Here is a 108,833-nt window from a genome sequence, read left to right as displayed (position 1 = left end):
TGGCGTCGCCGAGCGCGGAGACGGTGACGTCCATGCGCGTGCCCTGGGTGCCGAACGGCGGCAGGTTGCCGGTGACCATCACGGCGGCGACGTTGCCGGTGCGGATGGTGGCGCCGCGGATGTTGACGCCCATGCGCTCGAGCATCGCCTGCAGCGACTGCTTGGTGAACGGGATGTTGTTCAGCGTGTCGCCGGTGCCGTTGAGGCCGACCACGAGGCCGTAGCCGATCAACTGGTTCTGGCGCACGCCCTCGATATTGGCGAGGTCCTTGATCCGCGACGTCGCAGCCGCCGGCATGACGGAGGCCGCCAGCGCCAGCAGCGCGGCGCAGGCCACTCCGAATAGTTTTGCGATGCGGATGCCGGGCATCCCGATGCTCCCCTCGAACTGAACTCGCGGATCACGCGACACTCCCATGACGGCGATCCGCCATTAACCATGCGAGCTGCGTGCCACTCTGTCTCGGTTCGGCAATGTGTTGATATATTTATCGAAATTGTCGGGCCGTCATTTTCCTCCGGTTGGCCAGGGAGCGCGAAACTGCCGTGCGGCGGCAGAAATTGCCGGGTCGTTTACGCATCGTTAACCATAAAACGGCGATGCTTGCGGGCATTCAGGCCTGCGGGATCACTTGAGATGCGCATCTACGGACCGAACGGCACCACGCTTGGCACGTCCACGAGCTCGACGCGGCGCACCTCGTCGAGCGGCTTCTCGCTGCCGGATGCGACGACCGCGCAGGAGGAGGTTCGCTCCACCGCCGCGCCGAAGGCCGCCGCCAGCCTCGATGCGCTGCTCGCGCTGCAGGGCGTCGAAGACCCGACCGAGCGCCGCAAGCGCTCGGTGGCCCGCGGCAAGGGCGCGCTCGACGTGCTGGACGCGCTCAAGCTCGGACTGCTGTCCGGCAATTTCGATTCCTCCACCGTGAACCGGCTGCGCGATGCCGCGGCGAGCCTGAAGGAATCCTCCGGCGATCCCGGCCTCGATGCCGTGCTGAGCGAGATCGAGTTGCGCGTCGAAGTCGAGCTCGCCAAGGCCGGGCAATACTAGGCCGCTCTCGTCCACCTAACCCGCATCAAGCCGCCGGTGCCTCAGGCCGCCAGTGCCTCAGGCCGCCAGTGCCTTGCGCTGCGCGTCGTAGCGGCGTTGCGCGGCCAGCACCTCCTTCAGATTCTGCTCGGCCCAGTCGCGCAGCGGATCGACCGCCTCGGCGAGCGTCGAGCCGAGCGGCGTGATCGAATACTCCACGGTGACCGGCACGGTTGCGATCGCCCGGCGGCGCAGCAGCCCGTCGCGCTCGAGACTCTTCAACACCTGTGACAGCATCTTCTGCGAGATGCCCTCGATGGCGCGGCGCAGCTGATTGAAGCGCATCGGCTCGCTGCGCAACAGCAGCAGGATCAGCACCGCCCATTTGTCGCCGACCCGGTCGAGGATCTGGCGCGTCGGGCAATTGGCGGCATAGGCGTCCGGCTTCAGGCTGGCGGCTTTCATCGGGGTTACTCCGGCGTAATCAGGTGAGACAAGAGTGCCTTCTTCACACCTACATCCATTTCGCTATCTAGTCACCATTGGAAACTACAAATCGGAGACTTGAGAATGAAGATCGCCATCGCCGGCGCGTCCGGCCAGGCCGGCTCGCGCCTGACGGCGGAACTGGCCCGCCGCGGCCATGCCGTCACCGCCATCGCCCGCAACCCGGAGAAGGTCGCAACCCTGCCGGGTGTCACCGCCAGGAAGGGCGACGTGAACGACCAGGCCGGCCTGGCCGCGCTGTGGGCCGGCCACGATGCCGCGATCAGTTCGGTCCATTTCTCGGTCAGCGACCCCCTCAAGCTGATCGGGGCCGCCAAGGCCTCCGGGGTCGGCCGCTATCTGGTCGTCGGCGGCGCCGGCAGCCTCGAAGTGGCCCCGGGCGTCCGCCTGGTGACGACGCCGAATTTCCCGCCCCAGTACAAGGCCGAGGCTACCAAAGGGGCCGAATTCCTCGACCTGCTGCGCCGGGAGCAGGACCTGAACTGGACCTTCCTGTCGCCCTCGGCGCTGTTCGTGGCGGGCGAGCGGACCGGCAGGTTCCGGCTCGGGACCGACCAGCTTTTGACCGCCGCCGACGGCAAAAGCTCGATCTCGTTCGAGGATTTCGCAGTTGCACTCGCCGACGAAATCGAGCGCCCGGCCCATATCCGCAAGCGTTTCACGGTCGGTTACTGAGGGGGCGGGAGGAGGGGTGAGGCGGCCCCCAGGCAACCGGATAAGTTTGCCTGTGCAAGGCCTTGGGGGCAGCCCGCCTTTCGCGGTGGCAGATATTGTCTGTCACATGACGTGGCTATATAAGGCGCCGCGCGGGGGGGTCTTGTTCCCTCTGCCTGACAGGGACATGGCTGCCTTTGGAAAAGCTGAAGAACTACCGGCCGACTGAAAAAGAGCCTTTCATGAATGAGCGGCAGCGCGACTATTTCCGCGCCAAGCTGCTGGCCTGGAAGGATGAAATCCTCCGCGAATCGAAGGTCACTCTGCAGACGTTGCAGGAAGAGAACGTCAATCATCCCGACCTCGCGGACCGAGCGTCCTCGGAAACCGACCGTGCGATCGAACTTCGTGCCCGCGATCGTCAGCGCAAGCTGATCTCCAAGATCGACGCGGCGCTCCAGCGCATCGAAGACAACACCTACGGCTATTGCGAAGAGACCGGTGAGCCGATCTCGCTGAAGCGGCTCGAAGCCCGCCCGATCGCGACGCTGTCGGTGGAGGCGCAGGAACGCCACGAGAAGCGCGAGAAGGTCTATCGCGACGAATAGTGGCTGCAGATCGCCACGGATTGCTCCCGGCGCGCACCGGTTGTAGATTCGCGCCGCCATGATGACACGTACTCTCAACATCGCCTCGGTCTTCTTCCTGGGCTGATCCGCTTCCAACGGGAAGCACGCTTCCTCGCGGGAAGCGCCGATCGCCCCGGCAAGCCCTGCTTGGCCGGGTTCCAGTGAACCGAATCAGCCGGTCGGGTTCCGCGCATCGCGGACCATCGATGGCCGGCGACAATTTGAGAGACAATCATGAACGATCGAGACGACGCGCGTGCGCTGAGCGCCACGCAAATCGCGCAATTCATTGCGCAGGGCTTTGTCAGGATCGACAACGCCTTTCCCCGCGAACTCGCCGACCAGGGACGCGCCGTCATGTGGCGTGACCTGCCGTGCAGCGAGCATGATGCTGCGACCTGGACGCGGCCGGTGGTGCGATTACCCGGCTACGGCGGCACGCCGTTCCGGGAAGCGATCAACGCGCCGGTGCTGTACCGGGCGCTGGATCAGATCGCAGGTCCGGGCCGCTGGCTCTCGCGCGACAACATCGGAACCTTTCCGGTGCGCTTCCCGCATCCGGACGATCCCGGTGATGCCGGCTGGCATGTCGACGTCAGCTTCCCCGGCGACGATTGCGACCCGAACGAGCGCAGCGACTTCTCCGCCTGGCGGGTCAACATCGTCTCGCGCGGTCGCGCGCTGCTGATGCTGTTCCTGTTCTCCGATGTCGGCGAGCATGACGCGCCGACCCGGATCAGGGTCGGCTCGCATCTGCCGATGGCGCGCTATCTGGCGCCCGCGGGAGAGGCCGGCCGTTCGCGCATGGTGCTCGACGACATCGGCGCCGACTGCGAGGTCGCGCTCGCGACGGGCGAGGCGGGCACGGTCTATCTGTGCCATCCGTTCCTGATCCATGCCGCGCAGAAGCATCGGGGCACGACACCGCGCTTCATGGCGCAGCCGGCGCTCGGTGCCGGCGAGCCGTACCGGCTCGAGCGCGACGACGGCTCCTACTCGCCGGTCGAGATCGCGATCCGGCAGGCGCTTGGCATGAGCTGACGCACCAATCTGAAGGCGAGGCGACAGTCAGGCCAGTTCGGCTCCGAGTGTCGCCTCGTTTGCAGGCGCGCTGCGGCGCGGGCCGTAGGTCTTCGACCAAACGAGCAATTCGCGGAAGGCCGGCGTCAGGCCCCAGGCCGAATCCGTCAGCTCATATTCGACCTGCAGCGGCTTCTCGGCGAGCACCCTGCGCGCCACCAGCCCGTCGCGCTCGAGCTCGCGCAGCTGCGCGGTCAGCATGTGCTGGGTGATCGGCACGAGCGCACGGCGCAGCGCGCCGAACCGTACGCCGCCATGCATCAGCGTGAACAGGATCTCGAGCTTCCACTTGCCGCTGAGCGCGTGGATCGCGTTCTTGGAATCGATCAGCAGAGCGAGGTCGGTGGGGCAGCTGTCGCAGTCACCGCCGTCACAAACATCCGTGGTATTGTTTTCCATACCGGTCTCGATTTTCATTCTACTTGCTCGAACAGAGATAGTGACCAGATGCGGCCTGTGCAGGGTGGTGGGCGGCGCGATGTCCGAACCCGCCGAACCATGGAAGGGCGAGGACATGAGCACGGTTTTGGTCACGGGCGGAACGGGTTTTGTCGGCGTGCATACGATCCTGCAGCTGCTGGCCGACGGGCACGCGGTGCGGACCACGGTGCGCAATCCGGACCGCAGCAAGGACGTGATCGCGATGCTGCGCGAGGGCGGCGCCGTGACGGCCGACCAGGTCCGCTTCGTCACCGCAGACCTCACGCGCGACGACGGCTGGCGCGAGGCCGTTTCGGGTTGCGATTACGTGCTCCATGTCGCATCTCCGCTCGGCTCCAATGCGCCCGAGGACGAGAACGAGCTGATCGTTCCGGCACGCGAAGGAACGTTGCGCGTGCTGCGCGCGGCGCGCGAGGCCGGCGTGAAGCGCGTCGTCGTCACATCGTCGTTTGCGGCGATCGGCTATGGCCATCCGCCGCAAGCGGCGCCGTTCGACGAGACGGTCTGGACCAATCTCGAGGGCCCTGACGTGCAGGCCTATCCTAAATCGAAGACGTTGGCCGAGCGCGCCGCCTGGGATTTCGTCGCGCGCGAGGGAAATGGCCTCGAGCTCGCCGTGGTCAATCCCACCGCCGTGTTCGGCCCGGCGCTGGGTCCCGATTTCTCGGAGTCGATCGGCATCGTCAAGGCGCTGCTCGACGGCGCGATGCCGGCGGTGCCGCGGATCCATTTCGGGCTCGTCGATGTGCGCGATCTCGCCGACCTGCATCTGCGCGCCATGACCTCGCCCAAGGCCAGGGGGGAGCGCTTCCTGGCGGTCGCCGGCGAGACCATGTCGGTGCTGCAGGTGGCCCGCGTGCTGCGCAAGAAGCTCGGCAGCAAGGCGCGGCGTGTGCCCCGGTTCCAGGCGCCGGACTGGATGATGCGGCTTGCCGCGCGGCGCAATCCGCTGGCCCGCGCGGCGCTGCCGCTGCTGGGCAAGGTGCGGCGTTCGACCAGCGCCAAGGCGCAAAGCCTGCTGGGCTGGCGGCCGCGCGGCAATGAAGAGATGCTGGTCGCGACCGCCGAGAGCCTGATCCGGCTCGGGCTGGTCAAGGCCTGACGCCGGCTCCCGTCCAGCGTGCTTGCCAGACGCGTCCGCGAGTGCTGAATTGCCTCCAGTGAACAGAGTAACAGGGAGGCTGCGCAGATGGACCGGGTCCTCGCGGCCGCAAAGGCGATCGCCAGCGCGCGCCGCAGCCGCGCGCCGCTCAAGGCGCTCGCGAAAGACGCCGTACCGCGCGACGAGGCCGAGGGCTATCTCGTGCAGCGCGCGCTGCACGATCTGCTGCTGGAGCAGGTCGGCAGCCTCGTCGGCTACAAGATCGGCTGCACCAGCGCGGTGATGCAGGAGTATCTCGACATCCCGCATCCCTGCGGCGGCGGCGTGTTCGAGAAGGTCGTGCATGACAGCGGCGTGAAATTGCCGGCGGCCGATTTCATCCATGTCGGCGTCGAGTGCGAGATCGCGGTGCGGCTGGCGCGCAATCTTGCGCCGGGCGAAGCGCCGTTCACTGCCGAATGGGTGGCGGAGGCGATCGAGGCCTACCATCCCGCGATCGAGATCGTCGACGACCGCTACGTCAAATGGGAGACGCTGGGCGCGCCGACGCTGATCGCCGACGATTTCTTCGCCGCCGGCTGCGTGCTCGGGGGCGCGGTGCCGCGCATCACCGCGCCCGATCTGCGCGAGGTTACGGGACGCGCGATCGTCAACGGCAAGGAGGAGGGGCGCGGCACCGGCGCCGACGTGCTCGGCCATCCCCACAACGCGCTCGCCTGGCTCGCCAACCATCTCGCCGCCGAAGGCCGTGGCCTGCATGCCGGCCAGATCGTGCTGACCGGCAGCCTGGTCAAGACGGTATGGCTGAAGGCGGGCGATGCGGTCGTCATGGAGCTCGATGGTCTCGGCAAGGTCGAAGCGACGTTCACCTGAGTGACATTATGTTGACGAGCGTGTCCCCACACCGAGTGTGCAAAGCGACACGCGGTTCACATCGCCGGCCGTTTGGCCTCCGTGACCAGCTCGACCTTGCCGTCGGCCAGCCGATAGACTGCGCCGACAATCCCGATCTTGCCTTGATCGAACGCGGCGCTGATGATCGGTGTCGCCGTTTTGAGCTTGGCGACGTTATCGATGACGTTCTGCCTGATCGCATCGGCAAGCCGGTCGCCCGAGCTGCCTTCGGTCGCATTCACGGCCGGCGCGATCGCCTTGACCAGCGAGGGCAGATGGCCGGGCAGGGTGGTGTTGTCCTTCAGCGACTTGATCGCGGCGTCGACCGCCCCGCAGCTGTCGTGGCCGAGCACCATCAACAGCGGCACGTTGAGCACGGACACGGCATATTCCAGGCTCGCGATCATCTCGTCGCTGGCGAAATTGCCGGCGACGCGGCAGACGAACAAATCGCCGCGGCCGGTATCGAAAGCGTATTCCGGCGCGATGCGGGAGTCCGCGCAGCTCAGGATGGCGGCGAATGGATTCTGTCCGCCTGCCAGCGCCTCGCGCTCGTGCTTGAAATCATGCCGCCGCGAAACGCCTTCGACATAACGCAGATTGCCTTTCACCAGCCGGTCGAGCGCCGCGTCGGGCGGCAGCACGTTCTGCGGCTTCGGCGGTGGTTTGGTCTCCTTGGCTGATATCGGCGGCAAGAAGGCGAGGCTGGCGGCGGTGCAGGCCGCAGCAGCCAGGAAGTGGCGCCGGGAGTTTTGCCTCGGAGGAGCGACTTCGCAGAGCTGGCACATCAAGGTTCTCCGTGAACAAGGACCGCGTCCGCGCGATGGTTGTAGGTCATACAAGGCGCCACCGCAACGACATGCATTGACGCGCTCGTGGCCGCCACGTCCGCAACGGCAGCCACGTCCACAAATGTCGTCCTGGCGAAAGCCACGACCCGTAGCCCCGGATTGGTTTGTGAACGGAATCGCGGCCCCAGCGATCGCGCAGCAATGAGCGGGGGTAATGGGTCCAGGCTTTCGCCAGGACGACGATGAGGACGGGTCTCGATTCAAGATGCCAAAAAACGCGGTCAGCCTATGAATAACTTGTGGGTTATTAAAGGCACACGTGCAGGCGCGTTTGCGGACGCCCGCACCAAAGAGGAGATCTTTGCAGCCCATCGCGACTGACCAAGTTTTCGGTTGACTCATCCATAACCGGCCAGCTATACGTAAATCCATAGCCAGCGGGTTATGATTGTATGCCGGACGCTCACGATATCCTGTTCCGAACCCTCGCCGACCCGACCCGCCGGGCCATCTTCGAGCGCTTGTGCCGCGAGGGCGAGCAGACCGTCGGCGCGCTGACGGCACGGGCGAAGATTTCACAGCCGGCGGTGTCGAAGCATCTCGGTGTGCTGAAACAGGCCGGGCTGGTGCGCGATCGCCATGAAGGCCGGCAGACGCATTACAGCGCGCAGCTCGGTGCACTGGCGCCGCTGATCGACTGGACCAGCCAGATGGCGGGCTTCTGGCAGAACCGGTTCGACCACCTCGAAGATCTTCTCAAAAGGATGGACCAATGAACAAGACCACCGCTGAGACGCGTTCCGCGATCGTCGAGCGCGAATTTCCTCATTCCCCGGAAAAGCTCTGGCGCGCGCTGACGCAACCGCATCTGATGGAGGAGTGGCTGATGAAGAACGACTTCAAGCCCGAGGTCGGGCACAGCTTCAATCTGCGCGGCGAGTGGGGCGGCGTGCTGGACTGCAAGGTGCTCGCCGTCGAGCCGCACAGGACGCTGTCCTACACCTGGAATTTCGCGCATGAGGATGCCGCCTACAATCTCGAGAGCGTGGTGGTCTTCACGTTGACGCCGACCGCGCGCGGCACTCACCTGCGCGTCGAGCAGTCCGGCTTCCAGCCGCATCAGAAGCAGGCCTATGGCGGCGCCCATGCCGGATGGAAGCAGTTCCTCGAGAAGCTCGATCAGCTGATGGCGCGGGAAGGCTGACATTCATCATACCGTCGATCAGCAGCGATCGAGATCATCGCTCGTTCTATCCTCGTCATTGCGAGGAGCGAAGCGACGAAGCAATCCATGCGTCAGCGCGTGCGGAGCGATGGATTGCTTCGCTTCGCTCGCAATGACGATCGTACTCAGACAAACAGGAGGTCACATTGAACTGGAACAACTGGATCCGGCAGTTTCACCGCTGGCTCTCGATCGCCTTCACGGTCGCCGTTATCATCAACATCGTCGCGATGGTCATGCAGCAGCAGGCCGTCTGGATCGGCCTGCTGGCGTTGTTCCCGCTGATTTTCATGCTGCTCAGCGGCCTGTATCTGTTCGCGTTGCCCTATCTGGCGCCGCGGCGGGAGTGTCAGGGATCGACGCCGGTGTCCCAAGTGTGATTGCATGGTGTGAGTGATCAAGGGCAGACGAGGAACGCGAGGCGGCAAATGACGGCATCGGAACGGATCGACCGGATGATCGAGGATCTCACCGACTGGCGCGGCAAGACGCTCGCCAGCCTGCGCAAGAGCATCCTCGCCGCCGACCCCGAGATCATCGAGGAATGGAAGTGGATGGGCAGCCCGGTGTGGTCGCGCGACGGCATCATCGCGGTCGGCAACGCCCACAAGGGCAAGGTGAAGCTGACCTTCATGTATGGCGCGCAGCTGCCGGACCCCGACAAGCTGTTCAACACCGGCTTCGAGGGCAATGCGCGGCGCGCGATCGATTTGTTCGAGGGCGACAAGATCAACGCCCCTGCGCTGAAAGCCCTGATCCGCGCCGCGATCGAGCTCAACCAGGCCAAATCGAAGAAGTCGGCGAAGAAGCCGGCAAAGAAAGCCGCTGGCGCGAAGAAAAGGGCGTGAGCTGCGCCGGCATGCAGTCTGCTGACGCGATCAATCCGAGATGACCAGAACGCCCCAACTGAACCCGCCGATCGCGGTGGCGACAAACCTGGAACGGGGAACGGACGGTAATGGACTGGGAAGCGCTTTTGGAGGCTCTGCTGGGCTCGTTTCTCCCAGCGCCGACGGGCTCCAGATTGCTTGACGCAGCGCCGACCGGAATCTTCCGCTCACCACTTTTCTGGACGTGGATTGCGCTGCTCGCCGGTCTGGTCGGGCTCGCGTGCTGTATCCTTCACATCGGCTTCCGGTCGACGCCGGCGCTGCTTTGGCTCGCGCTCCTCGTGAACGGCGTGGCTCTGGTGTTCGTGCGGCGCGCGCTCAAATGGCGCTATCCGATCTAGCGGCTTCGGTCGTGCGTCGCGCCGCAGGCGGCCAACTTATGCCGAGATGTCGACCGCCTGGCCGGCCTTGCCGGCGCTCTTCTCGAACGACTGCTCGATCAGTTCCTTGATCTTCTGCTCGACCGCGGTGCGCTGATCCGGCGTCATGTTCTTCAGGTCCTCTTCCGACAACCCCATGCTCTTGAGGATGTTGGCGCGCATGCGGTCCATCGGGCTCATCTGCGCGTATTTGAGAAACTTCTGCTCGACGGTCTCGTCGGGCGAGATGCCGCCGGAGGCTTGCGTGGATCCGCTGGCGTCGGCGGTCAGCGGTTTCTTCAATGTGCCAGTCGTCATGCTGGCCGTGACCGGTCCAAAGGCCGAGATCGACGTCATCTGCGCGCGCGGTCCCCGTTTGCAATGCTGCAACCGCGGAGCAAATGACGTGCCATGCAGTGCGGCAATGATTTCAAGGAGATCGCGGCAACGCCATGCGCGTGCGACGAGCAGCCGGCAGCTTCTGCCGGGCGAAGTCTGCCTGGGTGTGGCCGTCAGGCCTTCGTATGCACGATCACCGGGCCCGCCACCGCGGTGGCCTGTCCGACCAGCAAGGGACCGAGATTGTCGTCGATCCAGGCCAGCGCGCGGCGGTTGGCTTCCTCGGCACCGGCATAATTGTTGAAGACGCTGATCGCCGTGACGGTGTCGTCGCCGGCATAGACCACGTAATAGGCCATGAAGCCTTCGACGTCGCTGATGATCGGGATCGCGCCTTCCTTGATCCGGCGCGCGAGTTCTTCGGCGGTGCCGGTCTTTGCCTTGGCCTGACGGATGGCGGCATACATGGACTTGCTCCTTCCGGCTGGATCGATCGGGCTGCGCTTCGTGCGCATGCAGGATCGTACGCCGGCCGGGGCGCGGACGCTATCGGGAATGGGGACGGCTCAGACGATGCGCTTGCCGGCGAATGGATTCGGCGAGCGGCGGCTGATAGCGGGCTTGGGCAGCTTTGCGAGAACAGCCGGAGCCGGCGCGGATTTCGGCGGTGGCGTTGGCGTGGATTCCGGCAGCTGCAAGAACAACGTGGCCTCGAACAGCACGCCGGGGGCCTGCTTGGCCGTCCCCATGCACACCGCGCGGTTGCCGCTGAAGGAGCCCGTCAGCTCGGCCTCGACCTCGTCGCATCCGAACACGGTGGTGAACGGGCCGTCGGCATATCTGCGCGTGGTGAGGACCGCCGTGAAGCGATCCTCGTCGAGCTGATACGAGCCGCCATAGGTGAACATGGCGTCGCCGCCGCTGATCCTGCCATTTGCGAGCTGGACTATTCCGGTGCCTTCACCCCGCGGCGTCCGGAACCACGCCGCATATCGTCCGTCTCTTTGCATGACCGTCATACAAACAGAAAACCCTGCGTTGTCGCCTAGCTACGTTGCAAGCGTCGGGACTGCTACTGCGGGTTGCTGCAAGGGTTAACAAACCGAGAAGGCGATCGCGTAACTTGCCCGAAGCGGTATCGGACTGGTGGGCTGCGATCGCGCAAGCGCATTCGACCGGTCGGAAGACGCCACGGCCCTCGCCAGGGGAGCTAGCGAGGGCCGTGTTGGTACACCGCGCCGCGCCTAGGTTCGCGACGAGATGTGGGAGCTCGAAAAGACTTACTTGGGCATGATCCTTTTCCGAAAACCGGTTCCCACTTTTCGGGATCATGCCGTTAGAAGGGCAAGAGCACGTCGAGAACCTGCTGGCCGTAGCGCGGCTGTTGCACGTCGGTGATCTGGCCGCGGCCGCCATAGGCGATGCGGGCCTGGGCGATCTTCGAGGAGTCGATGGTGTTGTCGCTCTGGATGTCCTCCGGGCGCACGATGCCGGCCACGATCAGCTCGCGGATTTCGAAGTTGACGCGGATCTCCTGCTTGCCCTCGACCACGAGATTGCCGTTCGGCAGCACCTGGGTGACGACGGCGGCGACGCTGGTCTGCAGCGCTTCCTGGCGGTTCACCGAGCCCTTGCCGTCGCTGGAGGCCGTGGAGTCGGCGGTCAGGATCTTTCCGGGCAGGATCTTGTTGGGCTGGGTGATGGTCTGCGAGCCCAGGAAGTTGGTGATCCCGGAGTCTTCCGAATTGGTGCGGCTGCGTTGGGTCTCGTTGGCGATCGCGGCCTTGTCGGTGAAGTTCACCGTGACGGTCAGGAGGTCGCCGACGCGTGCGGCGCGCTGGTCCTTGAAGAAGGCGCGGGAGCCGCTGCGCCACAGCGAGTTCGGGCTGTACGAGGCGACCTCGGGCTTCGGCATCGGCATCTGCACCGGCTTGTAGCCGGGCTGCGTGGTCGGATTGTCGATCGACGTCAGCCTCGGCTGCTCGCCGATCTGCGAGAGACGGTCGATCGACGAGCAACCGCTGGCGATCGTTCCGAGTGCGAACAGCGCACCGGTCAGGATGAGTCGATTGATACGGTACTGGGACATGAACTTTACTCGGCGTTTGGTGCGACTGAACTCAGCTTGACGGGAGCGGAATCGGACTCGTCGGCGACCGGTGCCGCACGCGGGGTCGCGACCGAGATCGAGACCTCGCCGCGGCCGGTGACGACGCCGGAGACGGCGCGCTTGGACTGCAAATTCATCACGCTGACGACGTCGCCCTCGGCGCCGCCGTCCATCGCCTTGCCGCGGATGGTGAGGTAGATGCCGGCGGTGCGGTAGATCAGCGTGACGTTCTGATCGCGGGTGACGAGATCGGGTTTCGCCATGTCGGCGACGCGCAGCGCCTGGCCGGCGCGCAGCTGGCGGCGCACCTGCATGCCGATGGCGCTGTCGCGCACCGCCGCATCGTTGCCGATCTCGGCCTTCGGACGGCGCTCGATCATCACGTCGGAGGCCTTCAGCACGTCGCCGCGTTCGACATTGCGCGTCAGCACGGCGGCCTCGATGGTCTCGATCGCGGTGCCGCTGAGGCGCAGCTTGTAGGGCGCGGTGCCGGCGTCGTTGCCGACCTCGAAGGAGACGTCGAAGCGCGTCGAGCGCGGGTCGTAGCGCACGGCGATCGGCTGCATCGTGCCGGTATTGGTCGCCTCGAGTCTGATATCGCCGGGATCACGGTCGAAGGTCAGCGCGATGTTGCCGGCCCTGCCGAGCCCGTGGCGCCCCTCCAGCGCGCGCGACACCTGCTGCTCGATCTCCTTGCTGTCGATGGTGCGCACGAGCCGCGTCACCGTGATCTCCTTCAGCTCGCGGGTGTCGACGCCGATCACCTGGTGCGAGCGCAGGATGTTTAGCACCTGCGCCACCGGCAGCGTGCCCGTGGTGCCGAGGTCGGGTGCGCGGTAGACCGCAATGCTGCCGGCGCTGCCGGCATTGTCGATGAGGTCGCCGACCCGCACGATGTCGTCCGCGACCGTGACGCTGGCGCGCAGCGTCGGCACCGCGATGGTCTCGCCGCGGCTTTGCGCGGCGGCCGAACTCATCGAGGCTGTGAGAAGCGCGGCTGCGATCAGGAGTGAGCGGGCGATCATCGACGTCATCCTCCTCAGCGGAACAGGTTGGAGGTCGACTGCATCATCTGGTCGGCGGCGGAGACCACCTTCGAGTTCATCTCGTAGGCGCGCTGCGCTGCGATCAGGTCGGAGATTTCCGAGACCACCTCGACATTGGCCTGTTCGAGGTTGCTCTGCTGCATGTCGCCATAGCCGTCGGTGTTGGCGGTGCCGTCCTGGGGCTGGCCGGAGGCCGGCGTTTCCTGGAACAGATTGTCGCCGATCGGCATCAGGCCTGCCTTGTTGATGAAGCGGGTCAGGCCGATCTGGCCGATATTGGTCGATGCGGTCTGGCCCGGCAGCGTCACAGAGACCTGGCCCTGCGCGTTGATGGTGAGGCCGGAGGCGTTCTGCGGGATCGTGATCGTCGGCTGCAGCAGATTGCCCTGCGCGTTGACGATGCGGCCCTGGTTGTCCATCTGGAACGAGCCGTCGCGGGTGTAGGTGAAGGTGCCATCCGGCATCAGGATCTTGAAGAAGCCCTCGCCGCGGATCGCGATGTCGAGATCGTTGCCGGTCGGCGACAGCGTGCCCTGGGTCATCATGCGCGGCGTGCCGACGGTCTTCACGCCGCCGCCGAGGTCGATGCCCATCGGCATGATGGTGTTCTGGTCGGAGGCCTGCGCGCCGACCCGGCGCACGTGATCGTAGATCAGGTCCTGGAACGCGGCGCGCTGCTTCTTGTAGCCGGTGGTGCGCAGGTTCGCGATGTTGTTGGAGATCACCTGAACGCTGAGTTCCTGTGCCGCCATTCCGGTCGCAGCGGTATAAAGTGCGCGCATCGGTCAGTCCCCCGGATCAGTTCGGCACGTCGGCGAGCTTTTCGATCGCCGATTTGTGCAGGTCGCTCTGCTGCTGCAGCAGCGAGGCGATTTGGGTGTAGGTCCGCGTGATCTCGATCATGCGGCTCATCTCGACGACGGAATTGACGTTCGACTTCTCGATGAAGCCCTGGCGGATCTGGGCCTTGGCGTCCGGCAGCGCCTGCGCGCCTTCGCCGGCCGAGTAGAGGTTGGAGCCTTCCTTCAGCAGGCGCTGGGCCTGCGCGAATGAGACGAGGCGCAGCTTGCCGCGGATCGAGTCGAGGCGGGACGTGCCCTCGAGCACGGAGATGTTGCCGTCAGGGGCGATGTTGACGTCGTGATCGGTCTGCTGGAACGTGATCGGGCCGGCGGTGCCGAGCACCTGGTAACCTTCGGCGGTGACCAGCTGGCCGCGATTGTTGATCGCCAGATTGCCTTCGCGGGTGTAGCGCTCGCCGCCCGGCGTCTGCACCACCAGGAAGGCATTGCCGTCGATCGCGACATCGAGCGGGTTCTTGGTCTCTTCGGTCGGACCCTGCGAGAAGTCGTGGAAGGTCGCGCGGTCCTGCACGAACGAGACGCGGCGATCGCGAGCCGCGAAATTGTCCTCATGCGCGTTCGAGGCGAGATATTCCTGGAACAGCGACCGGTCGGCCTTGTAGCCGTTGGTGTTCATGTTCGCGATGTTGTTGGAAACGACATCCATCTGCCGTTCCAGCACCATCTGCTTCGATAGTCCGACCAGAAGCGTATTCTGCATCGGCGGTTCTCCCCTGTGAGGTGACCCGAAGCGAGGTTCTCCCAAACCTTTAACCTCGGACCGTCGGTAACCATTGGGTTCTCCCAAACCCGCCGGTCACGCCGTCCTCTCAGCGAAAGCCGTGCCAACTCGGAATATTCAGTTATTTGAACGGTTTAGGTGTTTGATGGGGCGTCGGGCAGGGCGGCAGAAAGGTCTTGTTGACCACGTTTGCCCGGCAGTTTTTTCCTAGTGGATGGTAAATCCTAAGCTTCCGTTAACCATTATGACCCCAGTGTTGCCGGCATTGGGGCGCGTGTGCGCCGGCGGCATTTGTATCGCGTCTTCAGGCCAAAGCTGGGGCAAATCGCGTTCGCATCCTTCGGGTTGAAGCGAGCGGACGATGGCGGACGACGAAAAGACGGATAGCGGCGAGGGCGCAGCCGCTCCGAAGAAGGGCAAGCTCAAGCTGATCATCGCCGTCGTCGGCTTCCTCGTCGTGCTCGGCGCGGGCGCGGGCGGATGGCTCTTCTTCATGCGCGGCCACGGCGAGGAGCAGCACGCCGAGGCGCCGCCGCCGAAGCCGCCGAGCTTCATCGACGTGCCCGACATGCTGGTCAACCTGGTCGGCGCCCCCGGCGAGCGCGTGCAGTATCTCAAGCTGAAGCTCGTGCTCGAGATCAAGGAAGAGAAGCAGGTCGAGGCGATCAAGCCGGCGCTGCCGCGCGTCACCGACCTGTTCCAGACCTATATGCGCGAGCTGCGCCCGAGCGATCTCAACGGCTCGGCCGGCCTGTTTCGCCTCAAGGAGGAGCTCACCAAGCGCGTCAATCTCGCGCTGGCGCCCAACCAGGTCAACGCCGTGCTGTTCAAGGAAGTCGTGATCCAGTGACGGGGTGGATGTAAAGCCATGGCCGGCAACGACCAGATGGACCAGGACGCCATTGCGGCCCAATGGGAGGCCTCGCTCGATTCCGAGGATCCCGCAGCCGCCGCGGCGGAAGCGGCCAAGAACGAACTCACCGAGAGCATGGCGCTGCAATGGGCCGCCATGGTCGAGGACGGCAGCCGTGACTTCGGCGGCAAGAGCACCAATGGCGAGCGCGTGCTGTCGCAGGAGGAGATCGACAATCTCCTCGGCTTCACGGTCGGCGACGTCAGCCTCGACGACCATTCCGGCATCCGCGCCATCATCGATTCCGCGATGGTGTCCTACGAGCGTCTGCCGATGCTCGAAATCGTGTTCGACCGCCTGGTGCGGTTGATGACGACATCGTTGCGCAATTTCACCTCCGACAACGTCGAAGTCTCGCTCGACCGCATCACCTCGGTGCGCTTCGGCGACTACATGAACTCGATCCCGCTGCCGGCGGTGCTCTCGGTGTTCAAGGCGGAGGAGTGGGAGAATTTCGGCCTCGCCACCGTGGACTCCAGCCTGATCTATTCGATGATCGACGTGCTGCTCGGCGGCCGCCGCGGCCAGACCCAGCTGCGCATCGAGGGCCGGCCCTACACCACGATCGAGACCAATCTGGTCAAGCGGCTGGTCGAGGTGGTGCTGTCGGATGCCGAGCAGGCGTTCCGGCCGCTGTCGCCGGTGACCTTCTCGATCGACCGGCTCGAGACCAATCCGCGCTTTGCCGCGATCAGCCGTCCGGCCAATGCCGCGATCCTGGTGCGCCTGCGCATCGACATGGAAGATCGCGGCGGCAACATCGAATTGCTGCTGCCTTACGCCACCATCGAACCGATCCGCAACGTGCTGTTGCAGATGTTCATGGGCGAAAAGTTCGGCCGCGACCCGATCTGGGAAGGCCATTTCGCCACCGAGGTGGCGCAGGCCGAGATCTCGGTCGACGCGGTGCTGTACGAGGCCGACATCCCGCTGAAGGAACTGATGAAGCTGAAGGTCGGCGACACGCTGCCGCTGGATATCCGTTCCGACGCGCTGGTCTCGGTCCGTTGCGGCAACGTCACGCTGACGGAAGGCCGCATGGGCCGGGTCGGCGACCGGGTCGCGATCCGCGTCACCAAGAATTTGCGTAAACCCCAAACCACCTTCGCGATGTTCGAGAAGGCGGACGAGCGGACCAAGATGATGGAGGCACCATGAGTCATGTGCTTGGACTAGCAATCGAGAGTCTGGTGGCCGTGCTGCTGATGCTGACGATCGGCTATTGCTGGCTGCTCAACAAGCGCCTGCAGCGGCTGAAGGCCGATGAGCATTCGCTGAAGGCGACGATCGCCGAACTGATCACGGCGACCGAGATCGCCGAGCGGGCGATCGGCGGGCTGAAGCACGCGGTACGTGACGTCAACGAGAACCTCGGCAACCAGCTCGACGCGGCAACGCAGATGTCGGCGCAGCTGAGAAACCAGCTCGCCGAAGGCGACCATGTGGTGCGCCGCCTGTCCAAGATCGCGCTCGCCGCGCGGCCGCCGGAGCCCGCGCATACACCGGCACAGGCAGCTGCGCCTGCCGCGCCAGTGGCGGCGCCCCGGGTTTCCGCCGCGCGCGCGGTTGCCGCGGCGGCTGAAGCCTTCACCGAGCGCAGGAGGGCCGGCGGCCTCGCTGCATGAAGTTGCTTCGCGACATCAGAGTGATGCCTGTGGTGCTGGTCGCGATCTTCGGCCTGATGGTGCTGAAGGTCGCCGGCCTCGTGCTCGATGGCGGTTACGTGTTCGCCGACGATACACCGCAGCCGGCGGGACCGTCTTGGGCGCAGCAGAACTTCAACTTCCCCGGCGGCAAGGCGGTCGTCGACAGCAGGAGCAAAGCCGATCCCGGTGACATCACGGGATCGGTCGAGAAGAAGGACGAGGCGCCGAAGCCGACCGCACCGGCCGCGGAGCCGTCCAAGCCCGACGGCGTCGTGGTCAATCTGGATGCGCCCGCGCCGGTGTCGGCATCCGAACGCGCAATTCTCGAACGCTTGCAGGCGCGTCGTCAGGAGCTCGAGCAGCGCGCCCGTGAGGTCGATATCCGCGAAGGCCTCCTGAAGGCGGCCGAGAAGCGCATCGAGGCCAAGGTCGAGGAAGCCAAGGCCAATGACGCCAAGGCGAACGCCGATGCGGCGGCAAAGGCCGAAGCAGATGCCGCGCGCTTCAAGGGCATCGTCACCATGTACGAGAACATGAAGCCGAAGGACGCAGCAAAGGTGTTCGATCGTCTGGAAATGAACGTGCTCTACCAGATCGCTTCGCAGATCCAGCCGCGCAAGATGTCCGACATCCTCGGCCTGATGCAGCCCGAGGCCGCCGAACGGCTCACGGTCGAACTCGCCCGCAGAGCCAGCGGCGACAAGTCGGCATCAACCGACGATCTCCCCAAGATCGAAGGCAAGATGCTCGCGCCGAAGACGAATTGAGGGGCGCCGGCTTCTAGGCCGCCAACGCTTTCTTGGCGGCTTGAGCGAGAAAGCCGGAGCGAGTGAAGCCTTCCTGCTCGGCGCGGCGATCGATCTCGCTGAGGATGTCGGATGGAAGAGTGATGTTCACGCGAACGCTTCTCACGTCCTCCGCCGGGGCTGGAATCAGAACGGCAACGCCGCTGCGGTTTTCCGGATCGGCCATGATCTCCTCAAGAGAGGAGGGCGCAGGCACGGCTTCGCCGTCCGCGGCCATACCTTCCAGATGGAGGGCCAAGGCTTCGGCGGCCATCGCACGGGCGTCGTCGAGATCGGTACCTGCGGTGATGACACCGGGCAGATCAGGAAACGAGACTCCGTAATCGCTGTCGGAATCCTTATGGATCAAAGCGATGTAGTGCCGCATTGTCGTCTCCCACTTGCTAACCCCTTGGGCTTCGTCTTCGTCATTTCAGCTTCAGGCCGGATTGCTTCTCGATACTCTTGAAGGTCCCGATGGGGACGTCTCTCTTGGGATGCGGGACGGTGACGCGGCCCGGCTTCGTGGGGTGCGTGAATTGAACGTGGCTGCCTTTCTGGGCAACCTGCACCCATCCGTCGGCCTTCAACGCTTTGATGATATCCGCCGATCTCACTGTGTATTTATACACACAAATACGTAGTTTATCAACACACAAATACACACTGCCTCAACCTCAATGTTCGCAATCCGTTGACGTTAACAGCTCCTTAACGCCGCCCGATCCAAGATCGGGAGGCGTGGGCGAGGGCGCTTCGCGCTGGCTTGGCTGAGGTCCCGAGAAGACGTTTCGAGATGGCGCGAACGGCTGCCGCTGGAACATGGTCGCTAGGCCGCGCCTGGGCGCGGACCGCGCATCTGTGCCTGCTCGCGACCGGCCTTGCTCTCGCAACCCTCACGTCTCCGACCGCGGCGCGGGCCGAAGACCCGGTGCCGGGTGAGGCGACATTCTCGGCCGCGAACGGCTATGCCCGGCTGGTGCTGAAGCTGAAGGAGGACGTCGAGTCCGAGGTGACGACCGCGGGGTCGATCATCGTGATCCGCTTCAAACGTCCCGTCCAAATCCCCGTCGAGACACTCTCGGATGCGGTGCCTGATTATGTCGGCGCCGCGCGCCGCGATCCGGACGGGTCGGCGATCCGCCTGTCTCTGGCGCGCCGCGTCACCATCAACACCATGACCGCCGGCGAGCGCACCTTCATCGACTTCCTGCCCGACGGCTGGACCGGCCCGCCGCCGTCGCTGCCGCAGGAGGTGATCCGCGAACTGGCGGAGCGCGCCCGCGCCGCCGAGCGGCTGCTGCGCATCCAGCGCGCCGCCGATGCCGCCAAGAAGAAGCCGGCGATCCGCGTCCGCGCGCTGGTGCAGCCCACCTTTGTCCGCTTCGTGTTCGAGGTCCCCGACGGGGTCAGCGTCTCCTCGGTGCTGAACGAGCAGAAGCTGACGCTGTCCTTCAACTCGGTCCTGAGCTTCGACCTTGCCGATGCCAAGGTCGCGGCTCCGCCAAACGTCGCGTCGATCAGCGCGCGCTCCGATACCGACACCTCGGCGGTCGATGTGACCTTGATTGGCGATGTCGACGTGCATTCGTTTCGCGACGAGAAGAACTACATCGTCGATGTCGCCTTCCAGCAGGGCGAGCAGCAGCTGGCGGCAAAGCCTGCGCTGAGCGCGTTGTTGCCCGCGCGGGGCAAGAAGGGCGCAGCGGCGATCGCACCGGTCACGTCGGAAAGCATCGCACAGCAGGCCAAGATCGAGATCAAGCCCGAACAGCCCAAGTCCGAGCAGCCGCAACCGCAATCCGAGCCGGTCAAACCCGAGCAAGCCACGACCGAACAGCCGGCCGCCGCGCCCGCCAGGACGGAGCAGCCGAGATCGGAGCTGTCCAATCCGGAACTGCCGAAGATCGCGGCTGCATCGGCAGCCGATGTCGAGAACGCGGCTCCACCGGCCGTGCCGCGCGAGGGCGGCGCGTCCTCTGCGGTGGAACAGAACAAGGCGCCGGTGAGCGAGGCGCCGCAGCCGGCACCCGCCGCCGCGGCCGCGCCGGCGATGGAAGCGCCGAAGCCCGCCGCCGCGCCATCCTCGCCCGTCGTGGCCCGCACCGGCGGCCAGCCCGCGGTCGAAGCCATCCGCGACAGCGACGGGCTGCGGGTGACGTTCTCATTCCCGGGAGCGACACCGGCGGCGCTGTTCCGCCGCGCCGACACGGTGTGGATGGTGTTCGACACGCCTGAGGCGATCGACGTCGATCCGATCCGCGCCAAGGCCGGCGCGCTGATCTCGGATGTCAGCCGGATTGCGCTGGAGAAGGGGCAGGCGGTGCGCTTCCGCCTCAACCGGCCGCAGATGCCGTCGCTCGAAAGCGACGACCGCTCACGCGGCGTGAGTTGGACGCTGACCTTTGCCGACCGGGTGCAGAAGCCGCCGTTGCCGCTGTCAGTGGTGCGCAACATCAGCGAGCCCTCGCTCGCCAATGTCAGCGTGCCGCTCGCCAATCCCGGCCAGCTGCACAAACTGGTCGATCCCGATGCCGGCGATACGCTGTGGGTCGTGACCGCCCCGCCGCCGACCCGCGGCATCATCAAGCGGCAGGATTTCGTCGAGCTCTCGCTGCTGGAATCGATCCACGGCGTTGTGGTCCATCCGAACGCCGACGACGTCAAGGCGGAGGTCGGCGCCGACAAGGTGATACTGGGCCGGCCCGGCGGCCTGACGCTGTCATCGGCCGACGTCGCCGCCGAGCGCGCGACCGCGGCGGTGAAGCCGCTGTTCGATCCGGACGAGTGGCGCAAGAACCAGTCGGAAAACTTCCTGAAGCAGCTCGACGGCTTGATTGGAGCGGCATCGACCGCCAATGCCGAGCAGCTGCCGCAGGCGCGGCTTGATCTCGCCGACTTCTACATGGCGCGCGGCATGTACCAGGAAGCCCATGGTGTCGCCAACCTGATCCTGTCCGAGAGCAAGCGCGGCAGCGAGACACCGGCCGTGGTGATGGTGCATGCCGTCGCGAGCATCCTGATCGGGCACCCGGCACGCGGCCTCAAGGATCTCGCCAATCCCGTGATCGGCAACGGCTACGATTCCCAATTGTGGAAGGGCCTCGCCTTCGCCCGCGAGGGCAAATGGGCCGAGGCGCGGGAAAAGTTCAAGAACGCCGAATTCGCGGTCGCGACGCTGCCGCCCGACCTGCAGCGCATCGTCACGATGGATTCGATGAAGGCCTCGCTCGAGGTCAAGGACTATGCCGGCGCCGCAAGGCGCAAGAGCGATCTCGATGTGGTCGGCGTTCCCGACGCGCTCAAGCCCGCGGTTGCGGTGCTGCGCGGCCGGCTCGCCGAAGCGCTCGGCCAGGAGAAGGACGCGCTCGACGCCTACCGCTTCGCTGCCAATTCGGCCGACCGCCAGGCCGCCGCCGAAGGCAAGTTGCTCGAGACGCTGCTCAAGCAGAAGCGCGGCGAGCTCGGCCGTGACGATGTGCTGAAGGAGCTCGAGCTCTTGTCGATGTTGTGGCGCGGCGACAATATCGAGCTGAAGACGCTCTACATGCTGTCGAAGATCTACGCCGAGACCGCGCGCTATGCCGACGCCTTCGCGGTGACGCGCGCCGCCACCCGGTTGCAGCCGAACGCGCCGGAATCGCGCCAGGCGCAGGATGCCGCCTCGGCGCTGTTCATGCAGCTCTATCTCGGCCCCAAGGGCGACGAGATGGCGCCGATCGACGCGCTCGGCACCTTCTACGAGTATCGCGAACTGACGCCGATCGGCCGCCGCGGCGACGAGATGATCCGCCGTCTCGCCGACCGTCTCGTCGGTGTCGATCTGCTCGACCAGGCCGCCGACCTCCTGCAATACCAGGTCGACAAGCGCCTCGAAGGCGCGGCGCGCGCCCAGGTCGCCGCGCGGCTTGCGATGGTCTATCTGATGAACCGCAAGCCCGACCGCGCCATTGGCGCGCTGCGCTTGACCCGGATCGCCGATCTTTCCGGCGAATTGCGCCAGCAGCGGCTGCTGCTCGAGGCGCGCGCGCAGAGCGACGTCGGCCGCCACGACCTCGCGCTCGACATCATCTCGAACATCACCGGGCGCGAGGCGATCCGGCTGCGTTCGGACATCTACTGGGCGGCGCGGCACTGGCGCGAAGCGTCCGAGCAGATCGAGCTCTATTACGGCGATCGCTGGCGCGATTTCACGCCGCTCAACGCTGCCGAGAAGGCCGACATCATCCGCGCCGTGGTCGGCTACGCGCTCGCCGAGGACGCCATCGGGCTGTCCCGGTTCCGCGAGAAATACGCGCCGCTGATGTCCGGCGATGCGGACAAGCTGGCGTTCGACGCGGCCAGCAAGCCGGTCGCGACCTCGAGTGCGGAATTCGCCCAGATCGCGCGGATGGCCGCCAGCGTCGACACGCTCGATGGCTTCATCCGCGAGATGAAGACCCGCTTCCCCGACGCTACCGCCCGCGCACCGCTGCCCGATCCGGTCTCGACCGGATCGGTATCCGACAAGCCGAAGGTCGCGCCGGTGAGCGCGCTGCCGGTCATCAAGGGCGAGCGCCGCGCCAGCGCGTCCCAGTAACGCCTCTCGACAGACGCCCATCAAATCGGCAACCATGGCTGATGTCGCCTGCCGGGAGGACGTCATTACATGAGCAAGCCGATCAAGACCGAAGCCGAACACGTCGCGATGGCGCGCGCCGAATTGAAGGTGCATGCCGACTGCCCCGGCGACATGGACATCTCCGTGCTGCGCGACGGCGACAGCTGGGAATTTCGGGACAGCGCCAACGACGCCACGGTGGCGAGGCCCGGCTATCCGGAATGTGTCGCGATGCTGGTGCAGATCGGCGATCACCTCAGCAAGCAGCACGATGTGAAGGGGTAAGCATGATCCGGAAAAGTGCGAAGTGGTTTTCCGAAAGGATCATGCTCAAACAATGAGCTAAAGCGCGATGACAATTCAACCCAATCTCATCGTGCTTTAGCAGCGGCCGCGAAGCGGGGGATCGATGGATCGCATCGACGCCATGAAGGTCTTCGTCGCGGCGGTCGACGAGGGCAGCCTTGCCGGCGCGGGGCGGAAACTGCGGCGCTCGCCGGCGGCGGTCAGCCGGGCGATCGCGTTCCTCGAGCATCACGTCGGCGCCGAGCTGCTTCATCGCACCACGCGATCGTTGAAGCTGAGCGACACCGGCCAGCGTTACGCGGCGGCGTGCCGGCGCATCCTGAGCGAGCTCGAGGAGGCCGACATCTCGGCCGGCGGCGAGCGGGCTGCGCCGCGCGGCACGCTGACGATCACCGCGCCGATTGTCGTGGGTGAAGACGTGCTGCGGCCGGTGCTCGATGCCTTCATGACGGAATATCCGGCGGTGACGGTGCGGCTCGTGATGCTCGATCGCACTGTCAATCTGATCGACGAGGGTATCGACGTCGCGCTGCGCATCGCCCATCTCGCCGATTCCAATTTCGTCGCGATCAAGGTGGGCGAGGTGCGCCGCGTGGTCGCGGCGTCGCCGGGCTATCTCGCGCAGCATCCGGTGATCGGCGAGCCGGCCGATCTGGCGAAACACCAGATCATCGCGATGACGCATTTCGGGCTCGACTCCTGGAGCTTTCCGCCGGCTGCGAAGTCGAAGGTGGCGCGGGCGGTGCAGTTCGTGCCGCGGCTGGTCGTCAACACCGTGCGCGCGGCGGTCGCCTCGGCCAGCGAAGGCTACGGCGTCACCCGGTTGTTCTCGTATCACATCGCCGAGGAGATCCGTGACGGGCGGCTGCGGATCTTGCTTGTCAAGGACGAGCATCCGCCGCTGCCGGTGCATCTGCTGGCGCCGCAGGGCCGCTTCGACGTGCCGAAGGTGCGCGCCTTCGTCGACTTCGCGGCGCCGCGGCTGAAACGCTATTTCGAGCGGTTGTCGCGCGAGGCCAGCTACGCTGGCGCCAAGGCGCGATGAAGCCGGGCTGTTTCGCACTCTTCCGGGCCATGCTCATTCGTTCGCAGCGCGGAAGAGTGTCTGCCGAATAGCGGGCATTCGCGCGGAAAGCGGATGTATCTAGGTTCGTCTCCATCGAAGCGGCGCTGGGTCGCTTCAGCAACGGATGGAGAGAAATCATGGGTGCAGAGCAGAAGGTTGCCATTATCACCGGTGCGTCGCAGGGCCTCGGCGAGGCGATCCTGAAGGGCTATCGCGATCGCAACTGGCGCGTCGTCGCCAACTCCCGCAACATCAAGCCGTCGTCGGACCCGGATGTCCTGGCCGTGTCGGGCGACATCGGCGATCGCGAGGTTGCCGACCGCATCGTCAAGCAGGCCCTTGCGCATTTCGGCCGCGTCGACACGCTGGTCAACAATGCCGGCATCTTCGTCGCCAAGCCGTTCACCGACCACACCGACCAGGACTACGCCGCGGTGCTGGCGACCAATCTCAACGGCTTCTTCTACATCACCCGTCGCGTCGCCAAGGAGATGGTGAAGCAGGGATCCGGTCACATCGTGCAGATCACGACCAGCCTCGTCGATCACGCCAACAGCAACGTGCCCTCGGTGCTGGCCTCGCTCACCAAGGGCGGTCTGGCCGCCGCGACCAAGTCGCTCGCGATCGAATACGCCGCCAAGGGCATCCGCGTGAACGCGGTGGCGCCGGGCGTGATCAAGACGCCGATGCACGCGTCGGCGACGCACGACTTCCTCGCCAAGCTGCATCCGGTCGGGCGCATGGGCGAGATGAAGGACATCGCCGACGCCGTGCTGTTCCTGGAAGGCGCGGGCTTCGTCACCGGCGAGATCCTGCATGTCGACGGCGGCCAGAGCGCCGGGCACTGAAAGCGCTAGCGGCCGGCGTCACATCGAACCGTGCACCTCTCCCGATCAGGAGAGGTGAGGCGTGATCGCTGAGAGCGATTGCTGCAATCGCAACTAATCATTTTTCACGAATGACCGGAGGGCCTACTGCGATGTCCATGTCAGCCAATGTCGATCATGACAGACGCCATCACGCCGAGCCGCATCGTGAAGCCGGCAAGCCGTTGTGGGTGTCCGCGGCGGCGGGGCTGTGCGCCTCGCTGGTCGGGCTCGGGCTGGCGCGCTTCGCCTACACGCCGCTGATTCCGGCACTGATCGCAGCAAAATGGTTCACGCCCGCGGAAGCGGTCTATCTCGGTGCGGCCAACCTGGCCGGTTATCTCGCCGGCGCGCTGATCGCGCGCGATCTCGGCGCGCGGATCGGCTCGGTGTGGGCGCTGCGCGGCATGATGGTGCTGGCCGCGGTGACTTGCTTTGCCTGCGCGGTGCCGATCTCCTTCATCTGGTTCTTCGGCTTCCGATTTCTCGCCGGCATCAGTGGCGGCGTGATCATGGTGCTGGCGGCGACCGCGATCCTGCCGCGCACGGCCCCACACAAGCGCGGCCTGGTCGGCGGCGTGATCTTCGCCGGTGTTGGTCTCGGCGTCGCCGCATCTGGCACGCTGGTGCCGCTGCTGCTGCAGCAGGGCGTCAAGCAGGCCTGGTACGGGCTCGGCGTGCTGTCGGCGGTGCTGACATTGATCAGCTGGAAGGCGTGGCCGGCGGACGCGCCTGCCACGCATGGGGCAGCCGAGCAGCATGTCGCGTCGCATGGCGTGCGCTCGCCGCTGCTGCTCGCGCTGTGCCTGGAATACGGCCTCAACGCGCTGGCGCTTGTGCCGCACATGGTGTTCCTGGTCGATTTCGTCGCCCGCGGTCTCGGGCAGGGGATCGCGGCAGGATCGTATTACTGGGTGCTGTACGGCATCGGCGCCGTGGTCGGCCCGCTGCTCTCAGGACATCTCGCCGATCGTGCCGGCTTCGCCGCGGCGCTTCGCGTGGCGTTCCTGATCGAGGCGGTCGCGGTTGCGCTGCCCGCCGTCACGACCACGCCTGCAGCGCTGATCATGTCGAGTCTCATTGTCGGCGGCTTCACGCCCGGCATCGTGCCGCTGGTGATCGGCCGCATCCACGAGCTGATCCCGCATTCGGCGGCGGGCCAGCGTTCGGCTTGGGCGCAGGCGACTACGACCTTCGCGCTGTTCCAGGCGGCGGGCGCCTACGGCCTGTCCTATCTGTTCGCGCGGAGCGGTGGCGACTATGCGCTGCTGTTCGTGATCGGTGCCGCCGCGGTGGCTGTCGCGTTGGCGATCGAACTGGTCAGCGTGCTCGCACTCAAGCGCAAGCCCAACTAACCGCGCGGGGCTTTCGCCAACACAGCGACGAGGCGGTCGACATCGGCCTCGTCGTTGAAGACGTGCGGCGAGATCCGCATCCGGCCGAGCCGCAGCGCGACGTGGATGTTCTCGGCGGCAAGCCGTGCGATCAATTCCTTCGGAATGCCGCCGGCCATGCCGAGGCTCAGGATATGCGGAGCGCGCAGGCTCTGCCCCAGCACGTTGAGCCCGAGATCACGGACGCCGTCGGCGATCCGTTGCGTCAGCATCGCGAGCCGTTCGCTGACGGCGGCGGCGTCCCAGTCCGCCATCATCTCCATGCCGATCGACGCCATCTCGAGCGTGATGAAGTGATCGCGCTCGCCCATGTCGTAGCGGCGGGCATTGTCGACATAGGCGAGATCGCCGAAGTAGACCGGGTTCTCGGAATTCACATTGCGGCGGCCGGCGGAGGTCTGCTCCAGCGGCACGCCGTTCTGGTGGCGCTTTGCAATGTAGAGGAAGGCGCGGCCGTAGGGGCCGATCAGCCATTTGTAGGTCGGGAAGATCACGGCATCCGGATCAAGCTTTGTCACGTCCATCGCGACGACACCGGCACTCTGCGTCGCGTCGATCACGAACATGGCGCCAAGCCGCCGCAGCGCGGCCTGCACCCGGTCGACGTCGATCATGCCGCCGTCCGACCAGTGCACCGAGGAGATCGAGGCGAGGGCGAGCGGCGGCGCGCCTGACCGCTCGATGGTTGTGAGCACGGCCGAGGTCCAGTCACCGTCGGCGGGCTGGCGCACAGTGTCGACAACGAAGCTCTGCGCCTCGGCGCGGGCGTGCCATTCCAGCACCGGCGAGGAGTGATCGTTCTCCAGCACGACGACGCGCGTACCGCGCGGAATCGTCAGCGCCTTCGCCACCGTCGCGACGCCATAGCTGATCGCCGGGATCAGCGCGATGTCATTGGGATCGGCATTGATCAGGCGTGCCGCCGCGCTGCGGGCCCGCTCATGCTGGCGGGCGGCTAAATCGGCTTCGATTCTCCAGGGCTGGCCCTTGCGTCCGACCGCGGCGCGGCCGGCCTCCAGCGTCTTCAGCGGCAGCGGGCTGTAGGACGCCGAATTCAGGTAGCAGACCTCGCGTGGGATCTCGAACAGGTGGCGCTGGGAGGGAAGCATGGCGTCTCGTGGCTGAAAATTTGCAGGTGATGGCGTGATGCGGCGCTGCGCGCGCTCAGCCGGCATACTGGTCCGGCCCCATCGCCCAGGGCGCCTGATCGTAGCCGTTGGCGAAGGTGCGGTTGGTCTGGTCAGGATTGCGGTTGATCAGCGGCCGCAGATACATCGGATGGGTGGCGCTGCGCACCTCGTGCTCGACGGTGAACAGATGCCGCCCGTCGGCGGGATCGACGATGTCGCAGAAGCGGTACTGGTACTGATTGTCCTCGCGCGAGACCAGGTTGCGCTCGCGCAGTCGCCTGTAGGGGCCTGAGAAATCCGTGATGTAGATCTGGACGTGATGGCCGTCGAACTCACCCTGCGCAGAATCGGTCTCGCGGAATTGCAGATACTGATCCTTGCCGACCTTTGCGCGCGCGACGACACCGTCGCCGTTCACCACGCTGGCGGGGATACCCATGATCTCGGGATAGAACCGGCTGATCGCCTCCGCTGTACCTGACGGCACCTCGAACTCGACATAGGGCATGCCGAGCGCGATGCGCCCGAACCGGTTCGTATCCGGCTCGTAGCAGCGCAGGCGGTTGCCCCAGGGGCAGGTGGCCTCGACATGATCGTTGTGCTCGCGATAACTGAACGCGGTGCCTTCGAGCTTTGGCGCGACCGCGGCAAGCCGCGCGAGCAGGGCCTGCCGGCCGGCGATCACGATGCCGGTGTGGCCGCGCAGCACCTGCGGCCTGCCACTCGGCAGATGAAACTGGCTGCGGCCGGCGTTCACCCACATGTTGCTGTCGGAGACCATCAGATAGGGATCGCGGGTCAACCCGATGCCCGCGACATAGAACAGCGTGGCGAGGCGCTGGTCGGGGACCTGCACGTTGACGTGCTCGAGATGGATGGCGTTGCCGAGATCTTCTGCGGCGCGGTCGAACTGCTGCACGGCACGGCTCCCTGGATGCGGTGCCGCGCATGATAGTGCAACGGCACGGCCGATCCAGCGATGCGGCCATGATTGTTTCGCGGGGCTACCCCCCGTAACTCTGCACCAGGCTGCCGGCGACCAGTGCCCAGCCGTCGACCAAGACGAAGAAGATCAGCTTGAACGGCAGCGAGACCACCACCGGCGGCAGCATCATCATGCCCATCGACATCAGGACCGAGGCGACCACGAGGTCGATGATCAGGAACGGCAGGAACAGGAGGAAGCCGATCTCGAAGGCGCGCTTCAATTCGGAGATCATGAAGGCCGGCACCAGGATGCGCAGCGACATCTCCTCCGGCGTCGCCGGCGGCGGCTCGCCGGAGAGGTCCATGAACAGTTTCAGGTCCTTCTCCCGGACGTTCTTCTGCATGAAGCCGCGCAGCGGCACCGAGGCGCGCTGCAGCGCCTCCTCGACGCCGATCTGGTTGGCGACCAGCGGCTTGATGCCGTCGTCATAGGATTTCTGCAGCACCGGCCCCATCACGAAGGCGGTGAGGAACATCGCGAGCGCGATCATCACCGAGTTCGGCGGCGCGGTCGCGGTGCCGAGCGCGGTGCGCAACAGCGAGAGCACGACGACGATGCGCGTGAACGACGTCATCATGACCAGGATCGAGGGCGCGATCGACAGCACCGTGAGCAGCGCGATCAGCTGGATCGCGCGCTCGGTCACGCCGCCATTGCCGCCGCCGAGATTGATGCTGATATCCTGCGCCATCGCCGGATCGGCAAAGGATCCGGCGGCGATCAGGACAGCGATGAAAAAAACTCTACGCGGGACTGCCCCGAACCTCACGAAGGATTCTTCGGTCGGCCGAGCAGCGATGCCATCTCGTCCTCGAGGTTCTCGAATCCGCTCTTCGGCTGTGCCGGCGGGGTGGGCGGTTCGCTGCGCGGTGCGCGGGCCGGCGGCGCCTCGGGCGCAACCGGTGGCGCGACGGTCTCGCCGGCGCCGGTCGGGCGGCGCAGTGCCGCTTCGAGCCGCTGCGCCATCTCGGCGAGATTGGCATCGGCGTTCGATGGCGGCTGCGGCGCGGCCGGAGCCGCCTGCGTTGCGACCGGCTGCGGAGCAGGGGGAGCCGGTGGCGGCGGCGGTGTCACGGCGCGCTCGGGCGCGCGCAGCGGCGGCGGCGCCTTCGGCGGCTCGGCACCACGCGGCGGGCGCGGGACGACGGGTTCGGAGCGCGGCGGCAGGCGCGGCGGCACCGGATCGGGCCGCGGCTCGCCGCGCTCGGGCGTGAAGCCCGCGAGCGGATCGCTGCGGCGCTCCGCAATCGGCGGCGGGGGACGGCGAAGCTCGTCGGCGAAGGAGGGACGCGCCGGACGCGGCGGCAGCTCCGGCTCGGGAAGATCGAAATTCTCGCCGCGGGCGGCTTCGCTCTCGTTCCAGGCCGTATCCGGGAGCGGCGCGGCGCGCGGCAGCGCGGCCTCGGGGGCGACCGCGGGACGGCTCGACATCTGATCGCGCCCCGGCATCGCGCGGACGATGTTCGGCTCGACGACGATGTCGGTCGGGCCGCCGATCATCAGGAGATGCTCGATATTGTCGCGGCGGACCAGGACCAGGCGGCGGCGGCCGTCGACGGCAGCCGCGTCGATCACCGCCAGGCGCGGCATGCGTCCGCGGTTGGCATTGGCGCCCAGGCGGTTTCCGGCGAAGCGGCGAACGAGCCATGCGGTCACGCCGATCAGCGCCAGCACGACAACGAATGCCAAGACGAATGTAATGACCTGCATATTGGAGTCCCCGGCCATCTTGGCCTTCCTCAGCTTCCGCCATCAACGAGCGCGGATTGATAGGTGCGGTTTACGCAGCGAATCGCGCCAGAGATTCGCCTTATTTCTTAATTCACAGCGGCTTGCAGCCGACAATTCTATTAATAAACCAAGAATCGCTTGTCCCAAAACGACTTCTCAGCGCCCCACGCTGTCTTGGTTTGTGCTGGTTAACGCAGCATTCGTGGCGAAAATGCGCTCGCAGGCCGCACTTGCGGCGTTCTCCACGGATCAGTCCGGCATTTTAACCACCCGTTAACCATACACCGGGCAAATTCTGCCTACCTCGGAAGATCCCAGAGGTTAACGGAGCCGCGGCGATGGCCATGAACGATCTCCCGATCCTGTCGGCGTTGCGCACCAAGATGCAATGGCATCAGGAGCGCCAGCGGGTGCTCGCCGAGAACATTTCCAATTCCGACACGCCGAACTTCCGGCCGCATGACCTGGTCGAGCCGAAGTTCGACCGGGCCGGCGTCACGGTCGGCGGCGGGATGGGGACGCTGCCGATGATGCAGACCAGCGCCACCCATATGACGGCCTCCGGCGCGCCCGACACCTTTGACAATGATCGAGGCAAGAGCGGGTTCCAGACCCGTCCGGCCGGCAACGCGGTCAATCTCGAGGAGCAGATGATGAAAGTGTCGGCCAACCAGATGGACTACGCGGCCGTCACCTCGCTCTACAGCAAGAGCCTGCATCTGCTGAAAACCGCGATCGGCAAGGGCTAGGCCACCATAACGGCGGCAGGAGGATCCCATGGCAGATGGAACAGGCGATTTCGCCCGCTCGATGAGCATCGCGACCTCAGGCCTGCGCGCGCAGGCGGGGCGGATGCGGGTGATCTCGGAAAATATCGCCAACGCCGATTCAACGGCGCAGACTGCGGGCGGCGATCCCTATCGCCGCAAGGTGCCGACCTTCTCCTCGACGCTCGATCGCACGCTCGACGCCCAGGTGGTGACGCTCGGCCGGATCCGCCCCGACCAGTCGTCATTCCGCGTCAAGCACGAGCCGGGCAATCCGGCGGCGGACGCCTCCGGCAACGTCAAATATCCGAACGTCAATGCGATGGTCGAAATGACCGACATGCGCGACGCCCAGCGCTCCTACGAGGCGAACCTCAACATCATCAGCGCGACGCGGCGGATGATCCAGCGCACGCTCGACATCCTCAAGTCCTGACGCAGCAAGAACAGGGAACGTAAATCATGGCTACACCAACCGTCGCCGCCAACGCGTACGCCAGCCTCGCGAAGATGATGGAGCGCGGCGGCGCCGAGAAGGCCGGGCAGGCCGTCGCTGGCCCGTCCTTCAGCGCGCTGCTGAAGGATTCCGTCGGCAGCGTGCTGGAAGCCGGCAAGAAGTCCGACGCGCAGACCATGGCGATGGCTTCCGGCAAGGCGAACGTGATGGACGTGGTGACGGCGGTCGCCGACACCGACGTCGCGGTGTCGACCCTGGTCTCGGTCCGCGACCGCGTGATCCAAGCCTATGAAGACATCATGAAGATGCCGATTTGACCAATGGCGTCATTCCGGGATGGTCCGAAGGACCAGACCACAGGTGCGCAATTGCGCACCGGGGAATCTCGAGATTCCGGGTTCGCTTCGCGCCCCGGAATGACTGAACAACTAGCAAGCGAGAACAACAATGACCGGCCCTGAAACTCTCGACGTGGCGCGCGATGCGATCTGGACCATCGTGATCGTGTCGTCGCCCCTGATGGTGGTAGGCCTTGTGGTCGGCGTCGTGGTGTCGCTGTTCCAGGCGTTGACCCAGATCCAGGAACAGACACTGGTGTTCGTGCCGAAGATCCTCGCGATCTTTGTCACATTGCTGCTGGCACTGCCGTTCATGGCCGACTCGCTCAGTAGCCACATGATGCGGATTTCGTCGCGAATCATCGGCGGTTGATGCACTAATGCCGCGGTCATGCGCATCGATGTCTCCCTGCTGCCGGCGCTGGCCGCAATCTTCGTGCTGGTCTTCGCGCGCGTGGGCGCGATGGTGATGCTGCTGCCCGGTTTCGGCGAGAGCAACATCCCGGCGCGGGTCAAGCTGTCGATCGCGCTGCTGCTGACGCTGATCATCCTGCCCCTGCATCGCAACGCTTATCATGTCGACCTGACGTCGATCTCCTCGCTCGGCGTCCTGATGGTGCATGAACTCATCATCGGCATCGTGCTGGGCGCGACCGCGCGGGTGACGCTGTCGGCGCTCAACGTTGCCGGCTCCGTGATCGCCCAGCAGCTCGGCCTCGGCTTCGTCACCGCGGTCGATCCGACCCAGGGCCAGCAGGGCCAGATCATCGGCAACTTCCTCACCATCCTCGGCCTGACGCTGCTGTTTGCCACCGACAGCCACTATCTGGTCATCGCGGCGCTGAGCGAGAGCTATCGCATCTTCTCGCCGGGCGAGATCATGCCGACCGGTGACGTCGCCGCGCTCGCGACCTCGGCCTTCTCCGCCGCTTTCAAGATCGGCCTGCAGCTGTCGGCGCCGTTCCTGGTGTTCGGCCTGGTGTTCAACATCGGGCTCGGCGTGCTGGCGCGGCTGATGCCGCAGATGCAGGTCTACTTCGTCGGCGTGCCGCTCTCGATCATGGTCGGCTTCCTGATCTTCGGCGTCGTGCTCGCGGCGATGATGAACACCTATCTCGACTACTTCCTCGGCGTCATGCGCCAACTCGCTCCAATGAATTAGGAGGAGAGATGGCCGATGATACCGAAGACAAAACAGAAGACCCTACGCAGAAACGTCTCGACGAAGCCCTTGAGAAAGGCGACGTCGTCAAGAGCCAGGAGGTCAATACCTGGTTCATCATCGCCGGTGCCACGCTGGTGCTGTCGACCTTCTCCGGCTCGATCGGCGGCGGCATCTTGATGCCGTTGCGCAATCTGATCGCCAATTCATGGATGATCCGCACCGACGGCGCCGGCCTGCTGCAACTGACCCAGACGCTCGGCTACGCCGTGGTCGCCGCGATCGGCGTGCCGTTTCTGATGCTGGCGCTGGCCGCGATCGCCGGCAACATGATCCAGCATCAGCTGGTGTGGTCGGGCGAGCAGCTCAAGCCGAAATTCTCCAAGATCTCGCCGGCGGCCGGCTTCAAGCGACTGTTCGGCAAGCAGGCGGTGGCGAACTTCCTGAAAGGCCTGTTCAAGCTGATCGCGCTCGGCGTCGTGATGGTCATGGTGCTGTGGCCCGACCGGATGCGGATGGAATCGTTCCTGCGGGTCGACCCGTCCGAACTCTTGCCCGCCGTCACCAGCATGACGGTGCACCTGATGGCGGCGGTGGTCGCCATCCTCGCCGCCGTTGCGATCGCCGACTACTTCTTCCAGTACCGGACCTGGTACGAGCGTCACAAGATGTCGCTGCAGGAGATGAAGGAGGAGTTCAAGCAGTCGGAAGGCGACCCGCACGTCAAGGGCAGGATCAAGCAGTTGCGGGTCCAGCGCGCCAAGAAGCGCATGATGGCCCAGGTTCCGAAGGCCTCGGTGATCATCACCAACCCGACCCACTATTCGGTGGCGCTGGCCTACGACCGCAGCATGTCGGCCCCGGTCTGCGTTGCCAAGGGCGTCGACGTCCTCGCTTTCAAGATCCGGGAGATCGCCAAGGAGCACGACATTCCGATCGTGGAGAACGTGCCGCTGGCCCGGGCGCTCTATGCGACCGTCGAGATCGACCAGGAAATCCCGGTCGAGCACTATCATGCGGTTGCCGAAATCATCGGTTACGTGATGCGGCTGAGGCGGGGCCTGTCCGGCTTGCGTCAGTAAGGGGCGGAAAACCGCTTGAAATGCGCGTAACTTGCGAATTTGCTGCCTGATGGACTTGCGTTTTCGGGTCCGATTCAGGCACTCAGGGGCGAGGCGGCCGGCCGGGCGCCTTCGTGATGCAGACGAGCCATGTCTCTCCAGATGACCGCCGATAGCAACGATCCTCCCGCGACTGAGCCGTTCGTGGCCCACGGGCCAGCGCGGCGCAGCGGCAGCATCCTGCTGGTGCTTCTGATCGCCGCCGGCATTGTGGCAGTGGCGGTCTGGTTGATGACCATCGGCCGTACCCAGGCGCAGCCCTATATCCTCGGCGTGCTGGCGCTACTCGCCACCGTCGGCCTGTTCAATCTGTTCGCGCTTGCGGCCGGGATCATCCGCTTCTCCGACCGCACCACCGACGACCCGGTGATGGCGCGGATCGCCGATCAGGCCCAGGAGGGGCTCGTCGTCACCGACTCCCGCGGCCACGTGGTCTATTCCAACGCCGCCTATCTCTCGCTGACCCGCGCGGCCGGGCCGCAGGACGTGCGTCCCGTCGAGCGTGTCTTCATCGGCAACCCGGACGTCTCCGAGGCGGTGTTCCGCCTCCTGAAGGCGGCGCGTGAGGGCAAGCGGCAGCAGGAGGAGGTCCGCGTCGCCGGCCACGAGGCCGGACAGGGCCGCTGGCTGCGCCTGCGGGTCCGCCCGCTCGGCGAGGGCAAGCGCGATGCGCGATATGCGGTGTGGTCGATCGCCGACATCACCCGTGACCGCGAGCGCCAGGAAGACGTGTTCCAGGAGCTGCGGCACGCGATCGAATATCTCGATCACGCGCCATGCGGCTTCTTCTCGGTCAATCCGGCCGGCGAGATCGCCTATGTCAACGCCACACTGGCGAACTGGCTGGACTACGATCTGGCCGAGATCGGCTCGGGCGGCCTGAATCTGACCGACATCGTCTCGGGCGACGGCGCGGCGCTGTTGACCTCGATCGCGGCGGTGCCCGGCGAGGTCAAGACCGAGGTGTTCGACATCGACCTGCGCATGCGCGGCGGCAAGACCGTGCCGGTGCGGCTCTATCACAAGCTCGCCTTCGGCGCCGACGGCGCGGCGGGCGCCTCGCGCACGCTGGTGATCAGCCGCGCCCGCGACGAGCGTTCCGACCCGGAGCGCGCCGCCGAGGTGCGCTTCATGCGCTTCTTCGACCATACGCCGATGGCGATCGCGACCGTCGACCGCGGCGGCAACGTGGTCGGCGCCAATGCGCGCTATGCCAAGCTGGCGCAGGGGCTGAACGGCGACGGCGGCGCCGCCAAGTCGATCTTCCGCGCGGTCAATCCGCGCGACCGCGGCCTCCTGATCACCGCGATCAACCAGGCTGCCGAAGGGCAGGGCGATATCGCGCCGGTCGAGGTGATGCTCGACGGGGCCAAGGAGCGCTTTGCCCAGTTCTTCGTCACGACGGTGGAGAAGGACGAGCGCGACGCCGAGACCGCGATCGTCTACATGCTCGAGACCACCGAGCGGCGCGCGCTGGAAAACCAGATCAACCAGTCGCAGAAGATGGAGATGGTCGGCCAGCTCGCCGGCGGCATCGCCCACGACTTCAACAACGTGCTGTCGGCCATCATGATGGCGAACGACTTCCTGCTGAACGCGCACAAGCCGACCGACCCGTCGTTCCAGGACATCATGCAGATCAAGCAGAACGCCACCCGCGCCGCGACGCTGGTGCGGCAGCTGCTGGCATTCTCGCGCCGCCAGACGCTGCGGCCGCAGGTGCTCGATCTCGGCGATGCCTTGAGCGACCTCACTATGCTGCTGCGCCGCTTGATCGGCGAGAAGGTCAAGCTCGACCTCGTGCACGGCCGCGATCTGTGGCCGGTGAAGGTCGACGTCTCGCAATTCGAGCAAGTGGTGGTCAATCTCGCGGTCAACGCGCGCGACGCGATGCCCGACGGCGGCAAGCTGATCATCCGCACCGCCAACGTGCCGACCGAGGAAGCCGCCCAGCTCGCCAACAAGGGCATGCCGGCGGCGGACTATGTGAAGATCGAGATTTCGGACACCGGCACCGGCATTCCGCACGAAATCATCGACAAGATCTTCGAGCCGTTCTTCTCGACCAAGGAAGTCGGCAAGGGCACCGGCCTCGGCCTGTCCACGGTGTACGGCATCGTCAAGCAGACCGGCGGCTTCGTCTATGTCGATTCCGTGCCGGGCGGCGGCACCACGTTCCGGATCTACCTGCCGCGGCATCGCCAGGAGCAGGAGATCGCGCCGGAAGCGCAGGCCGGCAACGGCGGGGCAAAGGAAACCGCCGCCGAAGCCGCCAAGCCGAAGCCGGATCTCACGGGGCAGGGCACCATCCTGCTGGTCGAGGACGAGGACGGCCTGCGCTCGCTGAATGCGCGCGGCCTGCGCTCGCGCGGCTACAGCGTGATCGAGGCGGCCAACGGCGTCGAGGCGCTGGAGGCGTTCGAGGAGAAGAACGGCGCCGTCGATCTCGTCGTCTCCGACGTCGTGATGCCGGAGATGGACGGGCCGACGCTGCTGAAGGAAATGCGCAGCCGCAATGCCGGCTTGAAGATCATCTTCGTCTCCGGCTATGCCGAGGACGCGTTCGAGAAGAGCCTGCCGGAGAACCAGCAGTTCGCCTTCCTGCCGAAGCCGTTCACGCTGACGCAGTTGGTCGCCGCGGTGAAGGAAACCATGGCGGCGAACTAGCGGCGCGACGGTTTCCCCGCGGATTCGCCTCGCCAAAGCGGGTTCCGGGCGGACGCTGTGTTCCGGTTGAAAGCGACCCGCATCTCGCGGTAGGACGCAGTGTCGCATCCACAAGGACCATAGTGTCACATCGCCGCGACCGAGGGCCGCAGCCGCGGTTCCCGTTTCCCGCTTCACTTTTATCAGGCCCTGCCCATCTTAGGGGCGTTTCCCCATGCCGGGGAATCCTTGAGGAAACCAACATGAATTTCTCGCAACGCACGCGTGGAATTGTTCGGGCGATCGCCGTCGCGATGGCGCTGGTGCTGCCCGTGATGATGACCGTTTCGGCGGCCGACGCCCGCGTCGGTGGCGGCGGCTCGCGCGGCTCGCGGACATTCTCCGCGCCGCCGTCGACCAACACGGCGCCCGGCTCGGTCGCGCCGATGAACCGTACCTTCAGCCAGCCTGGCAGCCCGAATATGGGGTCGCCGGCCGCCGCGAATTCAGGCGGCATGTTCGGCCGCGGCGGAATGGGACGTGGCCTGCTCGGCGGTCTGGCCGCGGGCTTCCTTGGCGCCGGCCTATTCGGCATGCTGTTCGGGGGCGGCTTGTTCTCGGGTCTCGGCGGCCTGTCGTCGATGCTCGGCTTGCTGCTGCAGATCGGCCTGATCGTGCTCGTGGTCCGGCTCGCGATGTCGTGGTGGCAGCGCCGCAATTCGCCTGCCGCCGCTTACGCCGGTGGCCCCGATGTCGGCCCCGGCCCGCAGGCGAACGCCCGCTCGGGCTTCGGCTTCGGCCTCGGCGGCGGATCGAATGCACCGGTCGAGATCGCGCCCGGCGACTACGAGACGTTCGAGCGGTTGCTCGGCGACATCCAGACCGCGTGGTCGAACGAGGACATCGCGAAGCTGCACACGCTGGCGACGCCGGAAATGGTGTCGTACTTCTCTAGGGATCTCGAGGAGAACAAGGCGCGCAACGTCACCAACAAGGTGACCAATGTGAAGCTGTTGCAGGGCGATCTGGCGGAAGCCTGGCGCGAAGGCGACAGCGAATACGCGACGGTCGCGATGCGCTACTCGCTGATCGACACCGTGCTCGATCGCGGCAGCGGTCGCACGGTCAACGGCAACGGGCAGCCGGAAGAGGTCACCGAGGTCTGGACCTTCGTGCGCCAGCGCGGCGGCAACTGGGAGCTCTCGGCGATCCAGCAGACCAACTGAACGCTTGCCCGATATGACAAACGCAAGGCGCCGCGGCATCGTCCGCGGCGCCTTTGTCTTGTGTGCTTCGTTCGCCTGTCGTGGCGCCGGAATATCCGCGCGGGCCGCGGGTTGATGTCAGCGGACCAATAACAACCAATCGGGAGGATTGAGATGAAGATCACTGTACTTGTCGCGGTTCCCACCTGTCTTGCGTTCATCGCGGTGACCGCGCCGGCAGCGGCGCAGACCGCCGACACCAGCTTCTTCGTGACCAGCAACGGCATCGGCAATGGCGGCAATCTCGGCGGCCTCGCCGGCGCCGACAATCATTGCCAGACCCTGGCGCAGGCCGCGGGATTCGGAGCCCCGAAGACCTGGCGCGCCTATCTTTCGACCCAGGCGGCCGACGGCAAGCCGGCGGTGAATGCGCGCGATCGCATCGGCAAGGGACCGTGGCAGAACGTGAAGGGCGTCGTGGTCGCCAAGGACGTCGCCGATCTGCATAGCGCCGGCAACAATCTCACCAAGCAGACCGCCCTGTCCGAGAAGGGCGAGGTCATCAACGGTGCCGGCGACACGCCGAACCGCCACGACGTGCTGACGGGATCGCAGGCGGACGGCACTGCGTTTGCGGCTGGCGAGGACCGCGCGTGCAAGAACTGGACGAGCAGCACGCAGGGCGCCGCCATGGTCGGGCATTTCGACCGCAAGGGCCTGCGTGACGACGAGCCGTCAAAATCCTGGAACACGTCGCATCCCTCGCGCGGCCCGGATGGCGGCTGCTCGCAGGCCGATCTGAAGAGCACCGGCGGCGACGGCTTGCTGTACTGCTTCGCGGCGAACTGAGAGGATGGCAGCTGCCCTTCGTCATTGCGAGCGCAGCGAAGCAATCCATCCAACCGCTTGCGCGGAGCGATGGATTGCTTCGTCGCTTCGCTCCTCGCAATGACGGGGACAGTGCGGAGTACCCGGCTCGCCGTTACCAGGAGCGACCGGGTGCGTGAGCCTGCGCCTGGGTGACTGCTCAGCTCTTCTTGCGTTTGGCGGCCTTCTTGGCAGTCTTCTTTTTCTTCGCGGTTTTCTTCTTGGCCGCGAAATAGGCTTCGACCTTCTTCGAGGAGTGTCCGACGGCTGCGACGGCAGTCTTGAGCCGGGCAGGAGTCACCTTGAACTTCTTCGACCAGTAGCGGACCTCGTAGGGCTGGCTGATCGCGATCCGTGCGCGGTCGGCGGCCTTGTGGCGCTGCTCCTTGAAATGGGCTTCCACCTTCTTGGCGGAATGCCCGACCTTCTTGACGGCGGCCTTGAGCTTCGCCGGCGTGACCTTGAACTTCTTGGACCAGTACGCAACTTCGTAGGACTCGCTCAACGCAATCAGAGCGCGATCTTGCGCACCCCGCTTCTTCTTGCTGTCCGCCATAAGATGATCCTTCATCGAAGATTCGACGTCGGAACCTTAGCAGTGTCCGCGGGGTTCGCACAGGCGGCGCGTGCGCGATGGACGATCTGACCGTAGCGCGGCTACGATCGCGGTGAAGCGCAACGACGCTGCGAAGTTTTCGGAGGTAAGTGCATGCACTATCAGCTTTACTACTGGCCGATGATCCAGGGCCGCGGTGAATATGTCCGTCTCGCGCTCGAGGATGCCGGCGCCGGTTATACCGATGTCGCGCGCGGCAAGGGCGGCATGGGCGCGATGACGAAGATGATGGACGGGCACAAGGGCACGCCGCCGTTTGCGCCGCCGTTCCTCAAGGCCGGCAGCCTCGTGATCGGGCAGACCGCCAACATCCTGCTCTATCTCGGCGCGCGTCACGGCCTGGCGCCGAAGGCTGAAGGCGGAAAGCTGTGGGTGCACCAGCTGCAACTGACGATCACCGACTTCGTGCTGGAGATCCACGACACCCATCATCCGCTCGGCCCGTCGCTATATTACGAGGACCAGAAGACGCCGGCGAAGAAGCGCACGGAGGAGTTCTGGGTGTCGCGGGTTCCGAAATATCTCGACTATTTCGAAGACCTTGTCGCGGCGAACGGCGGCGCGTTCGTCACCGGACGCCGCCTGACCTATGTCGATTTGTCGCTGTTCCAGATCGTGGAAGGCCTGCGCTATGCGTTTCCGAAGCGCATGGCGGCTTTCGAGAACAACGTGCCGCGCCTGATCGCGCTGCGCGACCGTGTCGCCGAGCGGCCGAACATCAAGGCGTATCTGGCGAGCGAACGGCGGATCCCGTTCAACGAGGAGGGCATCTTCCGGCGCTACAAGGCGCTGGATCTTTAGCTGCTGTCATTCCGGGGCACGCGAAGCGTGAACCTCAGATGCGCAATTACGCATCGGGGAATCTCGCGCCGCACTCTCGAGATTCCGGGTTCGGTCTTGCGGACCACCCCGGAATGACGGCGCGGAAAGGCTATCGGCTCCGTCCATCCACCGGCGTCATCGCGATCTTCGACAGATCGATGCCGTCGATGCAGCTGACGTTCAGTGCCACGATGTCCGTACCATCGGGCTTCTTGCCGCGCGCGAACACGTCGACGCCGCAGTCGACGCAGAGCTGGTGGCGGATCGCATGACGGTTGAACAGGTATTCCTTCAGGTTCTCGGAGCCGGCGCGAAGCTGGAAGCTCGACGGCGGCATGAACACCAGGTGCAGGCCCTGCTTGGTGCAGATCGAGCAGTTGCAGGCCGTGACAACAGCCATGTCGGTGGTGCATTCGAAGCGGACCTGGCCGCAATGGCAGCCGCCGGTATAGGTCTTGGTCTCTGCCATGATGGTCCCTCACCACAGTCCGGGTACGAGGCGATAGCGCACCCGTGCCGTGTAATCGGCATAGCCTGACAGGCCCGCCACCAGCGCGCGCTCCTCGATTCCCGTGCGGAACGCGAACATTGCAAAGAACACCGGCACGAAGGCAAGGCCCCACCAGGAGCCGAGCATCAACGGCACGGCGATGAAGAATAGCATCACGCTCGAATACATCGGATGGCGGACCAGCGCGTATGGTCCGGTCGAGATCACGTGATGGTCGCGCTCGGTCTGTACCTTCACGACGGGTGCTGCGAACGAATTGGTGCGGAACACCCACAGGATCAGCACGGTCGAGACCAGATACAGCACGAGGCCGAGCACGATCAGCGGCACGCCCGCGTCGCCGCCGCCGAAGCGGCGATCGAGCCCCATCGCGACGAACCACAGCACCGCGATGACAAGGAACACCAGCATGAACCGCTTGTCCTCGGCGGGCTGGCCCTCGCGCGCCGTGAGCCGCATGCGCTCGGCCAGCAATCCGGGATCGACCTTGGCGAGCCACAATCCGCAGGCCGGGCCGATCAGCGCCGAGGCGATCAGATAGGTCCACGCGCCGGGCCAGTGCAGCGTGCCGGCGAAGGCAAACAGCAGCGCAGCCATGGCGATGACGAAGAAGGTGTTCTGCAGAAGGAGCTTTGCGATCATGGGCGGCTCCGTGATTCCGGCAGTGATTATCGCACTCTTTTCCCGGCAAGCATGCGACCGCAGCCATCAACTTTCGGAGCAGGCGAGGCGTTCCCGCGTCGCGACCGCATTGGCTCTACGTTGACAATTGTATAAGCAATTGCTTATATATCGACATGACCGCCGCCACGCAGCTGACCAATGTGCTCAAGACCCTCGCGGACCCGACGCGGCGCGCGGTGTTCGAGCGGATCATCCGCGAGGGGGAGGTCGCCGCGACCGGGCTGGTGCAAGGCTCGAAGGTGTCGCAGCCGGCGGTGTCGCAGCATCTGCGCGCGCTGCGTGATGCAGGCCTCGTCGCCGAACGGCGCGAGGGCCGGCATATCCATTATCGCGTCGCGCCGAAGGGGCTCGGCCCGCTGATCGACTGGCTCGGCCATTACGAGACGTTCTGGGCCGAGCGCTTCGCCAATCTGGAGAAATTGTTGAAGGAGAGTGAGTGATGGGTGAGACGCATGCGATCACGGTCGAGAAGGTGCTGCCTTATGCCGCCGAGCGGATCTGGCGGACCTTGACCACGAGCGAATTGCTGATGAAATGGCTGATGCCGAATGACTTTCAGCCGAGCGTCGGCCACCGCTTCAATTTCCGCACCAGGCCGATGGGCGACTGGGACGGCGTCGTGCATTGCGAGGTGCTGGATTGCGAGCCGCCGCGCCTGCTGCGCTATTCCTGGAAGGGCGGCGCCGACACCAATCCGGACTACGGCTCGAAGCTCGACTCCGTCGTCACCTGGACGCTGACGCCGGTCGAGGGCGGCACGCTCGTCCGCATGGTGCATGACGGCTTCGTCTTCCCCGGCAACCGCTTCGCGTTCGACATGATGAGCCCGGGCTGGGGCAAGATCGTCGATGCGATCGGGCGGGTCACCGCGGAAGCCTAGAGCACTTTCCGTTCCGATCGAATCGGAACGGGGCTCTGGATGCTGGTTCTGACGCGTTTTCTTCACGCGAACCGGTATCCACTTCGCTCGAAAACGCTCTAACGGCTCACTCGTTGTTGCCGCGACGAACAGTGATCGAGGCGTCGGTCCTGTTGCGCGTGCACTCCAGATTGAGGCGGCGATAGCGCATCGTGATGGTGTTGCCGCGGAGGATGCCCATGCGCTTCAGGCAACGCGATGTGCCGGTCACGGCGTCGTCCTTCGGCACGGTGAAGATCAATGCCGTGGCGGAGCCGACCAGGTTGAAGAACTCCGGCTTCATCTTGCGATCGGTCTTGGCATAGAGCTCGATCGAATAGTCCTTGCCGCGGCAGCCGAGCGACAATTCCTTCGCAGCCGGGTGTGTGAGGTATGTGATATTGGCGGCGCTGAAATTGACCTTCAGCCCGTCGATCTGGCCGGCGAGCTGCTTTGCGATGTCCACGCAGGGATCGGCTTGCGCCGGCGAAGCGGCGAAGGAGGCCGCCAGCGCGATCAGTGCGGCGGGCAAAGTGGAGCGAATGCCGAATGGCAAGCGTCGGCGCAACGGTGCTGTCACGAAATACCCCCGCGGTATGACAATACGCGAAGCCTACATGCAGGCTCCGGCGGAGCGCGTCAATATCGCCGGTCCGTCACGATGAGCACTTTCCATCCTGCGCCTTGGAGGCGCCTGCGGCGCGGCGCTCGCAATCATTGCCGTAGGTCTTGCCGTCGCAACCGCACACCGGCTTGAATATCTTGTTGCAGATCGTCGGGCGGAACGCGCAGGTGCCGGTCTGGTCGGCACGGCCGCATTGCCCTGGTCTGAACTGGCAGAACTGGCCGACGCGGCTGCATTGCAGGGCGGCGATGCCGCCGCACGGCCTGCCGAGGCGGGCGGCATCGGCGCCGGTCGGGAGCGCGATCAACAAGGCCAGCGCTGCAAAGGGGATGAAAAGCGCTGTCTTCATGAAGGGCTCCTGATGGTTTCCTGACGGCTTCCCGGGCCGCTTCGCGAGTGGTCCAGCGTTGTGGCAACCCGAGATTACGGAGGGATGAAACCTAGCACGCGGATTGCCGGTCCGGCGCATGGCTGGAAGGCAGCCGGCTTCCCTTTCCTTTGGCCGAAAAAGGCTTAGAACAGCTCTACATTGCCGGCGGCCCTGCGGCCGGCACCGGCCTATCGAAACCGACGAGCAGCTCATGAACGCCCCCTCAGCCTTTCCCGACCAGCAGAAGCCCGTGCCGCCCTACAAGCACACGCCCTTGTTCCCGCTTGGTGCCGACACCACGCCCTACAAGAAGGTGACGAGCGAGGGCGTCCGGGTCGAGAAGGTGCTGGGCAAGGACATGCTGGTGGTGTCGCGGGAGGCGCTGCGGGCGCTCTCGGAAGCCGCCTTCGGCGACATCAATCACTATCTGCGGCCGGGCCATCTGAAGCAGCTGCGCTCGATCCTCGAGGACAGGGAAGCCAGCGACAACGACAAGTTCGTCGCGTTCGACTTCCTGAAGAACGCCAACATCGCGGCCGGCGGCGTGCTGCCGATGTGCCAGGACACCGGCACCGCGATCATCATGGGCAAGAAGGGCTGCAACGTCATCACCGACGGTGACGACGAGGCCGCGCTCTCCGAAGGCGCGCGCGATGCCTATCTGCGCCGCAATCTGCGCTACTCGCAGGTCGCGCCGCTGTCGATGTATGAGGAGAAGAACACCGCCAACAACATGCCGGCGCAGTGCGAGATCTACGCCGAGGGTGACGATGCCTACAAGTTCATGTTCATGGCCAAGGGTGGCGGAAGCGCCAACAAGAGTTTTCTGTTCCAGGCGACGCCCTCGGTGCTGACCAAGGATCGGCTGCTCGCGTTCCTGAAGGAGAAGGTGCTGACGCTCGGCACCGCGGCGTGTCCGCCGTATCACCTTGCGATCGTGATCGGGGGCACCTCGGCCGAGCTCTGCATGAAGACCGTGAAGCTCGCTTCGGCGCGCTATCTCGACGCGCTGCCGACCCACGGCTCGGCTGACGGCAACGCGTTCCGCGATCTCGAGATGGAGCAGGAAATCCTCAAGATGACGCAAAGCTTGGGGGTGGGCGCGCAGTTCGGCGGCAAGTATTTCTGCCACGACGTGCGCGTGATCCGCATGCCGCGCCACGGCGCCTCGCTGCCGATCGGGCTCGGCGTGTCCTGCTCGGCGGATCGCCAGGTGCTCGGCAAAATTACACGAGACGGCGTCTATCTCGAGGAGCTCGAGCACAACCCGGCGCAGTACCTGCCCGCGGTCGAACATTCGCTCGGCGGCGAGGTCGTCAAGATCGACCTCGACAAGCCGATGAAGGACATCCTGGCGACGATGTCGCAATACCCGATCAAGACCCGCGTCTCGATGACCGGCACCATGATCGTGGCGCGCGACTCCGCCCACGCCAAGCTGCGCGAGCGGCTGGAGAAGGGCGAGCCGCTGCCGGACTATTTCAAGAACCACCCGGTCTATTATGCGGGTCCCGCCAAGACGCCCGACGGCTATGCCTCCGGTGCGTTCGGTCCGACCACGGCGGGACGCATGGACTCCTTCGTCGACCAGTTCCAGGCCGCCGGCGGATCGATGGTGATGGTCGCCAAGGGCAACCGCGCGGTCGCGGTGCGCGAGGCCTGCAAGAAGCACGGCGGCTTCTATCTCGGCTCGATCGGCGGTGCGGCGGCGAACCTCGCCGAGCACTGCATCAAGAAGGTCGAGGTGGTCGAGTATCCCGAGCTCGGCATGGAAGCGATCTGGCGCATCGAGGTGGTCGACTTCCCGGCCTTCATCATCATCGATGACAAGGGCAACGACTTCTTCAAGGAATTGAATCTGGGTTGAGGGCGATCGGCCTCGATGGGTTTTCCAGGGGCTGGGTCGCCGTCAGCATCGACGGCGACCAGCGCACGATTTCCTTTCACAGTGATATCGCGGACGCGCTTTCGGGTCCGTTCGATCGTGCCGGGATCGACATCCCGATCGGCATGACCGACGACGGCGAGCGTGCCTGCGATCGTCTCGCCCGCGCACGGCTGCGCCCGCACACCTCGCGCGTCTTCATCGGCGCGCGGCGCTGGCTGTGGCAGGAGTTTCAAGACCCCGACAAGGCGAACGAGGAGGCTCGCCGCCGCGGTCAGACCCGCATCTCCCGCCAGCTGTGGCACATCGGCCCGAAGATCGTGGAAGTCGATGCGTTCGTCCGCGCCAACGCCGCGCGCGACATCCGCGAGGTACATCCCGAATTGGTGTTCCTGCGGCTGAACGGCGGCGCGCCTTTGCCGCGCAAGAAGTCGGAGGAGGGCGATGCGCTCCGTTGCAAGTTGCTCAAGCGCGCCGGCTTCCGCGAGATCGATCGGTGGCTCACCGTGACGCGGATCGGCACCGGCGCGAAGCGCGACGATGTGCTGGATGCGTGTGCGGTGGCGATCGCCGCGCACGAACCTTTTGGCAGCATTCCGGAAAGCGCGTTGCCGCCGGATGCGTACGGTCTGCCGATGCAGATCTGGTTTTGACGGAGTGTGACGGCGTCACGCACGGCCGTCTCAGCCTGTATCGTTTGCATTAACCACCGCGCGGCAACTGCGACGTTCTGCCACGCGCGTGGTTGTGGTGCGCGAAGAAAGCAACCGAATTCCGCCAAGGACCCTTAAGGTTTGTCATCGACCCTGCGCCCGCATCGTGAGGGAGATTGACGATGAAGCCTTTTTCATTCGGTGTATTTCTCGTGGCCTGCGTGGTGGTCTATTTGTACTTCACCCTGTCGCCCGGTGACGGCTTGGTCTATCGCGTGCCGATCGCGCAGGCACGGCAGCAGCTGGCGAAGGCCGAGCTGCCGCCTCTTGTGTTCGGGAGCCAGGCACTCGAGGTCGGGGTGCGCAACAACGGCGACTCCGAGGTGGTCTGGATCGTGCGCAGGAAGGGCGAGGAATTATTCCGCTATACCGCCCAGCTCAGCGCCGAGGACAAGGACTCCACGCGCGTCAAGCTGAAGCTGGAGGGCGCGCAGGGGCGTACCCAGAACTACGCCAAGAACCTGGACGATAATCCCAAGACGCGGGACTTGTATCTTGCCGCGATGCAGGAGCGCGTCTCGTCGACGCTCGAGCATCGCCAGTTCGAGATGTCGCGCCTCCATGCCGCGATGGCGTCCGCCGCGGTGGCGAACCTCGGCAACATCCGTGCTTCGGCGGACCAGGCCGCTGCGGCGGCCGCGGAGCTCGAACGCGATGTCGTGCAGAGGACCTATCGCAACGAGCCGGCCGGCGTGCGTCGCTGAGTACGCGACAATGCCGGCTGGCGTGTGCGGCCGGCGTTACGCCCGCGTGCCGGTGAAGGGGAAGCTGCCCATCGGGCCGATGCCCATCTCGCCGGAGATGCCGTCGCCGGCGACCGTGCCGCTGAATTCGAGCGTCAGTGGCATCGGGTTGGTGATGGAGACCTTCCAGGCGACGCTGTCGCCGTTCACGGTGCCGTCGAAAATTTCGGTGGAGTTGCCCTCGGCGCCCTGCGTGCCAGTGAGCGTGCCGCCGGAGCTTGCCAGCGACAGCGTCGCCTTGCGCTCGCCCATCGGCGTCGTCATCGTGAGATTCCAGTTTCCGTCCACCGCCATTGATGTATCCCCTCGGTTATCTAGAGCGTGCGCGGGTATAGCCCATCTTGCCGCGCGCGCCTAGTTCGCGGCCGCGGCGATCAGGCGCGGGCGGCGGCGCGCAGCCGATTGCCGATCAGGAAGCGGAACGCGACATACTGGATCGCGAACGCGGCGATCTTGGCGCCGACCAGCACCACCGACACGTAGAACGCCCATAGCTTGATGTCGCCCGTCGCCGCGATCGCAATCGTGCCGGCGGCGAGGATGAACATCAGCCCGGCCCACGCATAGCCGGCGAGGGTGGCGTATTCCGGAATGGTCTCGGTCACGATCGGCGGCAGATAGCGCAGCATCCAGCCGCGCTTCAGCATGATCGCGCCGATCGCGATGTGGCCGATCGCGGGCTTCGCCAGCACGAAGCGCGGATCGTTGGTGAGAAGCGTCGCGCCGCCCAGCACGATCACCAGCCCGAGGCTCGCCCAGGTCATGTAGCCGAGCGCCTGTCGCTTCACGCGGGCATAGACCACCTGCGCGATCGCGCCGGCGATCGCGACGCCGGTGGCGATCAGGACGTTGTCGGTGGCGAGATAGACCACCAGGAACACGATGGTGGAGAGGAAGTCGCTCGCGAGCCTGGCAAATACGCTCTTCATCGTGTGGTTTCCGTTTCCTCTGACGTGGTGATTGTGCTGGTGTCGTGACGGCCGCGCTCAGTGCGACGGCAGTGCAGCGTCCCTGGCCATGCGATATTGCGGATACCAGCGCGTGAAGCAGACCGCGGCGTTGCGCGCGGCGAAGGCGACCAAGAGGCCGGTCCACAGCGGCAGGGCCGGTACGTAGAGCACCGTGATGTTGCCGATCAACATCAGCAGCGTTGCGGCGGTCCAGGCGCCGGTGATCAGGTAGTTGGCATGGAGGAAGCCGGGCTGCTTCGCGATCTCGGCATCGACCTGCTCAAGCGCGTATTGCCGCGTGAAGGGATGGCCGATCAGGATCGAGCCGAACGACACCACGAGGATGCCCGCATCGACCGCGATCTTCACCGCGATGTTGCTCGGCGTCGCATCGACGAAGGTGAGATAGGCGCCGACTGCGGTGAAGACGATCACCGAACCGACGCCGAGGATCTTGATGCTGCGGCCGCGCGCGATATCGAAGGCGACGACGGCAAGGCAGATCAGTGCGGCACAGAGCAGGCTCACGGTTGCCGAGGTCACCAGCATCAGCGTGGCGAAGGCGCCGTAGGGAGCGAGGATCAGGAAGATCGTCATGGCGAGCCCCAAAGGCTTATCTTTACATCGTAAAGATACCCTAGAGGCGAGCAGGAGAAGCGTCAAGCGAAATCTTTACAGTGTCAAAATCGTGATGCGTGGATGAAAAAGTAAGCGTTTTCAGATCGATGTGCCAGATTTGGCGCTGCTTCCGTTCTTGCCGCGTCATCGCCGGGCATCGCCGTCCGAAGGACGGCGTCGCTTCCGCTCGCCTATGTCCCTGCCATCCACGTCTTTCGTGCAACCGGCGACAAAGACGTAGATGCCCGGCAGCCGGCTACGCTACGGCTTCGCCGGGCTGCGTCCCAGGCTCGTCGAAGCTTTAGCGAAGGCGGCCGCGGGGCTGGGCATGACGATGTGGGGAGACTTCGACCGAATGAAGCGAACCGCGATCGGCTGTTATTCCGCGCCGACCCAATTGCCGTGGAAGCCATCCGGCACGCGGTGGCCGAGATGGACCAGCGCGGTCGGGCCCGCCTCGACATCCTGCGCGTTGAACACGGCGAGATCACTGCGGTTTTCGCGGGCGCGCCAGACCACCGCGAGCAGCCAGCCGTCGCCTTCCGCGGCTTCAGGACCGCGCTCGACGAACACGGGTTCGGAGATCGTATCGCCGGCGGGCAACAGATAGTGGCCGAGCCGCTTGCCGCGGCCGTCGACATGCACGATGCCCGACAGCGCGCCGAACATCGGCAGATTGGGGTTCGCGCAGGCGTACCAGCCGTGGTTGCTCGCAAGTCCGGCGCGGCGATCGTCGACGCGGGGGAATTCGCCGGTGAGGTCGTCGAGATAGGTTTGCGTGAAGCGGTCGGTGTTGCCGGCGAGGTCGAAGGTCCAGCGGCAATAGCGCGCGCGGTTCTTGGTCGGGTCGGTCGGCGAGCCGTCGGGATGGTTGAACAGCGGCGCTTCCTCGAACTGCATCACGTCGGCGATGATGCGGTCGCCTTCTTCCCACGCATTCATCACATGGAAGACGTAGCAGGTCTCGGCGCGGAACCAGACGATATCCTTCGACGAGCCGTGGCGCTTCATCACGCCGACATAGGCGCCTTTCTCCGGCTCCCAGGCATAGGGCGCCTGTCCGCGCATCGCACGCTGCATGCTGCCGGTGATCGGCAGGATCGGAAACAGCACATGATTCTGGGTGACGATGAAGTCGTGCACCATGCTGGCATAGGGCGCCTCGAAGCGCTCGAACCGCGTCACCACGCCGGACGAACTCACCGCGCCGTACGACAGCGCCGGCGTCAAGGGACCCGCGGCGTTGTAGCCGAAGAACACCATCTCGCCGGTGACCGGATCGATCTTGGGATGCGCGGAGAAGGGACCGGAGATCGCGCCGTTGTAGTCGCAATAGCCAAGCCGATTGAGCGTGCCGGGCTCGATCTCGGTCGGCAGATGGCTCTCGACGAGCGCGAGCAGGCGGCCGCCATGGAAGATGATGTTGGTGTTGGCGACGCAGCCATCCGCGGTGATCGCCTCCGGCGCGTCCGGCAGCTTGCGGCCGAAGCCGCCGAACAGTGCGCGGCCGGCGTCGTGCTCGGCCTGCCATTTCGCCGTGCGGACCCAGCGGTTGCGGTAGCTGGCGCGGCCGTTCTCGAGATGGAAAGCGTGCAGCATGCCGTCGCCGACGAACCAGTGCGCGCCCGGCGCCTCGAACTGCGGATTGGGACCGTTGCGGTAGAGCGTGCCGTTCAGCTCGCGCGGCAATTCGCCCGTGATCTTCAGGAATGGCGCATCGGCTTCGAACGGGATCGGCGCCAGATTGGTTCGTGCCGTGCTGGATGTGACCTGGTCGAGCATTCCGTGTCTCCGTCCATCATGATCTTTACATCGTCAAGATATCAGTAGGGATGACGCCCCTGATCGTCAAGCAAAATCTTTACAGTGTAAAAATTGCGACATATAAGGGCTGCATGGCAAGATTATCCAAGGAAAACAAGGCGAATCGCCCGGCGCCGGCCAAGGCCCGCCGGGCTGCGCGTGCCGTCGCAAACCGTCCGGCACCGCGGCGCCGGGCCAATGACACGCCGTATCATCACGGCGACTTGCACGAGGCGCTGCTGAAGGCCGCCGAGCGCGTGCTCGAGCGTGACGGTCTGGCAGGGCTGACATTGCGTGCGGTGGCGCGCGAGGCCGGCGTGTCGCACGCCGCTCCCACGCATCATTTCGGCGACCTCACCGGATTGCTCAGTGAACTCGCGGCGATCGGCTTCCGGCAGTTCGGCTTGGCGATGGCGGCTGCGGACGCCTCGGCGGCCACGCCGCCGGAGAAGGGCGTGGCGAGCGCCAAGGCCTATGTCGCCTATGCACAGGCGCATCCCGGCATGTATGGCCTGATGTTCCGCAGCGAGCGGCTCGATCATTCGCGGCCGTCGCTGCACGAGGCGTCCGAAGCCTCGTTCGCAGGGCTGACCCGCGGCGTCGGCGCCAGCCGGCATGAGCAGATTTCCAAGGAGCAGCTCACGTTGGACCAGGCCGCTGCGATCGCGTCCGCCTGGTCGCTGGTGCATGGTTTCACCATGCTGCTGCTCGACGGACGCCTCAAGACGATACTGGATCGCTCGCCCGAGGGTACATCTGTGGAAATGCTGCTGACCGCGATGCTTCGGTTGAACGCGAGCCGGCAGCCGCGGCCGTCATCGATGTTGCCCCTCGACTAGCGTTTTCGAGCGAGGTGGATCCCGGTTCGGGTGAAGCAAACGCATCCAGGCAAGAGGCCCTAGGTGGTGTGGACACTTATCGTGTCCATAGGACGATTGCAGCGAGAGTGACGACGGCTCGGTAATTTCGGGCTGTCTTTTCGAAGCGCGTTGCGACGCGGCGGAACTGCTTGAGTTTGCTGAAGCAGCATTCGACGAGATGCCGCTGGGCATAGAGATGCTTGTCGAGCGGATGCTTGAGTGCACGTGACGGGTTGTTGGGGATGACGGCGAGCGCGCCCTTGGCCGCGATGGCTTGGCGCAAGTGATCGGCGTCATAGGCCGTATCGGCCATGACCACCTCGGCGGGCAATCCCTCAATCAAGGTGGCGGCTTGCGGTGCATCGCCCTTCTGGCCCGCGGTGAGCGTGAACCGCACGGGGCATCCCAAACCTCGGACGGCCATATGTATCTTGGTGCTCAAGCCGCCGCGCGAGCGGCCGATCGCCTGATCTTCAGACCCCCTTTTTTCGCCCCGGCGGCGTGCTGATGCGCCCGGACGATGGTGGAATCGACGATCAGATATTCGAAGTCCGGATCATCGGACATCGCCTCGAAGATCCGCAACCAGACACCCTTGGTGCTCCATCGACTGAAGCGCCGGAACACGCTGTTCCAATCCCCAAACGCCTCCGGAAGATCACGCCAGGGAGAGCCGGTGCGAACGATCCAGAGCACCCCTTCCACGAACATCCGGTTGTCGCGTCCGGTCGAACCCTTCTGGTCAGGCCGGCCGATGATGAGCGGCGCCATGCGCTCCCAAGCCGCGTCGCTCAACACCAAACGATCCATCACACCCAAGGCCGCCTCCCAAAACAAGCCTTGAATCTGATTTGCCCTCAAAAGGGAATCCTTAGAGTCCACACCGCCTAGCGCTTCGTCAATGACGTGGTCCGACCGCTCTGGCCGATTGTCTTCACCATGTCCGCGCCGCATTTGAAATCGCGGGCGAAATCGTCGGCAGCCCGCCGCGCCAGCTCGTTTGCGTTGGGATTGGCCGCGACGTCGACATAGGCAACGTGACAGACATCACCCGGCGGCAGCCGTGTCACGGCGAGCATCGCCCGCGAGACCGGGCTGCCGTGCTTGTCGTGTTCGCTGTTGTCGGCGATCTGCCAGCGCTGAATGATCGCGAACGGCTTGCTGCCGACGGCGCGCCATTCGACCGTATCCCCGGTCGAACTGAACGGGCCGAACCAGGCTTGCGCCGCCGGTTCCTTGGCCGCGGCCTCGTGGTTTCGGCCCACCGAGACCACTTCGCGCAGATCGCCCTCGCTGATCAGTACCACGAGACCGGCTCTTCCCGGGCAAATACGGGTCGAACTGCCGTCCTCTTCACTGGGCTTGCCGATCATGCGGCAAGCCTTCGGCGCAGTCGACGTGTAGGCGCTGCTGATCGTCTCAGAGGCAGCCTGACCAGGATTTGCGCCGGCGAGCGCCATAATTGCTGTTGCAAAAGCAAGGTATTTCATCGGGAAAACCTGCGATCCGGACGTTACTTTGTGTCTGACATATGCAATCTGGGGAAGGTTCAATAGACACGCGGGAAACACCTGACAGGCGCGCGGAATCGTCCTAGAAGGGCGGCTTCGCAACTTTGTCGCGTGCGCCTCGGCGTGCCGTAGCCTCGATCATCATGCCCACAATATCATCGAACAAACCTTATCGCGTCGGCCGCTCCCGTACCGGCCTTGGCCTCTTCGCCACCAAGCCGATCAAGAAGGGTGACAAGATCATCCGGTATTTCGGCCCGATCCTCGACTCGAAGAAGAAGGACGAGGACGCGATCGAGAACAAATATCTGTTCGAACTGACCAACCGCTGGACCATCGACGGCTCGATCCGCGAGAACATCGCCCGCTACATCAACCACGCCTGCCGGCCGAACGCGGAATCCGACGTTCGCCCACGCAAGCGCAAGGTGTTCATCCGCGCGATCAAGAACATCGAGCCCGGCGACGAGATCAACTACGACTACGGAACCGACTATTTCAAAGCCTATCTGAAGCCGATCGGCTGCAAGTGCGACGCCTGCGAGAAGAAGCGCAAGAAGAAGCGCGCGGAGGCGAGGGCGGAGCGGCTGCAGCTGAAGGAAAAGGCCGAGCGGAAAGCTAGGCGCGAGGCCGAGAAGCTCGCCGAGGCGCGGGCCAAGCAGAGAAAGGCCAACGCGAAGAAGGCCGCCAAAGCAAACGGCAAGCTCGCCAACGGCGCAACCCCGAACGGCAAGGCTCTTAACGGCAAGGCTCTTAACGGCAAGGCTCTTAACGGCAAGGCTCTTAACGGCAAGGCTCTTAACGGCAAGGCTCTCAATGGTAAGCCTTTTAGCGACAAGGCTTTCAACGGCAAGGCGCTGAACGGCAAGCACCTCAATGGCCACAGCTTGACGGCCGCGGCCGGCAAGCGGGCGGCTCCTGCAAAGCGTGGCGCTGCGCGGCCGCTGCAAGCCTGAGTTCCGAAACTAGTTCACTGCCGCTCGTCGTCATGATGCGCGCGCCGGATGGCGTGCGGGACGCGGCAGATAGGCGCATTCGGCGAGCGTGGTTCCGTCGAGCTCGCGCATGAAGGCCTCGCGGGCCGCCGCAAGCCTCGCCTTCAGCCGACAGCGCGGCAGCAGCACGCAGTCTCCGCCATCATCCCTGAAACATTCGACCAGCGCGCTGCCGCCTTCCAGCGCGCGGACCACCTGGCCGAGCGTGATCGTCTCTGCCGGACGCGCCAGCGAAAAGCCGCCGCCTGCGCCGCGCTGGGTGGCGATGAAGCCGGCCTCGGCGAGGTCGCGCACCACCTTGGCGAGGTGATTGCGGGAAATGCCGAACTCGGCCGCGATCTCGCTGGTGGCGAACGACCGGTCCGGCTCGCCGGCCAGCCGCATCAAGGCGCGCAGCGCAAAATCCGTGAACGAAGTCAGGCGCATGGAAGCCCTTCGAAATCAGCACTAGGCGGATCAGCTATAGCAGTTTAAATAGGTATTTGAAATACCTATTTAGGATGTGAGCGATGACAGGAGCAGAGCGCCGCGAGCAGATCACCGCCGGGATCTTCGCGCGGACGGGCATCACCGAGGCCATGATCGAGCAACTGGTGCATGGGTTCTACGCAAAGGTCCGCAAGGACCCGATGATCGGGCCGGTGTTCGAGGCCAGGATCACCAACTGGGAGCCGCATCTGGCCCAGATGTGCGCGTTCTGGTCGTCGGTCGCGCTGATGACCGGGCGCTACCACGGCACGCCGATGGTCAAGCACATGCCGTTGCCGATCGATGCCGCGCATTTCGACCGCTGGCTCGAGCTGTTCGAGGCGACCGCGCATGAGCTGTGCCCGCCGGTCGCGGCGGAGCATTTCATCGAGCGCGCGCGGCGCATTGCCTCGAGCCTGGAGATGGGCGTCGCCAGCGGGCAGGGTGTGATGCTCGCGGTGGGGGAACGTTACAGGCGACCGGAAACGCGAGCCGCACGATAACAGGCGCTTCGTCCTCGTCATTGCGAGGAGCGAAGCGACGAAGCAATCCATCTTTCCCCGAGTGGAGACCTGGATTGCTTCGCTTCGCTCGCAATGACGGTTGCTGTTACGCCGTCACCACATCCTCGCTGCGGCGCAGGCCGACATATTGCAGCTCGGCGAACACGCCGGTCGCGATCGCCTGGGCGAGGATCATCATGGTCCCGAGCAGGTTCGGCGACACCGCGCCCGAGAGCAGCAGCGCGATGCTGGCGAGCGTCCATGCCGCGTTGCCGACGACCACCAGCATCACCACCGCCTTCGGCACTGACGTGCGCGAGCCGAGCCAGCCGACCAGCGCGGTGTAGGCGATCAGGAACAGCCCGGTCTCGCGCAGCAACGTTTCGGGCAGATTGAAGAACGAAGCCAGCGCGCCGGCATCGAGCACCATGGCGATGGCGGATACGCCGCTGAAGACGGCGTCGGCAAGCAACGTGCGGCGCAGCAGCTGGGACGAATGGATCATGGCACGGTCTCCTCTGGGTGGGATGGGGTGGTCAACGGAACAGGGCCTGCAGCTGACGCCACAGGCGGAGCGGGCACAGCGCCTTGCCGACCCTCATCTCGACCGCATAGACCTGCGCGAACACGAACACGCCGGTCGCGTACACGAGCGGCTGGGGCATGTTGAGCGAGCGCGCGACCAGCCAGGTGGCCAGATGGACCAGCCACGGGAGCAGGACGGCGAAGGCGCGGACAAGGGACAGCATCAGCATGGTCATCTCCTGTGCCGTGGAAGATGAGCCGCCCTGCGCGCCAATTCGATTACCTCAGGCGTAATGGAACGGGCGATTTCCGCATGGTAGGTTTTGCACCATGAACGCACATGCATCCATGGCGCGGGCCGAGCCCGCAAAACCCGTCCTGATCGGCGAGCACCTGCGCGAGTGGCGGCAGCGCCGCCATCTGAGCCAGCTCGACCTTGCCGTCGATGCCGAGATCTCGGCACGGCATCTGAGCTTCGTCGAGACCGGCCGCTCGGCGCCGTCACGCGACATGGTCCTCAAACTGGCGGAGCGCCTCGACGTGCCCCTACGCGAACGCAACGTGCTGCTGGTCGCCGCGGGGTTTGCGCCCGCATTCCCGCAACGCTCGCTCGACGATCCCGCGCTGCAATCGGCGCGCGAGGCGATCAATCTGGTGCTGAAGGCGCACGAGCCCAATCCGGCGCTGGCCTATGACCGGCACTACAATCTGGTGTCCGCCAACCGCATGGTGGCGCCCTTGCTCGACGGCGTGCCGCAGCGGCTGCTCGGCCAGCCCTTCAACATCCTGCGGCTGGCCTTCCACCCCGAGGGGCTGGCGCCGCGCACCGTCAATCTGGCGGAATGGGCCGCGCATCTGCTGGAACGGCTGCACCGCCAATGCGAGGCGACCGCCGATCCGGAGCTGCTGAAACTGTACCAGGACCTGAAGTCCTATCCGATCCCGGCGCGCTCCGCGCCGATCACCGCAGACAACAATGTTGCGCTTCCGTTCAAGCTCCGCCTCAATGGCGAGATCCTGAGTTTCATCTCGACCACCATGGTGTTCGGCACGCCGGTCGACATCACGTTGCAGGAACTGGCGCTGGAGACGTTCTTCCCCGCCGATGGGCTGACCGCCGAGCGGATGCGGCAGATGGCAGCCAGTATGAAATAGCGGCTTGTCTCGGAGCGCTTTCGGCCTACCTTTGGGGTTCCATTTTCGCAGGGAACCGCCGAGGAAACCCCAATGAGCGATCTGAAGCCGCTTCGCCTCGACATCGTCTCCGACGTCGTTTGCCCCTGGTGCTACATCGGCAAGCATCGCATCGAGGATGCGCTCAAGCTGGTGTCTGACGTGCCGGTCGAGGTGCACTGGCGGCCGTTCTTCCTCAACAATTGGGTGCCGCGCGAGGGCATCAGCCGCGACGAATATCTCACGGCCAAGTTCGGCTCGGTCGATGCCTACAAGGGCATTGCCGGCCGCGTGGTCGCGGCCGCCAATGAGGAGGGGCTGACCTATCACCCCGAGCTCGTGAAGCGCCAGCCCAACACGATCGACTGCCATCGCCTGATCCATTGGGCCGAGGCCAAGGGCAAGGCGGCCGAAATGAAGCAGCGGCTGATGGAGCTGTATTTCCGCGACGGCGGCGATCTCACCGACAGCAACGTGCTGGTGCAGGCGGCTGCCGATGTCGGGCTCGACGCCGACGACGTGCGCAAACGCCTGGCCACCGACGAGGATGTCGCCCTGGTTTCCGCGCAGGCCCAGGAGGCCGCCGAGAAGGGCATCTCCGGCGTGCCGACTTTCGTGTTCGCACAGAAAATACGCGGTATCCGGCGCCCAGCCGGCCGAGCAACTCGCCCGTGCCATCCGCCAGGTCTCGGCAGAGATCAACGCAGAGGCGGCGGAGTAGTCCGCAGGTCCCTATCGAAAGCCCGGCTCACGCCGGGCTTTTTCATTTGCCCGCACGATCAATCCAACAATCAGGGGAGACAACCATGATCTATGAACTGCGTACCTACACAGTCCGTCCGGGCGCCGTCGGCGAGATGGTGAAGGCGGCGAGCACGATCTCGCGCGATGTCCGCGCCGACAATTTCGGCAAGCTGGAAGGCTACTGGATCACCGAGATCGGACCGCTCAATCAGGTCATGCACATGTGGAGCTACGCCGATCTCAACGAGCGGGCCCGGCTGCGCGCGGAGCTTGCGAAGAATCCGCGCTGGACCGGCGAGTACATTCCGACGATCCGTCCGCTGCTGGTGCGGCAGGAGGTACGGCTGCTCAATGCGATCATTCCGCCGGTGGCGCCGGCGACCAAAGGCAACATCTACGAATTCCGCAACTATCGCGCCAAGCCGCTCGGCGGCGCCAAGCAATGGCTCGACCTGATCACCGGCGTGATGCCGGAACGCGAGAAATATTCCAAGATCGTCGGCCTCTGGACCACCGATGCCGGGCAGCCCAACGAGGTCTGCCATATCTGGGCATATCCGGATCTCAATGCCCGCGCTGCTGCGCGCGGCGCCGCACTGAAGGATCCGGCCTGGCAGGAATTCCTGGGCAAGGGCACGCAGCTGCTCGAGGAGATGCACTCGACCATCATGCTGCCGGCCCCGCATTCGCCGTTGCAGTAAGGACGGTGGCGCAGAAAGTCTCACCCGACGTTTCCATCGGATGAGGCTTTCCAGGCAAGGGCGCGCGCCGTCTGAGAACCAGCGCGCCGCAACGCTAGAAGGGCCAGCTGACACCAACCTGACGGTTGGAACTGATTGTTTCCTGATGTGTCTGCATGCCTACGAAAGGGTAAACCGTCCGCCGCGAGCGCATTACGAAAGCCAGGGCGGCATCCCTAGCGATCCACGCGGGCTTGTGTAAGAGGGGACGTGCTATCCGGGCTTGCCGCGCCGGCTGCGGATGAAGCGGACGGCGCTGCGGGCCGCGTCGTAGCCGAACCTGTTCAGGGTGAGCGCGGCATGGATGGCGCCGACCAGCGGATCGCGGCGCCGCAGCGGCAGCAGCACGTCGCCGATCGCGAACCGGCCGCGCCAGATCGGGTCGATCATGGGGTGGCCGGGCGCCGCGGTGGAATCGGCCGAACCGATCGCGGGATCGGCGCAGAGATGGCGTGTCAGCTCCAGCGTCAATTGCGCGCCGGGCGAATGCTTCGCGAAGCGCTCGTCGATGCCGATCTTGAAGAAGAACGCGCGGTCCTGGTGCCGCACCACGATGCCGCCGGCGACCGGCGTGCCGCCGGCATGCAGCGTGATGATCTCGCAGCGGCCGGCTCCGGCCATCGCCGCCGTCGCGCGGCGGATGAAGGTCGCGTCGCCGGCATGCTGGCCGAGCGCCGTGCCGCGCTGGCTCTTCCAGCCACCGGCTTCGAGGGCCAGGAAGGTCTCGAGCGCCGCGGCAACGGCGCGCGGCGTGCGGGCGACATCGAAGCGCACCGCGCCGTGGTCGGCCAGGCGATGGCGCTGGCGGCGCAGTTCCTTCAGCTTCTTGGGCCCCAGCGCGTCGCGCAGCAATTCGTCGGCATCGCGCGTCGCATCGAGCTGCGCGCGCTGATAGGCGCTGAGCACGCGCGGCTGCAAACCATCCTTTGCGAGCACCGCGCGGATCGCCGCCATCGCCGGACCCTCGAGCGACATGGTGCGCAGGATCAACGCATGCGCGCCCGCATCGCGGGCCTGCTGCAGCATCTTGCCGACCGCCGGCTCGGCGGCGTCGCGATCGAGCAGCGGCGTGCACAGCGTGCCATAGGGTTCGGCGCCGACCAGCGCGGGCAGGGGCATCCGGTAGATCCGCCGCAAAGGCACGACCGGCAACAGCCCGATCAATTGCCCGGCGTCGCCGGCGGCGCTGAGCAGCGCCGCGCCGGTGCGGCCGCGCGCGGAGGCATCGACCGCCAATTCCCAGTCGGGCTGATAGTAGCCATTGGGCTCGATCGCGCGCTCGGCAAGCGCGCGCCACGCGCCGACCGGCGCCGATGACAGCGGCGGCAACGCACGATCGTCCGTGGCATCCTTGTGCGATGCACGGCGGATCATTGCCTGGTCAGCAATATCGGCCACGTCCCTGTTTCCCCGGTGCGTACGCACGGCTGATCAGCCTGCGTTCGTCAGGGGCAACGCTAAAGCAAAGAGATGGAAAATGCCGTTGAGGTCATCGGGCAATTTGAACGGTAGTGTTAACGCGGCGTTCAGCATGTGGCGGAGGGCGATCGCACCATCGCGGCAACCGACCGGTCAAAATCGCGCGAATAGGATGATCCCGCAAGAAAACGCATCGCCCGGAACGCCTGTCGTCCGGATCATTTTCGCACCACCGGTGTGCGCACGTCCGCACTGAGCGGCCGATGCGGGCGCGCCTAGCTGCAAGGTCTCGGGACGGTCCGGGTGCGCAACTCAAAGGAACTGACATGTCGAGATTGGAAGACAAGGTCGCGGTGATCAGCGGCGGCAACAGCGGCATTGGGCTCGCCATCGCGCAGCGCTTCGCGAAGGAAGGCGCGGATGTGTTCATCTTCGGCCGTCGCCAGGACGCGCTCGACAAGGCGGCAAAGCTCATCGGCGGCGGCGTCACCACGATCCGGGCGGATGCGTCCAGGCTCGAAGATCTCGATCGCGTCGCCGGGACGGTTCGCAAGGCGAAGGGCAGGGTGGACGTGGTCGTGTCCAACGCCGGCTTCACCGAGCAGGTGCCGCTGCCTGAGATCACGGAAGAGCACTACGACCGCACGTTCAATCTGATGGCCAAGGGGCCGCTGTTCCTGGTGCAGAAAATGCTGCCGATGATGGCTAGCGGAGGATCGATCATCCTGGTGTCCTCGGCCATGCACTATATGGGCCTTGCGAACCATTCGACGTACGCGGCCACCAAGGCGGCGGTGCGCTCGTACGTGCGGACCTGGGCGGCCGAGTTCAAGGACAGCGGCATCCGCGCAAACCTGCTCAGCCCAGGGCCCGTCGACACGCCGATCATGGACTCCCAGGCGTCGACGCCCGAGCAAGCCGCGGCGATCCGCAAGATGTATTCCAACTATACGCCGATGCTGCGGATCGGGCGTCCGGAGGAGTTGGCGGCGGCCGCTGTCTTCCTCGCGTCAGACGAGAGCTCGTTCATGACAGGTTCCGACATGGTCGTCGACGGCGGCGTCAGCAACGTCTGACCTGCGTAACGTACAGAGCGTTTCCTCCAACATGGGCCAGCATGACATGCGCCATCAGGCTTGGCCGGCGCATGCCGACGTCTCAGACTAAGGTTTGGTGCTCCGTTGCGTTTCCACCGCAACGGTGCTCTCGACCGGCTCGTACTTCTCGGTCACGCAATTGTCGTCGGCATCCACCTGCCGGCGATCGAAGATCGCGCCTTCATTGATGAAGACGCGATAGGTCTGCGTCCCCAGCGGCTTGCCGATCACCGAGGTCAGTTCGGCGCGCACGCAGGCCGTCCAGCCGGTGCCGCGCGGATCGTGCATCGGGGCCGAGACCCGCACATGGGTTGGCTGCGAGCCGGCGGTGAACACCGAATCCAGCTTGCCTGCGACCAGCCGCTTGACGTCCGGAGGCATCTCGAGCGGCGCCGGCTCGGTGGCCTTGACCTTCAACGCCTCCGGCCAGACCGCGTGGCTGTCCGCCAGCCCGCAGCCGCTCAACATTAAGGCGGCGCCGGCCAGCAGCGCCGCCATGTGTACCTGTCCCTGTCCCATTCAACGAATTTAATGTGCCGTCGCCAAGATTGCGCCCCCCTGGTGGCGCTGAATTCGCGTCATGCTGTGACTTGTCGATCAACAAATGTCGAGCGACAAGTTATCGTTGGGGTAGAGGTATTACCGGATGTTTCTACGGCTGCGGGGGGAGAAGGACTGACATGAAGAGCTTCACGGTTGCTGCCGTCGTTCTGGCGCTGATCGCGGCACCGGCCCTGGCCCAGGGCCGGCGAGGGGGCGGCGGGGGCGACGACAGGAAGACGGAGCAGAAGCCCAAGATCGACGAGAAGGCCTACAAGGCCGCGCTCGACCGCATCCCCGAGCCCAAGGAGAAATACGATCCCTGGGGTGTCACCAAGCCGGCTGCCGATCCGGCCAAGAAACCTAAATAGTCGACCGAGATAGTCAGCCGAAATAGTCGGGCTCACCTTCCCCTGCGACCGTTCGACGGCACGACCAGCGTCGGCGGCTGCATATTGCCGCACGCCGTGAACCTTCGCCTGACGGCCTCGACCCATCTCCGATGTCATCGTCGGAGGCTGTCATGCTTCGCCGTTCGCTCCTCGGCCTGATCGTTCCGGCTGTGATCCTGTTCGGCGTCGTCCCGGCGTTGGCGGAAAACCGGCTGGCGCTGGTGATCGGGCAGTCCGCCTACAAATCGGTGCCCGCGCTGCCCAATCCCGCCAACGACGCCAGGGCCATGTCGCAGATGCTGACGGATGCCGGATTTGCGGTGACGACGGCTTCGGATCTGTCGCAGGACGAGATGCGGGCAAGGATCAGCGACTTCGCCGGCCAGGTAGCGGCGAAGGGCGCCGACACCGTGGCGCTGGTGTTCTATGCCGGGCACGGCCTGCAGATCGACGGCGAGAATTATCTGGTGCCGGTCGACGTCGATCCGAAGCGTGAGGCCGACATCCCGATCCAGGCGGTTCGCCTCAACGACATCCTCAACACGCTGACCTCGGTGCCGAGCCGGATGCGCATCGTGCTGCTCGATGCCTGCCGCAACAATCCGTTCCCGGAGCTCAGCAAGACCGCGGGGCACGGCCTTGCCATCGTCGATGCTCGGGTCGGCGCGCCCGGCACCTTCGTGTCGTTCTCGACCTCACCGGGCGCGGAAGCCGAGGACGGCAGCGGCGCCAACAGTCCCTATACGACCGCGTTGCTGGCGTCCGCAAAGGAGCCGGGCATCCCGATCGAGGACACGTTCAAGCGCGTTCGGCTTGCGGTGAACAAGGCGACCGACGGCCGCCAGACACCGTGGGACTCGTCGTCGCTCACCGACGATTTCCGCTTCATGGCAGCTCCGTCGGCGTCGCCCGCGGCCACGTCGCAGCCGGCCGCGGCCAAGCGCACCGTCGATGATTGGAAACGCGAACTGCAGGGCAAGCCGATCGAGGCCGCAAGCGAGCTGATGGTGGTCGACGGCACCGACGAAGCCTACGAAGCTTTCGCCACGGTTTTCGCCGGCACGCCGCGCGGCCTGCAGGCACGCGACTGGCTCGACCGGCACCGCCGCATGGTGGCATGGAACAACGCGGTTCTCGTCAACACGGCGGCCGCCTATCGCGGCTTCCTCGCGCAATATCCTGACACCGACCTTACAGCCACCGCGCGCAAGTTGATCGATCGGCTGCGCTACCGTCCCGATCTGACGCCGGCCGCCGCGCTCAGCGTGCCCGCGACCAATGTCGCGCTGGCGGCGCCGACCTGTCCTTGCAACGCCGCGCCGCCGCAGCCGCAGAAGGCCGTGGCACCCGCGAAGAAGCGCGTCGATCCCGATCCGCCGCGGCGCGCCGGCAAGCGTCCGCCGCGTGTCGTGGTCGAGGACGACGTCGTCGTGGTGCGCCGTCCGCCTCCGGCCGTGGTCTATGAGCCGGTCGGTCCGCCTGTCGGCGTTGGAATCGGCATTGGCATCGGCGGCGGCGGTGGTTATCGCGGCGGTTATCGTGGCAACGATGGCGGCGGCTATCACAGGGGTGGATACTGACGCGCCGATCGCGTAAAGGCATTCCCGCATGAGATGCGGCGATCAATGATCGCATCTTGCGGGAGGACGCAATGCGGACCCTGTTTCGCCTGCTCGCCGCGCTGCTGTGTGTACAGCCGGCGCTCGCCTGGGAGTATTGGGGCGGGGACCGCGGCGGACAGCGCTTCTCGCCGCTGACGCAGATCACGCCGGACAATGTCGGCACGCTGGTGCGCGGCTGGGAGTTTCGCGCCGGCGATCTCGACGCCCGTCCGCCCGAGGTCATGAAGCGCACCAAGTTCGAGGCGACACCGCTGTTCGTCGAGGACAGCCTGATCTTCTGCACGCCGTTCAACGAAGTGATCGCGCTCGATCCCGGCACCGGTGCGCAGAAATGGCGGTTCGATCCGAAGATCAGCATGGCGCAGCGGCCGGCGAACCGCTTTGTCTGCCGCGGCGTCGCGCACTGGACGGACGATCGAGCGGCTGATGGTGCGGCCTGCAAGTCGCGCATCTTCACCGGCACCAACGACGCGCGCCTGATCGCGCTCGATGCCAGGACCGGCAAACCCTGTGCCGATTTCGGTAACGCTGGCGAGATCAAGATCGACCCCGGGATGAAGCTCGCATGGCCGGGCGAGTTTCAGCTCACATCGGCGCCGGTGACGGGCCACGGCGTGGTCGTGGTCGGGTCCTCGATCGCCGACAACCGGCGCGTCGATGCACCGGTCGGTGCGGTGCGCGCCTTCGATGCACGGACCGGCCAGCCGCGCTGGAGCTTCGATCCGCTCGTGCACAGCGGCATCGAGGCCGGCCACAGCAATGTCTGGGCGCCGATGTCGGTCGACGAGGAGCGGGGGCTGGTGTTCCTGCCGACGACGTCGCCCAGCCCCGACTTCTGGGGCGGCAAGCGCCCGGGCAATAACGAGCACGCCAATTCCGTCGTCGCGCTCCGCATCGAGACCGGCGAACTGGCGTGGGCGTTCCAGACCGTGCATCACGATGTCTGGGATTACGATTTGCCGGCGCAGCCGACGCTGGCGCGGATCGACACCGGCAACGGCATGCGCGACGTCGTGATCCAGCCGACCAAACAGGGATTTGTGTTCGTGCTCGATCGCGACACCGGCAAACCGGTGTGGCCGGTCGAGGAGCGCGCGGTGCCGCAGAATGGCGCCGAGGGCGAGATGCTGTCGCCGACGCAGCCGTTCCCGACCCATGTGCCGCCGCTGCTGACGCAGCGGTTCACCGCCGACGATGTCGCCAGCATGCTGCCCGGCGTCAGGGACCCGGCTTGCGAGAAGCTGTTCGCGCAATCCCGCAATGACGGCCTCTACACGCCGCCGTCGACGCAAGGCACCATCGTCTATCCGATGACCGGCGGCGGCGTGAACTGGGGCAGCGCAGCGTTCGATCCGGTCAACCAGATCCTGTTCGCGAATGTCAGCCATGCCGCGCACATGATCACCTTGATTCCGCGCGACCAGGCCAAGGGCTTCAATCCGCCGCCCGGCCATGATTTCGGTCCGCAGGACGGCGCGCCGTTTGCGATGTCGCGGGGGCTGGTGAAATCGGCGGTCGGGTCACCCTGCAACAAGCCGCCATGGGGCGAGACGGTGGCCGTCGATCTCAAGGCCGGCAAGATCCTCTGGCATTCGACGGTCGGCACCAGCGAGGATCTCGCGCCGTTCGGCATCGCGCTCAATACCGGCACGCCGCTGCTCAGCGGCGTCGCGATCACCGCGGGCGGGCTGCTGTTCACCGGCGCGATGGATGCCTATCTGCGCGCGTTCGACGTCAAGTCGGGAAAGCAATTGTGGCTCGGCCGGCTTCCGGTGCCGGGCGTCGCCAATCCGATGACCTATCTCTGGCAGGGCGAGCAGTATGTCGCGATCGGCGCCGGCGGTCATTCCGAGGGCGGCACGACGATCGGCGACAGCGTCGTTGCGTTTCGCCTACCGCGCCAGGGCGAAAGCGTTTCGATGTGGACGCGTTTGATCGATCGTCCTGGCGGACGGTTTGTGCTCAAGATGATCGAGGCGGCCCTCTTGCTGATTGCCCTGTCTCCGCTCGCCGCGTTGCTGTGGCGCCGGCGGCGCGCGAAAGCCGAGTGACGCAGTCGCCGGCGCTCGTTGCGCGCTGCATGACAAATCAGCGACATGGCTTCTCAATCCGTGCATCGAAACGACGTGCAGATGCTCGCACGCGATATCATGCTTGCGTTCGCCGCGACGCTTCGCCTAGGAGGTCGCGAACGGATGCGCTGGACTTCCAGCGAGCTGTTCATTTCAGGTCATTATCCATGGAGATTGCGATGAAGATCATTGCCTCGATCATGCTTGCCGCCGCGCTCGCGCTGTCGTCCGCGCCGGCCAACGCCACCGTCCTCGATCTCTCGACCATGACCTGCAAGCAGTTCGTCGAAGGCGGCGACGACACCATCAAGATGGTGCTGATCTGGATGGACGGCTGGTACAAGGGCGATTCCGACGAGGCGATCATCGACACCGACGTGTTCGCCGAGAACGCCAAGAAGTTCGGCACCTATTGCGGAAAGAATCCGACGATCAGCATCGTTAATGCGGCGGAGGCCGTGCTCGGCAAGTAAATCTTGCAGCTTGATTAGCCTGAACCCTCATGGTGAGGAGCGCGGAACGCGCGTCTCGAACCATGAGGCCGGCCTGGTGGCCTCGTCCTTGGAGACGCTTGCTGCGCAAGCTCCTCAGGATGAGGAGATACACCGTCTATGATGAGAGAGGCCTATCCCGGCAGCATCGCGAAGGCGCTCGAGACCATCGCCACCGGCTTGTTGTCGGTGGCGGAGAGCAGCGTGACGCGGCCGAAGCTCATGGTGCGGCCGAGCCGGACCACGCGGGCGTCGGCCAGCACGTCGGAGGCGGTCACCGCGCGCATGAAATGCGTGGTCTGGTCGACCGTCGTCATCGGCCGGTACCCCTTGTTGGCGGCGAGATTGGCCAGCACCATCGCGGTGTCGGCGAACGCCATCAGCGCCTGGCCGCAGACGATGCCGCCATTGCGGCACAGCCGCTCGGAAAACGGCATGCGCAGGATCGCGCCGGGCTGCCAGTCGGCATCGCCGCCGGCGGGGGCTGCGATGTCGAACCGCTCGACCGACAAATTGAGGTCCTGCACCCATGGCGCAAAGACGTCGCCGAGCACGCGCTTTGCGTCTTCGATCCCGAATTCACCGGCTTGCTGCTGCATGACGTCCCGTTTCCTTCGCTGATGTTCTTGTTTGCCAACTATTGCCTAGAGCATGATCCGGAAAAGTGGAAACCGGTTTTCCGAAAAGATCATGCTCAAACAAAGAGATGAGATCGTGATGCGGTTCCGTGGAAACGCATTGCGATCTAGTTGCTTCTGACATGCACGCGCGGCGTCTTGCCGTCGTTCCACTTGCCGTCGATTGCCCGCTCGATCTGGGCGGCGAGTTGCAGCAATAGTCCGTCATTGGCCTGCTTTCCGATCGCCTGGATGCCGAGCGGCAGGCCGTGCTCGTTGGTCGCGAGCGGCAGCGAGACCGCGGGGATGCCGCAGAGATTGGCGAGCGGCGTGAAGGCGAAGTTGCGCCAGAGATTGCCGAACCAGTCCAGCACCGACGGATTGTCCGAGATGGTGAGATATTCCGTGGTGCCGACCTTCGGCGTCGGCAGTGCCGTGACCGGCGTCAGGATGATGTCCCAGTCCTCGAAGAAGGCGCCGAAGCCGCGCGCCGTGGTGTTGAAGACGGCCTGCATGCGGGCGCGATCGGCGAAGCTGAAGTCGCGGCCGTGCTCCCAGATGCGGATGTTGATCGGCTCGATCAAATCTGCCGGCGGCCGCTCCAGTCCGCGCGCGGCGAGCATGTTGCCGATCACGACGGCGAAATTGCTGATGTAGCAGGTGGTCTGCGCCGCGAAGGCATCCTGGTAGTCGATCGACGGCAGCGCGTAATCGACCTGATGGCCGAGGCCTTCGAGGAAGCGCCCCACCCGCTCGAGCTCGGCGGCGATATGCGGCGTCGCGCGATAGTCGCCCCATTGGTGCGACAGCGCGATCCTGAGCCGGCCGGGGTCGCGCGCGATCATCGCGGTATATGGTTCTGCCGACGTCCAGAACGGCATGAACTCGCCGGGCGCAGGTCCGCGGCAGGCGTCGACGAAGGCCGCGGTGTCGCGCACCGAGCGCGACTGGCAGCCCTGGATCGAGACGAGGCCAGTGAGATCGGACAGATGCGGCGCGAGCGAGAACACGCCGCGCGACACTTTCAGTCCGATATTGCCGTTGACACCGGCGGGAATCCGGATCGAGCCGCCGCCGTCGGTCGCATGCGCGATCGGGACGGCGCCGGCGGCAACCATCGCAGCACTGCCGGCCGACGAGCCGCAGGTGGTGTAGTCGGTGTTCCAGGGATTGCGCGTGACATAGACCGCGGGATTTTCCGCCGAGCTGCAGACGCCGAACTCCGGCGTCGTGGTGCGGCCGATCAAATTGAGACCGGCCTTGCGCATTTTCGCCGTCAGGAAGGTGTCGGCCGTGGCGCGATTGCCGCGCATCATCAACGAGCCCATCTCCTGCAGCCGTCCCTTCAAGGTCGGGCCGAGATCCTTCATCAGGAAGGGCAGACCGGCGAACGGCCCGTTGAGATCGGCGCCGTCGCGCGCGGGATCGGCGATCACGTCGTCGAACAGCTCGACCACGCCCGAGAGCGCGGGATCGACCTTGGCAACCGCGGCGGCAGCCTGCGCCGCCAGCTCACGCGGCGTGAGCTCGCCCTTGCGGACACGCGCGGCGAGCGCCGTCCCGTCCTGCCGCGTCCATTCGTCCCAGCTCATCGCCAAAGTCATTTCGTCGATTCCTTTTCTCGTTTGTTGCGCACTGTAATTTGCGCGGCCGCGCGGTCAAACCATCGCGCTCGCGCCGCGCTCCGACGCGCTCGCGCTGCGCTCACGCTGCACTGCAAGGGCCGTGCCCGGCTTGAAAATGCCCCAGTTTTGGCGCCCGATAGCCCCTTCGTCGGTGGTGGGGCGTACATGTTCCGCAGGTTGGTGTTGCTCGGCGGCGTGATTGTGATGGGGCTGGTGCTCAGCGGTTGCACGCGCTGCGGTCCGATCTGGGACGACTGGATGCAGTCGCCGAAATCCTGCAAGTCAGACCACCTCTAGGGCAGGGACAGGCACCCTCGTCACAGGCATGCTTGGCGGCGGCCTTCTTGCGGTGATATACCGCGCACGAAAATGCAAGGAGCGTTCTCATGAGAGTTTTGTGCGCAGTCGCGGTTGCGGTGCTGCTGTCGGCGCCGGCCTATGCGCAGCAGATGCCCAACATCAACCTGATGCCTGAAGTCAAGTCCAAGACTCAGGAGGAGAAAGATCAGGACGCGGTCAACGACAGGGCCTACAAGGATTCGCTCAGCAAGATTCCCGATGCCAAGGGATCGTCCGATCCCTGGGGCGTCGTGCGCAGCGACCCGCCGAAGGCGGCAGCCCATCCCGCCAAGCCGAAGACCAAGACCGGCAGCTCCGCGCAGCCCGGAAGCCCTGCGCAGCGCAGCCAGTAAGCGCCGTTCGCCAGGCTTCGTCCGTCTCCTGCAGACTCGGATTCTCGTGGCACCGCCCCTATATTGGGGGCGTCGTCAGTTGGTTCGGAGTTGCGGCAATGGTGTTTCGTCCGCGCGATCTCGCCAGCCGGATGGCCGAGCGGCGCAAGCCGGATGACGGCTATCTGCGCGAGACCTTCAGCCTGCCGCGCGATCAGGCCCGCCTGCGCGCGCGTGACTTTCTCAAGCGCTATCCGAAGGCCGCTTATATGAGCGCCGTCGAGAGCTGGCGCGAGCTGCCCGGCGGCGACATCGAGTTCACGATGCGGCGGCTGGCCAGTGCGGACTAGAGAGCGAATGCTCTAGCGCGGCCGGCCTGCCAGCCCGGCTGAGGACTGCGCCTCACTCCCCGTCGCTTCGCCCGCGGGCCTGTCTCCGGCCGAGATTGTTCAGTTCGCGATCGATCCGCAGCTGAACGCGGCGGATCGCCAAGAGGTCGAGCTTCGCTTCGGTCTTGCCCGTGAACACCCGATCGCCGATCTGGAAGCGCCATTTCCAGACGCCGGCCACGAGTTGCGTGACACTGAATTCGACGCCCTTGTGAATCATCTGGAACGGTTCCGCGAATGAATGGCGGTCGTCGATATTTAAACTAATGGTTGTAACGATAATTGACACCCGTCAAACGATAGAGTGAAAAAGCTGCGCCCGTTCGGGCGTCGTTGCGGATCCGGAAGGGGATCCGTCCGCCAGCGGGATCGCCTGTCGCGCGACGCGCAATTTGCGCTGGTTGAGCAGGCCAATGTTAGGACCACTGGCGGACCCCTGAGTCTTCCCTCGAACGCTACGTAGTTTTTTTAGGCGTCAGGAGGGGTACGAAGGTAGTATGCAGATTGTGCCAGCGGCCATTTCCGCGCCACCGGACCCGTAGTTAACATATTGATTATTCGATAGGCTTTTGATCACGGTGGCGTCACATACTGCCGGAACTTTGTTCTGGCCCGGAGAACTACGGACCATCGATGGCGCTCGTCGAATGCCCGGTCTTGAAGGTCGAGTCCGATGAGACGGGCGACTCAGAGGCACGGTTACGGCTGGCTGGCTTAATTCGGCTGCGCGAGGGGCGGAATTCGGCTTCCGACGTCGCGATTTACACAGCCTCTATCGTGAACGAGTTTATACCTGCCGGTACTGGCCGAAATAGGCCACTGTCCCTTTGCCAGAAGGAACGGTTGCGCTGGAAATCCCGTCCGAGCTGTCAGGGAAGAGTTGGAAGGCCCTAAAAGCTGTGGGTGGTCCTCATTGTCTCTCTGGCCGAGCCGAAGGATATGCCGGCTTGCGTAATCCGAAGCAAGCCGGCCACTGATTCCGACGCAACCCGGCCACCGATTCCGACGGAAGTCGGCCACCGATTCCGATCGAAGCCGGCCACCCTGTTGAGACCGGCCTGACGCTCTCGAAGACGGCGATCGAATCGCGGACCAGCCCCCCTTTGCGGCCGAGCAAGGGGAGGTCTGATGCCCGCCGAGAGAGCGCCGATGCGGAAGGTTCGAGAAGTTTTGAGACTGCGGCACGCCCTTGGCGTGAGCGAGCGGCAGATCGCCGTCACCGTCGGCATCAGCCGATCGACGGTTGGCGAGTATCTGCGGCGGGCTGCCGTGATCGGCATCACCTGGCCGGTGCCGGAAGGGATGGACGACGGCGAGCTCGAGCGCCGGCTGTTCACGCCGCCGACATTCGAGGAGAAGCCGGCGCGGCCGTTGCCCGACTGGACGGCGGTGCACCGGGAGCTGAAGCGGCGCAGCGTGACGCTGCTCTTGCTGTGGGAGGAATATCGCGCGGAGCACGCGGACGGCTATGGCTACAGCCGGTTCTGCGATCTCTACCGGAAATGGAGCGAGACGATCTCGCCGACCATGCGGCAGGCGCATGGGCCTGGAGAGAAGCTGTTCGTCGACTTCGCGGGCGACACGGTGCCGGTGTTCGACGCCGCTACCGGCGCGCAGCGGCTGGCCCATGTCTTTGTCGCCGTGCTGGGAGCATCCAACTACACCTTTGCCGAGGCGCGCTGGTCGGAGGGGTTGGCTGACTGGATTGCGGTGCACGTCAATGCTTTGCGGGCGATCGGCGGCGTGCCGAAGGCGATCGTCTGCGACAATCTGAAATCCGGCGTCACCGCCACCTGTCGCTATGAGCCGGGCATCAACCGCACCTACCAGGAGCTGGCCCAGCATTACGGCACCGCGATCCTGCCCACGCGTCCGCGCAAGCCGCGCGACAAGGCGAAGGTGGAAGTGGCGGTGCAAATCGTCCAGCGGTTTGTGCTGGCGAGGCTGCGGAACCAGCGCTTCTTCTCGCTTGACGAACTCAACGCGGCAATCCGCGAGGCGATCGCCGACCTCAACGCCAAGATCATGCGCAAGCTCGGCGTGAGCCGCAATGAGCTGTTCGCGCAGATCGACAAGCCGGCGCTCAAAGCCCTACCGCCGATGCCGTATCAGTATGCCGAGTGGAAGAAGTGCCGGGTCGCGCCCGACTATCACGTCGAGCTCGCCGGTCACTACTACTCGGTGCCCTCACGTCTGATCCGCGAAGAGCTCGAGGCGCGCATAACCGACAGGACGATCGAGATCCTGCACAAGGGCATCCGGGTGGCCAGCCACGCCCGCTCTGACGTGCCCCATCGCCACACCACGATCCCGGAGCACATGCCGAGCGCGCACCGGCGCTATGCCGAATGGACGCCGGCGCGGATCAAACGAGAAGCCGCCAAGATCGGCCCCGCCACGATCGCTCTCGTCGAGGCGATCATGAGAGCCAAGCCACACCCCGAGCAGGGCTTCCGGGCTTGTCTCGGCATTCTGCGGCTCGCACGCAGCTACGGCTCGGCCCGCATCGAGGCCGCCTGCCAGCGCGGCAACGACATCGGCGCGACCACCTACGGCTCGATCAAGTCGATCCTGCAGCACGGGCTCGATCGCGCCTACGCGAATGAACAGCCGCCGGACGGGCCACCAATCCGACACGGCAACATCCGCGGCACCGATTACTACCACTGAAGAAAGGAGAGACGATGTTGACACATCCCACTCACGAGCGCCTCGTCGCGCTCGGGCTCAATGGCATGGCGAAGGCCCTCGACGAACAGCAACGACAGCCTGACATCGCCGCGCTGGCCTTCGAGGAGCGCCTCGCGCTGCTCGTCGACCGCGAGGCGACCGAGCGCGAGAACAAGCGCCTGGTCGCCCGGTTGCGGTTCGCAAGCCTCCGGCAAAACGCCGTCGTCGAGGATATCGACATGAAGGCGCCGCGCGGACTCGACAAGCCGCTGTTCCAAAAGCTCGTCGCCGGCGAGTGGATCGACCGGCATCAAAACCTGCTCATCATCGGCCCGACCGGCGTCGGCAAGAGCTGGATTGCTTGCGCCTTGGGCCACAAGGCCTGCCGGGACAACCGCTCCGTGCTCTATCAACGGCTGCCGCGGCTGTTTGAGGCGCTCGCCCTCGCGCGGGGCGACGGCCGCCATGCTCGCCTCCTCAGGACCCTGGCGCGCGTGGAACTCCTGATCCTTGACGACTGGGGGCTTGCCTCGATGACGGCCGAGCAACAACGCGACCTGCTGGAGATGATGGAGGATCGCCATGGCCGCGGCTCAACCGTGGTGACAAGCCAGCTCCCGGTCGAGCATTGGCATGAACTCATCGGCAACCCAACCATTGCCGACGCCATCCTCGATCGCCTCGTGCACAACGCCCACAGGCTCACCCTCAAGGGCGAGAGCCTGCGCAAAGCCGCCGCCAAGCGTCAGACGCTTGACGACGAGGCCGCCAACTGACCTGATGACGACGTCGTCGCGAGAGCCCGCCTCGGCAGGCGGCCGGGATCATCGGAATCCCCGGCCGGCTTCCATCGGTACAGGCGGCCGGCTTCGCTCGGAATCCACGGCCGACTTCATCGGAATGCGCATGCCGGCTGAAATGCAGGCTGGATTCGAACTCGATGACAGATGAAAGAGGCCGCCGACTGAGGCGGCCTCAACTTCTATCTTGAAATGACGTAGCGGGCTTAGGCGAGTGACAGGCCGTCTGCGCTGTCCTTGCCGCTCTTGCGGTCAGTCCGCACCTCGTAGTTCACCTTCTGCCCTTCAGCGAGACCGTCAAGCCCAGCGCGCTCGACTGCGCTGATGTGAACGAAAACATCCTTGCCGCCATCGTTAGGCTGGATGAAGCCATAACCTTTTTGGCCGTTGAACCACTTCACCGTACCACTTGCCATTCTACTCTCTCCAAGACGTCCGAGTGCGGACTGCGCAAATCAATCTGTCGATGTCTTAGGGAAAGGCCGGTGGGCGCATTCAAAAAGGCACAACGGTATTATTGGGCACAGGGCGCTGCCTGGTTGTCAAGCCAAAGGCCGCCATCGTTGCGACATCAATGACGCGCCTGGTGTCTGCGGGGTGAGATCAGGCCCCCAGCCCAAACACCCCGATAACGGCTCCGGTCTGTTGCTCAGGTCGGAGCCGTTCCGTCGCTTACTCCTTCACCTCATGGACGATGAAAGCAGCATGGAATAGCGGGCCAGCGTCGGAGCGGACCTCTATCGCGATAGGGTAGCCACCAGTCTGAGCAGCCGTGTCCCGCGCGATCTCGGCGAGTGTTTGGGCGGCCTCAACTCTGGCCGCCTTATCGTCCAGCAACTCTGTTCCTTCCTCATCGGGATAGAGGCCGGTGCTGTCCCGGATGTCGAAAAAATACCGCGTCATGCGGCCCAACGGGAGCACCGGACGAATAGTTCCGGCGTGGAAGTTTTCCTAGCACTTGTCGCAATTCCGTTCACCCACGGAGAACCCCGGTAACACTCCATCGCTGTGGATGGAGAACAGTTGGCGGACCATAAGAATTGCTATTGGCAGAACATCCGGCGCGCGACTCAGTAGTCCTACCGAGAACATCAGCCAAGCCTTGGTTTCCATTCAGTAAAACCAAAACAGGCCAGTCTCAAAATCAACTTAGGCCACTAGGGGATAAAACAGGCCAGCACCTACCTGCCGGAAAGAACATATTGCGAACATAGAACAAACGTGGTACGAGATTCCTATCAACAACGCATTCCACCTGATCGCCGCCTGACCTCATCGCCCCGTTTTTCCCGCTAGCGAATCCCCGCCATAAGGAGCACATCCCAAATGTCCGCCACTGCACTGCGTATCGTCGAAGGATCCTCCATGGACAAGTCCAAGGCCCTCTCAGCCGCGCTCTCCCAGATCGAGCGCCAGTTCGGCAAGGGCTCGGTGATGAAGCTCGGCAAGAACGACCGTTCGATGGATGTCGAGACGGTGTCGTCGGGGTCGCTGGGGCTCGATATCGCGCTCGGCGTCGGCGGTCTGCCGAAAGGGCGCGTCGTCGAGATCTACGGGCCGGAATCCTCGGGCAAGACCACGCTGGCGCTGCATACCGTGGCGGAAGGCCAGAAGAAGGGCGGCATCTGCGCCTTCATCGACGCCGAACACGCGCTCGATCCGGTCTATGCGCGCAAGCTCGGCGTCAACATCGACGAGCTGCTGATCTCGCAGCCGGATACCGGCGAACAGGCGCTGGAAATCTGCGACACGCTGGTGCGCTCCGGCGCGGTCGACGTGCTGGTGGTCGATTCGGTTGCGGCACTGGTGCCGAAGGCCGAGCTCGAAGGCGAGATGGGCGATGCGCTGCCAGGCTTGCAGGCCCGCCTGATGAGCCAGGCGCTGCGCAAGCTCACCGCCTCGATCAACAAGTCCCACACCATGGTGATCTTCATCAACCAGATCCGCATGAAGATCGGTGTGATGTACGGTTCGCCGGAGACTACCACCGGCGGCAACGCGCTGAAGTTCTATGCCTCGGTCCGTCTCGATATCCGCCGCATCGGCGCGATCAAGGAGCGCGACGAGGTGGTCGGCAACACCACTCGCGTCAAGGTGGTGAAGAACAAGCTGGCGCCGCCCTTCAAGCAAGTCGAGTTCGACATCATGTACGGCGAGGGCGTCTCCAAGATGGGCGAGATCCTCGACCTCGGCGTCAAGGCCGGCATCGTCGAGAAGTCGGGCGCCTGGTTCTCCTATGACAGCCAGCGGCTCGGCCAGGGCCGTGAGAATTCCAAGGCATTCCTGAAGTCGAATCCCGACATCACCGCGAAGATCGAAGCCGCGATCCGGCAGAACTCCGGCCTGATCTCCGAGCAGATCCTCGCCGGCACGCCCGAGCGCGACGCCGAAGGCGAGGAGCCGACGGAGGAGTAAGGCTCAAGCATGATCCGGAAAAGTGCGAAGCGGTTTTCCGAAAAGATCATGCTCAAACGGTCACATGATTTCGCTGCAAGCGGGCGCTGAGGACGTTGAGTTGCCGACGTCTTCGGCGGCCGTTTTGTTTTGATGCCGGTGTTCGGTGAGTTGGATCAATGAAGCGTCTGATCTTGAGCAGTCCATCTGGCCTCGACCTGCAGCGCGCAGGTCTGGCCGAAGCGGTGCTTCCGCTCTCGTTTCGCTTCGTTTGGGGAGTGTTGCCTTCACCACAGAAGCTGGCGGCCTATTTCGGCGTGCGAGCCGGCCAGACGCAGGGCAATCATTGGTCAGATTGGATTTCCCCGAAGGGGAAGGCCTGGAAGGACCTTGCGTTCAGCGCCTATTGCGAGTCATTCGACGTCATCGAACTTTGGTTCGATCCCGATCCAAACGATCAGTTGCAATTGATATGGGTGCTCAGCCAGTTGCAGGCTCAGCCCGAGACTGCGGCGAAGCTGAAGCTGCGCCTCGTCAGCTTCAGCCTGCTGGCAATGCTCCCGGAATGGCGCGGATGGAACGAGGTCCCGCTGGCCAACGTCCGAGCTGCGGACCTCGACACGGCAAGCATGTGCTGGCAGGCCTATCGGGCGACAACGCCGCAGGCCTGCTTCGAAGCTTTGCACCGTGATCTCAGTGCGTTCCCGTTGTTGAGGCCGGCGCTGCTTGATCTGCTCCGTGAGCTCCCGTGGAGCAGATCGGGACTCGGTGCGACCGAGATGCGGTTGCTGGAGCTGATCGCGACAGGTTTCGTCGCGACGAACGCGCTGTTCTACCTTCGCGGCTTTCGCCAGTGTGGCGTCTTCAACGACATGGAAATCGGCAGGCTGCTCGAAGGGCTTGCGCACGGACCGCAGCCGGCGATCGCCGGGCTCGACGATGGCTTGCGCTCCATCGCTCCGGAGAATGCGCGCGATCGCCTGGCGGCCTTTCAGCGCAGCCGGTTGTCGGTCACGGAGTTTGGCAAGGCGGTGCTCGCCTACAAGGAGGACTTCACCGATCACAATCCGATCGATCGCTGGTGGGGCGGCACGCACCTGACCAATGACAATCTCTGGCGCTGGAATCCGGCGCTGAGCAAGACATAGACTGCGGAGCTTCGGGGTTATGACACGTCTGATCCTTGCGACGAGCGATCTTGCAGGCATCATGCTCAGACGGGCAGGGCTGGCCGATATCGCGATTGGCTTCAGGCAGCGCTTCGTTTGGGACCGCTGCCGTCTCGCGCCGAGCTTGCGAGCTCGTTGCAACGACGGTCCGCCGAACATCATGACTTCGGCACGCATTGGCTCGACGTCGCAAGCCGGAAACACCTCGCCCCGGTAGGCGATCATTCTCTCAGTCTGCTCGAATTCTGCGATCGCTGCAGCAGCATCGAGCTCTGGCCGATCCCCGTCCGAACGACCAGCTAGTCCTGGTCTGGCTGCTCGACTTTCTGCGTCCTCACCGGCGTATCCTGTCGAAGCTCGTGGTGGTCCAGACGGATGTCGAGATCGTCGCCGCAGGTGGAGGTGCAGGCCTGGCACAATGGCGATTGCCGAAACTCACGGTGACGGATCAGCGCTTGGAACTGGCCAGCCGCGCCTGGAGCGCCTATCACGCATCCACACCGCAGCCCTGCTTCGACCTCCTGATGGCAGACCTGTCGGTCATACCGCAGCTCCGCGCGGCGCTCATCGCACTGTTTGAGGAGCTTCCCGGACGGGAAACCGGCCTTGGCGCGACCGAATTGCGGATGCTGGAGCTCGTCGCTGAAGGCGAGACCAAGCCGGGGCCCATCACAAGTGATCTGTACAGGGAACGCGGCGTGTTCGGTTTTCAGGAAGCGGACCTGGTGCTGGATGGGCTCGCATATTGTCGATCGCCTGTCCTTGCTGGATTGCCTGCAGAGCGCGTTGCGGTGGACAATTCGAAGGCACATCAAGAGCGAATGTTCAGTCGGCTGTCGGTCACTGATTTTGGCCAGGAGGTGCTGGATGGCGAACTCGACTTCAGCCAGTACAACCCGATCCATCGCTGGTGGGGTGGAACGGAGTTGACCAACGATCGGCTCTGGCGTTGGGACGCGAGAGGCCGCACCCTGATCGCGCCGTAAGGCCTGTTCGCGGGATGCCAGCAGGCGTCGCTCCTCTCTACGCCAGCGCCTCTTCCCGGCTCGCGACCAGCGCCCGCAAATCCTCGGTCACCGCGACCGATTGATGGGTTGTCTGGTCGGTCGCGACCCAGATGATCTCGCCGGTGGCGCGCAGGTCGTCGGAGCCCTTGGCGAAGATCGCGAGCGCGAGATTGATCGAGGAACGGCCGATCTTGGCGACCCGCACGCAGACCTCGATGTCCTCGTCGAACCGGATCGGCGCCTTGTACTCGACCACCGACTTCACGGTGTGGAAGTCGATGCCGGTCCGCGCCACCTCGCCGAGATAGTCGTAGCCGAGCGCGCGGAAATATTCTGTGATCGCGGTGTCGAAATAGGTCAGGTAGTGGGCGTTGAACACCACGGCCTGCGCATCGACCTCGGAATAGCGGACCCGAAACGGGAAATGAAACCAGAATTCCTCGCGCATGAATCCTCCTGCCGCGGGCCGGACCAGTCCGTCATTCCGGGGCGCGACGAAGTCGCGAGCCCGGAATCCAGAGGTCGTGGATCGAGATTCCGGGTTTTCGCTTCGCGAGCCCCGGAATGACACCGAGTGAATCAGGCGTCAGAGACGCAACCCCCACGTAGCTGCAACACTGGCGCCTTTATTCCGCGGCCTCCGCGTAATCCTCGACCGGCGGGCACGAGCACACCAGGTTGCGGTCGCCATAGACATTGTCGACGCGGCCGACCGGGCTCCAGTATTTGTCAGACCGCGACACGCCCGCGGGGAAGCAGCCCTCGGCGCGGGTGTAGGCCCGGTCCCACACATCGTCGGCGATGTCGTGCACGGTGTGCGGGGCGTGGCGCAGCGGCGAGACCTCGACCTTCCAGCGGCCCTTCTCGATGTCAGCGATCTCGTTGCGGATCGCGATCATGGCGTCGCAGAAGCGGTCGATCTCGAACTTCGATTCCGATTCCGTCGGCTCGATCATCAGCGTGCCGGCCACCGGGAAGCTCATGGTCGGCGCATGGAAGCCGTAGTCGATCAGCCGCTTGGCGATGTCGTCCACCGTGACGCCGCTGGTCGTCTTCAGCGCCCGCGGGTCGATGATGCACTCATGCGCGACGCGGCCGCGCTCGTTGCGGTACAGCACCGGAAAGTGCGGCTGCAGCCGCGCGGCAATGTAGTTGGCGTTGAGGATCGCAACCTCGGTGGCGCGCGTCAGGCCTTCGCCGCCCATCATCAGGATGTAGATGTAGGAGATGGTCAGGATCGACGCCGAGCCGAACGGCGCGGCCGACACCGGGCCGATCGCATGCGCCGTCGCGCCGTCGGTCGCGGGATGGCCCGGCAGATAGGGCGCGAGGTGCGCCTTGACGCCGATCGGGCCCATACCGGGGCCGCCGCCGCCATGCGGGATGCAGAACGTCTTGTGCAGGTTGAGGTGGCTGACATCGGCGCCGTAATCGCCGGGCCGCGAGAGCCCGACCTGCGCGTTCATGTTGGCGCCGTCGAGATAGACCTGTCCGCCATGCGCATGCACGATGTCGCAGATCTCGCTGATATGCTCCTCGAACACGCCGTGGGTCGACGGATAGGTGATCATCACGGCGGCGAGATTGGCCGAGTGCTTCTCCGCCTTGGCGCGAAGATCATTGACGTCGACGTCGCCGCGCGCGTCGCACGCGACAACCACGACGTCCATGCCGACCATCGCGGCCGAGGCCGGGTTGGTGCCATGCGCGGAGGAGGGGATGAGGCACATCTTGCGGTGTGGTTCACCGCGCGCGAGATGGTAACCCCGGATCGCAAGCAGTCCGGCATATTCGCCCTGCGCGCCGGAGTTCGGTTGCAGCGAAACCGCGTCATAGCCGGTGATGTCGCACAGCCACTGCTCCAGCCGCTTGAACAGCGCGTGATAGCCCTTGGCCTGATCGGACGGCGCGAACGGATGCAGATTGCCGAACGCCGGCCAGGTCAGCGGGATCATCTCGGTAGTGGCGTTGAGCTTCATCGTACAGGAGCCGAGCGGGATCATCGCGCGGTCGAGCGCGAGGTCGCGATCGTTGAGCTTGCGCATGTAGCGCAAGAGTTCGGTCTCAGAACGATGCGTGTTGAACACCGGATGGGTGAGGAAGGCGCTGGTGCGCCGCAGCTCCTTCGGCAGCGCCTCGCGTGCGGCCGCCTCGATCTCGGCATAGCTGAGCTTGCCGCCGAACACGCGCCACACAGCTTCCACAGTCTCCGGCGTCGTGGTCTCGTCGAGCGCGATGCCGAGCGTGGTTGTGCCGATGCGCAGATTGATCCGCTCCGTCTGCGCGCGGGAGAGGATCTCGATCTGCTTCGCGCCGGCCTCGACCGTCACGGTATCGAAGAAGGCCTCGCTGGTCGGCGCGAAGCCGAGCTTGCGCAGGCCTGCGGCGAGCACGGTGGCGCGGCGATGCACGCTGCGCGCGATGTGGGTGAGGCCCTCGGGTCCGTGATAGACCGCATACATCGAGGCGATCACCGCGAGCAGCACCTGCGCGGTGCAGATGTTGGAGGTCGCCTTCTCGCGGCGGATATGCTGCTCGCGGGTCTGCAGCGCGAGGCGATAGGCCGGCGCGCCGCGTGAATCCACCGAGAGGCCGACGATGCGGCCGGGCAGCGAGCGCTTCAGCGTGTCGCGCACCGCCATGTAGGCGGCGTGCGGTCCGCCGTAACCCATCGGCACGCCGAGCCGCTGCGCCGAGCCGACCGCGATGTCGGCGCCGAGCTCGCCAGGCGAGGCAAGCAGCGTCAGCGACAGCAGGTCTGCGGCCACGATCGCAAGCGCCCCCTTGGCGCGCAGCGATGCGATCGCCGGACGGAGGTCGCGCACCGCGCCCGACGTTCCGGGATACTGCAGCAGCGCGCCGAGCACGTCGGCGTTGTCGAGCTCGGTCAGGGGATCGCCGACCAGCAGCGCCCAGCCCAAGGGGGCTGCGCGCGTGCGCATCACCGCCAGCGTCTGCGGATGTACCTCCTTGTCGACGAAGAACACCTTGGCCTTCACCTGCGAGTGGCGCTCGGCGAGCGCCATCGCTTCGGCCGCCGCGGTCGCCTCGTCGAGCAGCGAGGCGTTGGCGACGTCGAGCCCGGTGAGGTCGCAGATCATGGTCTGGAAGTTGAACAGGGCTTCGAGTCGGCCCTGGCTGATCTCCGGCTGATACGGCGTGTACGCCGTGTACCAGGCCGGGTTCTCCAGGATGTTGCGCTGGATTACCGCGGGCAGGATGGTGCCGGAATAGCCTTGGCCGATCAGCGACGTGAACACCTGGTTCTGCGCAGCGAGCTCGCCCATATGCGCGAGCGCCTCGGTCTCGCTCAGCGCGCGGCCGAGATCGAGCGGCGCCTTCTGGCGGATCGACGCCGGCAGCGTCTCGTTCATCAGCGCCTGCAGGCTCGCGGCGCCGACCGTCTCCAGCATCGCGTTGACGTCGCGCGGTGACGGTCCGACATGTCGGCGGACGAAATCGGTGGCGGCTTCGTTGATCGGCTTGAAGGGCGCGTTCATCGGTTGATCCTCGGGATAATCCTTTAGGCGGTGTGCGCGGCGTAAGCGGCCTCGTCCATCAGGCCGCCGAGCTCGCCCTTGTCGGCAATCTTCAGCTTGAAGAACCAGGCCTTGCCGCCGGCATCCGAATTGACCAAAGCGGGCTCGGCGGCGAGCGCCTCGTTGACCTCGACCACCTCGCCGGTGATCGGCGCATAGACGTCGGAGGCGGCCTTGACGGATTCGACGACGGCGGCGGCCTCGGCCTTCTTCAGGCTGCGGCCGACCTTGGGCAGTTCGACGAACACGACGTCGCCGAGCTGCGATTGTGCGTAGTCGGTGATCCCGATCGTGGCGACGTCGCCCTCGATGCGGAGCCATTCGTGGTCGGACGTATACAGCGTCGTCATGGAGATCCTCGCGTTTAGCGTTTGTAGGTATTGGGGACGAAGGGCGTGGCGGCGACTTTCAGCGGCAGCCGCTGGCCGCGCACCTCGGCGAAAACGGTGGTGTCGAGAGCGGAAAGGGACGTGGGCAGGTAGCCCATCGCAACCGGTGCATTGAGGCTCGGGCCGAAGCCGCCCGAGGTCACGGTGCCGATCTGTTCGGTCGAGGTCGGATCGGCAAACAGGCCGGCACCTTCGCGCACCGGCGCACGGCCCTCCGGCCTGAGACCGACGCGGCGACGCGAGGCGCCCTGCGCGAATTGGGTGAGGATCTTGTCGGCGCCCGGGAAGCCGCCGGCGCGGGCGCCGCCGCTACGGCGGACCTTCTGCACCGACCATTCCAGCGCGCCCTCGACCGGCGTCGTCGTGGTGTCGATGTCGTGGCCGTAAAGACAAAGCCCGGCTTCGAGCCGCAGGCTGTCGCGCGCGCCAAGCCCGATCGGCAGCACATCAGGATCGTCGAGCAGCGCGGTGACCAGCGCTTCCGCCTTGTCGGCAGGCACCGAAATCTCAAAGCCGTCCTCGCCAGTATAGCCGGAGCGCGAGACGAAGCAGTCGATATCGGCGACACGGCGCGGGCCGGCGTCCATGAATTTCATCGAACCGACATCTGCACAAAGTTTCGCCAGTGCCGCTTCGGCTTTCGGGCCCTGCAGCGCGATCAGCGCGCGGTCGGCCAGCGACACGATCTCGCAGGCATCCGAGAGATTCGCGCGCAGATGCGCCTCGTCCTCGGCCTTGCAGGCGGCGTTGACCACCAGGAACAGGTGGTCGCCGAAATTCGCCACCATCAGGTCGTCGAGCAGGCCGCCGTCATTGTTGGTGAATTGCGCGTAGCGCTGCCGTCCCGGCGCGATGCCGACAATGTCCTGCGGCACAAGCCCTTCCAGCGCGAGCGCGGCGTCGGCGACCTTGCCGGATCTGGCCTTCAGCACGAGCTGTCCCATGTGGGACACGTCGAACAGGCCGGCTGCCTTGCGGGTGTGCAGATGCTCCTTCAGCACGCCGGCGGTGTATTGCACCGGCATGTCGTAGCCGGCGAACGGCACCATCTTGGCTCCGCGTGCCAGATGCAGCGCGTGCAGCGGGGTCTGTTTCAGCTGGGAGTTTTCGTGCGCAAGCATCACAAGGCCCTCGCGGTTCCCGCGGGGACCTATTTCCCCTTGAGAAACCTGCAGAAAGCCCCATCTGTCGCTGTGCCTGAGAGTATTATCCCGTCGGCGGACGCATCGGGGAAGACCCCAGCGCCTCTTTCCAGATGTCAGACGTCACGCGGTCCTTTTGCCTGAGAGTTTCCGGGGCGGTTGCTCCTTCGGCGCCGGCGGTAAGGCCGGTCTCTCCCGACGTGACGGGGTATACGTAGGTAGAAAACACGGCGCCACCAAGACTGTCAACGCAGCTGCAGCGACTATCCCACGGGGCTTTGTGCTGCCGCGGCAAGCCCATGATCCGGCTGCACAGTTTCTGGACACCGCAGCTGGCAATGTCTAAAAGCGTTCGGCCGGAAAATGACGCCTTTTTGCGGCTGGCCGGCCCCTTTTTCCGATTGGATGAACATGAGCAGCGTCAACGACATCAGGTCGACATTTCTGAACTTCTTCAAGGAGAACGGCCACGAGATCGTGGCCTCGTCGCCGCTGGTTCCGCGCAACGACCCGACCCTGATGTTCACCAATGCCGGCATGGTGCAGTTCAAGAACGTCTTCACCGGCGTCGAGAAGCGCGGCTATCAGCGCGCCACGACGTCGCAGAAATGCGTGCGCGCCGGCGGCAAGCATAACGACCTCGACAATGTCGGCTACACCGCGCGCCATCTCACCTTCTTCGAGATGCTCGGCAACTTCTCGTTCGGCGACTACTTCAAGGAGCGCGCGATCGAGCTCGCCTGGAATCTGATCACCAAGGATTTCGGGCTCAAGAAGGACAAGCTGCTCGTCACCGTCTACCACACCGACGACGAGGCGGCCGGCTACTGGAAGAAGATCGCGGGCTTCTCGGACGACCGCATCATCCGCATCGCGACCTCGGATAATTTCTGGGCGATGGGCGATACCGGCCCGTGCGGACCATGTTCCGAGATCTTCATCGACCGCGGCGAGCACATCTGGGGCGGACCTCCGGGCACCCCGGAAGAGGACGGCGATCGCTTCCTCGAATTCTGGAACCTGGTGTTCATGCAGTACGAGCAGGTGACGAAGGAGGAGCGCGTGGCGCTGCCGCGTCCCTCGATCGACACCGGCATGGGCCTGGAGCGCATGGCCTGCATCCTGCAGGGCGTCGAGAGCGTGTTCGAGACCGATCTGTTCCGCAACCTGATCGATGCCGCCGCGTCGACCCTCGGGCACGGTCCGAACGAGCAGAACGTTGGATCGTACCGGGTCATCGCGGACCATCTGCGCTCGTCGGCGTTCCTGATCACCGACGGCGTGCTGCCGTCGAACGAGGGCCGCGGCTATGTGCTGCGCCGGATCATGCGCCGTGCGATGCGCCATGCGCAGCTGCTGGGTGCAAGCGAGCCGCTGATGCATCGCCTGGTCTGGGCGCTGGTCCGCGAGATGGGCCAGGCCTATCCGGACCTGGTGCGCGCGGAGAAGCTGATCGAGGAGACGCTGCGGCTGGAGGAGGCGCGCTTCCGCAAGACGCTGGCGCGCGGTCTTTCGATTCTGGATGAGAAGAGCGCCGGCCTCAAGAAGGGCGACATGTTCGACGGCGACACCGCCTTCACGCTGTACGACACCTACGGCTTCCCGCTGGACCTGACGCAGGACGCGCTGAAGTCGCGCGGCATCAGCGTCGACCAGGCTTCGTTCACCGACGCGATGGAGCGGCAGCGCGTCAAGGCGCGCGCCTCCTGGGCGGGCTCCGGCGAGGCGGCGAGCGAGGCGATCTGGTTCCCGCTGCGCGAGAAGCTCGGCGCGACCGAATTCCTCGGCTACGAGACCGAAAGCGCGGAAGGCGCGGTGACGGCGCTGATCAAGGATGGCGCCGAAGTCGAGAGCCTGAAGGCCGGCGAGAGCGGCGCGATCGTGCTGAACCAGACCCCGTTCTACGGCGAGTCCGGGGGCCAGGTCGGCGACATCGGTGTCCTCACCGGCGAGGGCGTCAAGTTCCGCGTCACCGACACGCAGAAGAAGGCCGGCGATCTGTTCGTGCATCTAGGCCAAGTGGAGCAGGGTACGCTGAGTGTCGGCACGGCGCTGCAGCTCGAGGTCGACCACACCAGGCGTTCGTCGATCCGCGCTAACCATTCGGCGACGCATCTGTTGCACGAGGCGCTGCGCCAGGTGCTCGGCGATCACATTGCCCAGCGCGGCTCGCTGGTCACGCCTGACCGGCTGCGCTTCGACTTCGTGCATCCGAAGCAGATCACGCCGGAAGAGCTCGCTCGGATCGAGGACATCGCCAACGATGTCGTGCTGGAAAATGACGAGGTCACCACCCGCATCATGGGCGTCGACGATGCCCGGGAGGCCGGCGCCCGCGCGCTGTTCGGCGAGAAGTACGGCGACGAGGTCCGCGTCGTGTCGATGGGCAGGGGCGTCCGCGATCACGGCCAGAACGCGCTCGGCTGGTCGGTCGAGCTCTGCGGCGGCACCCATGTGCGCCGCACCGGCGACATCGGCATGATCTCGGTGACCAGCGAGGGCGCGGTGGCGTCCGGCGTGCGCCGCATCGAGGCGCTGACCGGGCATCACGCGCGCAAGCACGCCAACGACACCATCGCACTGGCCAAGACCGCGGCGCTGGAGCTGCGCACCACGATCGACGACGTGCCGGCGCGCATCGCCGCCCTGATGGAGGAGCGCAAGAAGCTCGAGCGCGACCTGTCTGACGCCCGCAAGAAGCTCGCGATGGGCGGCGGCGGTGCGTCGAACGGCGCAGCCTCAGCCGTTCGCGAAGTCGGCAACGTCAAGCTGCTCGCGCGCGCGGTCGAGGGCGTCGAGACCAAGGATCTGAAGAGCCTCGTCGACGACGGCAAGAAGCAGATCGGCTCCGGCGTGGTCGCGATCGTCGGGGTCACCGAGGACGGCAAGGCCGGCATTGTGGTCGGCGTCACCGCCGATCTGACCTCACGCTTCAATGCGGTCGAGCTGGTGCGCAGGGGCTCCGAGGTGCTCGGCGGCAAGGGCGGCGGCGGCCGGCCCGACATGGCGCAGGCCGGCGGGCCCGACGGCGCCAAGGCGGACGCCGCGCTGTCCGCAATTGAACAAGCAATGGCCGGCGCCGCCTGACGGAGAGGCTGATCGTGGCGACGGCTCCGCTCAAGCCCACGATCAGCGATCCCGGGCTGCGCGACCGTCTCTACGAGCTGCTCGAGCGCGATGATCTGCCGCATTCGGGCGGCTCGCGGTTTGCCGGGATCATCGTCGCGATCATCGCCGTCGACGTGCTGGCGGCGATCTTCGCCTCAGTACCCGAGATCGACGCGCAGTTCGGATGGCTGCTGACCACGGTCGAAATCGCGGCGGTCGTCGCCTTCGCGCTGGAATATGCCGCGCGGCTCTGGAGCGTGGTCGGCCACTCCTTGCGCGACATGACGCCGTTGCAGGCGCGGCTCGAATACGCCTTTTCCGCGCTCGGCGTGATCGACCTGCTCGCCTTTCTGCCGTCAGCGATCGTGCTTTCGATCGGCGACAAGACCGCGCTGGTGCTGTTCGGCATGCTGCCGTTCCTGAAGCTGGTGCGCTACTCGACCGCGATGCGCTCGCTGCTCGCAGCCCTGCATGCCGAGCGGCGTACGCTGTTCGGCTGCGTGGTGATCCTGACCGGCGCGGTCCTGCTGTTCGCCGCGCTGCTCTATGCCATCGAGCACAAGGTGCAGCCGGACAAGTTCGGCACCATGCCGCAGGCGATGTGGTGGGCGATCGTGACGCTCGGCACCGTCGGTTACGGCGACGTCGTCCCTGTAACGCCGCTCGGGCGGATCGTCACTGTGGTTGCGATCGTGGTCGGCTTCGCGATGATCGCGCTGCCGGTCGCGATCATCTCGACCGCATTCGCCGACGAGGTGCGGCGCCGCGACTTCGTCGTGACCTGGGGCATGCTGGCGCGGGTGCCGCTGTTCTCGCATCTAAACGCTGCCGATATCGCCGACATCATGCGCCTGTTGCGGTCGCAGACCATCGAGGCCGGCGAGGTCTTGGTGCGGCGCGGTGATGCGGCGTCATCGATGTATTTCATTACCGCGGGCGAGGTCGAGATCGACCTGCCGAGCCAGCGCGTCCGGCTCGCCGACGGCACGTTCTTCGGCGAGATCGCGCTGCTGCGGCGGACCAATCGCTCCGGCACGGTGACGGCGACGCGGAAGACCAAGCTGCTGGTGCTCGATGCCCAGGACTTCCATGCCCTGATCGAGCGCATGCCGGCGCTCGCCGCGCATGTCCGGGAGACGGCGGAGGGGCGGCTTGCCGATCCGCTCACGGCCGGCGGCGACCTTGCCGCCGGCGAGATCACCCAGGGGCCGCCGGGCGAGACCGACGGCGGTATCCGCGACTAGTCTTGAGGTGCTTTCATCACGCGAACCGGTACCCGCTTCGCTCGGAAACGCCTTGGCCTAGTCGCGGCGCAGGAACACGTAATCCGCCGAGTACGCCGCGCTCTTCAACGCACCGGCCTTGTCGCAGGCGCCGCTGAGCTCGCCGCCCGAGGTGTTGATCCGCTGCACGGTGGCGACGCCGGACAGCTGGCCGTTGCCGCGATGGGAGATCACCTCCAGCTTGAGCCAGGGAATGTCGGCCGCGGTGGTGCCGGGTGCGCTGCCGGCGGTGCGGGCGGTCACGGCGCTGCCGTCGACATGCTCCCAGTTCGGACCGGCATAGTGCCGGCCGACGGTGCGGCCATCGGCGATCAGGGTGGCGACCGGTTCGCGGAACGACCAGGCGAGCTTGCCGTCGGTGACCGGCTTGCACTCATAGACCTGGGCGCCCTCTGCATGGACGGTCAGAACAGGGGACTCGCCGGGCGCCGTGACGGCGTCGGGCAGGGGACCGGCAGCTGACGCCGCCGACCCCGTGAGCAAGAACGATGCGAGCGCAATGCCTCTGACAAGGGCCATGGTCACGCTCGCACCTGTCATTCCAAGATGGCAGCCGTCAGGCCGCTATCGCCTTCACGAGGTTGTCGGACACCTTGTCGAGGAATCCGGTGGTCGAGAGCCAGCGCTGATCGGCGCCGACCAGGAGCGCGAGGTCCTTGGTCATGTAGCCGTCCTCGACGGTCGCGACGCAGACCTTCTCCAGGGTGGAGGCGAACTTCGCCAGTTCCGGGTTGTTGTCGAGCTTGGCGCGATGGGCGAGGCCACGGGTCCAGGCGAAGATCGACGCGATCGAGTTGGTCGAGGTCTCCTTGCCCTTCTGGTGCTCGCGGTAGTGGCGGGTCACGGTGCCGTGGGCGGCCTCCGCTTCCACCGTCTTGCCGTCCGGGGTCAGCAGCACCGAGGTCATCAGGCCGAGCGAGCCGTAACCCTGGGCCACGGTGTCGGACTGCACGTCGCCGTCGTAGTTCTTGCAGGCCCAGACGTAGCCGCCGGACCATTTCAGCGCCGAGGCCACCATGTCGTCGATCAGGCGGTGCTCGTAGGTCAGGCCCTTGGCGTCGAATTCCTTCTTGAACTCGCGGTCGAACACCTCCTGGAAGATGTCCTTGAAGCGGCCGTCATAGACCTTCAGAATCGTGTTCTTGGTCGAGAGATAGACCGGATAGTTGCGCATCAGGCCGTAGTTGAACGAGGCGCGGGCAAAGTCGACGATCGAGTCGTCGAGATTGTACATCTCCATCGCGACGCCGGCGCCGGGCGCCTTGAACACTTCCTTCTCGATCACGGTGCCGTCCTCGCCGACGAACTTCAGCGACAGCGTGCCCTTGCCCGGGAACTTGATGTCGGTGGCGCGGTACTGGTCGCCATAGGCGTGGCGGCCGATGATGATCGGCTTGGTCCAGCCGGGAACCAGGCGCGGCACGTTCTTGCAGATGATCGGCTCGCGGAAGATCACGCCGCCGAGGATGTTGCGGATGGTGCCGTTCGGCGACTTCCACATCTGCTTCAGGCCGAACTCCTTCACCCGGGCCTCGTCGGGGGTGATGGTGGCGCATTTGACGCCGACGCCGACCTTCTTGATGGCCTCGGCCGCGTCGATGGTCACCTGGTCATTGGTTTCGTCGCGGTATTCCATGCCCAGATCGAAATAGAGCAGTTCGACATCCAGGAACGGGTTGATCAGCTTGTCCTTGATGTACTGCCAGATGATCCGGGTCATCTCGTCGCCATCGAGCTCGACGACGGGGTTGGATACCTTGATTTTTGCCATGACGGGGAGGCCCTCTTGGGAACGGCGCGCTTTTGACGGCGGGGGTGGAAAATACGCCTGCGCTATAGCACCGCCCGGGGGCGGGCGGAAGCGGACCGGGTATGCACTTTCAGCCCATCTTTTCATCGAGAACCGCCATTCTGACGGCGGCCCGCGATCCTTGTCCCGGGCAGCTTTCCTTCACGCGCTCCCCTCTAGAGACCCCCTCTAGAATGGCACCTGCGTCGCGGTCCCGGCCACGATGTACCAGGTCACGACCAGGCCCGAGATCAGGGCGCCGGGCAGGCTCGATCCGGTGCGCCGCCAGGTGAAGGTCGCGATCACCGCGATGATCGCCAAGAGCGGCACGAACTGGATCGCGACGATGGTCGACAGCGGCACGAAACCGGGGTCCGGCAGCGGGTTGCACAGCTTACCCGTGAGCCACAGCGTGCCGTATTGCAGCACCAGCAGCACGATGAAGCCTGATGTCAGCGCCAGGATGTTGGTCAGATAGAGCGCCCCGCGCGGCGCGCTCATGGTCGAGAAATTCCGGTGCAGCACGTGCAGCGCCACGACGAAAAACGCCGTGAACGGAATCAGATAGATCAGGAAGATAAGGAATTGCTTCGCGCTCATCAACTTGAGTGCGACGATCCAGAACCTGAAGTCGATCTTGAACGCGAGGTCGGCGAGCCAGAGTGCCGCGTAGCCCACTGCAACCGAGGCCACCGCGATCACGACGGATTGACCGACCAGCCCGCTCCGCGTGGTGCGCTTCGGGGCGAACCACATCAGGGCCAGCGTGATCAGCCCGTTGACGACGGCCCAGACCAGGATCTGGTTGGTGATGCCCTGCGGCAGGAATGCGCTCGGGGTCACGAAAGTGCCGCCCAGCGCAAAGGCTGGATAATAGGTCAGCGCCGGGATGAAGGCGGACAGGATGAACGCCGTGGTCCAGCGCCGGCCCTTGGTTGCCTCATGCGGCGGCATGGTGCCGTCGGTAATCGCCGGCAGCCGCAGGCGGGAGAACATCCTGGCTTCCAGCAGTCCGTCGAACGTTCCGATGATGAGGGCAATGAAACCGATCAGGGCGATGAGCGTGCCGATCTCCTTACGGAACCAGATCTGGTCGTTGACCGGGCGCGGGGTGCCGCCCTTCAATGTCTTGGCGAACCAGTCGAGGCTGTAGCCGATCGCCTCATGCGAGATGTGCTCGGCCGGATGGGTCACCGCGGGGGTGTACAGTACCCGCGCGGTGCCGTTGGCCGGATCGCCATAGACCTTGCCCGGCTCGACCGCGCCTTGGGTGCCGAACAGGGCCTGGAGTTTCGGGCTCTTGGTGACGTCGCGGGCCAACTCGACGCCCCACATCAGCTCGGGGAATTCCTCATACTGGGCGAACACCAGCGCGGTGTTGCGCGGCCAGGTGGCCGTGCCCTCGGCGGCGAACGGCTTGCCCGTGGACGAGCCTTCCAGCACCAGCGATTTGTAGTCGTTGGGCATCGCGGCAGCTGCGGCGAGCACGGTCCAGCCGCCCATCGAATGGCCCTCGAGCCCGATATTCTCCTTGTCGACGAATTGGAGGCTGCGGAGATAGGCAAGCCCGTCGGGGCCGCCGAAGCCGTTGGCGAAGGAGGGCGGGTCGCTGTAGCCGTGGCCGGTCTGGTCGAGCGCCAGCACGACATAGCCGCGGCGGGCGAATTCGATGGCGAAGCCGTCCTGGGTCTCGCGCGAATTGATGTAGCCGTGGACGGCGAGGATACCGGGCGCCGGGATCTGCGGCGTAGCGTTCGGCGGGATGTAGAGCAGGGCGCTCATGGTGTTGCCCTTGGCGCCCTTGAACCTGACATCCTCGATCCGGATGCCGCCTGCGGTCTGCGTGAGGTGGGCGAGCAGGCCCCCCGCCACGATCAAAATCAGGCCCAAAATAGCCAGCGTCCATCTGCCCCGCATGGTCGTCCCCCAATGTGCTTCGACCCAAGTGCCTCGCCGTTCAACCGGCGTCTCAAGCGTGCCTTTACAGCTTCGCTTTGGTTGTGGTTGATAGCCTATCCGAAGGCGAAGCGCGCGCAAGCGGCAGCCTTCGACCCGAGCGGCCGCGATTCTGATTGAGGATTCGCAAACGCCGCTAACCCTGTTATCTCCTTGGAGAAAATGGCCCACGCAAAACCGGTGCAAAGCTGGTGGATGCTGCTTCTGGGCCGCTCTTGGGCTTCCAGATGAGATTTTGAATCAGGCGCTTCGGAAGCTGATTCAAAATCTTCAGACGTTGAATCAGAAAGTGAAGTGAGATGTCCGGCACCGACAAGACCAAGGCAGGGCACGACCTTGCCGGTCCCGTCGTCATCCTGGTCGAGCCGCAGCTTGGCGAGAACATCGGCATGGCCGCGCGCGCGATGGGCAATTTCGCGCTGACGCGGATGCGCATCGTCAACCCGCGCGATGGCTGGCCGAACATTGCCGCCCAGCGCGCCGCCGCCGGCGCCGACCACATCATCGGTTCCGTCGAGCTGTTCGACACGGTCGAGCAGGCGATCGCCGACCTCACGCTGGTATTCGCGACCACCGCCCGCGCCCACGACCAGGCCAAGCCGGTGGTCGGGCCGGAACGCGCGGCCGGCGAGATCGTCGGCCATGTTGCGGCCGGTGGCGGCGCCGGCATCCTGTTCGGACGGGAGCGCTCCGGCCTCACCAATGAGGAGGTCGCGCTCGCCAACCGCATCATCACCTTCCCGGTCAACCCGGGCTTCGCCTCGCTCAATCTGGCGCAGGCGGTGCTCCTGACGGGCTACGAGTGGTTCAAGCTCTCGACCGCCGGCGCGCTGCCGTTCGCGATGCCCGAGCGGTCCGAGCCGGCCTCCCAGCACCAGATGCAGGCGTTCTTCGACAACCTCGTCGCCGAGCTCGACAAGGTCGAGTTCCTGCGGCCGGCCGAGAAGCGCGACACCATGCTGGTGAACCTGCGCAACATCTTTACGAGGATGGATCCGACCAAGCAGGACATGCACACGCTGCACGGGGTGGTGATGGCGATCGCCGAGGGCCGCAAGGGTCCGGCCAAGGGTGGCGTGCTCGACGGCGCCCAGGCCACAAGGCTGCGGGCGCTGCTCGCCGAGCAAGGGCAGGGCGGCGCGACCGCCGACAGTAGCAGCACGGTGCGCGGGCTCGCCCGGCTGCTCCGCCGCAACCCGACCGATGCCGAGCGGATCCTGTGGCAGGCGCTCACGAGAGACCGCCGCTTCGCCGGCCAGTTCAAGCGCCAGACCCCGGTCGGCCGCCACATCCCCGACTTCGTCTCCTTCGTGCACCGGACTGCGATCGAGCTGGTCAACGCGAACGAGAGCGAGGCCATCGCCACCGACCGCGCCAAGCGCCGCGCCTGGCTCGAGACGCGCGACTATCGGGTGGTCGACATGCTGGTCGCCGATGTCGAGCGTGATCTCGACGGTGAGTTGACGCGACTGGAGGGGAACCTTCAGCAGGGGCGGTAGCTCTCGCAGCTTTTTTGTCCGCAGGGCAAGCAAGGGATTTGAGTACGCGGGCGATGACAGGCGAGGATGAGGATACAACTTCGCGATCTCGCGACATGTTTTGTCCGGGCTTTGCATCTCGTTTCGCCGCTCTGAAGCAGAGCGTGCCGGGCAAGCTTGCAGCAATCCCTCTATAGCGACGACAATCACTCTGGGGCAGCGCCAGATCTGGTTCGCTAGAAATCCAGCCTACCGCAACCACCCTCAACGCGGCGTGGTCGGTCAGCAGGAGACGAACATGAACCTACACACCCCCTCAGACGCTGTCAGATCGAAGCCCGAAGAGCTGGTTCCCTCGCGTTACGCGCTGCGGATCGGTGAGATTGACGTGCTTGTCGTCAGCGATGGCGTGCTGCGGCTCCCAACCAAAATGCTGGCGCATAACGCCGACCCGGCGGTCCGGGCGGCGTGGCTGAACGACATGTTCCTGCCGCCGGATGCGTTCGACTGGGCGCTGAACGTGGTTCTGGTCCGCAGCGGCGGCAAAACCATCCTGATCGACGCCGGGCTGGGGTCCGATCCGGATCTGCACCTGCCGCGCGCCGGCCAGACGATCAAGCGACTGGAAGCCGCCGGCATCGATCTTGCGGCCGTGACCGACGTGGTGCTGACCCACATGCATATGGACCACGTTGGCGGGCTGCTGATCGAGGGCGTAAAGGAGAGGCTGCGTCCGGACCTGCGGATTCATGTCGCGGCCGCCGAGGTCAAATTCTGGGAGGCGCCCGATTTCTCCCACACCGCCATGCCGCCGGGATTCCCCGATGCGCTGCGGGCGACCGCCAAGCGGTTCGCGAAAGAGTACCGCGACAATCTGCGGCCGTTCGATGAGCAGCACGAGGTGGCGCCGGGCGTGATTGTTCGCCGCACCGGCGGCCACACGCCCGGGCACAGCGTGGTCCGCATGGCGTCCGGCGGCGAGGCGCTGACATTCGCCGGCGACGCCGTGTTCACGGTCGGCTTCGATCAACCCGAGTGGCATAACGGTTTCGAGCACGACCCCGAGGAGGCGGCGCGGGTTCGGATCCGTCTGTTGCGGGAACTGGCCGAGAGCGGCGAACTGTTGGTGGCCACGCATATGCCGTTCCCGTCCGTCGGCCACGTGGCGGTCGCCGGCGACGCTTTCCGTTGGGTGCCGGCGTATTGGGATTACTGACCGCTGATTGATTCAGGAGCTAAAGCCGGGCGCGTGCTCACCCATCGCGCGCCCGCGCTACCACCCTGTTCGCGCGGTGTCAGAACTTCAGCTCCGGCACTTTCCGGTCAATTGAAATTGGCCTAGATGTCGGCAATGACCGCATTGTGGAACTATCGTCCGTATCACCGCGCGACCACGATCGAAATGGGGCGGCTCGAAACCACGTGGCCGATGTTCCAGGCGGCGCATTTTCATTCTGAAGTCCAGGTCGCAGCCATCAGCTGCGGATCGCGCCGGTACCGGACCCCATCGGGGGAATTCCGTGCGTTTGCCGGTGAGATCGTGATGATCCCGGCCGGCCTGCCGCACGCCTCGGAGGGCAGCGCGGCGTCGATCGTCACGCATCTCTATGTCCCTGGCGACCATCCGGCAGTGTGTGGCGTGGTGGCGCCGCAGACCATCCGCGGCTTGCGTGCGCAATCGCCGGACGAGATCATCGACGCCGTCGGATCGGTGCGCAGGGACAGCGACCGTGACGGCCGGCGCACTGCGGCGCTGGCAATGCCGGAGCAGGTTCTGGACCAGACTCTCGATGTCGGTGCGATGGCCGCGCAGCTCGGCTACTCGACCGACGGCTTCATCCGGGCGTTCAAGCGGCAGTTCGGCATGACGCCTGCCGCCTACCGCGTCGCGCATCGGCTGGCGAGCGCCCGCGCGCAACTCAAGCAAGGCTGCGCGGTCGCTGACGTCGCCTACGCGACAAGTTTTGCGGATCAGAGCCATTTCGGCCGGCTGTTTCGCAGGGCCTATGGCGCCACGCCGGCCGTCTACCGGTCGGCCTTCATGCCGGCATAGGGCGGTCGATTTCATTCCAGACGGGCTGTGGGCCGCGCGCCTAGCGTGGCGTCATGACATCGACTCAACGACAGCTCCGTCACGGCCCGCCATGAACATCCTTGCGCCTCTCCTGGTCGTTGCCGCCGGCTGCAGCGTCGGCTTCCAGCAGCTCCTGAACGCAAATCTCGGAAGAAGCTTGCAGTCCGCCTGGTGGTCGGCCTTTGTCAGCTATCTCGGCGGAACGATCGCATTGGCGGCCGTGCTCGTCGTCCTGCGCGAGCCGCTGTTCAGCGCGGCATCCGCGGCCCGCGCGCCCCTGATCGCATGGACCGGCGGCTTCTTCGGTGCCGCGTTCATCGCTACAAGCGTGTTCATGATTCCGCGTCTCGGTGTTGCCACCGTCGTGACCCTCGTGGTCGTGGGCCAGTTGCTCTGCTCGCTGGTCCTCGACCATTTCGGCGTGCTCGGCACCCCGCAGCACCAGGCGACGGTGGTGCGGCTGCTCGGTGCGGCATGTCTGATCGCCGGTGCCGCGCTGGTCCGTGCGTAGCGCGCGGACCAGCGAAGGCGCCGGCGCGGAAGCGGCGCTGACGACAATGATGCCATGAGTTCGCGCCCTGGAGCCGATCGCTATGCGACGTCGGCAACTCTAGCGTGGATCGCACGGCAGTGTTGCGCCAGAGCGTCGTGCGAGACCACGAACTGCTTCAATGGCGTGTTGATGTCGTAGAAGTAAATGTTGGCCACGAAGCCATAGATGCTCGCGTCGATGGTCGTCGGCCTGTTGCCATGCACACAGCCTTGCCCCGGGATCAAGCTCGCCAGGGCGGCGAGATCGGCGAGCCCGCGCGCCATCGCGGCGTCGGGCTCGAAGCGGCCGATGCCCTGGTAATGATAGCGTTGCGCGTTGAACTCCTTGGCCTTCATCAGGCCGTCGTCGGTGAGATCCGGATGCTCACGCTTGAGCGCATCGCGGAACTGGGGCCAGTAGCGCTCGTCCTTCCAGCGCGAATAGGACATCACCCAGTAGAGGTCGTCGAGCGTTCGGGTGACAAGGAGATTGGTCGTGCGTTGCGCCGGTGTCAGCGCCGCATCCAGCGTCACGCCGTATTTTTCCGTGACATAAGCGATGATGGTCTCGCTGTCGCCGACGGTGCCATCGCCGTCGACGACATAGGGCAGCTGCTGGCGCGGCGCCTTCGACGCATCAAAAATGTGTTCGTGCCGGAACGGCACGCCGGCGAGCTTCAGAAAAGCGAAGACCTTCAGACCGTAGCCATTGTTGTCGGCGACGCCGAACAACGGCGGATAGGAATAGAGCGTGAGCATGGTGGTCCGCCACGTTCAGGATGGATAAAATTAGCTCAAGATTGGTCGGTTGGAAACGTCAGGCAGGCACGGCCGCCTCGGGACGAGAGCGAATTAGCTTGCGTTGCTTTGAGTCCTTTTGCACTCTCAGGTAAGGAGGCCGATGCATGAAGATAATGACCGTCGCGTGCGCTCTCGGAGCGGCCCTGGTGCTGTGTAACCTCGGGACGTCTGGTGCTGAAGCCCGGACGCGGAGGGCACAGGTCGTTCAGGAACCAAGAAGGGTTATTATCCCGGTGCCGGTGATCAGGCCAACTCCGTGGGATTATTATATTGTTCCACGATATCGTTATCGCCCCGAGGACGACCGGGTCGATCCGTACGGCCCACCCCTGGTGTCGTCGTGGGTCCGCTATGAGGCGTGGCGGTGGCCATACTGGTGGTGAACAGCGGTCATGCCGGGCAGATCGCGTTCTGGGGGAAGCGGTGATCGTCCCCTGACCGGACGCGGAGGTGAAGCGTAACGCCGGGACAAAACTGCGTGATGCCGCGTTTTAGCTGGCGCATCACTATGGGTCATAAGCCGTCGATGACGACCAGGCCCGGCAACGTCGGCTTTGTCGTCGGAAGCCGACGTTGACGATGGCGCCCCAGACGATCAGGCCTTCGAGATACCGCCGTCGATCACCGGTCCCAGCGGCTCGTAACGTTCGCCGCTGAAGCGCGTCAGCTGCAATTGCTCGAGCGGATAATAGTCCGATGGCGAGGTGTTGATCTTGATGCCCGGCAGCAGCATGTCGGATTCGACATCTCTGAGGTTCGCCGCCTGCTTGATGATGCTTTCGGACGAGACGTCGTCGCCGCACTGCTTGAGCACCTGAACCAGGATCTGGCTGGTGAGATAGCCGGTGACGGCGTAGATGTCGTTCTTGGCGGCCGCCGGATCGTATTTGTCAAGGAATGCGCGCCATTTCTGGATGGCGGGATCGCCGTCCCAGGCGGCGTCGACGGGATCCTTCAGATAGGCGCTCGAGATGATGCCCTTGGAGACGTCGAAGCCCGCCGCCTTCAGCGTCGAGCCGGCGGAGGAGGCGTTGTTGCCGATGTAATGCACCGGCTGCCAGCCGAGTTCGGCGATCTTCTCTTCTTGATGCCTTGCGCGGCGAATTTCGGCGTGGTCATGCTCATGAACACGTTGGCACCGGCGGATTTGCATCTCACCACCTGGCTGTCGATCGTCGGGTCGGCGGTCTCATAGGACAGCTCCGCCACGATCGCGGAGGTCTTGGCGCCGAGCCCGTCCTTGAAGCCCTTCAACACGTCGCGTCCGAAATCGTCGTTCTGGTAGACGATGCCGATCTTGGGATCGGTCTGTGTCGAGAGGACATGCTGCGCGAAGGCACGCCCTTCGATCTGGTAGCAGGGCTGGAAACCCATCGTGTACGGGAAATTCTTGTAGTCGCCGAACTTGGTGGCGCCCGAGGCGATGAAGAGGTGCGGGACCTTCTTGAGGTTCATGTACTTCATGATCGCCGCATTGGTCGGCGCACCGAGCGGCGCGAACAGCACATCGATCTCGTCGCCCTCGACGAGCTTGCGCGCCTGCTCGACTGTCTTGGCCGGGCTGTAGGCGTCGTCATAGGTGATGTACTTGATCATGCGGCCGTTGATGCCGCCTTGCTCGTTGATCATCTTGAAATAGCCGCCGGGCGTGCGGCCGATCGACGAATAGACCGCTGCCGGTCCCGAATAGGCATCGATGTTGCCGATCACGATCTCGGTCTTGCCCTTGGCGATCGCGGGCCTGCCGAGCAGCAGCGCGGCCGACGTCGCGGCGCTGCCCTTGATGAGCTGACGGCGGGATAGCTGGGTTGAACGGTTCCTCGGCATTGCAGTCCTCCGCTTCTTCTTGTTGGCCGTTTTGGCATTGTTGGCCGGTTTGGCAGCCTCTGACGGGCATGTCGGCTCGAGACGCTGCACAGCGTTCAAGCCGGATCAAATCAATCTATGGGAGGCGCGCGCCGGGACTTGTGTGTAGTCGCTGCGATCAGGAATATTGGCGCGGTGTCAGGATGCGGCGCGGCGGATCGAATGATCCGAGCCGCGCCGCACATCGCGGCCGATCAGGCCGGCAATGCCCGGCCTGGGAGCGCGATTGTTCGCCTTGAGCTGGGGCAGCGGAAAGACGCGATCGTAGGCGATATTAAACACGAACGCGTAGACCAGATAGAACGCGACGATGGAGATATCCATCATCAGCGCGGCCCACAACGAGATGCCGAGATACCAGGCCACGAACGGGATCAGCAGCACGATCAGGCCGGCCTCGAACAGCATCGCGTGAGCGACGCGGATCGGCATCGTCTTGGCGACACGGCCGGTGACACGGACCAGCGCGTGGTCGAAGCCGAGATTGAACAGCAAGTTCCAGACCGTCGCCACCGTCGCCGAGACGACGCCGATCACGCCCATATGGGCGACCGGCTGATTGAACAGCCAGGCGGCCGCTGGCGTGAAGATGGCGATACCGATCAGTTCGAACAGGACTGCGTGCCTGACCCGGTCGGAGAAGGAACGCATGGACATTTGGAAACCCTTTCTTGTCGTTGTGATCGGGTTTCTATCTGATATTGTGGGATTACAAAGCTAGATAATATCTGAAAAAGAGATAGATGACCGTTTCCATGGACCAGCTCGAATCCTTCGCGGCGGCCGCCGAGCAGGGGTCGTTCTCCGGTGCGGCGCGGCTGCTGAAGAAGGCGCAATCGGCCGTCAGCACGCATGTCGCCAACCTGGAAACCGACCTCGGCATTGCGCTGTTCGACCGGGCCGGGCGCAACCCGGTGCTGACCGAAGCGGGGGCGCGACTGTTGCCGGAAGCGAAGCTGATCCTCGATCGCCGCGAGCACCTGATCGGCGTTGCCAGCAGCTTTGAGGCGCATGTCGAGAAGCGCCTGGTGGTGGCGATCGACGAGCTCTATCCGGAGAGCGCGGTCGGCGAACTGTTCGCGGAATTCGCCACGCGCTTTCCGCATGTCGAGCTGGAGCTGCTGTTTCCGATCATGGAGGACGTCAGCCGCCTCGTGCTTGACGGCAAGGCCGATGTCGGCGTGATGTGGCGGCAGGAGCATCTGCCGCCGGAGCTCGGCTTCAAGACCATTGGCTGGGTGCCGCTGCAACTCGTCTGCGGCAAGACCCATCCGCTGGCGCATGGGCGGGTGGATTGGGAGGAGCTGAAGCGGCATCGCCAGATCATGGTCACGGTGCGCAACGAAGGCACCGAGCGGCACCGGCTGCGGGTCGCGGCCGAGGTGTGGTGGGTTGAGAGCCATTGGGTGATCCTGCAGATCCTCAAGCAGGGCGTCGGCTGGGCGCTGATTCCGGCCCACATCATGGCGAGCTCGCAGGTTGCCGCGGACCTGGCGGTTCCCGAGCTGGAATTCGACGAGGGTGCGCATCCCGTGGCGCTCGAAGTGGTCTGGCACAAGCAGCGGCCGGCGGGGCCGGCAGCCAAATGGCTGCGCCGCCGCTTCGCCACGCGTCCGCCGATGCTGCGCATGTGAGCGTCGGACAGGCGCGCCATCGCGCTTCGCATCGGAGCTGACATCGCGACCGCGATGTGTTGCCATAGCCGCCGCACTGACCTGACAGGGTGGAGACGATGGCGAAGCAATTGCAAGACAAGGTGGCCGTTGTCACCGGGGCGGCATCGGGCATCGGACTTGCGAGCAGCGAGGCGATGCTGGCGGCAGGCGCCCGCGTGGTGATGGTCGACCGCGATGCCGGCGCGCTCGCGGCGCTCGCCGGCAAGCATGGCGATGCGGTGATCCCGCTGGTCATCGACCTGCTCGATCCAAAGGCCTGCGCGACGTTGCTGCCCCTTGTGCTCGAGAAGGCCGGCCAGCTCGACATCCTGCACGCCAATGCGGGCATCTATGTCGGCGGCGATCTGGTCGATGCCGACACCGGCGCGATCGACCGGATGCTGAATCTCAACGTCAATGTCGTGATGAAGAACGTGCACGACGTGCTGCCGCACATGATCGCGCGGGCGACCGGCGACATCATCGTCACGAGCTCGCTCGCCGCACATTTCCCGACGCCGTGGGAGCCGGTCTATGCCTCGTCGAAATGGGCGATCAACTGCTTCGTCCAGACGGTGCGGCGCCAGGTGTTCAAGCACGGCATCCGCGTCGGCTCGATCTCGCCCGGGCCCGTGATCAGCGCGCTGCTCGCGGACTGGCCGGCGGAGAAGCTGCACGAGGCGAAGGCGGCCGGCAGCCTGCTGGAAGCGAGCGACGTGGCCGAGGTCGTGATGTTCATGCTGACCCGCCCGCGCGGCATGACCATCCGCGACGTCGTGATGCTGCCGACGAATTTCGATCTGTAGGCTGGCTCGATGAGCCTTGATGGCTTCTTCCGTCATTGCGAGGAGCGATAGCGACGAAGCAACCCATGCCTCCACTTGTGGCGCGATGGATTGCTTCGCTTCGCTCGCAATGACGCGGCAAAACTGTGCCGCGCTTCCAGACCGGAAGGAGGGCCGGACTAGACCGCCTCGAGCTCGCCCGCGCGCTTGGCCTTCTTCACCCTGGCCGGCGCGAACAGGTTGCCGGCGGCGAGGCCCGCGGTGTCGGCGACGCCGGGATCACCCGACACCATCGCGGCGACGATGGCGCCGTCGATCAGCAGTGCGAGCTGATGCGCCAGCACGGCGGGCTCGGCTGCGCCCAATTCGCTGGCGAGTTTTTCGATATGCGCCAGCACCACCTTCTTGTGCTTCAGCGCGATGTTGCGGAACTGCTTGGCATCCTTGTCGTGCTCGGCGACCGCGTTGATGAAGGGGCAGCCGTAGAAGCGCTCCTCGGCGAACCAGGTCTTCAGGGCAGGGAAGATCCGCGCCAGCTTGGTCTGCGCATCGCCGCCGCCGGCCTCGATCGCGCCGATGAACCATTCACGCCACTGCCTGCCTTCGCTCTCGAGCACGGCGTGCACCAGATTTGTCTTCGAGCCGAACAATTTGTAGAGCGTCGTCTTCGCGGTGCCGGCCTCGTCGATGATCGCATCGATCCCGGTGGCGTTGATGCCGTTCTTGCAGAACAGCCGCGTCGCCGCGTTGAGCAGCCGCCCGCGCGCCGATTCATCGTCGCCGGCTGCGAACGCCGCGGCAGGTTTTTTCTTCGCAATCGATTTGGCCATGTGCGGCAGTAAATCGGAGCCCGGCAAAATCATCAAGTCGCATCTTGCTGCGCGCCTCCATGCGCTGAAAATAATCGCGGCCGTGCAGCATCTGCTTGGCGATTGAGCAAACCGGCGCTGATCAATCCGCAGGCAGGGTCGCTTAAGCGCCTGCGGGATTTCGCCTTTTGATTTGGGGCGGGACTGGCACGCTTCGTGCAGGAAACAGACCGTTCGGTATCCTGACCATTCCATCGCTCCCAGGGAGAAAACTGATGACCGCTGTCGCCCAGAAGACCGCACTGACCGGCTGCCTCGCGCCGATCGACAGAGGCGGGCTCGAACAGCTCATTGCCAACGGCAAGGCCAACCCGAAGGTGATCAAGACCTTGAAGTGCAAGACGGTGGCCGAGGGCAAGTTCCGCCACGCCAACTACATCCGCAACCTCGCGCCCTACATCGTCGACGAGCCGCCGGGCCTGCTCGGCGATGACACCGCGCCCAATCCCTCGGAAGCTTCGCTCGCCGCGCTCGGCTCCTGCCTCGCGGTCGGCCTGCACGCCAACGCCGTGCATCGCGGCTGGACCGTCAACAAGCTCGAGCTGGAGCTCGAGGGCGACCTCAACATCACCGCGGTGTGGGGCACCGGCGACATCAGCGAGAAGCCGGTCGGCTTCACCGACGTCCGCGTCAAGGTCGACATGGAATGCGAAGGCGTCCCGCAGAGCGAGATCGATGCGCTGGTGGCGCATGTGAAGAAGTGGTCGCCGGTCGCCAACACCTTCACCCGTCCCGTCAATCTCGAGGTCAGCGCCTGATCTCACCCCTCATCCTGAGGAGCTTGCGGAGCAAGCGTCTCGAAGGATGCAGGCCACGGTGGGGCTTCATGGTTCGAGACGCGCGTTCCGCGCTCCTCACCATGAGGAGCCCACGATACTGCAGCATTACGAAAGGTGCGGAGACCATCCATGGGTTCACTGGCTTTATCGCGGGTCGCAGCTCAAGATCCCGCACCGACGATTGCGGACGAGGTCGCGCGCCTCGCCCGCCAGGAGCTGGCGCCGCTTGCCTCGGCGATCGATTCCGGCTCGGTCTATCCCGGCGAATTCCTGCGCCGGCTCGGCGAGGTCGGCGCGTGGAACAGCCACGTGCCGCAGGAAGGCCCCGCCGATTTGCGCTGCGCCATCCAGTCGATGGCCGCGATCGGCGAGGTCTGCGGCGCCACCGCCTTCATGGCCTGGTGCCAGAACACGCTGGTCTGGTACGTTGCCAACTCCACCAACATGAAGCTCGCCGCGCGCTTCGGTGACTGCTTCTCCAGTGGGCGGCGGCTCGGCGGCACCGGGCTCTCCAACCCGATGAAGAGCTTCTTCGGCATCGAGCGGCTGAAGCTGAAGGGCCGCAAGGTCGACGGCGGCTACATCGTGCGCGGCGCGCTGCCCTGGGTGTCGAATCTCGGGCCGGACCATTTCTTCGGCACCATCTTCGAGCGCGAGGAGGAAGGCGGCATCGCAAGAGGCGAGCCGGGTGGGACCGTGATGTTCCTCGCCGACTGCTCCGATCCCGCGATCACGCTGACGCCGTGCAAGCCGTTCCTCGCAATGGACGGCACCGGCACCTACAGCATCCAGTTCCGCGACGTCTTCGTGCCGGACGAACTGATCCTGGCCGAGCCGGCCGCGCCCTTCGTGAAGAAGATCCGCGCCGGCTTCATCCTGCTGCAGACCGGCATGGGCCTCGGGCTGATGCAGGACTGCATCAACATCATGGACGAAGTCCATGCGCCGCTCGGCCATGTCAACCGCTATCTGCCGCAGCAGCCTCTGCAATTCCGCGAGCTCTATGCCGAGCTCGGGAAGGAGGCGATGACGCTGGCGCGCGATCCCTACAATGCCGACGACAGCTACTGGCGCCGCGTCGTCGCGCTGCGGCTGCGCATCGGCGATGCCAGCGTCGCGGTCGCGCATGCCGCGATGCTCCATTGCGGCGCGCGCGGCTATCTGATGAGCCACCGCGCCCAGCGCAGGCTGCGCGAGGCCTATTTCGTCGCCATCGTCACGCCCGCTACCAAGCAGCTGCGCAAGATGCTGGCGGACGGCTGACGCGGAGTTCGGGACCACCACAACTGCAACCACGCAACAGGAGAGAGCCATGACGGACGTTCTGATCACCGCCGGCGAACTTGCCGAGCTCGTCACCAAGGAGCCGTGTGTCATCATCGACACGCGGAATCCGGATGCCTATGCGGCCGGACATCTGCCCGGCGCCGTCAATGTGCACGACATCTTCACCTACCTCGCGACCTCGACCCCGGAGGGCATGCACGAGCTGAAGACCAAGTTCGCCGACGCGTTCGGCGCCGCTGGTCTCTCCGGCAGGGAGACTGCCGTGATCTACGAGCAGTCGATGAACTCCGGCTTCGGCCAGTCCTGCCGCGGTTATTACCTGCTGACCATGCTGGGCTATCCCAAGATCAAGGTGCTGCATGGCGGCTTCGATGCCTGGAAGGCGGCCGATCTGCCCGTGACGACCGACGTCGCCGCGCCGGTGAAGGCCGCCTTCGCGATCGTGCCGGAGGCCGGCGACATCATGATCGACGCCAAGGCGATGCTGGCGGCGGTCGGCAAGCCCGGCGTTGCGATCCTCGACGTGCGCGACGTCGACGAATGGATCGGCGAAAGCTCGTCTCCTTATGGGAAGGATTTCTGCCCGCGCAAGGGCCGTATCCCCGGCGCGGTCTGGCTCGAATGGTACCGCATGATGAAGCCGACCGGCGAGGGCCCGCGCTTCAAGTCGAAGGACGAGATCCTCGCCGAATGCGCCACCGTCGGCATCTCGCAGACCACGCCGGTCTATCTCTACTGCTTCAAGGGCGCGCGCGCCTCGAACACCTTCCTGGCGTTGAAGAACGCCGGCGTGAAGGACGTCCGCATGTACTTCGGCTCCTGGAACGAGTGGTCGCGCGACCCGTCGCTGCCGATCGATGAGGGCTTGCCGACCGCTGCCGTCGTAACAGGCAAAGCGGCATAGAAATTGCCTGTTTGCTGGCGTCCGGCGGCGTAAAATGCTGCTGGACGTCGATCAATGCCGGGATTGGCGCGGCGCGCCGATCCGCAAGGAGGAAGCCTCATGAAACGCGAAGACCTCACCGAAAAGCTGCTCGACATCAAGCGCGAGAAGGGCTGGAGCTGGAAGCACATCTGCGAGAAGATCGGCGGCTATTCCGAGGTCCTGATCGTGGGCGCAATCCTCGGCCAGATGAAATTGACGAAACCGCAGGCGGCCAACGCCGGCGAGTTGTTCGGACTGTCGAAAGCCGAGATCGCGATGCTCAACGAGGTGCCGATGCGCGGCACCGGCACGCCGATGCCGCCGACCGATCCCCTGATCTATCGCTTCTACGAGATGGTGATGGTCAACGGCCCGGCCTGGAAGGCGCTGATCGAGGAGGAGTTCGGCGACGGCATCATGTCGGCGATCGACTTCGACATGGCGATGGAGCGCGTCGCCAGTCCGAAGGGCGACCGCGTCAAGATCACCATGAGCGGCAAGTTCCTGCCGTACAAATATTACGGTGCCAGCGGCAACGTGCCGGACTACGGCTTCAAGGAGGAGTGAGGAGGGCGCGGCTGCTTCACGCCGCGCGCTCCGGCCTTCCCTCCGACCTCAGAGGATCGCGCGCGGCGCGTAGCTCGCGGCTTCCGGCTTGGCCTTGGCCAGGGCTTCGACCTGCTCGGCGAAGTGATCGACCTGGGCACCGGCGTCGCCGGAGTTGGCGCGGCCCTGATCGAGCACTTGCTGGAGCTCGGCCGCGCTCAAGCCCAGACGCTTGTCGGCGGCAAGACGCTGCAGCAGATCGTTCTGCACGATCTTGCCGGTGCGGAGGTCGCCGATGGCGGCGACGGCGTGCTCCTTGATTGCCTCGTGCGCTCCTTCGCGGCCGGCGCCCTTCTTCACCGCTTCCATCATCACCGTGGTGGTCAGCAGGAAGGGCAAATAACGGTTGAGCTCGGTCTCGACGACCGCCTCGAACACTTCCATCTGATCGAGCACGGTGAGCAGGGTCTCGAGCAGCCCGTCCGTGGCGAGGAAGGCATCGGGCAGCATGACGCGGCGGACGACGGAGCAGGAGACGTCACCCTCGTTCCACTGATCGCCGGCGAGGCCCGCAGCCATCGCGAGATAGCCCTTCAGGATCACATGCAGGCCGTTGATGCGCTCGCAGGAGCGGCTGTTCATCTTGTGCGGCATCGCCGAGGAGCCGACCTGGCCCTTGGCAAAACCTTCGCTGGCGAGTTCGTGGCCGGCCATCAGGCGGATGGTCTTGGCGAAATTGCCGGGACCGCTGGCGAGCTCGGTGAGCGCGCTGACCGCACGGAAGTCGAGGCTGCGCGGATAGACCTGGCCGACGGCATCGAGCGCTTTCGGCAGGCCGAGGTGCCGGAGGATGCTCTGCTCGAGCGCGCGCGCCTTGCCGGCATCGCCGTTGAACAGGGTGATCTGGTCGAGACGGGTGCCGACCGCGCCCTTCAGGCCGCGCGCGGGATAGGTTTGCAGCACATGGACCAGGGTCTGATGCGCCAGCAGCATCTCTTCGCCGAACATGGCGATGCGCTTGCCGAGCGTCGTGACCTGCGCGGCGACGTTGTGGGTGCGCGCGGTGAACGGGATGTCGCGCAATTGCTGCGCGCGCCTGGCAAACCGGACCAGCGCGGCGATGCTCTTGGTCTCGACCAGCTGCAACGAGCGGTAGACCTGCAATTGCTCGACGTTCTCGGTGAGGTCGCGGCTGGTCATGCCCTTGTGCAGGTGCTCGTGACCGGCCAGTTCGCAGAACTCCTCGATCCGCGCCTTGACGTCGTGGCGGGTGATGCGCTCCCGCTGCATGATGGACTTGAGGTCGATCTGGTCCTTGACCCGCTCGTAGCTTTCGATCACGCCATCCGGCACCGGGATGCCGAGATCGCGCTGGCCCTTCAGCACGGCGATCCAGTAGTCGCGTTCGAGGCGGACCTTGCCTTCGCCGCTCCAGATGGCGCGCATGGCGGGTGAGGCGTAACGTTCGGCGAGGACGTTGGAAATGTGATCTTGGGACATGATCCCGCTCTCTTGGCATTGCCGGAGGCTGGCTGCAAGTCGCGAGCTGCCATGAATCGTCAGGTCTGATGGCGCCCTGGCCGCACTTGCGGTGCCGGCGCCACCATACCAGATTCTGAGAGGCGCCGCCTCGGGCGATCCGCGGCGGCGCTGGCTTATTCGGTGCCGGCGGACGGCTCGCCGCCGGCGCTCCTTACGGCGCGGGGGCAATCAGTCGAACGCTTCGCGAACCTCTTTCACCGGCGCCATGTCGCGGACGAAGGTGAATGCGCCCTTGTCCTTCATCTCGCGGGCGCTCCGCAGGAACGCGGCCAGCGCGTGACGCTCCATCGCACCTCCCACGCTGATGCGCTTGACCCCGGCAGCCGAGATCTGCTCGACCGTCAGGGTCGGGTCGGCAAAGCCCATCACGAGGTTGAAGGGCCGCTTCAGCGCCGACACCACGGTCTTGATGGTGCCGATGTCATAGAGGCCCGGCGAATACAGCACGTCGGCGCCGGCGGCCTCGAAGGCCTGCAGCCGCTTGATGGTGTCGTCGAGGTCCTTCCGTCCCCAGAGAAAGTTCTCCGCCCGCGCCGTCAGCGTGAACGGGAAGGGCAGCGCCCGCGCCGCCTCGACCGCCGCCTGCACACGTTCGACGGCGAGCGAGAAATCGTAGATCGGATGCTCGCGATTGCCGGTCGAGTCCTCGATCGAGCCGCCGACGGCGCCGGCTTCGGCGGCGAACCGGATCGCCTCAGCCGCGAGCTTCGGCATGTCGGCGCCGCAATTTTCGAGATCGGCGTTGACGGGAAGGTCGGTGGCTTCAGCGATCACCCGGCAATTCTCGATGATCTCGTCAAGGCGGACGGCCGAACGGCCGAGCGTGTTGGCTAGCCCGAGGCTCGTGGTCGCGAGCGCCTCGAAACCCATGGATGCGAGCAGCTTTGCCGTTCCGGCGTCCCACGGATTTGGAATGATGAAGGCGCCGGGCCGCTGATGCAGCTCGCGAAACCGTGCTGCCTTGTCTGCCTGGGTGCGCATGTGAACTCCTGATGGTTGGAAATAGCGACTGGCGCCAGCGATAGGGCGGTTTCGCCCATCAGACAAATTTGTTATTTCTCTCGATAGCATCAGTTTTTTGCATGAGGCGAGAGATGGACAGCGACGCGCTCAACACGTTCCTGGTGGTGCATCGCCGCGGCGGGATCTCGAATGCCGCCAAGGCGCTGCATCGCTCGCAGCCGGCGATCTCGAGACGCATCGCGCTGCTCGAGCAGGAGCTCGGCGTACCCCTGTTCGAGCGCATTGGAGGCAAGACGCGGCTGAGCGATGCCGGGCGGGTGATGGTGCCCTATGCCGAACGCGCGGTGGCGGCGGCGAAGGATGCCGAGAATGCGGTGCGCGCGCTCTCGCGCGACAATTCCGGCCCGGTGGCGCTGGCGGTGACCGGTACGCTCGCCGGCGAGCGGCTCTCGAAGGTGCTGAAGCGCTTTGCCCGCCGGCATCCGGATGTCACGCTGACGCTGCGCACCGCGACGAGCGCCGAGGTCAGCGATCTGATCCGGCGCGGCGAGGCGACGATCGGGCTGCGCTACGATCGCGACCGCTCACGCGAGCTCGATTACGAGGTGCTGTTCGCCGAGCCGCTGCAGGTGGTCTGCGCGCTGGATCATCCGCTGGCCGGACGCCGGGTCGGCAAGCTCGCCGATCTCAGGGACGAGCGCTGGATCGCGTTTCCCGAGGTGCCGGGACGCCGCGAGATCACCGCCTCGCATGTGTTCGCGCTGTTCCTGACGCACGGGCTCGGCGAGGTCGACTGGACGCCGGTCGACAGTCTGACGGCGCAGAAGCGGCTGATCGAGGCCGGCCTCGGGATTGCGCTGCTGTCGCGAAGCAATGCAGCGGAGGAGTTGGGGAGCTCCAGGATCGCGACGATTCGCGTCAGCAATCTCACTGCAAGTCACGAGGTCGTCGCGGTGACGCGGCATGGCGGCTTTCTCAGCGCCGCATCGCGCCGTCTGCTCGACATCATCCGCGCCGACTTCACCAAGGCGAAGGGCACCAACAATTCGCGCCGGAACGGGGTCCGGCGCGCGTAGACGATTTGCCGGTTGGCTAGAGCCGGAACTCAGGTCCCCGCCTTCACCTGCGCTGCGGCGACGGCCAGCAGTTCGTCCATCTTGGCCCGGACGTCGCGCTCGGTGACGGCCTGGTCCTTGGCGGTGAGGTCCTTCAGAACCTTGTGCAGGACGTCGTTGTCGCCGGCTTCCTCGAAATCGGCGGCCACCACTTCCTTGGCATAGGCGCTGGCGGCATCGCCCGTAATGCCTAGCTTCTCGGCGGCCCACAGGCCGAGCAACTTGTTGCGGCGGGCCTCAGCCTTGAACTTCTGTTCCTCGTCGAGGGCGAACTTCTTCTCGAAACCTTCCTCGCGCTTGTTGAATTCGTTCATGGCTGAAGTTCCAATTCCCTGCTGAATGGCGGGCTGGCGCTCGTTGCGGCGGCCCCGATGCCTGCCTAAATAAGTGGGAGGAATCGGCAAGACAACGAGCCGTTAAGCCGCAGGCAAAACAGGCGGAATCGGCCCTTTACGATAGGGCGGTATAAGTGCCCTCCAGGGGGCACTATCGATTGTGCTGGATGGGCCAATCGGATAGGTTGCCAACAGGTGTGGTTCTTGTTCTGTTTCCAGTTGGATCGCTCAGGTTCCAGGCCTCCGCGGCAGCTCCGTCGTGGGTCGTAACCCCAAGTCATCCGGAGCACCCAAATTCATGGATTTCAACAAAACACGGTACATCCCAATGAGCCGTCGACGCCGTATTTATGAAGGCAAGGCCAAGGTGCTTTATGAAGGCCCCGAGCCGGGAACCCTGATCCAGCACTTCAAGGACGACGCGACCGCGTTCAACGCCAAGAAACACCAGGTGATCGAGGGCAAGGGCGTCCTCAACAACCGGATTTCGGAGTACCTGTTTCAGCACCTTAACGACATCGGGGTGCCGACCCACTTCATCCGCCGTCTCAACATGCGCGAGCAGCTGATTCGCGAGGTCGAGATCGTGCCGCTCGAAGTGGTGGTGCGCAACGTCGCCGCCGGCTCGCTGTCGCAGCGGCTCGGGATCGAGGAGGGCACCCAGCTGCCGCGCTCGATCATCGAGTTCTATTACAAGAACGACCAGCTCAACGACCCCATGGTGTCGGAAGAGCACATCACCGCCTTCGGCTGGGCCACGCCGCAGGAGATCGACGACATCATGGCGCTGGCGATCCGCGTCAACGATTTCCTGACCGGCCTCTTCCTCGGCATCGGCATCCGCCTCGTCGACTTCAAGATGGAGTGCGGGCGGCTGTTCGAGAACGAGATGATGCGGATCATCGTCGCCGACGAGATCTCGCCGGACTCCTGCCGCCTGTGGGACATCAAGTCGAACGAGAAGCTCGACAAGGACCGTTTCCGCCGGGATTTGGGTGGCTTGCTTGAAGCCTACACCGAAGTGGCAAAACGGCTCGGCATTCTGATCGAGAACGAGCGTCCGGCCGGCAGCGGCCCGGTGCTGGTGAAGAGTTAAGGGGTAATCGTGAAGGCACGCGTCACTGTCACATTGAAGTCGGGCATCCTCGATCCGCAAGGCAAGGCGATCGAGGGCGCGTTGAAATCGCTCGGCGTCGATGGCATCGCCAGCGTCCGCCAGGGCAAGGTGTTCGACATCGAGCTCGCCGCGACCGACGCGGCCAAGGCGGAGGCGGCGCTGAAGGCCGCCGCCGACAAGCTTTTGGCGAACACCGTGATCGAGAACTATCGGGTCGAGGTTCTGAGCTAGCCGGGGCGAGCCAGATGATGTCAGCCGCTCCCGTCTTCTCTCGCAACGAGCGGACGATCGTCCGGTCGCTGCTGCTGACGTCGTTGACGGCTGCCGGGATCGGTGGCGCGTCGGCGCAATCGCCGGCTCCGGCACCGTCCGCGGCCACGCAGCGGCCGCCGTTTGCGGTCAGTGGCTGGAGTTACGAGCGCCGTGCTGACACGCATTTGTTCCGTTGCGAGCAGCCGCAATGCGGTGCGGGCTCCAAGGTGAGCTACCGGTTCTACACCGGCGGAAATCAGATGACGCTGGACCAGTTCCGCGACAGCCAGAACCAGGTCATCAAGG

Annotated in this window: 118 protein-coding genes, 4 pseudogenes and 1 riboswitch (2 of these 123 cut by a window edge); of the genes and pseudogenes, 70 read left to right on the top strand and 52 right to left on the bottom strand. The window is 65.0% G+C overall.

Going from position 1 to position 108,833, the window contains the following annotated elements; genetic code table 11:
• A protein-coding gene (locus ACVILL_RS39960) for a flagellar basal body P-ring protein FlgI (protein ID WP_456734030.1) crosses the window boundary here: on the bottom strand, positions 1–370 show its 5' end (the start). Its footprint begins 755 nt before the window's first position; only the first 370 of its 1,125 coding nucleotides appear in the window; the start codon lies at positions 368–370; its stop codon lies off the left edge, out of view.
• A gap of 267 nt (positions 371–637) precedes the next feature.
• On the opposite strand from ACVILL_RS39960, the gene ACVILL_RS39955 reads away from it, so the two are divergent.
• Entirely contained in the window at positions 638–1,051 is a 414-nt protein-coding gene (locus tag ACVILL_RS39955; RefSeq protein ID WP_076858793.1) for a flagellar assembly protein FliX, read from the top strand.
• Positions 1,052–1,108: 57 nt separating this feature from the next.
• On the opposite strand, the gene ACVILL_RS39950 is transcribed toward ACVILL_RS39955, so the two are convergent.
• On the bottom strand, positions 1,109–1,495 hold the full coding sequence (locus ACVILL_RS39950; protein WP_074131694.1) for a winged helix-turn-helix transcriptional regulator: 387 nt from the start codon (positions 1,493–1,495) through the stop codon (positions 1,109–1,111).
• Between the two features lie 105 nt (positions 1,496–1,600).
• Between ACVILL_RS39950 and ACVILL_RS39945 the strand changes: the two genes are divergently transcribed.
• The 3 genes from ACVILL_RS39945 to ACVILL_RS39935 all read left to right on the top strand — a co-directional run bounded on the left by ACVILL_RS39945 (position 1,601) and on the right by ACVILL_RS39935 (position 3,861).
• Entirely contained in the window at positions 1,601–2,212 is a 612-nt protein-coding gene (locus tag ACVILL_RS39945) for an NAD(P)-dependent oxidoreductase (protein WP_456734029.1), read from the top strand.
• Between the two features lie 221 nt (positions 2,213–2,433).
• Positions 2,434–2,799 (top strand): RNA polymerase-binding protein DksA, encoded by a 366-nt coding sequence (gene dksA / locus ACVILL_RS39940; protein WP_170991616.1) that lies wholly within the window; start codon positions 2,434–2,436, stop codon positions 2,797–2,799.
• Between the two features lie 255 nt (positions 2,800–3,054).
• The gene (locus ACVILL_RS39935) at positions 3,055–3,861 is read left to right on the top strand and encodes a phytanoyl-CoA dioxygenase (RefSeq protein WP_456734028.1); all 807 of its coding nucleotides are present in this window, start codon (positions 3,055–3,057) and stop codon (positions 3,859–3,861) included.
• Positions 3,862–3,888: 27 nt separating this feature from the next.
• On the opposite strand, the gene ACVILL_RS39930 is transcribed toward ACVILL_RS39935, so the two are convergent.
• A complete protein-coding gene (locus ACVILL_RS39930) occupies positions 3,889–4,317 on the bottom strand; it encodes a winged helix-turn-helix transcriptional regulator (RefSeq protein ID WP_456734473.1) in 429 nt (142 codons plus the stop codon).
• Positions 4,318–4,414: 97 nt separating this feature from the next.
• Here ACVILL_RS39930 and ACVILL_RS39925 point away from each other — a divergent pair, with 97 nt between their 5' ends.
• On the top strand, positions 4,415–5,443 hold the full coding sequence (locus ACVILL_RS39925) for an SDR family oxidoreductase (protein ID WP_456734027.1): 1,029 nt from the start codon (positions 4,415–4,417) through the stop codon (positions 5,441–5,443).
• 87 nt (positions 5,444–5,530) lie between these two features.
• Positions 5,531–6,316, top strand: coding sequence for a 2-keto-4-pentenoate hydratase (locus ACVILL_RS39920; protein WP_456734026.1), 786 nt, complete (start codon positions 5,531–5,533; stop codon positions 6,314–6,316).
• Between the two features lie 56 nt (positions 6,317–6,372).
• Here the strand turns inward: ACVILL_RS39920 and ACVILL_RS39915 are convergent, their stop codons facing one another.
• The gene (locus ACVILL_RS39915; protein WP_456734025.1) at positions 6,373–7,125 is read right to left on the bottom strand and encodes a carbonic anhydrase; all 753 of its coding nucleotides are present in this window, start codon (positions 7,123–7,125) and stop codon (positions 6,373–6,375) included.
• A 455-nt stretch (positions 7,126–7,580) separates the two neighbouring features.
• On the opposite strand from ACVILL_RS39915, the gene ACVILL_RS39910 reads away from it, so the two are divergent.
• The 5 genes from ACVILL_RS39910 to ACVILL_RS39890 all read left to right on the top strand — a co-directional run bounded on the left by ACVILL_RS39910 (position 7,581) and on the right by ACVILL_RS39890 (position 9,584).
• The gene (locus ACVILL_RS39910) at positions 7,581–7,904 is read left to right on the top strand and encodes an ArsR/SmtB family transcription factor (RefSeq protein ID WP_456734024.1); all 324 of its coding nucleotides are present in this window, start codon (positions 7,581–7,583) and stop codon (positions 7,902–7,904) included.
• Complete coding sequence (locus ACVILL_RS39905) at positions 7,901–8,332, top strand: SRPBCC family protein (protein WP_456734023.1); 432 nt, start codon at positions 7,901–7,903, stop codon at positions 8,330–8,332. Before ACVILL_RS39910 ends, ACVILL_RS39905 begins: the two co-directional genes overlap by 4 nt.
• A gap of 167 nt (positions 8,333–8,499) precedes the next feature.
• Entirely contained in the window at positions 8,500–8,733 is a 234-nt protein-coding gene (locus ACVILL_RS39900; protein ID WP_456734022.1) for a hypothetical protein, read from the top strand.
• A gap of 48 nt (positions 8,734–8,781) precedes the next feature.
• Positions 8,782–9,201 carry a DUF1801 domain-containing protein gene (locus tag ACVILL_RS39895; protein WP_456734021.1) on the top strand — a complete coding sequence of 140 codons (420 nt, stop codon included), beginning with the start codon at positions 8,782–8,784 and terminating at the stop codon, positions 9,199–9,201.
• 110 nt (positions 9,202–9,311) lie between these two features.
• The gene (locus ACVILL_RS39890) at positions 9,312–9,584 is read left to right on the top strand and encodes a hypothetical protein (protein WP_456734020.1); all 273 of its coding nucleotides are present in this window, start codon (positions 9,312–9,314) and stop codon (positions 9,582–9,584) included.
• Between the two features lie 36 nt (positions 9,585–9,620).
• Here the strand turns inward: ACVILL_RS39890 and ACVILL_RS39885 are convergent, their stop codons facing one another.
• The 7 genes from ACVILL_RS39885 to flgF form a co-directional block, all read right to left on the bottom strand.
• Positions 9,621–9,959, bottom strand: a complete 339-nt coding sequence (locus ACVILL_RS39885; protein ID WP_456734019.1) for a hypothetical protein — start codon at positions 9,957–9,959, stop codon at positions 9,621–9,623.
• A gap of 155 nt (positions 9,960–10,114) precedes the next feature.
• Positions 10,115–10,408, bottom strand: a complete 294-nt coding sequence (locus ACVILL_RS39880) for an antibiotic biosynthesis monooxygenase (protein ID WP_211988802.1) — start codon at positions 10,406–10,408, stop codon at positions 10,115–10,117.
• Positions 10,409–10,507: 99 nt separating this feature from the next.
• Positions 10,508–10,951 (bottom strand): hypothetical protein, encoded by a 444-nt coding sequence (locus ACVILL_RS39875; RefSeq protein ID WP_456734018.1) that lies wholly within the window; start codon positions 10,949–10,951, stop codon positions 10,508–10,510.
• Between the two features lie 326 nt (positions 10,952–11,277).
• Positions 11,278–12,030 carry a flagellar basal body L-ring protein FlgH gene (gene flgH / locus ACVILL_RS39870; protein ID WP_456734017.1) on the bottom strand — a complete coding sequence of 251 codons (753 nt, stop codon included), beginning with the start codon at positions 12,028–12,030 and terminating at the stop codon, positions 11,278–11,280.
• Between the two features lie 5 nt (positions 12,031–12,035).
• Positions 12,036–13,085, bottom strand: a complete 1,050-nt coding sequence (gene flgA, locus ACVILL_RS39865; RefSeq protein ID WP_456734016.1) for a flagellar basal body P-ring formation chaperone FlgA — start codon at positions 13,083–13,085, stop codon at positions 12,036–12,038.
• Between the two features lie 5 nt (positions 13,086–13,090).
• Positions 13,091–13,879, bottom strand: a complete 789-nt coding sequence (gene flgG, locus ACVILL_RS39860; protein WP_028337173.1) for a flagellar basal-body rod protein FlgG — start codon at positions 13,877–13,879, stop codon at positions 13,091–13,093.
• 16 nt (positions 13,880–13,895) lie between these two features.
• Positions 13,896–14,660, bottom strand: coding sequence for a flagellar basal-body rod protein FlgF (gene flgF / locus ACVILL_RS39855; protein WP_456734015.1), 765 nt, complete (start codon positions 14,658–14,660; stop codon positions 13,896–13,898).
• A gap of 382 nt (positions 14,661–15,042) precedes the next feature.
• Between flgF and fliL the strand changes: the two genes are divergently transcribed.
• The 4 genes from fliL to ACVILL_RS39835 are packed head-to-tail and all read left to right on the top strand — an operon-like array spanning position 15,043 to position 18,007.
• Complete coding sequence (fliL, locus tag ACVILL_RS39850) at positions 15,043–15,531, top strand: flagellar basal body-associated protein FliL (protein ID WP_456734014.1); 489 nt, start codon at positions 15,043–15,045, stop codon at positions 15,529–15,531.
• Positions 15,532–15,549: 18 nt separating this feature from the next.
• Positions 15,550–16,752 (top strand): flagellar motor switch protein FliM, encoded by a 1,203-nt coding sequence (gene fliM / locus ACVILL_RS39845; protein WP_456734013.1) that lies wholly within the window; start codon positions 15,550–15,552, stop codon positions 16,750–16,752.
• On the top strand, positions 16,749–17,219 hold the full coding sequence (locus tag ACVILL_RS39840) for a DUF6468 domain-containing protein (protein ID WP_456734012.1): 471 nt from the start codon (positions 16,749–16,751) through the stop codon (positions 17,217–17,219). The genes fliM and ACVILL_RS39840 overlap by 4 nt, the downstream gene beginning before the upstream one ends.
• Complete coding sequence (locus ACVILL_RS39835; protein ID WP_456734011.1) at positions 17,216–18,007, top strand: MotE family protein; 792 nt, start codon at positions 17,216–17,218, stop codon at positions 18,005–18,007. The genes ACVILL_RS39840 and ACVILL_RS39835 overlap by 4 nt, the downstream gene beginning before the upstream one ends.
• A gap of 13 nt (positions 18,008–18,020) precedes the next feature.
• On the opposite strand, the gene ACVILL_RS39830 is transcribed toward ACVILL_RS39835, so the two are convergent.
• Positions 18,021–18,413 (bottom strand): type II toxin-antitoxin system HicB family antitoxin, encoded by a 393-nt coding sequence (locus ACVILL_RS39830; RefSeq protein ID WP_456734010.1) that lies wholly within the window; start codon positions 18,411–18,413, stop codon positions 18,021–18,023.
• A 40-nt stretch (positions 18,414–18,453) separates the two neighbouring features.
• Positions 18,454–18,642, bottom strand: coding sequence for a type II toxin-antitoxin system HicA family toxin (locus tag ACVILL_RS39825; protein ID WP_456734009.1), 189 nt, complete (start codon positions 18,640–18,642; stop codon positions 18,454–18,456).
• A 179-nt stretch (positions 18,643–18,821) separates the two neighbouring features.
• Here ACVILL_RS39825 and ACVILL_RS39820 point away from each other — a divergent pair, with 179 nt between their 5' ends.
• From ACVILL_RS39820 to ACVILL_RS39800, 5 genes are all read left to right on the top strand, one after another.
• Positions 18,822–22,604 (top strand): tetratricopeptide repeat protein, encoded by a 3,783-nt coding sequence (locus tag ACVILL_RS39820; protein WP_456734008.1) that lies wholly within the window; start codon positions 18,822–18,824, stop codon positions 22,602–22,604.
• Between the two features lie 69 nt (positions 22,605–22,673).
• Positions 22,674–22,910, top strand: a complete 237-nt coding sequence (locus ACVILL_RS39815; protein WP_456734007.1) for a hypothetical protein — start codon at positions 22,674–22,676, stop codon at positions 22,908–22,910.
• Positions 22,911–23,034: 124 nt separating this feature from the next.
• A complete protein-coding gene (locus ACVILL_RS39810; RefSeq protein ID WP_456734006.1) occupies positions 23,035–23,976 on the top strand; it encodes a LysR family transcriptional regulator in 942 nt (313 codons plus the stop codon).
• Positions 23,977–24,134: 158 nt separating this feature from the next.
• Positions 24,135–24,845 carry an SDR family NAD(P)-dependent oxidoreductase gene (locus tag ACVILL_RS39805; protein ID WP_456734005.1) on the top strand — a complete coding sequence of 237 codons (711 nt, stop codon included), beginning with the start codon at positions 24,135–24,137 and terminating at the stop codon, positions 24,843–24,845.
• Between the two features lie 131 nt (positions 24,846–24,976).
• Positions 24,977–26,218 carry a YbfB/YjiJ family MFS transporter gene (locus ACVILL_RS39800; protein ID WP_456734004.1) on the top strand — a complete coding sequence of 414 codons (1,242 nt, stop codon included), beginning with the start codon at positions 24,977–24,979 and terminating at the stop codon, positions 26,216–26,218.
• On the opposite strand, the gene ACVILL_RS39795 is transcribed toward ACVILL_RS39800, so the two are convergent.
• The 4 genes from ACVILL_RS39795 to ACVILL_RS39780 form a co-directional block, all read right to left on the bottom strand.
• Entirely contained in the window at positions 26,215–27,366 is a 1,152-nt protein-coding gene (locus ACVILL_RS39795) for an aminotransferase class V-fold PLP-dependent enzyme (RefSeq protein WP_456734003.1), read from the bottom strand. The genes ACVILL_RS39800 and ACVILL_RS39795 overlap by 4 nt on opposite strands.
• Positions 27,367–27,421: 55 nt before the next feature.
• The gene (locus ACVILL_RS39790) at positions 27,422–28,306 is read right to left on the bottom strand and encodes a hypothetical protein (RefSeq protein WP_456734002.1); all 885 of its coding nucleotides are present in this window, start codon (positions 28,304–28,306) and stop codon (positions 27,422–27,424) included.
• 85 nt (positions 28,307–28,391) lie between these two features.
• The gene (gene fliP, locus ACVILL_RS39785; protein WP_050631029.1) at positions 28,392–29,144 is read right to left on the bottom strand and encodes a flagellar type III secretion system pore protein FliP; all 753 of its coding nucleotides are present in this window, start codon (positions 29,142–29,144) and stop codon (positions 28,392–28,394) included.
• Positions 29,141–30,085, bottom strand: coding sequence for a flagellar biosynthetic protein FliO (locus ACVILL_RS39780; RefSeq protein ID WP_456734001.1), 945 nt, complete (start codon positions 30,083–30,085; stop codon positions 29,141–29,143). The genes fliP and ACVILL_RS39780 overlap by 4 nt, the downstream gene beginning before the upstream one ends.
• Before the next feature lie 359 nt (positions 30,086–30,444).
• On the opposite strand from ACVILL_RS39780, the gene flgB reads away from it, so the two are divergent.
• The 9 genes from flgB to ACVILL_RS39735 all read left to right on the top strand — a co-directional run bounded on the left by flgB (position 30,445) and on the right by ACVILL_RS39735 (position 38,651).
• Complete coding sequence (flgB, locus tag ACVILL_RS39775; RefSeq protein ID WP_456734000.1) at positions 30,445–30,855, top strand: flagellar basal body rod protein FlgB; 411 nt, start codon at positions 30,445–30,447, stop codon at positions 30,853–30,855.
• A gap of 28 nt (positions 30,856–30,883) precedes the next feature.
• A complete protein-coding gene (gene flgC, locus ACVILL_RS39770; protein WP_456733999.1) occupies positions 30,884–31,309 on the top strand; it encodes a flagellar basal body rod protein FlgC in 426 nt (141 codons plus the stop codon).
• 26 nt (positions 31,310–31,335) lie between these two features.
• The gene (gene fliE, locus ACVILL_RS39765; protein WP_050421136.1) at positions 31,336–31,647 is read left to right on the top strand and encodes a flagellar hook-basal body complex protein FliE; all 312 of its coding nucleotides are present in this window, start codon (positions 31,336–31,338) and stop codon (positions 31,645–31,647) included.
• A 130-nt stretch (positions 31,648–31,777) separates the two neighbouring features.
• Positions 31,778–32,041 (top strand): flagellar biosynthesis protein FliQ, encoded by a 264-nt coding sequence (gene fliQ, locus ACVILL_RS39760; RefSeq protein WP_021077937.1) that lies wholly within the window; start codon positions 31,778–31,780, stop codon positions 32,039–32,041.
• 18 nt (positions 32,042–32,059) lie between these two features.
• Positions 32,060–32,830: a flagellar biosynthetic protein FliR gene (fliR, locus tag ACVILL_RS39755; protein WP_016844767.1), complete on the top strand. Its 771-nt coding sequence runs from the start codon at positions 32,060–32,062 to the stop codon at positions 32,828–32,830.
• A gap of 8 nt (positions 32,831–32,838) precedes the next feature.
• Entirely contained in the window at positions 32,839–33,912 is a 1,074-nt protein-coding gene (gene flhB / locus ACVILL_RS39750) for a flagellar biosynthesis protein FlhB (RefSeq protein WP_456733998.1), read from the top strand.
• A gap of 141 nt (positions 33,913–34,053) precedes the next feature.
• Entirely contained in the window at positions 34,054–36,618 is a 2,565-nt protein-coding gene (cckA, locus tag ACVILL_RS39745) for a cell cycle histidine kinase CckA (protein ID WP_456734472.1), read from the top strand.
• Between the two features lie 242 nt (positions 36,619–36,860).
• Positions 36,861–37,823: a Tim44 domain-containing protein gene (locus tag ACVILL_RS39740; RefSeq protein ID WP_456733997.1), complete on the top strand. Its 963-nt coding sequence runs from the start codon at positions 36,861–36,863 to the stop codon at positions 37,821–37,823.
• Between the two features lie 153 nt (positions 37,824–37,976).
• Positions 37,977–38,651 (top strand): lectin, encoded by a 675-nt coding sequence (locus ACVILL_RS39735; RefSeq protein WP_456733996.1) that lies wholly within the window; start codon positions 37,977–37,979, stop codon positions 38,649–38,651.
• Between the two features lie 178 nt (positions 38,652–38,829).
• Here ACVILL_RS39735 and ACVILL_RS39730 read toward each other — a convergent pair whose 3' ends face one another.
• Complete coding sequence (locus tag ACVILL_RS39730) at positions 38,830–39,225, bottom strand: DUF3606 domain-containing protein (protein ID WP_456734471.1); 396 nt, start codon at positions 39,223–39,225, stop codon at positions 38,830–38,832.
• Between the two features lie 153 nt (positions 39,226–39,378).
• Here ACVILL_RS39730 and ACVILL_RS39725 point away from each other — a divergent pair, with 153 nt between their 5' ends.
• The gene (locus ACVILL_RS39725) at positions 39,379–40,086 is read left to right on the top strand and encodes a glutathione S-transferase (RefSeq protein ID WP_456733995.1); all 708 of its coding nucleotides are present in this window, start codon (positions 39,379–39,381) and stop codon (positions 40,084–40,086) included.
• A gap of 130 nt (positions 40,087–40,216) precedes the next feature.
• Here ACVILL_RS39725 and ACVILL_RS39720 read toward each other — a convergent pair whose 3' ends face one another.
• Both ACVILL_RS39720 and ACVILL_RS39715 read right to left on the bottom strand, forming a co-directional pair.
• Positions 40,217–40,576 (bottom strand): GFA family protein, encoded by a 360-nt coding sequence (locus ACVILL_RS39720; protein ID WP_456733994.1) that lies wholly within the window; start codon positions 40,574–40,576, stop codon positions 40,217–40,219.
• A gap of 9 nt (positions 40,577–40,585) precedes the next feature.
• The gene (locus ACVILL_RS39715) at positions 40,586–41,260 is read right to left on the bottom strand and encodes a methyltransferase family protein (protein ID WP_456733993.1); all 675 of its coding nucleotides are present in this window, start codon (positions 41,258–41,260) and stop codon (positions 40,586–40,588) included.
• Between the two features lie 155 nt (positions 41,261–41,415).
• Here ACVILL_RS39715 and ACVILL_RS39710 point away from each other — a divergent pair, with 155 nt between their 5' ends.
• Both ACVILL_RS39710 and ACVILL_RS39705 read left to right on the top strand, forming a co-directional pair.
• The gene (locus tag ACVILL_RS39710; protein ID WP_456733992.1) at positions 41,416–41,742 is read left to right on the top strand and encodes an ArsR/SmtB family transcription factor; all 327 of its coding nucleotides are present in this window, start codon (positions 41,416–41,418) and stop codon (positions 41,740–41,742) included.
• Positions 41,742–42,182 carry an SRPBCC family protein gene (locus tag ACVILL_RS39705; RefSeq protein WP_456733991.1) on the top strand — a complete coding sequence of 147 codons (441 nt, stop codon included), beginning with the start codon at positions 41,742–41,744 and terminating at the stop codon, positions 42,180–42,182. Before ACVILL_RS39710 ends, ACVILL_RS39705 begins: the two co-directional genes overlap by 1 nt.
• Positions 42,183–42,288: 106 nt before the next feature.
• Here the strand turns inward: ACVILL_RS39705 and ACVILL_RS39700 are convergent, their stop codons facing one another.
• Positions 42,289–42,744 carry a hypothetical protein gene (locus ACVILL_RS39700; RefSeq protein ID WP_456734470.1) on the bottom strand — a complete coding sequence of 152 codons (456 nt, stop codon included), beginning with the start codon at positions 42,742–42,744 and terminating at the stop codon, positions 42,289–42,291.
• A gap of 112 nt (positions 42,745–42,856) precedes the next feature.
• Entirely contained in the window at positions 42,857–43,174 is a 318-nt protein-coding gene (locus ACVILL_RS39695; RefSeq protein WP_456733990.1) for a Kazal-type serine protease inhibitor family protein, read from the bottom strand.
• Positions 43,175–43,406: 232 nt separating this feature from the next.
• On the opposite strand from ACVILL_RS39695, the gene ACVILL_RS39690 reads away from it, so the two are divergent.
• The 3 genes from ACVILL_RS39690 to ACVILL_RS39680 all read left to right on the top strand — a co-directional run bounded on the left by ACVILL_RS39690 (position 43,407) and on the right by ACVILL_RS39680 (position 46,497).
• Positions 43,407–45,062: a fumarate hydratase gene (locus ACVILL_RS39690; protein ID WP_456733989.1), complete on the top strand. Its 1,656-nt coding sequence runs from the start codon at positions 43,407–43,409 to the stop codon at positions 45,060–45,062.
• On the top strand, positions 45,059–45,733 hold the full coding sequence (locus tag ACVILL_RS39685; protein ID WP_456733988.1) for a DUF429 domain-containing protein: 675 nt from the start codon (positions 45,059–45,061) through the stop codon (positions 45,731–45,733). The genes ACVILL_RS39690 and ACVILL_RS39685 overlap by 4 nt, the downstream gene beginning before the upstream one ends.
• A gap of 182 nt (positions 45,734–45,915) precedes the next feature.
• Complete coding sequence (locus ACVILL_RS39680; protein ID WP_456733987.1) at positions 45,916–46,497, top strand: hypothetical protein; 582 nt, start codon at positions 45,916–45,918, stop codon at positions 46,495–46,497.
• Positions 46,498–46,533: 36 nt separating this feature from the next.
• Here ACVILL_RS39680 and ACVILL_RS39675 read toward each other — a convergent pair whose 3' ends face one another.
• The 4 genes from ACVILL_RS39675 to ACVILL_RS39660 form a co-directional block, all read right to left on the bottom strand.
• Positions 46,534–46,830, bottom strand: a complete 297-nt coding sequence (locus ACVILL_RS39675; protein ID WP_092115378.1) for a hypothetical protein — start codon at positions 46,828–46,830, stop codon at positions 46,534–46,536.
• An 80-nt stretch (positions 46,831–46,910) separates the two neighbouring features.
• Positions 46,911–47,465, bottom strand: coding sequence for an inner membrane-spanning protein YciB (locus tag ACVILL_RS39670; protein ID WP_456733986.1), 555 nt, complete (start codon positions 47,463–47,465; stop codon positions 46,911–46,913).
• 57 nt (positions 47,466–47,522) lie between these two features.
• Positions 47,523–48,083: a hypothetical protein gene (locus ACVILL_RS39665; protein ID WP_456733985.1), complete on the bottom strand. Its 561-nt coding sequence runs from the start codon at positions 48,081–48,083 to the stop codon at positions 47,523–47,525.
• Between the two features lie 399 nt (positions 48,084–48,482).
• On the bottom strand, positions 48,483–49,886 hold the full coding sequence (locus tag ACVILL_RS39660) for a carotenoid oxygenase family protein (protein ID WP_456733984.1): 1,404 nt from the start codon (positions 49,884–49,886) through the stop codon (positions 48,483–48,485).
• Between the two features lie 113 nt (positions 49,887–49,999).
• Between ACVILL_RS39660 and ACVILL_RS39655 the strand changes: the two genes are divergently transcribed.
• Positions 50,000–50,746, top strand: coding sequence for a TetR/AcrR family transcriptional regulator (locus ACVILL_RS39655; RefSeq protein ID WP_456734469.1), 747 nt, complete (start codon positions 50,000–50,002; stop codon positions 50,744–50,746).
• A 76-nt stretch (positions 50,747–50,822) separates the two neighbouring features.
• Here ACVILL_RS39655 and ACVILL_RS39650 read toward each other — a convergent pair.
• Positions 50,823–51,538 (bottom strand): annotated as a pseudogene (locus ACVILL_RS39650) (IS5 family transposase).
• A gap of 116 nt (positions 51,539–51,654) precedes the next feature.
• Positions 51,655–52,227 (bottom strand): hypothetical protein, encoded by a 573-nt coding sequence (locus tag ACVILL_RS39645; protein WP_456733983.1) that lies wholly within the window; start codon positions 52,225–52,227, stop codon positions 51,655–51,657.
• 194 nt (positions 52,228–52,421) lie between these two features.
• On the opposite strand from ACVILL_RS39645, the gene ACVILL_RS39640 reads away from it, so the two are divergent.
• The gene (locus tag ACVILL_RS39640; protein WP_456733982.1) at positions 52,422–53,234 is read left to right on the top strand and encodes an SET domain-containing protein; all 813 of its coding nucleotides are present in this window, start codon (positions 52,422–52,424) and stop codon (positions 53,232–53,234) included.
• Positions 53,235–53,264: 30 nt separating this feature from the next.
• Here ACVILL_RS39640 and ACVILL_RS39635 read toward each other — a convergent pair whose 3' ends face one another.
• On the bottom strand, positions 53,265–53,699 hold the full coding sequence (locus ACVILL_RS39635) for an RrF2 family transcriptional regulator (RefSeq protein WP_353700972.1): 435 nt from the start codon (positions 53,697–53,699) through the stop codon (positions 53,265–53,267).
• A gap of 83 nt (positions 53,700–53,782) precedes the next feature.
• Between ACVILL_RS39635 and ACVILL_RS39630 the strand changes: the two genes are divergently transcribed.
• Positions 53,783–54,244 carry a group III truncated hemoglobin gene (locus ACVILL_RS39630; protein ID WP_456733981.1) on the top strand — a complete coding sequence of 154 codons (462 nt, stop codon included), beginning with the start codon at positions 53,783–53,785 and terminating at the stop codon, positions 54,242–54,244.
• Positions 54,245–54,350: 106 nt separating this feature from the next.
• Here the strand turns inward: ACVILL_RS39630 and ACVILL_RS39625 are convergent, their stop codons facing one another.
• Both ACVILL_RS39625 and ACVILL_RS39620 read right to left on the bottom strand, forming a co-directional pair.
• Positions 54,351–54,749, bottom strand: a complete 399-nt coding sequence (locus ACVILL_RS39625; protein ID WP_456733980.1) for a hypothetical protein — start codon at positions 54,747–54,749, stop codon at positions 54,351–54,353.
• A 31-nt stretch (positions 54,750–54,780) separates the two neighbouring features.
• On the bottom strand, positions 54,781–55,005 hold the full coding sequence (locus tag ACVILL_RS39620) for a hypothetical protein (protein WP_456733979.1): 225 nt from the start codon (positions 55,003–55,005) through the stop codon (positions 54,781–54,783).
• 94 nt (positions 55,006–55,099) lie between these two features.
• On the opposite strand from ACVILL_RS39620, the gene ACVILL_RS39615 reads away from it, so the two are divergent.
• From ACVILL_RS39615 to ACVILL_RS39605, 3 genes and pseudogenes are all read left to right on the top strand, one after another.
• Positions 55,100–55,924 (top strand): helix-turn-helix domain-containing protein, encoded by an 825-nt coding sequence (locus tag ACVILL_RS39615; RefSeq protein WP_456733978.1) that lies wholly within the window; start codon positions 55,100–55,102, stop codon positions 55,922–55,924.
• 72 nt (positions 55,925–55,996) lie between these two features.
• Positions 55,997–56,663 (top strand): annotated as a pseudogene (locus tag ACVILL_RS39610) (DsbA family oxidoreductase).
• Between the two features lie 85 nt (positions 56,664–56,748).
• Positions 56,749–57,387 carry an NIPSNAP family protein gene (locus ACVILL_RS39605; protein ID WP_456733977.1) on the top strand — a complete coding sequence of 213 codons (639 nt, stop codon included), beginning with the start codon at positions 56,749–56,751 and terminating at the stop codon, positions 57,385–57,387.
• Positions 57,388–57,639: 252 nt separating this feature from the next.
• Here the strand turns inward: ACVILL_RS39605 and ACVILL_RS39600 are convergent, their stop codons facing one another.
• Positions 57,640–58,824 carry a GNAT family N-acetyltransferase gene (locus tag ACVILL_RS39600; protein ID WP_456733976.1) on the bottom strand — a complete coding sequence of 395 codons (1,185 nt, stop codon included), beginning with the start codon at positions 58,822–58,824 and terminating at the stop codon, positions 57,640–57,642.
• Between the two features lie 347 nt (positions 58,825–59,171).
• On the opposite strand from ACVILL_RS39600, the gene ACVILL_RS39595 reads away from it, so the two are divergent.
• Entirely contained in the window at positions 59,172–59,921 is a 750-nt protein-coding gene (locus ACVILL_RS39595; RefSeq protein WP_456733975.1) for an SDR family NAD(P)-dependent oxidoreductase, read from the top strand.
• Between the two features lie 87 nt (positions 59,922–60,008).
• On the opposite strand, the gene ACVILL_RS39590 is transcribed toward ACVILL_RS39595, so the two are convergent.
• The gene (locus tag ACVILL_RS39590) at positions 60,009–60,440 is read right to left on the bottom strand and encodes a hypothetical protein (protein ID WP_456733974.1); all 432 of its coding nucleotides are present in this window, start codon (positions 60,438–60,440) and stop codon (positions 60,009–60,011) included.
• Between the two features lie 182 nt (positions 60,441–60,622).
• On the opposite strand from ACVILL_RS39590, the gene ACVILL_RS39585 reads away from it, so the two are divergent.
• The 4 genes from ACVILL_RS39585 to ACVILL_RS39570 all read left to right on the top strand — a co-directional run bounded on the left by ACVILL_RS39585 (position 60,623) and on the right by ACVILL_RS39570 (position 65,041).
• On the top strand, positions 60,623–60,853 hold the full coding sequence (locus ACVILL_RS39585) for a hypothetical protein (protein ID WP_456733973.1): 231 nt from the start codon (positions 60,623–60,625) through the stop codon (positions 60,851–60,853).
• A gap of 152 nt (positions 60,854–61,005) precedes the next feature.
• Complete coding sequence (locus ACVILL_RS39580) at positions 61,006–62,454, top strand: caspase family protein (RefSeq protein ID WP_456733972.1); 1,449 nt, start codon at positions 61,006–61,008, stop codon at positions 62,452–62,454.
• A gap of 71 nt (positions 62,455–62,525) precedes the next feature.
• On the top strand, positions 62,526–64,547 hold the full coding sequence (locus ACVILL_RS39575; RefSeq protein WP_456733971.1) for a pyrroloquinoline quinone-dependent dehydrogenase: 2,022 nt from the start codon (positions 62,526–62,528) through the stop codon (positions 64,545–64,547).
• A 200-nt stretch (positions 64,548–64,747) separates the two neighbouring features.
• Entirely contained in the window at positions 64,748–65,041 is a 294-nt protein-coding gene (locus tag ACVILL_RS39570; RefSeq protein ID WP_456733970.1) for an HdeA/HdeB family chaperone, read from the top strand.
• 152 nt (positions 65,042–65,193) lie between these two features.
• On the opposite strand, the gene ACVILL_RS39565 is transcribed toward ACVILL_RS39570, so the two are convergent.
• Together ACVILL_RS39565 and ACVILL_RS39560 are read right to left on the bottom strand one after the other, a co-directional pair.
• Complete coding sequence (locus ACVILL_RS39565; protein WP_456733969.1) at positions 65,194–65,658, bottom strand: PaaI family thioesterase; 465 nt, start codon at positions 65,656–65,658, stop codon at positions 65,194–65,196.
• Between the two features lie 146 nt (positions 65,659–65,804).
• Positions 65,805–67,280 carry an amidase gene (locus ACVILL_RS39560; protein WP_456733968.1) on the bottom strand — a complete coding sequence of 492 codons (1,476 nt, stop codon included), beginning with the start codon at positions 67,278–67,280 and terminating at the stop codon, positions 65,805–65,807.
• A gap of 186 nt (positions 67,281–67,466) precedes the next feature.
• On the opposite strand from ACVILL_RS39560, the gene ACVILL_RS39555 reads away from it, so the two are divergent.
• The 3 genes from ACVILL_RS39555 to ACVILL_RS39545 all read left to right on the top strand — a co-directional run bounded on the left by ACVILL_RS39555 (position 67,467) and on the right by ACVILL_RS39545 (position 68,322).
• On the top strand, positions 67,467–67,598 hold the full coding sequence (locus ACVILL_RS39555) for a peptidylprolyl isomerase (protein ID WP_456733967.1): 132 nt from the start codon (positions 67,467–67,469) through the stop codon (positions 67,596–67,598).
• An 89-nt stretch (positions 67,599–67,687) separates the two neighbouring features.
• Positions 67,688–67,993, top strand: coding sequence for a hypothetical protein (locus ACVILL_RS39550; RefSeq protein ID WP_456733966.1), 306 nt, complete (start codon positions 67,688–67,690; stop codon positions 67,991–67,993).
• Positions 67,994–68,091: 98 nt separating this feature from the next.
• The gene (locus ACVILL_RS39545; protein ID WP_166207085.1) at positions 68,092–68,322 is read left to right on the top strand and encodes a hypothetical protein; all 231 of its coding nucleotides are present in this window, start codon (positions 68,092–68,094) and stop codon (positions 68,320–68,322) included.
• 52 nt (positions 68,323–68,374) lie between these two features.
• On the opposite strand, the gene ACVILL_RS39540 is transcribed toward ACVILL_RS39545, so the two are convergent.
• On the bottom strand, positions 68,375–68,581 hold the full coding sequence (locus ACVILL_RS39540) for a hypothetical protein (RefSeq protein ID WP_456733965.1): 207 nt from the start codon (positions 68,579–68,581) through the stop codon (positions 68,375–68,377).
• Positions 68,582–69,510: 929 nt separating this feature from the next.
• On the opposite strand from ACVILL_RS39540, the gene istA reads away from it, so the two are divergent.
• Both istA and istB read left to right on the top strand, forming a co-directional pair.
• Complete coding sequence (istA, locus tag ACVILL_RS39535; protein ID WP_456727992.1) at positions 69,511–71,031, top strand: IS21 family transposase; 1,521 nt, start codon at positions 69,511–69,513, stop codon at positions 71,029–71,031.
• 14 nt (positions 71,032–71,045) lie between these two features.
• Entirely contained in the window at positions 71,046–71,807 is a 762-nt protein-coding gene (gene istB / locus ACVILL_RS39530) for an IS21-like element helper ATPase IstB (protein WP_456727991.1), read from the top strand.
• A 230-nt stretch (positions 71,808–72,037) separates the two neighbouring features.
• Here istB and ACVILL_RS39525 read toward each other — a convergent pair whose 3' ends face one another.
• Together ACVILL_RS39525 and ACVILL_RS39520 are read right to left on the bottom strand one after the other, a co-directional pair.
• Positions 72,038–72,247, bottom strand: coding sequence for a cold-shock protein (locus ACVILL_RS39525; RefSeq protein ID WP_456733964.1), 210 nt, complete (start codon positions 72,245–72,247; stop codon positions 72,038–72,040).
• Between the two features lie 256 nt (positions 72,248–72,503).
• Positions 72,504–72,734 (bottom strand): DUF6894 family protein, encoded by a 231-nt coding sequence (locus tag ACVILL_RS39520; RefSeq protein WP_456734468.1) that lies wholly within the window; start codon positions 72,732–72,734, stop codon positions 72,504–72,506.
• Between the two features lie 423 nt (positions 72,735–73,157).
• Here ACVILL_RS39520 and recA point away from each other — a divergent pair, with 423 nt between their 5' ends.
• The 3 genes from recA (at position 73,158) to ACVILL_RS39505 (ending at position 76,380) form a co-directional block, all read left to right on the top strand.
• Positions 73,158–74,246 carry a recombinase RecA gene (gene recA / locus ACVILL_RS39515; protein ID WP_092090369.1) on the top strand — a complete coding sequence of 363 codons (1,089 nt, stop codon included), beginning with the start codon at positions 73,158–73,160 and terminating at the stop codon, positions 74,244–74,246.
• A 158-nt stretch (positions 74,247–74,404) separates the two neighbouring features.
• A complete protein-coding gene (locus tag ACVILL_RS39510; protein WP_456733963.1) occupies positions 74,405–75,373 on the top strand; it encodes a hypothetical protein in 969 nt (322 codons plus the stop codon).
• Positions 75,374–75,756: 383 nt separating this feature from the next.
• Positions 75,757–76,380 carry a hypothetical protein gene (locus tag ACVILL_RS39505; protein ID WP_456733962.1) on the top strand — a complete coding sequence of 208 codons (624 nt, stop codon included), beginning with the start codon at positions 75,757–75,759 and terminating at the stop codon, positions 76,378–76,380.
• 37 nt (positions 76,381–76,417) lie between these two features.
• Here ACVILL_RS39505 and ACVILL_RS39500 read toward each other — a convergent pair whose 3' ends face one another.
• The 4 genes from ACVILL_RS39500 to gcvT all read right to left on the bottom strand — a co-directional run bounded on the left by ACVILL_RS39500 (position 76,418) and on the right by gcvT (position 81,450).
• Positions 76,418–76,849: an acyl-CoA thioesterase gene (locus tag ACVILL_RS39500; RefSeq protein ID WP_456733961.1), complete on the bottom strand. Its 432-nt coding sequence runs from the start codon at positions 76,847–76,849 to the stop codon at positions 76,418–76,420.
• 178 nt (positions 76,850–77,027) lie between these two features.
• Positions 77,028–79,901 carry an aminomethyl-transferring glycine dehydrogenase gene (gene gcvP / locus ACVILL_RS39495; protein WP_456733960.1) on the bottom strand — a complete coding sequence of 958 codons (2,874 nt, stop codon included), beginning with the start codon at positions 79,899–79,901 and terminating at the stop codon, positions 77,028–77,030.
• A 23-nt stretch (positions 79,902–79,924) separates the two neighbouring features.
• On the bottom strand, positions 79,925–80,290 hold the full coding sequence (gene gcvH / locus ACVILL_RS39490; RefSeq protein ID WP_076858703.1) for a glycine cleavage system protein GcvH: 366 nt from the start codon (positions 80,288–80,290) through the stop codon (positions 79,925–79,927).
• 14 nt (positions 80,291–80,304) lie between these two features.
• Positions 80,305–81,450: a glycine cleavage system aminomethyltransferase GcvT gene (gcvT, locus tag ACVILL_RS39485; RefSeq protein WP_456733959.1), complete on the bottom strand. Its 1,146-nt coding sequence runs from the start codon at positions 81,448–81,450 to the stop codon at positions 80,305–80,307.
• 139 nt (positions 81,451–81,589) lie between these two features.
• Positions 81,590–81,680, bottom strand: a riboswitch (glycine riboswitch).
• A 202-nt stretch (positions 81,681–81,882) separates the two neighbouring features.
• Here gcvT and alaS point away from each other — a divergent pair.
• Together alaS and ACVILL_RS39475 are read left to right on the top strand one after the other, a co-directional pair.
• Complete coding sequence (gene alaS / locus ACVILL_RS39480) at positions 81,883–84,558, top strand: alanine--tRNA ligase (RefSeq protein ID WP_456733958.1); 2,676 nt, start codon at positions 81,883–81,885, stop codon at positions 84,556–84,558.
• Positions 84,559–84,569: 11 nt separating this feature from the next.
• Complete coding sequence (locus ACVILL_RS39475) at positions 84,570–85,823, top strand: cyclic nucleotide-gated ion channel (protein ID WP_456734467.1); 1,254 nt, start codon at positions 84,570–84,572, stop codon at positions 85,821–85,823.
• A gap of 57 nt (positions 85,824–85,880) precedes the next feature.
• Here ACVILL_RS39475 and ACVILL_RS39470 read toward each other — a convergent pair whose 3' ends face one another.
• From ACVILL_RS39470 to ACVILL_RS39460, 3 genes are all read right to left on the bottom strand, one after another.
• Entirely contained in the window at positions 85,881–86,381 is a 501-nt protein-coding gene (locus ACVILL_RS39470; protein WP_456733957.1) for a DUF3455 domain-containing protein, read from the bottom strand.
• Between the two features lie 37 nt (positions 86,382–86,418).
• Positions 86,419–87,633, bottom strand: coding sequence for an NADP-dependent isocitrate dehydrogenase (locus ACVILL_RS39465; RefSeq protein WP_456733956.1), 1,215 nt, complete (start codon positions 87,631–87,633; stop codon positions 86,419–86,421).
• 207 nt (positions 87,634–87,840) lie between these two features.
• The gene (locus ACVILL_RS39460; protein WP_456733955.1) at positions 87,841–89,568 is read right to left on the bottom strand and encodes an alpha/beta hydrolase family protein; all 1,728 of its coding nucleotides are present in this window, start codon (positions 89,566–89,568) and stop codon (positions 87,841–87,843) included.
• A gap of 338 nt (positions 89,569–89,906) precedes the next feature.
• Here ACVILL_RS39460 and ACVILL_RS39455 point away from each other — a divergent pair, with 338 nt between their 5' ends.
• The 4 genes from ACVILL_RS39455 (at position 89,907) to ACVILL_RS39440 (ending at position 93,670) form a co-directional block, all read left to right on the top strand.
• Complete coding sequence (locus ACVILL_RS39455; protein ID WP_456733954.1) at positions 89,907–91,106, top strand: TrmJ/YjtD family RNA methyltransferase; 1,200 nt, start codon at positions 89,907–89,909, stop codon at positions 91,104–91,106.
• Positions 91,107–91,383: 277 nt separating this feature from the next.
• A complete protein-coding gene (locus ACVILL_RS39450) occupies positions 91,384–92,301 on the top strand; it encodes an MBL fold metallo-hydrolase (RefSeq protein WP_456734466.1) in 918 nt (305 codons plus the stop codon).
• A 135-nt stretch (positions 92,302–92,436) separates the two neighbouring features.
• Positions 92,437–93,138 (top strand): helix-turn-helix domain-containing protein, encoded by a 702-nt coding sequence (locus ACVILL_RS39445; protein WP_456733953.1) that lies wholly within the window; start codon positions 92,437–92,439, stop codon positions 93,136–93,138.
• A gap of 91 nt (positions 93,139–93,229) precedes the next feature.
• Positions 93,230–93,670, top strand: coding sequence for a DMT family transporter (locus tag ACVILL_RS39440; protein ID WP_456733952.1), 441 nt, complete (start codon positions 93,230–93,232; stop codon positions 93,668–93,670).
• An 80-nt stretch (positions 93,671–93,750) separates the two neighbouring features.
• Here ACVILL_RS39440 and ACVILL_RS39435 read toward each other — a convergent pair whose 3' ends face one another.
• From ACVILL_RS39435 to ACVILL_RS39425, 3 genes and pseudogenes are all read right to left on the bottom strand, one after another.
• Positions 93,751–94,449 carry a glutathione S-transferase C-terminal domain-containing protein gene (locus ACVILL_RS39435; protein ID WP_456733951.1) on the bottom strand — a complete coding sequence of 233 codons (699 nt, stop codon included), beginning with the start codon at positions 94,447–94,449 and terminating at the stop codon, positions 93,751–93,753.
• A 637-nt stretch (positions 94,450–95,086) separates the two neighbouring features.
• Positions 95,087–96,318: pseudogene (locus ACVILL_RS39430) on the bottom strand (ABC transporter substrate-binding protein).
• 282 nt (positions 96,319–96,600) lie between these two features.
• A pseudogene (locus ACVILL_RS39425) lies at positions 96,601–97,008 on the bottom strand (PACE efflux transporter); the annotation flags it as partial.
• 92 nt (positions 97,009–97,100) lie between these two features.
• Here ACVILL_RS39425 and ACVILL_RS39420 point away from each other — a divergent pair.
• The gene (locus ACVILL_RS39420; protein WP_456733950.1) at positions 97,101–97,991 is read left to right on the top strand and encodes a LysR family transcriptional regulator; all 891 of its coding nucleotides are present in this window, start codon (positions 97,101–97,103) and stop codon (positions 97,989–97,991) included.
• Positions 97,992–98,089: 98 nt separating this feature from the next.
• Positions 98,090–98,818: an SDR family oxidoreductase gene (locus tag ACVILL_RS39415; protein ID WP_456733949.1), complete on the top strand. Its 729-nt coding sequence runs from the start codon at positions 98,090–98,092 to the stop codon at positions 98,816–98,818.
• Between the two features lie 158 nt (positions 98,819–98,976).
• On the opposite strand, the gene ACVILL_RS39410 is transcribed toward ACVILL_RS39415, so the two are convergent.
• Positions 98,977–99,627 (bottom strand): TetR/AcrR family transcriptional regulator, encoded by a 651-nt coding sequence (locus tag ACVILL_RS39410; protein WP_456733948.1) that lies wholly within the window; start codon positions 99,625–99,627, stop codon positions 98,977–98,979.
• Between the two features lie 254 nt (positions 99,628–99,881).
• Here ACVILL_RS39410 and ACVILL_RS39405 point away from each other — a divergent pair, with 254 nt between their 5' ends.
• The 4 genes from ACVILL_RS39405 to cynS all read left to right on the top strand — a co-directional run bounded on the left by ACVILL_RS39405 (position 99,882) and on the right by cynS (position 103,224).
• A complete protein-coding gene (locus ACVILL_RS39405; RefSeq protein ID WP_456733947.1) occupies positions 99,882–100,424 on the top strand; it encodes an OsmC family protein in 543 nt (180 codons plus the stop codon).
• A 150-nt stretch (positions 100,425–100,574) separates the two neighbouring features.
• Positions 100,575–101,708 carry an acyl-CoA dehydrogenase family protein gene (locus ACVILL_RS39400; RefSeq protein WP_456733946.1) on the top strand — a complete coding sequence of 378 codons (1,134 nt, stop codon included), beginning with the start codon at positions 100,575–100,577 and terminating at the stop codon, positions 101,706–101,708.
• 49 nt (positions 101,709–101,757) lie between these two features.
• A complete protein-coding gene (locus ACVILL_RS39395; RefSeq protein WP_456733945.1) occupies positions 101,758–102,636 on the top strand; it encodes a sulfurtransferase in 879 nt (292 codons plus the stop codon).
• 99 nt (positions 102,637–102,735) lie between these two features.
• A complete protein-coding gene (gene cynS / locus ACVILL_RS39390) occupies positions 102,736–103,224 on the top strand; it encodes a cyanase (RefSeq protein WP_456733944.1) in 489 nt (162 codons plus the stop codon).
• 48 nt (positions 103,225–103,272) lie between these two features.
• On the opposite strand, the gene purB is transcribed toward cynS, so the two are convergent.
• Both purB and ACVILL_RS39380 read right to left on the bottom strand, forming a co-directional pair.
• Positions 103,273–104,703, bottom strand: a complete 1,431-nt coding sequence (purB, locus tag ACVILL_RS39385; protein WP_456733943.1) for an adenylosuccinate lyase — start codon at positions 104,701–104,703, stop codon at positions 103,273–103,275.
• Between the two features lie 210 nt (positions 104,704–104,913).
• On the bottom strand, positions 104,914–105,726 hold the full coding sequence (locus tag ACVILL_RS39380; protein WP_456733942.1) for an isocitrate lyase/PEP mutase family protein: 813 nt from the start codon (positions 105,724–105,726) through the stop codon (positions 104,914–104,916).
• Positions 105,727–105,839: 113 nt separating this feature from the next.
• Here ACVILL_RS39380 and ACVILL_RS39375 point away from each other — a divergent pair, with 113 nt between their 5' ends.
• Positions 105,840–106,784, top strand: a complete 945-nt coding sequence (locus ACVILL_RS39375) for a LysR family transcriptional regulator (RefSeq protein ID WP_456733941.1) — start codon at positions 105,840–105,842, stop codon at positions 106,782–106,784.
• Between the two features lie 29 nt (positions 106,785–106,813).
• Here the strand turns inward: ACVILL_RS39375 and ACVILL_RS39370 are convergent, their stop codons facing one another.
• A complete protein-coding gene (locus ACVILL_RS39370; protein ID WP_456733940.1) occupies positions 106,814–107,137 on the bottom strand; it encodes a DUF1476 domain-containing protein in 324 nt (107 codons plus the stop codon).
• 349 nt (positions 107,138–107,486) lie between these two features.
• Between ACVILL_RS39370 and purC the strand changes: the two genes are divergently transcribed.
• The 3 genes in view from purC to ACVILL_RS39355 are tightly spaced (at most 14 nt apart) and all read left to right on the top strand, a layout consistent with a single transcriptional unit that may run on beyond the window.
• Complete coding sequence (purC, locus tag ACVILL_RS39365; RefSeq protein ID WP_016843454.1) at positions 107,487–108,254, top strand: phosphoribosylaminoimidazolesuccinocarboxamide synthase; 768 nt, start codon at positions 107,487–107,489, stop codon at positions 108,252–108,254.
• A 9-nt stretch (positions 108,255–108,263) separates the two neighbouring features.
• Positions 108,264–108,506 carry a phosphoribosylformylglycinamidine synthase subunit PurS gene (gene purS, locus ACVILL_RS39360; protein WP_456733939.1) on the top strand — a complete coding sequence of 81 codons (243 nt, stop codon included), beginning with the start codon at positions 108,264–108,266 and terminating at the stop codon, positions 108,504–108,506.
• Positions 108,507–108,520: 14 nt separating this feature from the next.
• Positions 108,521–108,833: the 5' portion of a hypothetical protein gene (locus ACVILL_RS39355; protein ID WP_456733938.1), read on the top strand. 266 nt of this gene lie beyond the right edge of the window; 313 of the gene's 579 nt are visible here — the first part of the coding sequence; its start codon is at positions 108,521–108,523; its stop codon lies off the right edge, out of view.

The sequence above is a fragment of the Bradyrhizobium sp. USDA 3364 genome (genome assembly GCF_054056355.1).
This window is presented reverse-complemented; position numbering and strand designations above follow the sequence as displayed.

Coding starts and splice junctions, on each gene's coding strand:
- ACVILL_RS39910 (WP_456734024.1), top strand. CDS start 7,581: ATGCCGGACGCTCACGATATCCTGTTCCGAACCCTCGCCGACCCGACC.
- ACVILL_RS39545 (WP_166207085.1), top strand. CDS start 68,092: ATGGTGTTTCGTCCGCGCGATCTCGCCAGCCGGATGGCCGAGCGGCGC.
- cckA (WP_456734472.1), top strand. CDS start 34,054: ATGACCGCCGATAGCAACGATCCTCCCGCGACTGAGCCGTTCGTGGCC.
- ACVILL_RS39620 (WP_456733979.1), bottom strand. CDS start 55,005: ATGACCATGCTGATGCTGTCCCTTGTCCGCGCCTTCGCCGTCCTGCTC.
- ACVILL_RS39735 (WP_456733996.1), top strand. CDS start 37,977: ATGAAGATCACTGTACTTGTCGCGGTTCCCACCTGTCTTGCGTTCATC.
- flgH (WP_456734017.1), bottom strand. CDS start 12,030: ATGTCCCAGTACCGTATCAATCGACTCATCCTGACCGGTGCGCTGTTC.
- ACVILL_RS39815 (WP_456734007.1), top strand. CDS start 22,674: ATGAGCAAGCCGATCAAGACCGAAGCCGAACACGTCGCGATGGCGCGC.
- ACVILL_RS39415 (WP_456733949.1), top strand. CDS start 98,090: ATGGCGAAGCAATTGCAAGACAAGGTGGCCGTTGTCACCGGGGCGGCA.
- ACVILL_RS39920 (WP_456734026.1), top strand. CDS start 5,531: ATGGACCGGGTCCTCGCGGCCGCAAAGGCGATCGCCAGCGCGCGCCGC.
- ACVILL_RS39730 (WP_456734471.1), bottom strand. CDS start 39,225: ATGGCGGACAGCAAGAAGAAGCGGGGTGCGCAAGATCGCGCTCTGATT.
- ACVILL_RS39435 (WP_456733951.1), bottom strand. CDS start 94,449: ATGCTCACGCTCTATTCCTATCCGCCGTTGTTCGGCGTCGCCGACAAC.
- ACVILL_RS39615 (WP_456733978.1), top strand. CDS start 55,100: ATGAACGCACATGCATCCATGGCGCGGGCCGAGCCCGCAAAACCCGTC.
- gcvP (WP_456733960.1), bottom strand. CDS start 79,901: ATGAACGCGCCCTTCAAGCCGATCAACGAAGCCGCCACCGATTTCGTC.
- purC (WP_016843454.1), top strand. CDS start 107,487: ATGAGCCGTCGACGCCGTATTTATGAAGGCAAGGCCAAGGTGCTTTAT.
- ACVILL_RS39595 (WP_456733975.1), top strand. CDS start 59,172: ATGTCGAGATTGGAAGACAAGGTCGCGGTGATCAGCGGCGGCAACAGC.
- ACVILL_RS39830 (WP_456734010.1), bottom strand. CDS start 18,413: ATGCGGCACTACATCGCTTTGATCCATAAGGATTCCGACAGCGATTAC.
- ACVILL_RS39690 (WP_456733989.1), top strand. CDS start 43,407: ATGAACGCCCCCTCAGCCTTTCCCGACCAGCAGAAGCCCGTGCCGCCC.
- ACVILL_RS39640 (WP_456733982.1), top strand. CDS start 52,422: ATGCCCACAATATCATCGAACAAACCTTATCGCGTCGGCCGCTCCCGT.
- ACVILL_RS39375 (WP_456733941.1), top strand. CDS start 105,840: ATGGACAGCGACGCGCTCAACACGTTCCTGGTGGTGCATCGCCGCGGC.
- fliR (WP_016844767.1), top strand. CDS start 32,060: ATGCGCATCGATGTCTCCCTGCTGCCGGCGCTGGCCGCAATCTTCGTG.
- ACVILL_RS39580 (WP_456733972.1), top strand. CDS start 61,006: ATGCTTCGCCGTTCGCTCCTCGGCCTGATCGTTCCGGCTGTGATCCTG.
- fliQ (WP_021077937.1), top strand. CDS start 31,778: ATGACCGGCCCTGAAACTCTCGACGTGGCGCGCGATGCGATCTGGACC.
- ACVILL_RS39440 (WP_456733952.1), top strand. CDS start 93,230: ATGAACATCCTTGCGCCTCTCCTGGTCGTTGCCGCCGGCTGCAGCGTC.
- ACVILL_RS39540 (WP_456733965.1), bottom strand. CDS start 68,581: ATGATTCACAAGGGCGTCGAATTCAGTGTCACGCAACTCGTGGCCGGC.
- ACVILL_RS39575 (WP_456733971.1), top strand. CDS start 62,526: ATGCGGACCCTGTTTCGCCTGCTCGCCGCGCTGCTGTGTGTACAGCCG.
- ACVILL_RS39550 (WP_456733966.1), top strand. CDS start 67,688: ATGAGAGTTTTGTGCGCAGTCGCGGTTGCGGTGCTGCTGTCGGCGCCG.
- fliE (WP_050421136.1), top strand. CDS start 31,336: ATGGCTACACCAACCGTCGCCGCCAACGCGTACGCCAGCCTCGCGAAG.
- ACVILL_RS39715 (WP_456733993.1), bottom strand. CDS start 41,260: ATGATCGCAAAGCTCCTTCTGCAGAACACCTTCTTCGTCATCGCCATG.
- ACVILL_RS39395 (WP_456733945.1), top strand. CDS start 101,758: ATGACGGACGTTCTGATCACCGCCGGCGAACTTGCCGAGCTCGTCACC.
- flhB (WP_456733998.1), top strand. CDS start 32,839: ATGGCCGATGATACCGAAGACAAAACAGAAGACCCTACGCAGAAACGT.
- ACVILL_RS39525 (WP_456733964.1), bottom strand. CDS start 72,247: ATGGCAAGTGGTACGGTGAAGTGGTTCAACGGCCAAAAAGGTTATGGC.
- ACVILL_RS39925 (WP_456734027.1), top strand. CDS start 4,415: ATGAGCACGGTTTTGGTCACGGGCGGAACGGGTTTTGTCGGCGTGCAT.
- ACVILL_RS39555 (WP_456733967.1), top strand. CDS start 67,467: ATGTTCCGCAGGTTGGTGTTGCTCGGCGGCGTGATTGTGATGGGGCTG.
- ACVILL_RS39705 (WP_456733991.1), top strand. CDS start 41,742: ATGGGTGAGACGCATGCGATCACGGTCGAGAAGGTGCTGCCTTATGCC.
- ACVILL_RS39450 (WP_456734466.1), top strand. CDS start 91,384: ATGAACCTACACACCCCCTCAGACGCTGTCAGATCGAAGCCCGAAGAG.
- gcvT (WP_456733959.1), bottom strand. CDS start 81,450: ATGCTTGCGCACGAAAACTCCCAGCTGAAACAGACCCCGCTGCACGCG.
- ACVILL_RS39795 (WP_456734003.1), bottom strand. CDS start 27,366: ATGCTTCCCTCCCAGCGCCACCTGTTCGAGATCCCACGCGAGGTCTGC.
- ACVILL_RS39520 (WP_456734468.1), bottom strand. CDS start 72,734: ATGACGCGGTATTTTTTCGACATCCGGGACAGCACCGGCCTCTATCCC.
- ACVILL_RS39800 (WP_456734004.1), top strand. CDS start 24,977: ATGTCCATGTCAGCCAATGTCGATCATGACAGACGCCATCACGCCGAG.
- recA (WP_092090369.1), top strand. CDS start 73,158: ATGTCCGCCACTGCACTGCGTATCGTCGAAGGATCCTCCATGGACAAG.
- ACVILL_RS39470 (WP_456733957.1), bottom strand. CDS start 86,381: ATGGCCCTTGTCAGAGGCATTGCGCTCGCATCGTTCTTGCTCACGGGG.
- flgC (WP_456733999.1), top strand. CDS start 30,884: ATGGCAGATGGAACAGGCGATTTCGCCCGCTCGATGAGCATCGCGACC.
- ACVILL_RS39945 (WP_456734029.1), top strand. CDS start 1,601: ATGAAGATCGCCATCGCCGGCGCGTCCGGCCAGGCCGGCTCGCGCCTG.
- ACVILL_RS39455 (WP_456733954.1), top strand. CDS start 89,907: ATGTCCGGCACCGACAAGACCAAGGCAGGGCACGACCTTGCCGGTCCC.
- fliL (WP_456734014.1), top strand. CDS start 15,043: ATGGCGGACGACGAAAAGACGGATAGCGGCGAGGGCGCAGCCGCTCCG.
- ACVILL_RS39655 (WP_456734469.1), top strand. CDS start 50,000: ATGGCAAGATTATCCAAGGAAAACAAGGCGAATCGCCCGGCGCCGGCC.
- istA (WP_456727992.1), top strand. CDS start 69,511: ATGCGGAAGGTTCGAGAAGTTTTGAGACTGCGGCACGCCCTTGGCGTG.
- ACVILL_RS39570 (WP_456733970.1), top strand. CDS start 64,748: ATGAAGATCATTGCCTCGATCATGCTTGCCGCCGCGCTCGCGCTGTCG.
- ACVILL_RS39880 (WP_211988802.1), bottom strand. CDS start 10,408: ATGTATGCCGCCATCCGTCAGGCCAAGGCAAAGACCGGCACCGCCGAA.
- ACVILL_RS39400 (WP_456733946.1), top strand. CDS start 100,575: ATGGGTTCACTGGCTTTATCGCGGGTCGCAGCTCAAGATCCCGCACCG.
- ACVILL_RS39605 (WP_456733977.1), top strand. CDS start 56,749: ATGATCTATGAACTGCGTACCTACACAGTCCGTCCGGGCGCCGTCGGC.
- ACVILL_RS39810 (WP_456734006.1), top strand. CDS start 23,035: ATGGATCGCATCGACGCCATGAAGGTCTTCGTCGCGGCGGTCGACGAG.
- ACVILL_RS39840 (WP_456734012.1), top strand. CDS start 16,749: ATGAGTCATGTGCTTGGACTAGCAATCGAGAGTCTGGTGGCCGTGCTG.
- ACVILL_RS39420 (WP_456733950.1), top strand. CDS start 97,101: ATGACCGTTTCCATGGACCAGCTCGAATCCTTCGCGGCGGCCGCCGAG.
- ACVILL_RS39630 (WP_456733981.1), top strand. CDS start 53,783: ATGACAGGAGCAGAGCGCCGCGAGCAGATCACCGCCGGGATCTTCGCG.
- flgF (WP_456734015.1), bottom strand. CDS start 14,660: ATGCAGAATACGCTTCTGGTCGGACTATCGAAGCAGATGGTGCTGGAA.
- ACVILL_RS39740 (WP_456733997.1), top strand. CDS start 36,861: ATGAATTTCTCGCAACGCACGCGTGGAATTGTTCGGGCGATCGCCGTC.
- gcvH (WP_076858703.1), bottom strand. CDS start 80,290: ATGACGACGCTGTATACGTCCGACCACGAATGGCTCCGCATCGAGGGC.
- purB (WP_456733943.1), bottom strand. CDS start 104,703: ATGTCCCAAGATCACATTTCCAACGTCCTCGCCGAACGTTACGCCTCA.
- istB (WP_456727991.1), top strand. CDS start 71,046: ATGTTGACACATCCCACTCACGAGCGCCTCGTCGCGCTCGGGCTCAAT.
- ACVILL_RS39695 (WP_456733990.1), bottom strand. CDS start 43,174: ATGAAGACAGCGCTTTTCATCCCCTTTGCAGCGCTGGCCTTGTTGATC.
- ACVILL_RS39725 (WP_456733995.1), top strand. CDS start 39,379: ATGCACTATCAGCTTTACTACTGGCCGATGATCCAGGGCCGCGGTGAA.
- ACVILL_RS39780 (WP_456734001.1), bottom strand. CDS start 30,085: ATGCAGGTCATTACATTCGTCTTGGCATTCGTTGTCGTGCTGGCGCTG.
- ACVILL_RS39625 (WP_456733980.1), bottom strand. CDS start 54,749: ATGATCCATTCGTCCCAGCTGCTGCGCCGCACGTTGCTTGCCGACGCC.
- ACVILL_RS39590 (WP_456733974.1), bottom strand. CDS start 60,440: ATGGCGGCGCTGCTGGCCGGCGCCGCCTTAATGTTGAGCGGCTGCGGG.
- dksA (WP_170991616.1), top strand. CDS start 2,434: ATGAATGAGCGGCAGCGCGACTATTTCCGCGCCAAGCTGCTGGCCTGG.
- ACVILL_RS39905 (WP_456734023.1), top strand. CDS start 7,901: ATGAACAAGACCACCGCTGAGACGCGTTCCGCGATCGTCGAGCGCGAA.
- flgA (WP_456734016.1), bottom strand. CDS start 13,085: ATGACGTCGATGATCGCCCGCTCACTCCTGATCGCAGCCGCGCTTCTC.
- cynS (WP_456733944.1), top strand. CDS start 102,736: ATGAAACGCGAAGACCTCACCGAAAAGCTGCTCGACATCAAGCGCGAG.
- ACVILL_RS39370 (WP_456733940.1), bottom strand. CDS start 107,137: ATGAACGAATTCAACAAGCGCGAGGAAGGTTTCGAGAAGAAGTTCGCC.
- ACVILL_RS39930 (WP_456734473.1), bottom strand. CDS start 4,317: ATGAAAATCGAGACCGGTATGGAAAACAATACCACGGATGTTTGTGAC.
- ACVILL_RS39645 (WP_456733983.1), bottom strand. CDS start 52,227: ATGGCGCTCGCCGGCGCAAATCCTGGTCAGGCTGCCTCTGAGACGATC.
- ACVILL_RS39885 (WP_456734019.1), bottom strand. CDS start 9,959: ATGACGTCGATCTCGGCCTTTGGACCGGTCACGGCCAGCATGACGACT.
- ACVILL_RS39935 (WP_456734028.1), top strand. CDS start 3,055: ATGAACGATCGAGACGACGCGCGTGCGCTGAGCGCCACGCAAATCGCG.
- ACVILL_RS39955 (WP_076858793.1), top strand. CDS start 638: ATGCGCATCTACGGACCGAACGGCACCACGCTTGGCACGTCCACGAGC.
- ACVILL_RS39895 (WP_456734021.1), top strand. CDS start 8,782: ATGACGGCATCGGAACGGATCGACCGGATGATCGAGGATCTCACCGAC.
- ACVILL_RS39445 (WP_456733953.1), top strand. CDS start 92,437: ATGACCGCATTGTGGAACTATCGTCCGTATCACCGCGCGACCACGATC.
- ACVILL_RS39585 (WP_456733973.1), top strand. CDS start 60,623: ATGAAGAGCTTCACGGTTGCTGCCGTCGTTCTGGCGCTGATCGCGGCA.
- ACVILL_RS39410 (WP_456733948.1), bottom strand. CDS start 99,627: ATGGCCAAATCGATTGCGAAGAAAAAACCTGCCGCGGCGTTCGCAGCC.
- ACVILL_RS39405 (WP_456733947.1), top strand. CDS start 99,882: ATGACCGCTGTCGCCCAGAAGACCGCACTGACCGGCTGCCTCGCGCCG.
- ACVILL_RS39890 (WP_456734020.1), top strand. CDS start 9,312: ATGGACTGGGAAGCGCTTTTGGAGGCTCTGCTGGGCTCGTTTCTCCCA.
- ACVILL_RS39835 (WP_456734011.1), top strand. CDS start 17,216: ATGAAGTTGCTTCGCGACATCAGAGTGATGCCTGTGGTGCTGGTCGCG.
- flgB (WP_456734000.1), top strand. CDS start 30,445: ATGGCCATGAACGATCTCCCGATCCTGTCGGCGTTGCGCACCAAGATG.
- ACVILL_RS39915 (WP_456734025.1), bottom strand. CDS start 7,125: ATGTGCCAGCTCTGCGAAGTCGCTCCTCCGAGGCAAAACTCCCGGCGC.
- alaS (WP_456733958.1), top strand. CDS start 81,883: ATGAGCAGCGTCAACGACATCAGGTCGACATTTCTGAACTTCTTCAAG.
- ACVILL_RS39380 (WP_456733942.1), bottom strand. CDS start 105,726: ATGCGCACCCAGGCAGACAAGGCAGCACGGTTTCGCGAGCTGCATCAG.
- ACVILL_RS39660 (WP_456733984.1), bottom strand. CDS start 49,886: ATGCTCGACCAGGTCACATCCAGCACGGCACGAACCAATCTGGCGCCG.
- ACVILL_RS39680 (WP_456733987.1), top strand. CDS start 45,916: ATGAAGCCTTTTTCATTCGGTGTATTTCTCGTGGCCTGCGTGGTGGTC.
- ACVILL_RS39510 (WP_456733963.1), top strand. CDS start 74,405: ATGAAGCGTCTGATCTTGAGCAGTCCATCTGGCCTCGACCTGCAGCGC.
- ACVILL_RS39560 (WP_456733968.1), bottom strand. CDS start 67,280: ATGACTTTGGCGATGAGCTGGGACGAATGGACGCGGCAGGACGGGACG.
- ACVILL_RS39565 (WP_456733969.1), bottom strand. CDS start 65,658: ATGCAGCAGCAAGCCGGTGAATTCGGGATCGAAGACGCAAAGCGCGTG.
- ACVILL_RS39465 (WP_456733956.1), bottom strand. CDS start 87,633: ATGGCAAAAATCAAGGTATCCAACCCCGTCGTCGAGCTCGATGGCGAC.
- ACVILL_RS39805 (WP_456734005.1), top strand. CDS start 24,135: ATGGGTGCAGAGCAGAAGGTTGCCATTATCACCGGTGCGTCGCAGGGC.
- ACVILL_RS39950 (WP_074131694.1), bottom strand. CDS start 1,495: ATGAAAGCCGCCAGCCTGAAGCCGGACGCCTATGCCGCCAATTGCCCG.
- ACVILL_RS39635 (WP_353700972.1), bottom strand. CDS start 53,699: ATGCGCCTGACTTCGTTCACGGATTTTGCGCTGCGCGCCTTGATGCGG.
- ACVILL_RS39460 (WP_456733955.1), bottom strand. CDS start 89,568: ATGCGGGGCAGATGGACGCTGGCTATTTTGGGCCTGATTTTGATCGTG.
- ACVILL_RS39665 (WP_456733985.1), bottom strand. CDS start 48,083: ATGACGATCTTCCTGATCCTCGCTCCCTACGGCGCCTTCGCCACGCTG.
- ACVILL_RS39720 (WP_456733994.1), bottom strand. CDS start 40,576: ATGGCAGAGACCAAGACCTATACCGGCGGCTGCCATTGCGGCCAGGTC.
- ACVILL_RS39710 (WP_456733992.1), top strand. CDS start 41,416: ATGACCGCCGCCACGCAGCTGACCAATGTGCTCAAGACCCTCGCGGAC.
- ACVILL_RS39675 (WP_092115378.1), bottom strand. CDS start 46,830: ATGGCGGTGGACGGAAACTGGAATCTCACGATGACGACGCCGATGGGC.
- ACVILL_RS39500 (WP_456733961.1), bottom strand. CDS start 76,849: ATGCGCGAGGAATTCTGGTTTCATTTCCCGTTTCGGGTCCGCTATTCC.
- fliM (WP_456734013.1), top strand. CDS start 15,550: ATGGCCGGCAACGACCAGATGGACCAGGACGCCATTGCGGCCCAATGG.
- ACVILL_RS39670 (WP_456733986.1), bottom strand. CDS start 47,465: ATGAAGAGCGTATTTGCCAGGCTCGCGAGCGACTTCCTCTCCACCATC.
- flgG (WP_028337173.1), bottom strand. CDS start 13,879: ATGCGCGCACTTTATACCGCTGCGACCGGAATGGCGGCACAGGAACTC.
- ACVILL_RS39875 (WP_456734018.1), bottom strand. CDS start 10,951: ATGCAAAGAGACGGACGATATGCGGCGTGGTTCCGGACGCCGCGGGGT.
- ACVILL_RS39820 (WP_456734008.1), top strand. CDS start 18,822: ATGGCGCGAACGGCTGCCGCTGGAACATGGTCGCTAGGCCGCGCCTGG.